The organism is Arcobacter sp., from assembly GCF_050300555.1.
Classification (GTDB): Bacteria; Campylobacterota; Campylobacteria; order Campylobacterales; family Arcobacteraceae; genus Arcobacter.
In genome coordinates, this window is the sequence record NZ_JBNKXY010000012.1 from 1 (window position 1) to 83,148 (window position 83,148).

The 83,148-nt window shown below is 28.7% G+C and carries 77 protein-coding genes and 2 pseudogenes; 51 read left to right on the forward strand and 28 right to left on the reverse strand.

What is annotated here, in order from left to right; all coding sequences use genetic code 11:
- Positions 1–9: 9 nt before the first annotated feature.
- The 13 genes from ACQY5W_RS09640 to ACQY5W_RS09700 all read left to right on the forward strand — a co-directional run bounded on the left by ACQY5W_RS09640 (position 10) and on the right by ACQY5W_RS09700 (position 10,027).
- Complete coding sequence (locus ACQY5W_RS09640) at positions 10–687, forward strand: response regulator transcription factor (protein ID WP_428024826.1); 678 nt, start codon at positions 10–12, stop codon at positions 685–687.
- Positions 684–1,934, forward strand: coding sequence for an ArsS family sensor histidine kinase (locus tag ACQY5W_RS09645; protein WP_428024753.1), 1,251 nt, complete (start codon positions 684–686; stop codon positions 1,932–1,934). The genes ACQY5W_RS09640 and ACQY5W_RS09645 overlap by 4 nt, the downstream gene beginning before the upstream one ends.
- Positions 1,935–1,951: 17 nt before the next feature.
- Positions 1,952–3,076: an NAD(P)/FAD-dependent oxidoreductase gene (locus tag ACQY5W_RS09650; RefSeq protein WP_428024827.1), complete on the forward strand. Its 1,125-nt coding sequence runs from the start codon at positions 1,952–1,954 to the stop codon at positions 3,074–3,076.
- Positions 3,067–3,225 carry a hypothetical protein gene (locus ACQY5W_RS09655; RefSeq protein ID WP_428024754.1) on the forward strand — a complete coding sequence of 53 codons (159 nt, stop codon included), beginning with the start codon at positions 3,067–3,069 and terminating at the stop codon, positions 3,223–3,225. The genes ACQY5W_RS09650 and ACQY5W_RS09655 overlap by 10 nt, the downstream gene beginning before the upstream one ends.
- A 45-nt stretch (positions 3,226–3,270) precedes the next feature.
- The gene (locus ACQY5W_RS09660; RefSeq protein ID WP_428024755.1) at positions 3,271–4,083 is read left to right on the forward strand and encodes a TIGR00282 family metallophosphoesterase; all 813 of its coding nucleotides are present in this window, start codon (positions 3,271–3,273) and stop codon (positions 4,081–4,083) included.
- Positions 4,076–4,717, forward strand: coding sequence for a 3-methyladenine DNA glycosylase (locus ACQY5W_RS09665; RefSeq protein WP_428024756.1), 642 nt, complete (start codon positions 4,076–4,078; stop codon positions 4,715–4,717). The genes ACQY5W_RS09660 and ACQY5W_RS09665 overlap by 8 nt, the downstream gene beginning before the upstream one ends.
- Positions 4,718–4,729: 12 nt before the next feature.
- Positions 4,730–5,518, forward strand: a complete 789-nt coding sequence (locus ACQY5W_RS09670) for an AAA family ATPase (RefSeq protein ID WP_428024757.1) — start codon at positions 4,730–4,732, stop codon at positions 5,516–5,518.
- Positions 5,519–5,528: 10 nt separating this feature from the next.
- Positions 5,529–5,771 (forward strand): hypothetical protein, encoded by a 243-nt coding sequence (locus tag ACQY5W_RS09675; protein WP_428024758.1) that lies wholly within the window; start codon positions 5,529–5,531, stop codon positions 5,769–5,771.
- Between the two features lie 15 nt (positions 5,772–5,786).
- On the forward strand, positions 5,787–6,497 hold the full coding sequence (gene ubiE / locus ACQY5W_RS09680) for a bifunctional demethylmenaquinone methyltransferase/2-methoxy-6-polyprenyl-1,4-benzoquinol methylase UbiE (RefSeq protein WP_428024759.1): 711 nt from the start codon (positions 5,787–5,789) through the stop codon (positions 6,495–6,497).
- A gap of 8 nt (positions 6,498–6,505) precedes the next feature.
- The gene (xseA, locus tag ACQY5W_RS09685) at positions 6,506–7,693 is read left to right on the forward strand and encodes an exodeoxyribonuclease VII large subunit (protein ID WP_428024760.1); all 1,188 of its coding nucleotides are present in this window, start codon (positions 6,506–6,508) and stop codon (positions 7,691–7,693) included.
- A 68-nt stretch (positions 7,694–7,761) separates the two neighbouring features.
- Positions 7,762–8,244: a chemotaxis protein CheW gene (locus ACQY5W_RS09690; RefSeq protein ID WP_428024761.1), complete on the forward strand. Its 483-nt coding sequence runs from the start codon at positions 7,762–7,764 to the stop codon at positions 8,242–8,244.
- 10 nt (positions 8,245–8,254) lie between these two features.
- Entirely contained in the window at positions 8,255–8,659 is a 405-nt protein-coding gene (locus tag ACQY5W_RS09695) for a response regulator (RefSeq protein ID WP_428024762.1), read from the forward strand.
- The gene (locus ACQY5W_RS09700; protein ID WP_428024763.1) at positions 8,660–10,027 is read left to right on the forward strand and encodes a response regulator; all 1,368 of its coding nucleotides are present in this window, start codon (positions 8,660–8,662) and stop codon (positions 10,025–10,027) included.
- 10 nt (positions 10,028–10,037) lie between these two features.
- Here ACQY5W_RS09700 and ACQY5W_RS09705 read toward each other — a convergent pair whose 3' ends face one another.
- On the reverse strand, positions 10,038–10,565 hold the full coding sequence (locus tag ACQY5W_RS09705) for a peptidylprolyl isomerase (protein WP_428024764.1): 528 nt from the start codon (positions 10,563–10,565) through the stop codon (positions 10,038–10,040).
- 136 nt (positions 10,566–10,701) lie between these two features.
- Between ACQY5W_RS09705 and ACQY5W_RS09710 the strand changes: the two genes are divergently transcribed.
- The 7 genes from ACQY5W_RS09710 to ACQY5W_RS09740 all read left to right on the forward strand — a co-directional run bounded on the left by ACQY5W_RS09710 (position 10,702) and on the right by ACQY5W_RS09740 (position 16,744).
- Positions 10,702–11,064 (forward strand): (2Fe-2S) ferredoxin domain-containing protein, encoded by a 363-nt coding sequence (locus ACQY5W_RS09710; RefSeq protein WP_428024765.1) that lies wholly within the window; start codon positions 10,702–10,704, stop codon positions 11,062–11,064.
- Between the two features lie 10 nt (positions 11,065–11,074).
- Positions 11,075–11,458: an aspartate 1-decarboxylase gene (gene panD, locus ACQY5W_RS09715; protein ID WP_428024766.1), complete on the forward strand. Its 384-nt coding sequence runs from the start codon at positions 11,075–11,077 to the stop codon at positions 11,456–11,458.
- Positions 11,451–11,774, forward strand: a complete 324-nt coding sequence (locus ACQY5W_RS09720; protein ID WP_428024767.1) for a YbaB/EbfC family nucleoid-associated protein — start codon at positions 11,451–11,453, stop codon at positions 11,772–11,774. The genes panD and ACQY5W_RS09720 overlap by 8 nt, the downstream gene beginning before the upstream one ends.
- Positions 11,774–12,631 (forward strand): polyprenyl synthetase family protein, encoded by an 858-nt coding sequence (locus ACQY5W_RS09725; RefSeq protein ID WP_428024768.1) that lies wholly within the window; start codon positions 11,774–11,776, stop codon positions 12,629–12,631. Before ACQY5W_RS09720 ends, ACQY5W_RS09725 begins: the two co-directional genes overlap by 1 nt.
- Before the next feature lie 137 nt (positions 12,632–12,768).
- Entirely contained in the window at positions 12,769–13,026 is a 258-nt protein-coding gene (groES, locus tag ACQY5W_RS09730) for a co-chaperone GroES (RefSeq protein WP_428024769.1), read from the forward strand.
- Positions 13,026–14,663 (forward strand): chaperonin GroEL, encoded by a 1,638-nt coding sequence (groL, locus tag ACQY5W_RS09735; protein ID WP_428024770.1) that lies wholly within the window; start codon positions 13,026–13,028, stop codon positions 14,661–14,663. Before groES ends, groL begins: the two co-directional genes overlap by 1 nt.
- 158 nt (positions 14,664–14,821) lie before the next feature.
- Positions 14,822–16,744, forward strand: a complete 1,923-nt coding sequence (locus tag ACQY5W_RS09740) for a sensor histidine kinase (protein WP_428024828.1) — start codon at positions 14,822–14,824, stop codon at positions 16,742–16,744.
- Between the two features lie 213 nt (positions 16,745–16,957).
- On the opposite strand, the gene ACQY5W_RS09745 is transcribed toward ACQY5W_RS09740, so the two are convergent.
- Positions 16,958–17,578 (reverse strand): YkgJ family cysteine cluster protein, encoded by a 621-nt coding sequence (locus tag ACQY5W_RS09745; RefSeq protein WP_428024771.1) that lies wholly within the window; start codon positions 17,576–17,578, stop codon positions 16,958–16,960.
- Between the two features lie 70 nt (positions 17,579–17,648).
- Between ACQY5W_RS09745 and glmS the strand changes: the two genes are divergently transcribed.
- The 16 genes from glmS (at position 17,649) to ACQY5W_RS09825 (ending at position 36,274) form a co-directional block, all read left to right on the forward strand.
- Positions 17,649–19,448 carry a glutamine--fructose-6-phosphate transaminase (isomerizing) gene (gene glmS / locus ACQY5W_RS09750; RefSeq protein WP_428024829.1) on the forward strand — a complete coding sequence of 600 codons (1,800 nt, stop codon included), beginning with the start codon at positions 17,649–17,651 and terminating at the stop codon, positions 19,446–19,448.
- A gap of 236 nt (positions 19,449–19,684) precedes the next feature.
- Positions 19,685–20,902: a methionine adenosyltransferase gene (metK, locus tag ACQY5W_RS09755; RefSeq protein WP_428024772.1), complete on the forward strand. Its 1,218-nt coding sequence runs from the start codon at positions 19,685–19,687 to the stop codon at positions 20,900–20,902.
- 18 nt (positions 20,903–20,920) lie between these two features.
- The gene (gene accD / locus ACQY5W_RS09760) at positions 20,921–21,790 is read left to right on the forward strand and encodes an acetyl-CoA carboxylase, carboxyltransferase subunit beta (protein WP_428024773.1); all 870 of its coding nucleotides are present in this window, start codon (positions 20,921–20,923) and stop codon (positions 21,788–21,790) included.
- Positions 21,790–22,401, forward strand: a complete 612-nt coding sequence (locus tag ACQY5W_RS09765; RefSeq protein ID WP_428024774.1) for a thiamine phosphate synthase — start codon at positions 21,790–21,792, stop codon at positions 22,399–22,401. Before accD ends, ACQY5W_RS09765 begins: the two co-directional genes overlap by 1 nt.
- Positions 22,394–22,855, forward strand: coding sequence for a 23S rRNA (pseudouridine(1915)-N(3))-methyltransferase RlmH (locus ACQY5W_RS09770; protein WP_428024775.1), 462 nt, complete (start codon positions 22,394–22,396; stop codon positions 22,853–22,855). The genes ACQY5W_RS09765 and ACQY5W_RS09770 overlap by 8 nt, the downstream gene beginning before the upstream one ends.
- A 50-nt stretch (positions 22,856–22,905) precedes the next feature.
- On the forward strand, positions 22,906–23,262 hold the full coding sequence (gene dksA, locus ACQY5W_RS09775; RefSeq protein WP_428024776.1) for an RNA polymerase-binding protein DksA: 357 nt from the start codon (positions 22,906–22,908) through the stop codon (positions 23,260–23,262).
- Positions 23,263–23,278: 16 nt separating this feature from the next.
- Entirely contained in the window at positions 23,279–24,295 is a 1,017-nt protein-coding gene (locus ACQY5W_RS09780) for a hypothetical protein (protein WP_428024777.1), read from the forward strand.
- A 1-nt stretch (position 24,296) separates the two neighbouring features.
- Positions 24,297–25,247 carry a tRNA dihydrouridine synthase gene (locus ACQY5W_RS09785; RefSeq protein WP_428024778.1) on the forward strand — a complete coding sequence of 317 codons (951 nt, stop codon included), beginning with the start codon at positions 24,297–24,299 and terminating at the stop codon, positions 25,245–25,247.
- A gap of 24 nt (positions 25,248–25,271) precedes the next feature.
- Positions 25,272–26,084 (forward strand): 50S ribosomal protein L11 methyltransferase, encoded by an 813-nt coding sequence (locus ACQY5W_RS09790; protein WP_428024779.1) that lies wholly within the window; start codon positions 25,272–25,274, stop codon positions 26,082–26,084.
- A gap of 1 nt (position 26,085) precedes the next feature.
- Positions 26,086–28,134, forward strand: coding sequence for an ATP-dependent zinc metalloprotease FtsH (gene ftsH, locus ACQY5W_RS09795; protein ID WP_428024780.1), 2,049 nt, complete (start codon positions 26,086–26,088; stop codon positions 28,132–28,134).
- Positions 28,124–28,699, forward strand: a complete 576-nt coding sequence (locus tag ACQY5W_RS09800; RefSeq protein ID WP_428024781.1) for a phosphatidylserine decarboxylase — start codon at positions 28,124–28,126, stop codon at positions 28,697–28,699. The genes ftsH and ACQY5W_RS09800 overlap by 11 nt, the downstream gene beginning before the upstream one ends.
- Positions 28,700–28,935: 236 nt before the next feature.
- A complete protein-coding gene (locus ACQY5W_RS09805; protein ID WP_428024782.1) occupies positions 28,936–30,489 on the forward strand; it encodes a 2-isopropylmalate synthase in 1,554 nt (517 codons plus the stop codon).
- A gap of 115 nt (positions 30,490–30,604) precedes the next feature.
- A complete protein-coding gene (locus ACQY5W_RS09810; RefSeq protein ID WP_428024783.1) occupies positions 30,605–32,578 on the forward strand; it encodes a DUF1538 family protein in 1,974 nt (657 codons plus the stop codon).
- Positions 32,562–32,894 carry a thioredoxin family protein gene (locus ACQY5W_RS09815; protein WP_428024784.1) on the forward strand — a complete coding sequence of 111 codons (333 nt, stop codon included), beginning with the start codon at positions 32,562–32,564 and terminating at the stop codon, positions 32,892–32,894. The genes ACQY5W_RS09810 and ACQY5W_RS09815 overlap by 17 nt, the downstream gene beginning before the upstream one ends.
- The gene (locus tag ACQY5W_RS09820) at positions 32,895–33,314 is read left to right on the forward strand and encodes a heme-binding domain-containing protein (protein ID WP_428024785.1); all 420 of its coding nucleotides are present in this window, start codon (positions 32,895–32,897) and stop codon (positions 33,312–33,314) included.
- Positions 33,314–36,274 carry a MutS-related protein gene (locus ACQY5W_RS09825; RefSeq protein ID WP_428024786.1) on the forward strand — a complete coding sequence of 987 codons (2,961 nt, stop codon included), beginning with the start codon at positions 33,314–33,316 and terminating at the stop codon, positions 36,272–36,274. Before ACQY5W_RS09820 ends, ACQY5W_RS09825 begins: the two co-directional genes overlap by 1 nt.
- Before the next feature lie 9 nt (positions 36,275–36,283).
- Here the strand turns inward: ACQY5W_RS09825 and ACQY5W_RS09830 are convergent, their stop codons facing one another.
- The gene (locus ACQY5W_RS09830) at positions 36,284–38,140 is read right to left on the reverse strand and encodes a GGDEF domain-containing protein (RefSeq protein WP_428024787.1); all 1,857 of its coding nucleotides are present in this window, start codon (positions 38,138–38,140) and stop codon (positions 36,284–36,286) included.
- A gap of 178 nt (positions 38,141–38,318) precedes the next feature.
- On the opposite strand from ACQY5W_RS09830, the gene ACQY5W_RS09835 reads away from it, so the two are divergent.
- A complete protein-coding gene (locus ACQY5W_RS09835) occupies positions 38,319–38,705 on the forward strand; it encodes a response regulator (RefSeq protein WP_428024788.1) in 387 nt (128 codons plus the stop codon).
- A gap of 194 nt (positions 38,706–38,899) precedes the next feature.
- Here ACQY5W_RS09835 and hisA read toward each other — a convergent pair whose 3' ends face one another.
- The 12 genes from hisA to ACQY5W_RS09895 form a co-directional block, all read right to left on the reverse strand.
- Positions 38,900–39,607, reverse strand: a complete 708-nt coding sequence (gene hisA, locus ACQY5W_RS09840; protein ID WP_428024789.1) for a 1-(5-phosphoribosyl)-5-[(5-phosphoribosylamino)methylideneamino]imidazole-4-carboxamide isomerase — start codon at positions 39,605–39,607, stop codon at positions 38,900–38,902.
- A 12-nt stretch (positions 39,608–39,619) separates the two neighbouring features.
- Complete coding sequence (locus ACQY5W_RS09845; protein ID WP_428024790.1) at positions 39,620–40,471, reverse strand: TIGR01777 family oxidoreductase; 852 nt, start codon at positions 40,469–40,471, stop codon at positions 39,620–39,622.
- A gap of 12 nt (positions 40,472–40,483) precedes the next feature.
- Complete coding sequence (gene hisH, locus ACQY5W_RS09850; protein ID WP_428024791.1) at positions 40,484–41,089, reverse strand: imidazole glycerol phosphate synthase subunit HisH; 606 nt, start codon at positions 41,087–41,089, stop codon at positions 40,484–40,486.
- Between the two features lie 29 nt (positions 41,090–41,118).
- Entirely contained in the window at positions 41,119–41,691 is a 573-nt protein-coding gene (locus ACQY5W_RS09855) for a ComF family protein (protein ID WP_428024792.1), read from the reverse strand.
- A 34-nt stretch (positions 41,692–41,725) separates the two neighbouring features.
- The gene (locus ACQY5W_RS09860; RefSeq protein WP_428024793.1) at positions 41,726–41,896 is read right to left on the reverse strand and encodes a hypothetical protein; all 171 of its coding nucleotides are present in this window, start codon (positions 41,894–41,896) and stop codon (positions 41,726–41,728) included.
- Positions 41,897–42,046: 150 nt separating this feature from the next.
- Positions 42,047–43,834 carry a translation elongation factor 4 gene (lepA, locus tag ACQY5W_RS09865; RefSeq protein WP_428024794.1) on the reverse strand — a complete coding sequence of 596 codons (1,788 nt, stop codon included), beginning with the start codon at positions 43,832–43,834 and terminating at the stop codon, positions 42,047–42,049.
- A 112-nt stretch (positions 43,835–43,946) separates the two neighbouring features.
- The gene (locus ACQY5W_RS09870) at positions 43,947–45,005 is read right to left on the reverse strand and encodes an OmpA family protein (RefSeq protein ID WP_428024795.1); all 1,059 of its coding nucleotides are present in this window, start codon (positions 45,003–45,005) and stop codon (positions 43,947–43,949) included.
- A gap of 9 nt (positions 45,006–45,014) precedes the next feature.
- Positions 45,015–45,950, reverse strand: a complete 936-nt coding sequence (locus ACQY5W_RS09875) for a ribose-phosphate pyrophosphokinase (protein WP_428024796.1) — start codon at positions 45,948–45,950, stop codon at positions 45,015–45,017.
- Between the two features lie 73 nt (positions 45,951–46,023).
- Positions 46,024–47,055: a tRNA 2-thiouridine(34) synthase MnmA gene (gene mnmA, locus ACQY5W_RS09880; RefSeq protein ID WP_428024797.1), complete on the reverse strand. Its 1,032-nt coding sequence runs from the start codon at positions 47,053–47,055 to the stop codon at positions 46,024–46,026.
- A gap of 26 nt (positions 47,056–47,081) precedes the next feature.
- On the reverse strand, positions 47,082–48,206 hold the full coding sequence (gene mnmA, locus ACQY5W_RS09885; protein ID WP_428024798.1) for a tRNA 2-thiouridine(34) synthase MnmA: 1,125 nt from the start codon (positions 48,204–48,206) through the stop codon (positions 47,082–47,084).
- A gap of 56 nt (positions 48,207–48,262) precedes the next feature.
- Positions 48,263–48,754 (reverse strand): 2-amino-4-hydroxy-6-hydroxymethyldihydropteridine diphosphokinase, encoded by a 492-nt coding sequence (folK, locus tag ACQY5W_RS09890; RefSeq protein ID WP_428024799.1) that lies wholly within the window; start codon positions 48,752–48,754, stop codon positions 48,263–48,265.
- A 41-nt stretch (positions 48,755–48,795) separates the two neighbouring features.
- Positions 48,796–49,818, reverse strand: coding sequence for a M24 family metallopeptidase (locus tag ACQY5W_RS09895; RefSeq protein ID WP_428024800.1), 1,023 nt, complete (start codon positions 49,816–49,818; stop codon positions 48,796–48,798).
- 63 nt (positions 49,819–49,881) lie between these two features.
- Between ACQY5W_RS09895 and aroQ the strand changes: the two genes are divergently transcribed.
- Genes aroQ through sppA form a run of 3 tightly spaced genes read left to right on the forward strand, consistent with a single transcriptional unit; the run spans position 49,882 to position 52,469 of the window.
- Positions 49,882–50,361 carry a type II 3-dehydroquinate dehydratase gene (gene aroQ, locus ACQY5W_RS09900; protein WP_428024801.1) on the forward strand — a complete coding sequence of 160 codons (480 nt, stop codon included), beginning with the start codon at positions 49,882–49,884 and terminating at the stop codon, positions 50,359–50,361.
- Between the two features lies 1 nt (position 50,362).
- Positions 50,363–51,589 carry an aminofutalosine deaminase family hydrolase gene (gene mqnF, locus ACQY5W_RS09905; RefSeq protein ID WP_428024802.1) on the forward strand — a complete coding sequence of 409 codons (1,227 nt, stop codon included), beginning with the start codon at positions 50,363–50,365 and terminating at the stop codon, positions 51,587–51,589.
- Positions 51,582–52,469 carry a signal peptide peptidase SppA gene (sppA, locus tag ACQY5W_RS09910; RefSeq protein WP_428024803.1) on the forward strand — a complete coding sequence of 296 codons (888 nt, stop codon included), beginning with the start codon at positions 51,582–51,584 and terminating at the stop codon, positions 52,467–52,469. The genes mqnF and sppA overlap by 8 nt, the downstream gene beginning before the upstream one ends.
- A 102-nt stretch (positions 52,470–52,571) precedes the next feature.
- Here the strand turns inward: sppA and ACQY5W_RS09915 are convergent, their stop codons facing one another.
- The 13 genes from ACQY5W_RS09915 to ACQY5W_RS09975 all read right to left on the reverse strand — a co-directional run bounded on the left by ACQY5W_RS09915 (position 52,572) and on the right by ACQY5W_RS09975 (position 68,085).
- Entirely contained in the window at positions 52,572–53,771 is a 1,200-nt protein-coding gene (locus ACQY5W_RS09915) for an acetate/propionate family kinase (protein ID WP_428024804.1), read from the reverse strand.
- A 25-nt stretch (positions 53,772–53,796) separates the two neighbouring features.
- On the reverse strand, positions 53,797–54,795 hold the full coding sequence (pta, locus tag ACQY5W_RS09920) for a phosphate acetyltransferase (protein WP_428024805.1): 999 nt from the start codon (positions 54,793–54,795) through the stop codon (positions 53,797–53,799).
- Between the two features lie 222 nt (positions 54,796–55,017).
- Complete coding sequence (locus tag ACQY5W_RS09925; RefSeq protein WP_428024806.1) at positions 55,018–56,214, reverse strand: acetate/propionate family kinase; 1,197 nt, start codon at positions 56,212–56,214, stop codon at positions 55,018–55,020.
- A 61-nt stretch (positions 56,215–56,275) separates the two neighbouring features.
- Complete coding sequence (locus ACQY5W_RS09930) at positions 56,276–56,893, reverse strand: 3'-5' exonuclease (RefSeq protein WP_428024807.1); 618 nt, start codon at positions 56,891–56,893, stop codon at positions 56,276–56,278.
- Positions 56,886–58,727, reverse strand: coding sequence for a putative nucleotidyltransferase substrate binding domain-containing protein (locus ACQY5W_RS09935; protein WP_428024808.1), 1,842 nt, complete (start codon positions 58,725–58,727; stop codon positions 56,886–56,888). Before ACQY5W_RS09935 ends, ACQY5W_RS09930 begins: the two co-directional genes overlap by 8 nt.
- Before the next feature lie 120 nt (positions 58,728–58,847).
- Entirely contained in the window at positions 58,848–60,497 is a 1,650-nt protein-coding gene (locus ACQY5W_RS09940) for a cation acetate symporter (protein ID WP_428024809.1), read from the reverse strand.
- Positions 60,497–60,814 (reverse strand): DUF485 domain-containing protein, encoded by a 318-nt coding sequence (locus ACQY5W_RS09945; protein WP_428024810.1) that lies wholly within the window; start codon positions 60,812–60,814, stop codon positions 60,497–60,499. Before ACQY5W_RS09945 ends, ACQY5W_RS09940 begins: the two co-directional genes overlap by 1 nt.
- Before the next feature lie 186 nt (positions 60,815–61,000).
- Positions 61,001–61,630 (reverse strand): 3'-5' exonuclease, encoded by a 630-nt coding sequence (locus ACQY5W_RS09950; RefSeq protein ID WP_428024811.1) that lies wholly within the window; start codon positions 61,628–61,630, stop codon positions 61,001–61,003.
- Positions 61,630–63,447, reverse strand: coding sequence for a DUF294 nucleotidyltransferase-like domain-containing protein (locus ACQY5W_RS09955; protein WP_428024812.1), 1,818 nt, complete (start codon positions 63,445–63,447; stop codon positions 61,630–61,632). Before ACQY5W_RS09955 ends, ACQY5W_RS09950 begins: the two co-directional genes overlap by 1 nt.
- A 119-nt stretch (positions 63,448–63,566) precedes the next feature.
- Complete coding sequence (locus tag ACQY5W_RS09960) at positions 63,567–65,420, reverse strand: sodium:solute symporter family protein (RefSeq protein WP_428024813.1); 1,854 nt, start codon at positions 65,418–65,420, stop codon at positions 63,567–63,569.
- Positions 65,421–65,432: 12 nt separating this feature from the next.
- Entirely contained in the window at positions 65,433–65,687 is a 255-nt protein-coding gene (locus tag ACQY5W_RS09965) for a DUF4212 domain-containing protein (protein ID WP_428024814.1), read from the reverse strand.
- Between the two features lie 174 nt (positions 65,688–65,861).
- Complete coding sequence (locus ACQY5W_RS09970; RefSeq protein WP_428024815.1) at positions 65,862–66,524, reverse strand: response regulator transcription factor; 663 nt, start codon at positions 66,522–66,524, stop codon at positions 65,862–65,864.
- Positions 66,505–68,085, reverse strand: coding sequence for a cache domain-containing protein (locus ACQY5W_RS09975; protein WP_428024816.1), 1,581 nt, complete (start codon positions 68,083–68,085; stop codon positions 66,505–66,507). The genes ACQY5W_RS09970 and ACQY5W_RS09975 overlap by 20 nt, the downstream gene beginning before the upstream one ends.
- A 340-nt stretch (positions 68,086–68,425) precedes the next feature.
- On the opposite strand from ACQY5W_RS09975, the gene ACQY5W_RS09980 reads away from it, so the two are divergent.
- The 11 genes and pseudogenes from ACQY5W_RS09980 (at position 68,426) to ACQY5W_RS10030 (ending at position 82,819) form a co-directional block, all read left to right on the forward strand.
- Entirely contained in the window at positions 68,426–69,325 is a 900-nt protein-coding gene (locus ACQY5W_RS09980) for a hypothetical protein (protein WP_428024817.1), read from the forward strand.
- A gap of 21 nt (positions 69,326–69,346) precedes the next feature.
- Positions 69,347–69,712, forward strand: a complete 366-nt coding sequence (locus tag ACQY5W_RS09985) for a response regulator (RefSeq protein ID WP_428024818.1) — start codon at positions 69,347–69,349, stop codon at positions 69,710–69,712.
- Between the two features lie 4 nt (positions 69,713–69,716).
- A complete protein-coding gene (locus ACQY5W_RS09990; protein WP_428024819.1) occupies positions 69,717–70,019 on the forward strand; it encodes an STAS domain-containing protein in 303 nt (100 codons plus the stop codon).
- Entirely contained in the window at positions 70,012–72,003 is a 1,992-nt protein-coding gene (locus ACQY5W_RS09995) for a chemotaxis protein CheA (RefSeq protein ID WP_428024820.1), read from the forward strand. The genes ACQY5W_RS09990 and ACQY5W_RS09995 overlap by 8 nt, the downstream gene beginning before the upstream one ends.
- 75 nt (positions 72,004–72,078) lie before the next feature.
- A pseudogene (locus ACQY5W_RS10000) lies at positions 72,079–73,659 on the forward strand (MCP four helix bundle domain-containing protein); the annotation flags it as partial.
- Between the two features lie 399 nt (positions 73,660–74,058).
- Positions 74,059–74,679: pseudogene (locus ACQY5W_RS10005) on the forward strand (methyl-accepting chemotaxis protein); the annotation flags it as partial.
- A gap of 25 nt (positions 74,680–74,704) precedes the next feature.
- Positions 74,705–75,202 carry a chemotaxis protein CheW gene (locus tag ACQY5W_RS10010; RefSeq protein WP_428024821.1) on the forward strand — a complete coding sequence of 166 codons (498 nt, stop codon included), beginning with the start codon at positions 74,705–74,707 and terminating at the stop codon, positions 75,200–75,202.
- Complete coding sequence (locus ACQY5W_RS10015; protein ID WP_428024822.1) at positions 75,195–76,142, forward strand: chemotaxis protein CheV; 948 nt, start codon at positions 75,195–75,197, stop codon at positions 76,140–76,142. Before ACQY5W_RS10010 ends, ACQY5W_RS10015 begins: the two co-directional genes overlap by 8 nt.
- Positions 76,129–76,956 (forward strand): CheR family methyltransferase, encoded by an 828-nt coding sequence (locus ACQY5W_RS10020; protein WP_428024823.1) that lies wholly within the window; start codon positions 76,129–76,131, stop codon positions 76,954–76,956. Before ACQY5W_RS10015 ends, ACQY5W_RS10020 begins: the two co-directional genes overlap by 14 nt.
- Complete coding sequence (locus tag ACQY5W_RS10025; protein ID WP_428024824.1) at positions 76,956–78,017, forward strand: protein-glutamate methylesterase/protein-glutamine glutaminase; 1,062 nt, start codon at positions 76,956–76,958, stop codon at positions 78,015–78,017. Before ACQY5W_RS10020 ends, ACQY5W_RS10025 begins: the two co-directional genes overlap by 1 nt.
- A gap of 89 nt (positions 78,018–78,106) precedes the next feature.
- Entirely contained in the window at positions 78,107–82,819 is a 4,713-nt protein-coding gene (locus ACQY5W_RS10030; RefSeq protein ID WP_428024825.1) for a PAS domain S-box protein, read from the forward strand.
- Positions 82,820–83,148: the final 329 nt, after the last annotated feature.

Sequence of the window (83,148 nt, forward strand, 5' to 3'; positions counted from 1 at the left end):
GATGAATTTTTGATAAAAATTGCAATGGTAGAAGATGATTTAGAATTAGCAGATGTCTTAACTCAGTACTTAAAACAGTATAACATGGAAGTTACAAACTATGAAGAGCCTTTTTTGGCTCTTAGTAGTCTAAAAATAAATAAATTTGATTTGATAATTTTAGATTTAACTCTTCCTGGAATGGATGGCTTAGATGTGTGTAAAGAGATAATTGCGAATCATGATATTCCAATTATTATTTCAAGTGCAAGAAGTGATATTACTGACAAAGTGACTGCTTTACAATTAGGTGCTGATGATTATTTACCTAAACCTTATGACCCAAGAGAGTTAGAAATCAGAATCAAGACAATCCTTAGAAGATACAATACCAGTACAAAAGTTGAAGAAAAACCCAAAAAAATTTTTATTTTTGATGAAGAGAAAAAAGAGATAAGAAAAAATGATAAATTTATAAGATTAACAGCAGCTGAGTATGAAGTCTTATCTTTATTGATTAAAAGAGAAGGATTTGTTGTATCAAGGGATGATATCTTTGAAAATAGCAATTTATTAAATAGTGATTATGACAATATTGGCTCCCTTGCTGTTATAATAAATAGAATTAGACATAAGATTGAAAATAACCCTAAAACACCAGAATTTTTACATACGATTAGAGGTATGGGATATAAGTTTTTACAATGAAAAAAGAGTCAATATTTTTTACCATAACTATTAGTTTTGTTATTTCTTTATTTTTAGTAATAGCGAGTTTTTTAGCGCTAGTTTTTCATACTCAAGAGGATAAAGAAAAACAACTTTCAAAAAAATATCTGCCTGTTGCTAAAATGGTATTAGAACAACAAAGAAAAAATGGATTAACAAAGTTTTTTGTGGAATCTTTATCAAATATGGATATGGATTTTATCGATGATATTGGTCAAATGAATGCAGTTTTATTTAACCCAAAAACAAAAATTGCTTTGGAGAGAAGATATAGAACAATTTTAATCAGAGTTTTAGATTTAAATGGAGAGAGCTTTTTATTTATAAAAAACGATGGTTTACTAATAATGTTTAAAGATAGTGATTATAAACATGTAAATCCACTTCTATATTTATCAGTAGTTTTTGCAGTGTTGTTTATGGCAATTGTTTTATCCTTTATTACTACTTGGAAAAAGTTATATCCAATCAAACTTTTAAAAGATAAGGTGAAGACTCTTGGTGAAGAGGATTTTGACTTTGAATACTATAATACAACAGCCCAAGATGAAGTTTCTCAATTGGCAATTGAGTTTAAAAATACAGCTAAAAAACTAAAAGATATAAAAGAATCAAGAAATGTATTTATTAGAAATATAATGCACGAACTTAAAACACCAATTACAAAAGGAAAATTCTTAAGTGAGTTAGAAAATAGTGATGAAAATGCTGAAAAAATGAGAAGAGTTTTTACAAGATTAGAATCATTAATTAGTGAATTTACACAAATTGAAGAGCTTATTTCTTCAACTAAAAATGTTATCAAAAATAACTATTTTCTAGGAGATATTATTGATAATGCCGAAGATATGTTGATGTTAGAAGATAATGTAATAATTTCAGAGTATGAAAATAAAAAATTAAATGTTAATTTCAAACTTTTTTGTGTAGCAGTGAAAAATCTAATTGATAATGCTATAAAATATTCAGATAATAAAAAAGTTACTATAAAAACAAATGATAAAGATGAAATAATATTTGAAAATAGTGGAAAGGGCTTGGCTTATCCCTTAGAGAACTATTTTGAGCCTTTTTTTGCAAATGAAAATAAAAGCAAAAATAGTTTTGGCTTGGGTTTATATATAGTTAATTCTATTCTTAGAGCAAATGATTGTATGTTAAAATATGAGTATATAAATGGAATAAATATATTCAAAATCGTAAAACTAGAAAAGAAGGATAAGTAATATTTGATATAGCTATAATAGGAGCAGGTGCTAGTGGGTTGATGCTTGCTTCTTTACTTAAAAGTAATAATGTTTGTCTTATTGATAGTAATGCAAAAGTTGGTGCTAAAATAAAAGTATCAGGTGGAGCAAAGTGCAATATTACAAATAAAAAAGTAACAGCTAATAATTATCTAGGAGATAATGTTTTTGTAAGTTCTGTTTTAAAAGAGTTTTCAAATGACGACTTAATAAACTTCTTAAAAAAACAAAATCTAGATTTTAAACTCAATGAAAAGATAGTAAAAGGAACTTTTTTTTGTAACACTTCCCAAGATGTTATTGATATGTTTTTGAAGCTAATAAAAAGTAAAAGAGTGTTTTTAAATACCCAAGTTTGCAATATAGAATTTGATAACTTTTATAAAATAAAAACAAATAATCAAATCATTGAAGCAAAAAAAGTAGTAATTGCAAGTGGTGGTTTGAGTTATCAAAGTTTGGGAGCTAGTTCTATAGCTTTTGATATTGCAAAAAAATTTAAACATAAAGTCAATCCCTTAAATCCAGCACTTGTTGGATTTACTGTTCAAAAAGAGCAATTTTGGTTTAAAAATTTAAGTGGTATTTCTATGTTTGTAAAAGTAAATGTGGAAAATAAAAGTTTTGAGGGCAATATTCTTTTTGCTCATAAAGGTATAACTGGACCTGTTATTTTAAATAGTTCACTTTATTGGAAAAAAGGAAAAATGAGTATAGATTTTTTACCAAATAAAACTTTTAAATCATTTTTAAAAGGTAATAAAAATATCTCTTCAAGTTTTAATCTACCAAAAAGATTTATGCAAGAGTTTTTAGCTTCGATTGAACTAGATGATAAGCCAATTAGCAAATTAAATAAAGAAGAATTAAAAAAATTAGAAATTCTAAAAAACTATGAGTTTGCTCCCGCTGGAAACTTTGGATATACAAAAGCTGAAGTTACAAAAGGTGGAGTTGAAGTTGATGAAATAGATGTAAAAACCATGGAAAGCAAAATTCAAAAAAACATGTATTTTATAGGTGAAGCCTTAGATGTTACAGGAGAACTTGGAGGATTTAACTTCCAGTTTGCTTTTTCTTCTGCTTATGTTTGTGCTAAAGAGTTAAACAGATGTGTTTAGTAATATCAATACTATCTTTTGTAATAGCATACAATTTTTATGATGCTTCAAATTTAACACCTACTATCATAAGTTTTTCTATTGGTCTTTTTTTTCTTTTGCTTATGCTTAGAAATATAAAAAATGAGAGAGATAAAAGAAAAAACTAACTTTTTAATTGATACAATCCCAATAGATAAAAAAAGGGAAATATATTGAAAATAGCATTTATTGGTGATATTGTAGGTCATCCTGGCAGAAAAATCATAGAACAACATTTAAAAAAATTAAAAACAAAATATGAGATTGATTTTATAATTGCCAATGGAGAAAATGCAAGTCATGGATTTGGCTTAACAGTTAAAAACGCCAATGAACTTTTTAAAATAGGAATTGATTTGTTCACTGGTGGAAATCATACTTTTGATAAGAAAAAAGAGATAATTGGGCTGCTTGAAAGCCAAAATGTAATTAGACCAGCAAACTACCCTGAGGGTGTTCCCGGAGATGGCTATAAGATTTTTGAGGTAGCTGGTGAAAAGCTTGCTGTAATAAATCTAATGGGTAACTTTTCAATGCCAACTTGTGATAATCCTTTTAATAAAGCTACACAAATAATAAATGAACTGGAAAAACAAAATATCAAAAATATTTTTATAGATTTTCATGGTGAAGCTACAAGTGAAAAAAGAGTTATGGCTATGATGTTTAATGGAAAAGTAAGTGCAATTTGTGGAACACATACCCACGTAGGAACGGATGATTTACAAATAATAAATGGAACAACATATTTAACTGATATTGGCTTAACTGGTTGTAGGGATAATGTAATAGGTATGGATTCTAAAATACCAATAGAAAAGGCTACTACTGGACTTGGTGGACATTTTGCTATTCCTAATTCTTGCAAATCGATATTGCAAATGCTTGTTATGGATATAAAAGATGGAAAATCTGTAGATGCTTTTAAGATAAAAGTTTTATGTGATAAAAGTGAAGAACTTATTACAAAGGCAATTATTGAATAGTATTTCTAACTCTTTTGATTTATTTATTTTTCTAAAAGATAAAAATTCTATTGATGAAAAATATAAATATTGGTGGCCAACAAATAACGATTTTGAAGTGTTTCTTGGTGCAATATTAACTCAAAATACTAAATGGACAAATGTAGAAAAGTCATTGGATAATCTAAAAAAATTAGATTGTTTAGAGTTAGAAAAATTGGCAAATATAGATATTGATATTTTAGTATCAGCAATCGCTCCAAGTGGTTTTAAAAATCAAAAAGCTGTAAGAATAAAAAAAATTTGTCAAAATATAATTGAAGAGTTTGGTGATTTTGAAACTTTTAAAGAAAATGTATGTAGAGATTGGTTACTTTCTCAAAAAGGAATTGGTGAAGAGACTGCTGATGCAATACTTTGTTATTCTTGTCATAAAGAAGAGATGGTTGTTGATTCTTATACAAATAGATTACTTAAAACTTTTGGATATGAGTTTGAAAGTTATGAGGAACTGAAAGCTTGGTTAGAATATGGAATTAATGAAAATTTCGATAAAATTGAAACGCTTTATGATTATGATATTTCACTAAATATGATATATTGTAGATTTCATGGCAAGATTGTAGAATTTATGAAAAATCAAAAAAAGTCTTAAAGGATTAATTAAATGATTATTATTCCACAAACTAAAGGTGGTGTTGGTAAATCAACAGTTGCTATGCAAGTAATAGCACCATATTTATATAAAAAACATGGGAAAAAGATTACTTACATAGAAATTGATGATGAAAATAATGATAGTCAATCATTTACCACAACTCAAATTGTAAATAAAAGAATGTTAAGAACAAACAAAGTAAGTGAACTTGATGAGCTTATTTTAATGGATGATAATCATGAAATAATCATAGATGTTGGAGGAAATAAAACTTCATCATTGGTTTTAGATGAGATTAAAAAAGTGGGTTCTTTTGGAAATTTAAAGTGGATTATTCCATTGGGTGATGGTGAACTTGATGGTAAAAATGCAATTGCAACTATGAAAAAAATAAGAAAAATAGAAAAAAATCCAGATGATAATATTATTTTTGCATTAAATCGTGCTATATCTATGGAAAAAGATTATGTAGAAGAGCAGTTTATAAACTTTTTTGGTCATAAATATTTAGCTTCAAATACAGTAATGTATGATTTTATGAAAGACCCAAAATACTTTACAGTAAAAAATGATAAAGTAATTACTATGAGTAGATACTTAGGTAGTACAGTTTGGGAAATGGCACACAATAATACTGATTTTAGAGAAAAAGCTTTAAAAGCTAAAGAGTTAGGTGATGTTGAAAGTGCTAAAAAATATATATTTTTTAGAAGATTACAATCAGAAGCTCAAGATTATGTTTTAAATGTTTTAAATCAGATTTTTGCTGATTTAGATAAATGGTTAGAAAAAAAATAATATGAGTGATATGAGTTTCAAACAAGCAAAAGAGCTTGTGGAAAGAATAGAATTATCAGAATTAACACTTAAAAAGACTACAGATGACGTAACTAGGTCTACAAAAAAGTTTAATGAAGCTTTAAAATTACAAGAAGAAATTTTAAAAATATTACCAGCAAAAGACAAAAAATTGGATATTTTAAAACTTTTAGTTTTTCTAAATATCGGTTTTATAGGTGGCTTATTAGCTGGTGTTTTTTTATTTAAATAATTAGGAATATTTATAATGGGTAAACAAGAAAAAATAGTATCAATGTTTAATGAAATTGCTGGAACTTATGATGTGGCAAATAGAGTTTTAAGTATGGGGATTGATAAAACATGGAGAAATAAAGCATGTGATTTAGCTTTTTCTTTTTATGGTAAAAATAAAGTAGAAAAAATTATTGATGTTGCTTGTGGTACAGGTGATATGCTTACAACTTGGCAGAAAATTGCAAATAAAAATGCAATACAAATAGAAAATAAAGTTGGTGTTGACCCAAGCGTTGGAATGATGGATGTGGCAAAAGTAAAATTACCTGATGTAGAATTTATTGAAGCAGGTGCTGAAGCAATGCCTTTTGAAAATGAAGTTGCTGATATTATTTCTATATCTTATGGAATTAGAAATGTTGTTAAAAGACAAGAGGCTTTTCATGAGTTTGCAAGAACTTTGAAAAAAGATGGACTTTTAGTTATTTTGGAGTTCACTAAAAATGAAAAAAACTCTCCACTTGATTATGTAACAGATTTTTATATGAATAAAATTTTACCAACTTTAGGTGGAATTATTTCAAAAAATAAAGAAGCTTATACTTATTTACCTAATTCTATTGATGATTTTTTAACTCAAGATAATTTGTGTTTAGAGTTAAAAGAAGCGGGACTTGAGCCTATTTATGTAAAAGGTTTTTCTATGAATATATCAACACTTTTTATTGCAAGAAAGGTTTGATTTAATCTATGAATCAACCTCTTAGTGTATCAACGCTAAATAATCAAATCAAGTCATTACTTGAGACTACTTTTATAGGTGTATATGTTCAAGGGGAAATTTCTAACTTGACATATCACTCTTCAGGACATATATATTTTTCAATTAAAGATGAAAATTCAACCCTATCTTGTGTAATGTTTAAAGGCAATGCCCAATATTTAAAATTTAGACTTGAAGTTGGTATGAAAATTTTAATTTCTGGAAGCATTACAGCTTATATCCCAAGGGGAAATTATCAACTTATGTGTACGAAAATTGAGCCAGATGGACAAGGAAGTTTGGCACTAGCTTTTGAACAATTAAAAGAAAAACTTCAAAAAGAGGGACTTTTTGATTTAAGAATAAAAAAAACTCTCCCTAAATATCCTAAAAATATTGTAATTGTAACTTCTCCAACAGGTGCAGCTATAGAGGATATGAAAAAAGTTGCACAAAATAGATGGCCTTTGGTAAATCTTATTTTAATACCTACTTTAGTTCAAGGTGAAGGGTCAAAAGTTGATATAGCTAATTCCATAAAAAAAGCTGATAGTTTAAATTGTGATATTATGATTGTAGGACGAGGTGGAGGAAGTATAGAAGATCTTTGGGCTTTCAATGAAGAAATAGTTGCAAGGGCTATTTTTGAAGCAAAAACTCCAGTAATATCTGCTGTTGGTCATGAAGTTGATTTTTTGATTTCAGATTTTGTCGCTGATGTTAGAGCTGCAACTCCTTCAAATGCAATAGAAATAGCACTTCCTGATAGAAATGAACACCTACTTTATTTAGATAACTTACGAGAAGAGTTTTCTAATAGATTTAAAAGAGTTCTTTTTAATAAAGAACAAGTTGTACTTAACTATAAAAAGTATTTTGAACAACACTCACTAGATAAAAAATTCTCTTTTGTGCAAAAAGAGATAGATTATTTAAAATCAAATTTTACAAATAGTTTTAGTCAAATACTTAGGCAAAAACAAAATGAACTGACACAATTAAAAAATACATATGAAGCCAATCATCCAGATAAAAAAATAAAAGATGGTTATGTTCAAGTATCAAAGAATAATCACATAATAAGTTTGGATAGTGTTAAGATAAATGAGCAAATAACTTTAGAAACTACAAAATTATCTGTAACTTGTAATATTTTAGATATTAAACAAATATGAAATTTAAGCTAAATATTGTAAAATATAACAAAAAATGATAACATACTATTAATAGGAGTTCAAATCATATGGAAAATCAAAATAAAGACGATGCTGTAATAGATTATGCTAACACAAGTGAGTATATGAAGTTTGTATTAGGTGCTATGCAATACGCAATTGAACTGCCTAAAATCAGAGAGATTTTAACTTATCCAGAAATGATAACAATTTTACCAAATGTTCCAGGATATGTAAAAGGACTTATTAATTTAAGGGGTGAAGTTGTACCAGTTGTGGATTTAAGAGTTAAATTTAAAACGGGTGAAATTGTAAATAATCAAAATACTGCAGTTATTGCTGTTGTAACAAAAGATAAAAGAATGATAGGTATTGTTGTAGATAAAGTTGATGATGTGCAAAGACTTGATATCTCTGCTTTAGCACCTGTATCAGATATAGGTTCATCAATTCCAGCAAAATATCTAAAAGGTTTTGTAAGATTACATAATAATGAGATGCTTGTAATTATGGATATAGAAGCAGTTGTTAGTAAATCTGAATTAGAGTAGTAGGTAAAAAATGTCAAAAAGTTTACAAGAGAGTATTGAGCATTTAAAAAAACTAAAGTTTCTTTTTGTTGAAGATGAGAAAGATTTATTGGATATTATTTCAGAAACTTTACAAAAATTGGGTGTAGATTTTTTGACAGCAAAAAATGGTGAAGAAGGCTTAGCCGTTTTAAAAGAACACGCTAACGAAATTGATATTATAGTTACTGATATTAGTATGCCAATAATGAATGGATTGGAGATGATAAAAGAAGCAAAATCTTTATATCCTGATATAGAAATTATAATTATGACTGCACATACAGAATCAAAATATATGACTGAAGCTTCTAATTATGGAGTAACAGAGTATTTACTAAAACCATTTGATTTCATAAAATTTATTGAGTTAATTAATCAAAAAAAGTTAAAATAAATGTCTTTAGATAAGACTTTACTAAAACAAATCTCTATTTTATACGTTGAAGATGACAATGTTATGAGAACAGAGTTAGCTTCTTTACTAACAAATTTCTTTGCTCAAGTTTTTTGCGCTAGCAATGGACGTGAGGGTTTAGAAATATTTAAAAAAAATCAGAAAAAAATCGATTTAATAATTAGTGATATTAATATGCCAGATATTTCTGGGCTTGAAATGGTAAAACAAATTAGAGAGTTTGATAAAGAAGTTGGTGTAATATTTTCAACTGCTTATTCTGATAAGGAGTTTTTAATTGACTCCATAAAACTAAAAGTGGTAAATTATGCAATAAAACCCATTGACATAAGAGCTTTACTTGAATCAATAAATGAATTTGCACAATATATAGCATCTAAAAAAATCATAAAATCTAAAAATAAAGAGTTGTCTTTATATAAAGAGGCAATAGATGCAAATAGTATTGTTATAAAAACAGATATACATATGAATATAACTTATGTAAATTCTCATTTTTCTAAAGTTTCTGGTTTCAATAAAAATGAACTTATTGGAAAAGAATTTTTAAGTTTGAGATACCACGATATGAATATAAAAGTCTATAATAATATGTTTGCTAAAGTTCTTGATAATAAAATGTGGAAGGGAAAGTTAAAACAAATAACAAAAGATAATGGTGTTTTAATCCTTGATTCATATATGATTCCTTCCCATGATGAAGATGGCAATATAAATGGTACTATAATTATTCAGCGAGATATTACAGAAGATATTAAAAAGCAAAGAGAAGTTCAAGTTGCTTTAATGAAAGAAAAAAGTGATATTTTTATAAAAACAAAAGAGACTTTTGCTAAAAATAATTTACAAATAAATGATTTAGAAAATCAAGTAAAACAACTACAAAAAGAGCTAAATAGTAGTGAAAATGATAAAGGAAAATGTCTTTATCTTCTTGATAAATATAAAGATGATGTGAAGATTTTAAAGGCAAAGGTTGATAAATATGAAAAAGAAGATGTTACAAATATCAAGGGTATTAATATAATTAAGATTCAAAAAGAGAATGCAGATTTAAATATAGAAATGAAAAAATTACGAGACAATTTAGAAAATATTATTACAACATCACAAAAAAAGATTAATCAAATAAAAATTGCGTCCAATTTACAAATAGAAGAACTTGAAAAAGAATTAGAAAAGTCAAAAACTGTAAATGGAACATTAGATAAGAAAGTTTTAGCTCAAAAAGTAGAGTTTTGGAAAGATAAGGCAAAAGCAGAAACACTTAGAATTGAAGAGTTAGAAAAAAGAGTTATGCAATTTGTAGATTCCCGTACACTTACAAAAATATTTAATGGGAAATAAAGTAGAATTTCTACTTTATTTCAATGGAAATTATTTTTTGATCAACTAAGGGTTTATTCCCTTGATATTGACCTGATGTTGGTACATTTTCAAGTTTTTTAACAACATCCATTCCATTTTTTAAATATCCAAATATTGTATGACGACCATTTAACCAATAAGTTGGAACAGTAGTAATAAAAAATTGGCTTCCATTTGTATTTGGACCTGCATTTGCCATAGCTAAGATTCCTGCTTTATCAAACACTGCATTTGGTGAAAATTCATCTTTGAATGGTTTCCCCCAAATTGATTCTCCCCCTCTACCTGTTCCTGTTGGATCACCACCTTGAATCATAAAGTTTTTTATAATTCTGTGAAAAATTAGATTATTATAATAACCATTTTTTGCATGTGTAATAAAATTTTCAACAGCAAGAGGTGCCATATCAGGTCTTAATTCAATTTCAATTTTACCTTGTGTAGTTTCTACAATAGCGATTGGATTTGTTGCATATAGTAACACTGACATTATAATCAACATAAATATTTTTTTCATTTTTTACCTTTTTTACCATTTTTTGGGCTTAAAGTATAGTATTATAGTTTTTAAAATTTTATTAAGAATTAGTTTTTAGATGAGTTTAATAATTATTAGATAGAATTTGCAAAATTATATGAAGTAAGGATTGAAAATGGAAATGCCAGTTATCCCGCAACCTACGTTTTATATCTTCAAGTGTGAACAAAGTGCACCTCCAGGTATGCCAAAACCAAGCTGTGTAACAGAAGAGTCAAGAGATTTGTTTAATTATATGGCTCAAAAACTTATGGAAAATGGAATAATGGGTCCAGTTCAACCAATAAGAACTTCATGTTTAGGAAGATGCCAAATGGGTCCTGTATTAATGGTAGAACCAGGGCATACTATGTATTGTAAATTATCTAAGGAAAAAATAGATAGAATTGTACAAGAACACATTATAGGTGGGAATCCTGTTCAAGAGTTTATTATACCTGAACAGTTTTGGGGAGAACCTATTAATTTAGTAAAATAAAGAGGTATTTATGACATTTGATATGCTTTATAGCAAAATTCATAGAGCAACAGTTACAGATGCAAATTTAAACTACGTTGGGTCAATAACTATAGATGAAGAGCTTATGCAAGCTTCTAAATTAAGAGTTGGTCAAAAAGTTGAAATTGTAAATGTTAATAATGGCGAAAGATTTGCTACATATGTAATCAAAGGTAAAGCTGGAAGCAAAGATATGTGTCTTAATGGAGCAGCGGCTAGAAAAGTAGAAATAGGTGATAAAATTATTGTTATTGCTTATGCTTCATACAATGAAAATGAGCTAGAAGATTATAAACCAACTGTTGTTTTAGTAGATGATAAAAATAATATAACAACTATTACAAATGAATTAATAGGAAGTGACCATGTTTGATGGAATTGATTTAAGTAAAATCAATTTAAATGATATTATGGGACAAGTCCAAAATATGACAAATAAAGCAAAAGAAGAAAATGCTTCCAAAGTTTTTACTTCAAAAGCAGGTGGTGGAATGGTTTCTTTATCTATAAATGGAAATTCAGAAGTTATAGATTTACAAATTGATGATTCATTACTTGAGGATAAAGATTCTTTACAAATTTTATTAATCTCTGCAATGAATGATGTAATTAAACAATCAGATGAAAATAAAAAAATGATGGCCATGAGCATGATGAGTGGAATGGGTTCATTTGGTCAAAATAAATAATGAATTTATTAGAAACTTTTGAAAACTACTTAAAATCAAATTTACCAGTATCAAAAACTTTTCATCCTCATTTTGAAAATGCCTTAAGTTTAATGTTGGATGCTGGTGGAAAAAGATTTAGGCCTATGCTTTTACTTAGCGTTGTAAATTCCAAAAATACTCTTTTAGTAAAAAGTTCACTTCCCGTTGCATTAGGTTTAGAGATGTTACATACTTACTCTTTAGTACATGATGATTTACCAGCTATGGATAATGCTGATTTAAGAAGAGGATTTGAAACCCTACATAAAAAATATGATGATGTAACGGCTATATTAGTTGGTGATGCTTTAAATACAGAAGCCTTTAAACAAATAGCTAATGCTCCACTATCAAATGATGTAAAAATTGAGTGTATAAAGGTTTTATCAAGTGATGGTGGAATAGATGGTATGATTATTGGTCAGGCTATTGATTGCTTTTTTGAGAATCAAAAATTAGAACTTTCACAACTTGAATTTTTACATATTCATAAAACTGCAAAACTTATAGCAGGAAGTTTAAAAATGGGTGCAATAATAGCAAATTATGATTTAGCTACTCAAGATAAACTTTATGATTTTGGCATTGATATTGGATTATTATTTCAAATTCAAGATGATATTTTAGATGAAACACAAACTGCTATTGAAGCTGGAAAGACTACACAAAATGATGGAGCAAAAAATTCCTTTGTAAATTTACTTGGATTAGAAGGTGCAATAAATGCTGCTAATGAACTTGCTTTAAAGTGTGAAGAGAGTTTAAAATCACTTGATGAAAACTTATATAATGCACTAAATAATCTACTTTTAAAATATTTATATAGACATAAATAAATTTCTTCTCAAACTCTTAGTCATCTTTACTCAATTTACTTGACAAAAATTGAAAATTTTATTACAATTTAGCACTCAAAAAAATAGAGTGCTAAAACTTATAAAAAATATAAAAAAACTTGATAGGAGAGTATATAATGAATTTTAAACCACTTGGAAAAAGGGTTCTTGTAGAAAGAACAGAAGTTGAAGAAAAAACTGCAAGCGGAATCATTTTAGTTGATTCAGCAAAAGAAAAACCAAATACTGCAATAGTAAAAGCTGTTGGTTCAGAAGTTACTGAATTAAAAGAGGGTGATACAATTGTATTTGAACAATATAGAGGTACAGAATTCACATTAGATGGACAAGATTATTTAGTATTAGATATTGAAAATATTATAGGAGTTATGTAATGGCAAAAGAAGTATTATTTAGTGATTCAGCAAGAAATAGATTATTTGCAGGTGTTGAGAAATTAGCAGATGCAGTAAAAGTTACAATGGGACCAAGAGGAAGAAATGTATTATTACAAAAATCTTTTGGTGCTCCATCAATCACAAAAGATGGTGTTTCAGTTGCAAGAGAGATTGAATTAGCAGATACATTAGAAAATATGGGAGCTCAACTTGTAAAAGAAGTTGCTTCAAAAACTGCTGATGAAGCAGGAGATGGTACTACAACAGCAACTGTTTTAGCACACTCAATTTATAAAGAAGGTTTAAGAAACGTAACTGCTGGAGCTAATCCAATTATCTTAAAAAGAGGTATGGATAAAGCTTGTGAAGCTATTCTAACTAATTTAAAAGCATCTTCAAGAGTTGTAGCAAATAAAACTGAAATCGAGCAAGTTGCGACAATATCAGCAAACTCTGACAATGCAATTGGTTCAATGATTGCAGAAGCTATGGAAAAAGTTGGAAAAGATGGAGTTATCACTGTTGAAGAAGCAAAAGGTATCTCTGATGAGTTAGAAGTTGTTGAAGGTATGCAATTTGATAGAGGATACTTATCTCCTTATTTTGTAACAAATTCTGAAAAAATGATTGCAGAGTTATCAAATCCATATATTTTATTATATGAGAAAAAAATCTCTAATTTAAAAGAGATGTTACCAATTTTAGAAGCTGTTAATCAATCTGGAAGACCACTTCTAATTATTGCTGAAGATGTTGATGGTGAAGCCTTAGCAACATTAGTTGTAAATAGATTAAGAGGTTCTTTAAATATTGCTGCTGTTAAAGCTCCAGGTTTTGGTGATAGAAGAAAAGCAATGTTACAAGATATCGCAGTACTTACAAATGGTACAGTTGTATCTGAAGAAATGGGTATGAAACTTGATACTTGTGGAATTGAAGTACTTGGAACTGCTGCAAAAGTAGTAATTGATAAAGACAATACTACAATAGTTGATGGAAATGGTGAAGCTGATTCTGTAAAAGGAAGAGTTGCACAAATTAAAGCAGAAATTGAAAATACAACTTCTGATTATGATAGAGAAAAATTGCAAGAAAGACTTGCTAAACTTTCTGGTGGTGTTGCAGTTATTAAAGTTGGAGCTGCAAGTGAAACTGAAATGAAAGAGAAAAAAGATAGAGTTGATGATGCCCTAAGTGCAACTAGAGCTGCTGTTGAAGAGGGTATTGTAATAGGTGGTGGAGCTGCATTAATTAGAGCTGCTGCAAAAGTTAAACTTGACCTTACAGGTGATGAAGCTATTGGAGCTGCAATTGTTTTAAGAGCAATTAAAGCACCTATGAAACAAATTGCAATTAATGCTGGTTTTGATGCTGGTGTTGTTGTAAATGAAGTTGAAAAATCTGAAAATGAAAATATTGGATTTAATGCTGCAAGTGGAGAATATGTAGATATGTTTGAAGCTGGAATTGTTGATCCAGCAAAAGTTGAAAGAATTGCTATGCAAAATGCAGTTTCAGTTGCTTCATTATTATTAACAACTGAAGCTACAGTAACTGATATAAAAGAAGATAAACCTGCAATGCCAGCTATGCCAGACATGGGTGGAATGGGAGGTATGGGTGGAATGATGTAATAAAAACATAGTCTTTATATCATTTAAACCTAACTTTAAAGGAACTATTATGAATTGATAGTTCCTTTTTTTATTCTTATAAAACACAAATAAAATATAAATCTAGCTATAATAAACATTTAAAAGATAATTATTCATAAAATGGAGTAAAATTGTATATGTTTAAAGATGAAAAAGGTTTATTAAATTTTATTAAATATGGTGCCATATCTTCACTTATAATTTTTACAATGATTATCATACAAATCTTAATTTATCAAAAAGATAAAGAATTAAACTATGAAATAAAAAAGCTGGAAGAAAACTATATTTCACATAATAAAGTTATGGTTCAAAATCTTGTAACTAAAATATATAAACTTATTGATTTAGAAAGAGAATTTGAGAAAAAAGATTTTGATAATTTGATAAAAGAAGAGGTATATCAAGCATATGGCATTGCAAAAATAATTTACAATAAAAATATAAAAAAAGCTAATTATTCAAAAGAAAAAACTCTTGATGAAATTATAGCAGCATTAAGGGGTATAAGATTTAATAACGATAAAGGATATTTATTTATATATGAAATGAGTGGAAAAAATATATTGAATGCCGGTTTTCCCAATATGGAAGGTAAGAATCTTTGGAATTTTAGAGATTCAAAGGGGACATTAATACTTCAAGATATGAATAAAATATTAAGCTCAAAAGATGAAACTTTTTATAATTGGTATTGGAAGAAATCAGCTGATGATGAAAAGGAACAAAAAAAAATAGGCTTTTTCAAAAAATTTGAACCATATAATTTATTTATAGGTTCTGGCTACTATGAAAAAGATTTTAATAATCAAACAAAAAAAAGAATTTTAAAAAAATTAAATAGCCTTGATTTGAAAGATCCCGAACATTTTTTTATAAACGATTTAGATGGCTTATGTTTAGTAAATCCTAAAAAAGAGTTAATAGATAAAAATAGAATTGATGTTAAAAATAGTTATGGTTATACATTAAAAGAAGTAATAAAGTTTACAAAAGAAAACAAAGAAGGTTTTATTAAATACAATGGAATGGTTAAAATAAATGATTCTTTAAAATCAAATGAAAAAATATCTTTTATAAAGTTATATGAAGACTGGAATTGGATAATTGGAAGTGGATTTTATTTAGAAAATTTAACTTATGAAATAAAAGAGAGAAAATCAACACTTTTAATGTCAAATAAAAAATCAGTTGAAGATATAATTATAATAGGTTTAATTATTATTGTAATAATAATTTTTCTTTCATTTTATGTATCTAGAACAATTGATAATATATTCAATAATTATAAATTAAAAATAAAAGATGAAATGAATAATGTAATTGAAAAAGAAAAATTACTCATCCAACAATCAAAAATGGCAACAATGGGTGAGATGATTGGAAGTATCGCTCATCAATGGAAACAACCATTGAGTGTAATTTCTATGGCAAGTGCACTTTTACGTATCAATAGGGAAATGAAAGATTTTTCTAGTGAAAAAGAACTAGATGAAGCAATTGATGATATAGATGAATCAGTACATAATTTAACTCAAACTATAGATGACTTTAGGAATTTTTTTAATCCTAATAAACAAAAATGTTTATTCAAAATATCAGAAGCTTTTGAAGACACATTAAAATTAATAAATTCACAATTAAAAAATAATAATATTGAGATTATAAAAGAGATAGAAGATATTGAGTTTTTTGGTTCAAAAAATGAATTATTACAAACATTAATAAATATATTAAAAAATGCAAAAGAGGAGTTAGTAAAAAAAGCTAGTTCTGAGAAAAGATATATTTTTATTAATGTATATAAAAAAGATAATACTTTATTTATTAAAATAAAAGATAATGCAAATGGAATTCCATTTGAAATTATAGATAATATATTTGATGCTTATTATACAACTAAGGAAGAAGTAGGTGGTACAGGTATCGGCTTATACATGAGTAAACGGATTATTGAAGAGAGTATGAATGGCAAAATTGAAGTTTCAAATGTGGAGTATGAATATGAAAAAAAAGCTTATAAAGGTGCTGAATTTATTATTAAAATAGCTTTAAAATAAAAAAAGGGCTTCTTAAAAAAGAAACCCTTTTAAACTATCAAAACTTACAACTTAGTAAGCTAAAGTTTTAGTAAAATAAAACTTTTTATTTTGAAAAATTAACAATTATATTTGGTAAATATTCTACCACCGTAGAAGTCCTATCATTAAAACCTCCATATTGTTTGGATAATGTAATTATATCCAAATGTAAACTTAAAGTAAAACCATAGACTATAAATTATAGTTTTTTAGATTAATTAAAGAGTCCAAATGCATTGATATATAAGGATTCATTTCATTTCCAATATATTTATAAAATTTATTATTATTGATTTTTGTTACTAATTCAAAATCTTCAAATTTGTTAAAATCTTCAAGTTTTCGGTGAGTATTTATATATCTTGTTTGATAATCATCAAAAATATATGAATCAAAAGAGGGTGAAATTTTTCCATTTTTTACTACATCACTTCCATATTCACTAATTCCTGGACAATTTGTGTCATAATAAATTACATTATCAATATTTGTACTTAGTGGATAGGCTTTACAAACAGTTGGACGATTTTCATAAATGGTACATTTAAAATTATTTATGTATGGACATAAACTTTTCCCATCACTCAGTAAAATAGTAGCTTTTAAAAAACCTAGATCACCAAAGGTAAATAAAATAGGAAAAATTTTGTATACACTTTCAAAATCTTCAAGAATAATTTGACAATAAATGCTTCCCTTTCTCCCATCACAACATCTAGCTTCACATGTTTCACAGCTAGAAAAAAAAATATCCTTATCTACTTTTAAAAATGATTTGATGTTAACTCCTAAATAAAAAAAGTATTTTATCAAAAATTGTTAAAAGTAATATATCATGAATATTTTTGTACAATATCTTTTTAAAAATTTAAAAGGCTTATTTATGTGTGGAATTGTTGGTTATATAGGAAATAAAAAAACAGAAAATATTTTACTTAATGGTTTAAAAGAGCTTGAATATAGAGGTTATGATAGTGCAGGAATTGCACTATTAAGTAAAGATAGAATTGAAGTATTTAAAGCCTTAGGGAAGTTGATAAATTTAGAACAAAAAGTAAATACAAGCCAAGAGTATAATATTGGAATTGGACATACAAGATGGGCAACCCATGGAAAACCAACTGAGATTAATGCTCATCCTCATTTAGGTGAGTACTCTTATGTTGTTCATAATGGAATTATTGAAAATTATAGGGAATTAAAACAAGAGTTATTAGAAGCAGGACATAAATTTGTATCACAAACTGATACTGAAGTTATTGTTCATTTATTTGAGTTTTATAATAATAAATTAAATGATTGTAAGACTTCTTTCCAAAAGACTATTAAAAGATTAGAAGGTGCATTTTCTATACTTCTTATTTCTAAATCATGCCCAAATGATATATACTTTTTTAAGCATGGATCGCCTTTAATAGTAGCACATGGTAACGAAAAAGGTGAAGTTTTATTTGCTTCATCTGATGCTCCATTAATTGGTTTAGCAAATGATGTTGTTTATTTAGAAGATGGGTGTGGAGGAGTTGCCTCATCTGATAGAATTGAGTTTTTTGATGAATCAAAAGTTTCATGGGGAGTTTTACCTACTTCAAAACAATTTGCACAAAAAGATGGTTATAGATTTTTTATGGAAAAAGAGATTCATGAGCAAAGTGTAGTTACAAGTGATGCTATGCTTGGACGTTTATGTGATGAAAAAGTAGATTTTGAAGAGTTTGATTCTTCAATAATTGAAGGAATTGAAGAGATAAAAATTTGCGCTTGTGGAACTTCTTATCATGCGGGACTTACAGCATCATATTTATTTGAAAGATTAGCAAAGGTTAGATGTAGTGTAGAAATCGCCAGTGAGTTCAGATACAAAGAACCACTTTTAAATAAAAATACACTTTTTATAGTCATTTCACAAAGTGGAGAAACAGCCGATACTCTTGAAGCACTTAAAATGGCAAAAACTGCAGGACTTAAATCAATTGTTGTTTGTAATGTTGATAACTCTTCAATGACAAGAATTGCGGATTATTCAGTTTTAACAAGGGCTGGAATAGAAAAGGGTGTTGCCTCAACAAAAGCTTTTTCAACTCAAACTGTTGTATTATGGATGATGGCTTTATATTTTGCACAATATAAAAACTCTTTAAGTAATGAAAAACTAAAAGAAGAAATACAAGCTTTAAGAGAAGTACCTAAGTCATTAAAAGTACATGATTATATCCATGAAAAAACAAAAAGATTATCAAAAAGGTATTTGCATGGACATGGATTTTTCTTTATAGGAAGAGATGTTTTTTTCCCGTTAGCTTTAGAAGGTGCACTAAAATTAAAAGAAATTTCATATTTACACGCAGAAGGTTATCCAGCTGGAGAGATGAAACATGGTCCTATAGCTTTAGCTGATCCAGAACTTTTTACAATAGCACTTATGCCACAAAATTTACTTTATGATAAAATTAAATCAAATGTGGAAGAATTAAGTGCTAGAGATAGTACAATATGTGCTATTTCGTCATTAGATTTTGATTTGGCTGATGATTTTATTAAGACAAATAAATGTGACCATTATATGCTTGAATTTTTTGAGATGTTAGTAGTCTTACAATTATTTTCAATGGAGATTTCTGTAAGACTTGGAAATGATGTTGATATGCCAAGAAACTTAGCGAAAAGTGTAACGGTAGAATAACTAAAAAGTTTCCTTAAAAATAGCATCTACTAAGTAGTTTAAAGTTATGAAAGTAAAATTTAGATAAAATACCTAACTTTTTATAAAGTAATACGTACTTTTAATTTTATTTTTTATTTTAACTTTAATTAGTTGGAAAACGAAAATGGAAAACAAAAGAATGGAAAACGATAAAGATTAAGATTGTAAAGTAGTTCAATTTTAGCTTTTGGAAAACAAAGGAATGGAAAACAAAAATGGAAAACAAAACAGAATATTTATTTACTAGTGAAGTAGTAAGTCCAGGGCACCCTGATAAGTGTGCAGATATTATAGCAGATAGTATAGTTGATAGATTAATCATTGGTGATAGCAAAAGTAGGGTTGCTTCAGAGGTTTTTGTTGCAGGTAAGCATGTTGTTATTGGTGGGGAAGTTACTTCAGCTACAAATTTATCTGAACAAGATTATAAAGATTTAGTAATTGATGCTCTAGCAAAAATTGGATATAACGGTCATCCTCATTTTACAAAAGAGGAGTGTTTACACCCTGATGATGTAAAGGTACAAGTTTTATTAAATAGACAATCTCCTGATATTAACCAAGGTGTTGACCAAGAAGATGGTGAAACAGGTGCAGGTGACCAAGGAATCATGTTTGGATATGCAAATAGTGAAACTGTAAACTTTATGCCAAGTGCAATTACATATGCAAGAATGCTTATGGAAAAAGTTTATGAGTACGCATTAGCTCATCCTGAAGAACTAGGTGTTGATATTAAAACACAAGTTACAGTTGATTATGAAACAAAAGAGAACTTTGAAAATTGTTTACCAAAACATATTCATACTATAGTTGTTTCAGCTCCTTGTGTATCATCAATGAGTATTGAAAAAGTAAGAGAATTAATTTTAGGTCTTATAAAAGAAACAAATTTACCCAAAGAGTTATTTTGTTTAGAAAAAACAATTATTCATATTAATCCAACAGGAAAATATGTATCACACTCTTCATTACATGACTCTGGATTAACAGGAAGAAAACTTATTGTTGATTCATTTGGTGGATATGCACCTATTGGTGGTGGAGCACAATCTTCTAAAGATTATACAAAAGTTGATAGAAGTGGATTATATGCAGGACGTTGGATAGCAAAACATATTGTTGCATCTGGAATTGCAAAAAAAGCAATTGTACAAATTTCTTATGCAATTGGTGTTGCTAAGCCAACTTCAGTTTCAGTAGATACTTGTGGAACTTGTATTGAGGGATTAAATGATGATATTTTATCAGCATTTGTTCATGATAGTTTTTCATTAACACCAAACTGGATTACGAAAAAATTTGGTTTAGATAAACCAAGTGCTGATACTTTCCTTTATGCAGATGTAGCTGCACGAGGTCAAGTTGGACAAGAGGATTACCCTTGGGAAAAACTTGATGAATTAGATAAATTCAAAAGTTTAATAAAATAGTTTTAAAAAGGATATATGATGGATTTGAAGAATCTATTTAATAAAATCAAGTTTGATAGTAAAAAAGAACAACCAACAAAAAAAGATGCACCAAGTCATTGGATAAAGTGCCCAGAGTGTAATTCTTTGATGTTTTTCAAAGAAGTAGAGTCTCAAAACAATATATGTCCTAAATGTAATTTTCACATGAGAATAGGGGCTAAAAGAAGAATTGAAATTTTATGTGATGAAAATAGTTTTGTAGAGTATGATGCAGATTTAATACCTAATGACCCATTAAAATTTGTTGATAGTAAATCTTATAAAAAAAGAGTAGAAGAAGCATTAAATAAAACAGGAAGAAACTCATCTGTTGTTAGTGGTGAATGTACAATCAATGGAATTGCCGTTCAAATGGCAATTTTTGATTTTGCTTTTATGGGTGGAAGTTTAGGTTCAGTTGAGGGTGAAAAGATTGTTAGATGTGTTGATAGAGCTTTAGAGAAGAATCAAGGTGTTATTATTGTTTCTGCTTCTGGAGGTGCTAGAATGCAAGAATCAACTTTTGCTCTTATGCAAATGGCTAAAACTTCTGCTGCACTTAAAAAATTAGATGCTGCTGGATTACCTTATATATCTGTTTTAACAGATCCTACTATGGGTGGGGTTTCTGCTTCTTTTGCCTTTTTAGGAGATATTATAATGGCTGAACCAGGTGCTTTAGTTGGATTTGCAGGACAAAGGGTTATTAAACAAACTATTGGAGCAGATCTTCCTGAAGGATTTCAAAGAGCTGAATTTTTACTTGAAAAAGGTTCAATTGATATGGTTGTAAATAGATCTAGCATGAAAAAGACTCTTTCCGATTTATTAACTATGTTCTCAAATAATACTATTCAAGTTAGCTAATGAATAGTAACTATTTAGAAGAACTTTTAGGATTTAATCCCAAAAGTTCTTCTAATAAATTGTATGCTTTATGTGACTTCCAAACTTTAAAAAAAAAAGATATTTCATTTGATAAATTTTTAGAACTTTGTCAAAAACTAGATGTAAAATTGATTCAATATAGAGATAAAATTTCTGATTTAGAAACTAAAAAAGAAAATCTTTTATATTTAAAAAATAAAACTAATATCCCAATAATTATTAATGATGAGATAGATTTAGTAAAATTTTGTAATGGTTTACATTTAGGACAAGAGGATTTTGAAAAAATTCATTCAAATAAACAATTAGCAGTAAAAGTAATAAGAAAAAAAATTGGTAATAAACTTTTAGGCTTATCTACACACAATGAAAAAGAGATTCTAGAAGCAAATACATTAGATTTGGATATGATAGGACTTGGTGCATATAGAGAAACAATAACTAAAAATGTAAATACAATGTTGGGCGATAAAATATCTTATTTAGCAAAAATTTCAAAGCACCCTGTATGTGCTATTGGTGGTGTAAAAATAGATGATATAATTGAAAATATCTCTTTTAACGTTGTAGGATCAGGATTATATGAATAAAATAAATATTTACCAAATTGCAAAATCATCAAATGATGAATTTAATAAAATTATAGAAGATTTTATCAAAATGTCTTCAAAATATTCTAAAATAGAGATTCATAATTTATTTAATAAAAAAATTGCAAAGGCACAAACTATATCTGATATTGAAGCAAAAAAATCATATAGTGAAGTATTTGAGCCTTTTTTAAATAGTGGGTATAATATAGCACTTGATGTATTAGGTAAAAGAGTTGATAGTTTTGAATTCGCAAAACTTTTACAAAACAGTGCAGTTATCAATTTTTATATTGGTGGTGCATATGGATTTGAAGCAAATTTTTTACAAAAATGTGATAAAAAAATTAGTTTAAGTGAGCTAACTTTTGCCCATAAAATAGCTAATATAGTTCTACTTGAACAAGTATTTAGAGGTTTGTGTATAAATAATAACCATCCCTATCATAAATAATTTAGATATTTTTGAGTATAATGTCGAAATTTTTAGATAAAAGGTTTAATGTGGCAAATTCAAAGCAGATTGAAGAGCTAAAGGTTATTTTAGCGGAAAGAAAAGAATTAATAGAGAAAAATATTCAAGGAAGTAGAGAGAGTATTGACTCTTTAAAAAACTCAGAATGTAATGATGATTATGATTATGCAGAGGTTTCAAGTGATTCGTTTAAAGAAGGGATTATAGCGAATCAACAATCAAAAGAGTTAAAAGAGATTGAGGATGCACTAAAAAGAATAGATAACAGAACATATGGTATTTGTGAAATGTGTGATGAAGCTATTGCAATTGGAAGATTAAGAGCAAAGCCATTTGCAAAATTTTGTACACCTTGTAGAGAGATTTATGAGAGTGAGAATAACTAAATCTAAAGGATAATTTATGGGACTTAAAAAATATGTCGCTTTTTCATTGTTGTTAATTATTGCAGTTTATATTTTTGTTTTTAGCATACAAGCAGGTAATTATACAGTTAATATTTTAGATTATTCAATTGATTTACCAATAGCAGCTTGGATTGTTTTACCTGTTGCAGTACTATTTTTAGCAACTATAATTCATATTGTTTTTTATGGTTTTAAAAACTATTTACAAACAAGTTCTGTAAAAAAAGATGAAGAAAATATTATTGAATTTTTTAAGGATGTTTTATTAGAAAATAATTCAAATAAAAAATTCAAACAAAAAGCACTTCAAGAGTTAGCAGATATCTTAACGCAAATGAAAATTTCACCAAAAACTGATAATTTTGAAAGTTCAAATAGTGACATAAAAAATATTGTTAATAATATTATAAAAATAAATTCTGGTGAATATGTAAGTGATAAAACATTTAAATTCAATAGAAATGGAAATGTTGCACAAAAAAATTTATTAAATAGAGTAAATGGGGATGTTGATTACTCTATTGATATTTTGAAAAAATCTAAAGACTTTTCATCTGAAGTAGTAAAAGCAGCATTTACAAATGTAATAAACAATAAAAGTATGACAACTATTAAAAAATTACTTGATGGATTAAAACTTGACAAAGAGATGGTTTTAGAGCTTATGAAAAAAGATTCTGAAAACTCAGAATTCGCTTTAGAGCATGATGCGATTATTAAGTACACAAAAGATGTTGAGTTTGAAAAAGAAGATTATTTAACATTTGCAAAACTTTATAAAAAATCTGTTCAGCCAGATGAACTTATTAAAATGTTTGAAACAATATCAAATGAAAATGAGTTAGCTGTTGAAGCATATTTAGTGATTTTATTTGAATATGAAATGATTGATAAAGCAAGAGAACTTTTAAATAGTTATGCTAAGGAAGAATATCAACCATATAGAGCTCTTTTAGATTTAAAAGATTCAGGTAAATATTATACTTTAGAGAATCTTTGTTATAACAAATAAGATGAATAAACTTGATTTTAGCCAACCCTTAATGGTGTTGGCTCCCCTTGCTGGCTATACTGATTTACCCTTTCGAGCTGTTGTAAAAAAATTTGGTGCTGATTTAACAATTTCTGAGATGATATCATCAAATGCACTTGTTTATAACTCTAAAAAAACTTTTAAAATGATAGAAAAATCTCCTTCAGAAGATCCATATTTTGTACAAATTGCTGGAAATAAAGCTGAATTGGTACGTGATGCAGTTGAGATACTAAATGACATGGAAGGTATTGATGGTATTGATTTAAATTGTGGCTGTCCAGCTCCAAAAGTTTTTAACCATGGAAGTGGTTCAAATCTTTTGGGAGATTTAAAAAAACTTGAAGAGATATTAAGCACAGTTAAAAAATACAATAAAAAACTTTATACCAGTGCAAAGGTGCGAATTGGAGTTAATGAAAAAATTCCAGTAGATATTGCAAAAGCTGTTGAGGCTTGTGGTGTAGATTTTATATCAGTACATGGAAGAACTAGAGCTGGTAAATATAAAGCTCCAGTTGATTATGATGCAATTAAAGCAATAAAAGATGCAGTTTCAATTCCTGTAATTGCAAATGGTGATATAAAAGATTATTCCAAAGCTAAAGAAGTTTTAGCCCATACAAGAGCTGATGGAGTAATGATTGGTCGAGGTGCTATTGGTAAACCTTGGGTTTTTTACCAATTAAAACATGGTGTTGAAGATATAAGTGAAGATATAAAAAAAGCAATAATTTTAGAACATTATGATGAAGTATTAAAGTTTCATGGTGCACATGGTGCTATTATGTTTAGAAAGTTACTTCACTCTTATTCAAAGGGTTATAATGGAGCTTCTGAATTTAGAGATATAATTAACACTATAAAAGATGCAGATATTATGAGAGATACAATAGAAGCATTTTTTACAAATAATAGTTTACAAAACTAATAAATAAAATTTTAAGGACAAAAAGTGGAAGAATATTATTATGAATTAGTTATAGATACAAAAGATTCACAGGATTTGTTCTTAGATTTATTAAATCAATTAACACAAAATGCAGTTGAAATAGAAGAAAATAGACTTATTGCAAGAAGTGAAGATAATTTAGAAGATGTTGAATATGGTATTAAAGAGTTTGCAAAAGCTTTAGGATTGAGTTGTACAACTTCAATAGAGAAGAAAAAAAATGAAGATTGGATAAAAAAGTATCAAGAATCTGTAAAAGCAGTAGAAGTTGGTAAATTTTTTATAAGACCATCTTGGGTTGAAGAAAAAGATGGTAAAATTGATATTATTATTAATCCAGCATTATCATTTGGTTCAGGTCATCATGAGACAACAAATAGTTGTTTAGAGGCTATTTCAAAATACGTAAAAGAAAATGATGAAGTAATTGACGTAGGCTGTGGAAGTGGGATTTTATCAATTGCAGCAAGCAAATTAGGTGCAAAAGTTGATATTTGTGATACAGATGATGTTTGTATTGAGAGTTCAAAATCAAATTTTATATTAAATAATGCCAACTTTTCTAATGCTTGGGTAGGAAGTGCAATGGCTTCTAATAAAGAGTATGATTTTGTCATTGCCAATATAGTTGCTGATGTTTTAGTAATGATTGCCAAAGAGTTAAAAAAGTGCTTAAAAGATGGTGGTACATTAGTATTGTCAGGTATATTAGATAAGCATTTAAATAAAGTTTTGAAGAAATTTGATGATTTAAATCAAATTGAGGTAATTCAAAAAAATGATTGGGTTACTCTTGTATTAAAAAAAGGAGTTTAGGTTGAGAAATAGAAATAAAAATAAACAAGATAAAAACAATAACAATAACAACAATAATTTTTTCAGTAATAATCCATTATTAGTTTTTGTTTTGTTTTCTCTTGTAACTATTATGGTATTTAAAGCACTTTTTCCTGAAGATCAAGGAACTATAGCAAACCAAAATATTCAAGCATTTGGACAAACAAAACATAAAAATATTGCATATTCTGATTTAAAAAATTTAATTAGTAGTGGAAAAGTTGAATATGTAGGTATTGGAAATACAAATGTAAAAGCAATTGCAAAATCTAATGGAACAGATATTATTACTTATACAGCAAGAAGGGTAGTTCCAGATGAAACGTTAATTCCAACATTAGAAAAAAATGGAATAGCTTATGGTGGAGTAAATGAAGAGAATGTCTTAGCTGACATATTATTTGGTTGGGTTCTACCAATCTTTATTTTCTTTGCAATTTGGATGTTTTTAGCAAAAAGAATGTCAAAATCTATGGGTGGTGGAAGTGGAGGAATCCTTGGAATTGGATCTTCTAAAAAAATGATTAACTCTGAAAAACCAAATGTAAAATTTGAAGATATGGCTGGAAATAAAGAGGCTAAAGAAGAAGTACAAGAAGTTGTTGATTTCTTAAAAGACCCAGATAGATATGTAAAACTTGGAGCACAAATTCCAAAAGGTGTTTTATTAGTAGGACCTCCAGGTACAGGTAAAACTTTACTTGCAAAAGCAGTTGCAGGTGAAGCTGATGTTGAATTTTTATCAGTTTCTGGTTCAGCTTTTATTGAGATGTTTGTAGGTGTTGGAGCTTCAAGAGTTAGAGATTTATTTGAGCAAGCAAAAAAAGTAGCACCTGCAATTATTTTTATTGATGAGATTGATGCTATTGGTAAAAGTAGAGCAGCTGGTGGACCAATGGGTGGAAATGATGAAAGAGAACAAACTCTAAATCAACTTTTAGCAGAGATGGATGGATTTGCAACAGAAGCAGCACCTGTTATTGTATTAGCTGCAACAAATAGACCTGAAGTTTTAGACCCTGCATTATTACGTCCAGGAAGATTTGATAGACAAGTTTTAGTTGATAAACCTGATTTTGAAGGTAGAAAAGAGATACTAAATGTACATATCAAAGGTGTAAAAGTAGCTAAAGATGTTGATTTAGTTGAAGTAGCTAAGATGACAGCAGGACTTGCAGGTGCAGATTTAGCAAATATTATCAATGAGGCAGCACTACTAGCTGGAAGAGCTAAAAAAGAAGAAGTATCTTATGTTCATTTTAAAGAAGCAGTTGAGCGACAAATTGCTGGATTAGAGAAAAAATCAAGAAGAATCTCTCCAAAAGAGAGAAGAATTGTTGCTTATCATGAATCTGGACATGCTTTAATTGCAGAGATTACAAAAGGTGCTAAAAAAGTAAACAAAGTTTCAATTGTACCAAGAGGATTAGCAGCACTTGGATATACTTTAAATACACCAGAAGAGAATAAATATTTAATGCAAAAGCATGAACTTATTGCAGAAGTAGATGTGTTATTAGGTGGGCGAGCAGCAGAAGAAGTATTTATCAAAGAGATTAGTACAGGTGCAGGAAACGATTTAGAGCGAGCAACTGATATTATTAAATCTATGGCTTCAATTTATGGTATGAGTGATATTGCAGGTTTAATGGTTTTAGAAAAAAGGTCAAACCAGTTTTTAGGTGGACAAACAACTAAAGACTTCTCTGATAATATGGCAAAAGAACTTGATGCACATATTAAAGGTATGTTAAACGAAAGATATGAAGTTGTTCTTCAAGCTTTAAGAGATAATAGTGAAGCAATTGAACAAATGACAAAAGAGTTACTTGAAATAGAAGTAATAACAGGTGAACGTGTAAGAGAAATCATTAAAGAAAATGGTGGAGTTATTTTTGAAGAAGAAGATTTACATTCTGAAAAAATAGAAAATAACTTAGAAGTTGGAGAAAGTTCATCAGAAATTTCTGAAGATGAAAAAGATGACGAATCTTCAACAAATGAAGACGAGAAAAAAGATGATAAATAAGTTTGTAGCAAAAGAAGGAATATTTTATATTTACATCTTTTTTGCTATTTCTATTTTTGCATACTTTTTCATTTGTGATACATTAGCTTTAATTGCATTTTTATTAACATTATTTTTTGTTTATATTTATAGAAATAATTTTAAAGTAAAAGCAAAAGTTGATGCAATAGTTTCACCAATAAGTGGTGAAATTATTGCCATTGACAAAATTGATTCTAAAAGCGTGGTTTATTTGGATGTTGGATTATTAGATTCACATATACTAATAGCACCTAAAGATTCAGAATTTAAAGAATTATCACATATAAACGGACTAAATTTATGTAGTGATAGTTTTAAAGCAAAACAATTAAATGAAAAAAGAGTATTAGCTTTTGATGATATAAAAGTAGAATTAATTTCTGGTCGATTTAATATTTCCCATGCTTTTTCTAAAGAGAAAGAAACAACACAATACGAAAAAGTAGGAATTTTTATAAATGGTATTGTAAAAATTTATATACCAACAACATACAATTTAAATATAAAATTAGGTAAAAAAATAAAAGCAGGTGAAGTTTTATAAAACTTCACTTGACAAATTAAGTTTTATAAAATATAATTACCAACAAACTTAATAGGAGAGTAAAATGAAAATTTTCGATTTTTATAAAAATTATTTCATAAAAAGTGTAAACTCTCTGCTACTTCTCAAAAACCTCCTCTAAAATATATTTATATATTTATTAAAATCAATTTTCGTACAAGTTTTTCTTTTATTTAAAAAAAGATATAATATGCCCAATTTACAAAGGTTACACAATGGATAAAAATAGAATTATAGTATTTGATACAACATTAAGGGATGGGGAACAAAGCCCTGGTTGTTCAATGAACACAGATGAAAAAATCAAGGTTGCTTTACAGTTAGAGAAGTTAGGAGTTGATGTTATTGAAGCAGGATTTGCAGCTGCAAGCCCAGGTGATTTTGATGCGGTTTCAAGAATTGCAGAAGTTGTTAAAAACTCAAGTATTTGTTCATTAAGTAGAGCAATTGAAAATGATATTAAACAATCAGGTTTAGCTGTTTCAAAAGCTCCAAAACATAGAATTCATACATTTATTGCAACAAGTCCTATTCATATGCAATATAAATTAAAAATGTCACCAGATGAAGTTATCAAAAGAGCAATTCATGCAGTTGAATATGCTAAAACATTTGTTGATGATGTTGAGTTTTCATTAGAAGATGCAGGAAGAAGTGAAATCTCTTTTATGAAAGAGGTAATGGATGCAGTTATTGGTGCAGGTGCACGAACTATAAACTTACCAGATACTGTTGGATATAGATTACCAACAGAGTTAGGTGCAATGGTAAAAGAGTTAAGTGCTTTTGCAGGTGATAGAGCAATTATTTCTGTACACAACCACAATGATTTAGGATTATCAACTGCAAATACTTTGGCTGCTGTTTTAAATGGTGCTAGACAAATTGAAGTTACTATCAATGGTTTAGGTGAGCGAGCTGGTAATTCAGCTTTAGAAGAAGCTGTAATGGCTATAAAAACTAGACGTGATGCTTTTGGTGAGTTATATACAGGAATTAATACAAAAGAGATATATGCAACTTCTAAATTAGTAGCAACAATTACTGGTGTTGAACCACAACAAAACAAAGCAATAGTAGGTAAAAACGCGTTTTCACACGAAAGTGGAATTCATCAAGATGGTGTATTAAAACATCAAGAAACATATGAAATTATGAAACCAGAAGATGTTGGTGTTTATAAGGATTCTAATTTAATTTTAGGAAAGCACAGTGGTCGTGCTGCATTTAAAGATAAAATTCTTAATTTAGGATTTGATAATGTATCAGATGAAGAGTTAAATACTGCATTTGAAAGATTTAAAGTTTTAGCTGATAAGAAAAAAGATGTTACTGATGATGATATTAGAATGTTAATAACAGATGAAGCCTTAAATCATGACAAAACTTATGAATTAGTTGGATTACAAATTTCTGATTGTTCTGCTGGAACTCCTATGGCATCTGTATCAATTAAATATAAAGATGAAGTTATGATTGAAGCAAACATTGGAAATGGAACAATGGATGCTATTTTTAAAACAATAGATAGACTTACTGGCTATAATGGTGAGTTACAAAGCTATAATGTAACTTCAGTAACTGAAGGAAAAGATGCACTTGCAAAAGTAACTACAAGGGTAGTATTTGATAAATCTTCTCCATCATTTGTAGGACATGGATTAAGTATTGATACTATGTTAGCAACTGCAAAAGCTTATTTAGGTGCACTTAATTCTTATCTTTCACAAAAAGAGAGATTGGCTAAAAGCACTGATCATCAAATTTAATATAAGAGATTAATTTCTCTTATATTGATTCTTCAAATTTTTTTATTCTTAAAACTTTTATTTTATCTTTTTTCGCTAATATATATAAATTTAACAAAAGGGCGCACTATAAATTATGATGCAGTTTAATTTTTTCTTAAAATTATTAAAGGACTCTTTTAGAGATCTTTTACCAATAGTTTTAGTAATTTTATTTTTTCAATTAGCAATAATTCAAACAGTTCCAGAAGGATGGGTTTCTACAAGTATTGGATTAGTTATTGTTGGAGTTGGACTAGCGATATTTTTGCAAGGATTGGAAATAGGGATATTTCCAGTAGGGGAAGGACTTGCTAGAGATTTCGCTAAATCTGGATGGACAATTTGGATATTGATATTTGGATTTTTAATAGGATTTGGTACAACAATTGCAGAACCTGCACTTGCAGTAATTGCAGATAAAGCTGCATCAATTTCAAGTGGTAGAATTGATTCTACTGTCTTAAGATTTGTTGTTGCTGGTTCTGTAGGATTTGCTATTTTACTTGGTGTTTATAGGATAATTAAAGGTCATCCTATTCATTATTATATAATAGCTGGGTATCTTTTAGTAGTAAGCATCACATTTTTTGCTCCGCAAGAGATTATTGGACTTGCGTATGATTTAGGAGGCGTTACAACTTCAACTGTAACAGTTCCTCTTGTTGCTGCACTTGGGATTGGCTTGGCTTCAAATATAAAAGGACGAAATCCTGTAATTGATGGTTTTGGGCTTATTGCTTTTGCTTCACTTACTCCTATGATTTTTGTTCAAATTTATGGAATAGCTGTTTATTCTTTAGTTGATGCAAAAATTGTTGCAGATGTTGTTTTACATCCTGTAATTTCTACACCTGCTGATATAACTGTAAAATCTGTAATTAATGGAATGATTGCAGTAGTTAAAGATGTAACACCAATCTTACTTATTATTCTGTTTTTCCAATATGGAGTACTTAAAAAAAGTATTCAAAATATTAAAACAGTATTTTTAGGTTTTGGGCTTGTAATTATTGGTTTATATGCTTTTATATTAGGACTTGAACTTGGATTGTTTTCCCTTGGTGAAACAATGGCATATGAACTTACAAAAGGTGATTCAGCATTTATAATTTATGTATTTGCTTTTGCTATTGGATTTTCTACTACTATGGCAGAACCCGCACTTATGGCTATTGCAAAAAAAGCAAAAGAGATTAGTGATGGTAAAATAAATGACTTTGCACTAAGACTTTTTGTTGCTCTTGGAGTTGCAATTGGTATTGCCCTTGGAGCATTTAGAATAGTTGATGGTGGGCATATTCATTATTATATTATTGTGGGGTATATTGTTGTAATTATTCTTACTTTTATTGCACCAAAATATATTATCCCAATAGCATATGATAGTGGTGGTGTTACAACTTCAACCGTTACTGTACCATTAGTTGCAGCATTAGGAATTGGATTAGCAACAAATATTGAAGGAAGAAGTCCCCTTATTGATGGGTTTGGGCTTATTGCTTTTGCATCATTATTTCCAATGATTACAGTTATGCTTTATGGGGTATTAACTGAAAAACTTGGAGTTAAATCAGATACTCAAATTGAAGCTGAAAATATCTTACGAGATAACTTAGTTGATGCAGAAAATATGGATTTAGCAACAGTGAATATTGATGGAAGTAATAGAAGACACTCATTACCTATGGATTTTTATGCTGTAGTAATAATTGTGCCGAAAGATAAAAAAATAGATGCAATTCAAGCAGCAAGTAAAGCAGGTGCAAATGGTGTTACGGTATTAAGAGCTGATGGTATGGGACTTGGTAAAATGCACAATTTTTATCGAACATCCTTTGAAGCAAATGATTCATTACTTCTATTTTTATTACCAAAAGCTAGAGTTAATCCTGTAATTAAATCGATTATTCATTCTTTGCATATAACAACTGAAGGAAAAGGTATCGCTTTCGCTTTCCCTTTAACACATATGAAGGGTATTAGTTTAAGTAGGCATGATATTTTTCAAAATAGAAAAGATCATAAAGACGATGAAGAAGTAAAAGAAGAGAATGAAGATAATAAATAATTTAAAAGAGATAAAAGAAAAGATTGTTTCAGGTGAAGCTTTGATTTTCTATTTCTCTTCTAAAAGTTGTTCTGTTTGTCAAGTATTAAAACCAAAAATAGTGCAAGAGGTAGAAAAAAATTTTAAGAAAATAGATTTTTATGAAATAAAAAGTGATGAAAACTTAGATATAAGTTCTTATTTTGGGGTTTTTCAAGCACCTACTATTTTATTTTATTTAGATGGAAAAGAGTTTTTAAGAGAAGGAAGAAATATAAGTATTGGTGCTTTTTTAGATGCTATAAAAAGACCTTATGAGATGTTTTATGGAGAATAGATGAAAGTTACAATTTTAGTTTTTTTTATAATTTTACTTTTAATGCAAGCAATACAAATAGATAAAACAAATCCAGTTGTGGATAAGTCTTTGGAAATTCAAGCTCCAAAAGAGGTTATGGGAATATTTAAAAATGCTTGTTATGATTGTCATTCAAATCAAACTACTTGGCCTTGGTATAGCTCAATTGCTCCTGCTTCTTGGATAATAAATGATCATGTGAAACATGGACGAAAAGCTTTAGATTTTACAAGTTGGGAATCATATAGCCAAGAAGAAAAGATGAAAAAATTAAAAGAGATATATAGAACAGTTTATGCTTCTATGCCACTTGCTAGCTATATTTCTATGCACAAAGAGGCAGAGTTATCAAAAGAGCAAAGAGAGTTAATAAGAACATGGACAGGAGTTAGAAGATAGTGGTAAATGCTGAGGTAAATGAGCTTTTACAAAATAAAGGCGAGCTTTTAACTGTAACATATTTTAAACTTCAAAAAATATTTGAAAAAAAATATGGAGTAAATACTGTTGTACTTATGGAAATAGGTACTTTTTTTGAAGTATATGAAGTAAATAATGAAGAAGAACAAATAGGAAAAGCAAAAGAGATTGCTGAACTTCTTAATATCCAACTTACAAGAAAAAATAAATCTATATTAGAAAATTCAAAAGAAAATCCTATTATGGCTGGTGTTCCTGCAATTTCACTTGAGAAACATCTTGCAAGAATAATTGGAGAGCAAAAATATACTGTAGTAATTATAAGACAAAAAGGTTTACCACCAAAAGTTACTAGATATCTTGACACAGTTGTTAGTCCAGGGACAAATTTTGATTTTGTAATTGACCAAGATGAAAATAATATTACATCTTTAGTCATTGATTGTAATAAAGGGATTTTTTCTGTTGGTTATAGTGCAATAGATGTAACAACTGGTAAGTGTTATTATAATGAAGTTCATGGAACAAGTGAAGATAAAAACTTTGCTTTGGATGAGTGTTTTAATTATATGAATATGCACAAAACAAATGAAGTTGTTGTATCTTTTTGTGATAAAGACATAAATCAAAAAGAGATAATTGAGTATCTTGAATTATCCCATAAAACATTTCATATAAGTTCTTTTAGACCAAAAATTGTTTATCAAAATGAATTATTTAAAAATGTATTTAATATAGAATCTTTACTCACATCAATAGAACATCTTGATATGGAAAGAGTTCCATTAGCTACTGAAGCACTTGCAGTATTGATTGATTTTGTAATTGGACATGATGCTAAGATTATTCAAAAATTATCATATCCTCAAAAGTTAGATATCAGTAGATATATTTATCTTGGGAACAACGCTTTAGAACAATTAAATATAATAGAAACTTCACATAATCCAAGTTTAATCAAAATTATAAACAATACTTCGACTGCTATGGGGAAAAGACTTTTAAAAGAGAGGCTTACTCATCCAGTAAAAGATGAAAAAGAATTATTAAGACGTTATGCTCTTTCTAAAGAGTTATATGATTATCATACTCCTATTGAAGGAGAATTGGCAAATATATATGATATAGAAAGGCTTACTCGTAGAATAAAGCTTTCAAGACTTCACCCTTTTGAGTTAAACTATTTATATGATTCACTTCTTAGTATCAAAGAAGTAGTAACTTTTATGGAAAACTATAAGTTCTTTACTGCTCCTTGTACTTCTTCAGAATTACAGTTGTTTATTGATTCGATTGATTCTACATTTGATTTATCTGTAAGTGGTAAATATCTGTTAAAAGATGTGGAAGCAAATATGATTTGTGAGGGTATTAATTTAAAAATTGATGAACTAACAAATGAAAATAAAAAGTTAATAGAAAAACTTGATATTTTGAAGTTTCATATTTTAGGATTTTTAAAAAGTACAGATGAAAACTTTGTAACTGTACAAAGACTTGATAAAGAGGGATTTTATATAGGACTTACAAAAAGTAGGTTTAATCTTATAAAAGAGGAACTTTTAAACTCTCATTTAATAATAGATGATGAGTTGCTTTTATTTAAAGATTTTAAAATCAAAGTTCAAACAACTTCTATAAAAATAACTTGTAAGCTAACAGAAAACATTTCAGACAAATATGTACATAACTTAAGAAAAATTATTGAGTTAAATAAACTTGTTTTTAAAGAAAAACTTGTGGAGTTTGAGAAAAAATTTGCAACTTTACTTGAAGAGTTAGTTCAATTTATTGCTGAAATTGATTTAACAGTTTCTAATATAAAAACAGCAAAAAAGAACAACTACTCACCTCCAAAGATAGTTAAAACAAAAGATAATGAAAGCTTTTTGGAACTTATTGATTTAAGACATCCTATAATTGAAGAGGGTGAAGAACAAGGTATTTATGTTCCAAATGATATTATCTTAGGAGAACTTAGTCTTGCGAGTGATGAGTATAAAAATAATGTAATTATAAAACACTCAAACCCTATAAATATGTTTAATAACAAGATGCATGGTGTTTTACTTTATGGAATAAATTCAAGTGGAAAATCTTCACTTATGAAATCAATTGGTATTGCTGTAATTTTAGCTCAAGCAGGATTTTATGTACCATGTCGTTCTATGAGATTCTCTATTTTTGATGCTGTATTTACAAGAATTTCTGGAGCTGATAATATTGCAAAAGGATTATCCTCTTTTGCAGTTGAGATGTTGGAATTGAAAAATATATTTAATCGAGCCACTAAAAATTCTTTAGTTCTAGGTGATGAGATAAGTCATAGCACTGAAACCATGAGTGGAGTTAGTATTGTGGCAAGTGCCATATTAAAGTTAGCAAAATTAGAATCAATTTTTATGTTTGCAACACACTTACATCAACTCCCTGAACTTCCAGAAATAGAAAAACTTAAAAATATTATATGCCTTCATTTATCTGTTATGTATGAAGATAGTGAAGATAAACTTATATTTAATAGAAAACTTCAATATGGAAGCGGAAGTAGCATGTATGGACTTGAATATGCAAAATCTCTTCATATGGATAAAGAGTTTTTGCGAATGGCAAATGATATTAGAAAAAAACTAACAGATGATTATGAACCAATTGAAAGAATCTCACAAAGAAAAACTTCTAAATACAATAAAGACCTTATTGTTTCTACGTGTGTTATTTGTGGAAGAAGTGTAGATGATGTTCATCATATCAAAGAGCAGGCACGTGCCAATAAAGATGGCTTTATAGGTCATGTAAATGCAAATCATAAATATAATTTAATACCACTATGTAAAGAACATCATAAGATGGTACATGAAGGTAAAATCAATGTAAATGGTTTTGTGGCAACTTCTAAAGGCTTGGAGTTACACTATACAATGTTGGATGAGAGATAAAGACAATTATTAGTAATTGTCTTTATCTTTGTTTTTTAGAAGGTCTTTTGTAAATCTTATTACTTTATTTCTTCCTGTCTCTTTTGCTTCATAAAGACATAAATCAGCATATTTGATACATTTCCAGATTTGGTCTGTATCTTTTGGTAAAAATGAGTAACCGATACTTACAGTTTTACTAAATGATTCATTATTAAAGGTAAATACTAATTTTCCAAACTCTTGATTGATTTTATTTGCAAGTTCACTAGCACTTTCTTCTGTAGGATTTTTCATTATTATTAGAAACTCTTCTCCTCCAAATCTTATGATAAACTCTTTATCAGAAATTGCAGCTTTCATAGTTTTTGAAAGTTTTTGTAATATAGAATCTCCTACATCATGCCCATAGGTATCATTAATCATTTTAAAGTAATCTATATCTAAAAACATTACAGCATATGTTGTTCCATGAACTAACTCTTGAGGCATCTTTTTCTCTATAAATTCATCTAAATATTTTCTATTATAAAGTCCAGTTAGACCATCAATTAGGTTTCTTTCCCTTAAAACATCCATTAACATTCTACTTTCTAAAATAGGTTTTGTCTCTTCTAAATATTTTTTGATAATACCAATTTGATTTTTAGAGAATTTAAGAGCCTCTTCATTTTCACATAGAATATGAATAGTAATACTTTTTTGTTCATTTATTGAAAATGGAATACATACATAATCTTCACAACAATCACAAGTAGCTACTCTACATATTTCTGGAAAGTTTTGCGATATAACTACAGTTTTAGTTCTTTCAGTTCGGCATTGCTCTTTAATTGTTTTTACTAAGTGACAACATGGGCTAGTGTTTTCTGTACTAAATATTGTTATTCTTTCATCTCTAATTAAATCATTTTCAAATATTAAAAAATGTTTAATATTGAGTCTATTTTTTAAGACTTGAACCAATCTATAATATATATCTTCTTTTGTTAAGTCTGTTTCAATAGTTTTTTTGAAATTATAAATTTCTGAAATATCTTCTATTATCTCTTTTGCTACTAATAACTTGTCACTATGTACACTTGCTGATCTGTTATGAACAAAAGCTGTTAAGTTTTTCTCTATACCTGATAGTACCGTTTCTAATTTCTCAATTATTTCATTTAGCCATTGGAAAGCTTCTTTATCTTCTTTTAGTACACCATCTTTTGCTCTTATAGAATAATTTCCCTCATGCACTTGTTTTAAAACTTCAGTAATAGAGTCAAATGAAGAGGTATATGGTTTGATTTTTTTACTAATATAAATAAGTATAAGAATTAAAAATATAGTAATAATAGCAATAATATTTAATAAAACAGAAATACTTGAAATTCTATCATCTTGAATATCAAATTTTAAAGAAATGGCTCCTAGTACTTCTCCCTCTTTTGCATTATGGCAACTTAAACAGTTTGGTTTATCAACAGATGATGCCGTATATGGAATAGTGATTCTAAGTGTTGCACTTTTTATAGATTCTTTAGGAAGTACTACTTCTTTTCCTGTTCTTAAAACTTCTTTGTCTATTTCATCCCTTGGAACTTCGTTACCAATTGTAGATTTGCCAAATTGTTTTGATACACTTGCAGCTCTTATTATCCATAAATCATTAATCTCTTCTAACTGACTAATACTATTTAAAAAAGTTTCTCTTTGGTGCATGTTACCATTAACCATATGAGTTGTAAGTGACTTTTTTACAATATCGGCAGTTAAATAAGCTCTTTTTTTAGCTCCATCATAACCACTTTGTCTTGAACCAAGTGCAACTAAGGCTACAATAACTATTGTTAAAAGTGTAACCATTGAAAAAATTATTAATGTGATTTTTCTGTTTGAATCCATGTTTTAACCTGAAAAAAAGTTTAAATAATTTTATCATAATAATATTTTAATTTCTATATAACTATAGAAATTTAATGAAAATTATTAACATATTTGCATTTATTTATTATTAAGTCAATATTAAGAAGTTATTTTAAGTATATTATTAATATAATTTGTTTTTAGCTAAAGGAAATAAATGAATTTAAGAGTTTTGGTTGTTGATGATAGTTCAACCATGAGAAGAATAATTGTTAATGTTTTAACACAGCTGGGGATTTCCTCAGATTTTATCCATGAGGCAGAAGATGGCTTTGCTGCTTTAGGTAAAGTGAAAACCAATAGTTATGATGTTATTTTGACAGACTGGAATATGCCAAGAATGAATGGATTACAATTTGTTCAAAATGTTAGAAAATTACCAAAATATACAACAACACCTATTCTGATGATAACTACAGAAGGTGGAAAATCCGAAGTTATAGAAGCTCTAAAAAGTGGAGTTAATAACTATATTGTTAAACCTTTTAATGCTGATGTTCTAAAAGGAAAATTAGAGCCAATATTGAATAAGCATAAAAAATAAGGCTTTTAAATTAGAAGATTTTAAAGCCTTATTTTTTCATAATCAAAGCCATAAAGTAAAGATAATAAAATTATTATTTTTTATTTACTCTTGTAGAACTACAGAAAATTTGTTTACTAGATATAATTGTAACTACGTTATCTAATAATAAAATTGAATAATATCAGTAATATTATATAAGAATTAAAGGCATTTTATAAAGCCTTAAATCCTTCTTCTAAATCAAGTGTTCCTTCATAAAAGGCTTTTCCTACAATAACCCCTGCAATATTTCCATTTGCTTTACAGTTTATTATGTCATTTATATCTTTTACACCACCACTTGCAATTGTATCTATACCACTAGCAAGAGCAATAGATTCAGTAAATTCTACATTTACACCACAAAGCATTCCATCTTTACTTATATCTGTACAAATTATAGCTTGAACACCTGCATTTGCAAATTCTTTGGCTAAAGTTGTTGCTTCCATTGTAGAAACCTCTGCCCACCCTTCAACAGCTACCATTCCATTCATAGCATCAATTCCTACAGCAATTGGATATTTTGCTGCCATATCTTTTACAAATTTTGGGTCTTTTACTGCAATTGAACCTAAGATTAATCTATCAACTCCTAGTTCAATATACATTTTGATAGTCTCTTCATCTCGAATACCACCACCAAGTTCGATTTTAAGATTACAGTTTTCTCTTATTTTTTTGATTTGTTCTAAGTTAGCTGGTTTTCCTGCAAATGCACCATTTAAATCTACAATATGAACCCATTTACTTCCAAGTTCTTCAAATCTTTTTGCCACTTGCCAAGGTTCATCTGAATAGATTTTTGCACTATCCATTAATCCCTTACTTAGTCTTACTGCTTTTCCATCTTTTAAATCAATCGCTGGTAATATATCCATAAATGCTATCCTTTATTTACATAAATTTTCTATTGTTTCTTCTATTGTTTTATATTTAAATTTAAAGCCTAAATCTAATAATTTTTTAGGAACTACACTTTGTCCATCTGTTAGAACTTTTGCACCTTCACTAAAAATTAGATTTAAAACAAATTCTGGTAGTGGAAGTATAGTAGGTCTTTTTAGTGTTTTTCCTAAAGCAAGAGTTAAACCTTTATTTGTAGTAGGTATTGGAGCTGTTAGATTAAAAGTATCTTCATAAGAGTTTTCAATCACAAACTTATAAGCTTCAAGTAAATCTTCAATATGAATAAAAGAAAAAGCTTGTTTTCCACTTCCAATAACTCCTCCAAGTCCTAGTTTAAATGGAGTTATCATTTTTTGTAAAGCTCCACCATCTTGTCCCAAAACAATTCCAAATCTAAAGATTGATACTTTTGTTTTTTCACTTTTAGCTTTTAGTGCTTCTTTCTCCCAATTTTGGCATAGTGTTGATAAAAAATCATTTGAAAAAGTACCTTTTTCATCATATGTTGATTTGTTGTCATATATACCAACTGCAGAAGTTGAGATAAACATTTTTGGAGGATTTTCTATATTTTTCATGGTAGATATTAATTTTTGAGTTGTATCGATTCTACTAGAGTAAAGAAGTTTTTTATAACTTTCACTCCATCTATTTATAATATTTGCACCTGAAAGATTTATCAATATATCAGAAGAGTTAAGTAACTCTTCTAATTTAGCTTTATCAGATAAAGTTTCTCTTTTTATAGGTATAACTTTATAATTTAAGTTTGTGAAAAATTTAATTAAACTATTACCTACAAAACCACTAGCTCCAGTTATTGCTATAGTTTGCATGGCGTATCCTTTTTATAGTTTTGTAAAGTTCTTTAAAATTTGAATACCATTATCATGTGATTTTTCTGGATGAGGCTGTAAACCATAAATATTATCTTTATTAACAGCACTTACAAACTCATATCCATATACTGTTTTACCAATAACATTTTCTTCACTAGTTACCGCGTGGAAAGAGTGAACAAAATAAAGATATGGGTCTTTTAATCCATCAAATAAAGGGTTGTTTTTATTTATAATTGTATTCCAACCCATATGAGGAATTTTAAAATCTTCATTCATTTTTGTTTTATCAAATTTTACAACTTCACCATTTATAAGACCTAAACCATCATTATGACCAAATTCTTGTGAGCTTTCAAAAAGAAGTTGCATACCTAAACATATACCAATCATAGGTTTACCAGTTTTTGCAAACTCACATATTGCTTCTTTCATACCTGTTTCGTTTAAGTGGCTCATCGCATCAGCAAAGGCACCAACCCCAGGTAAAATAATTCTGTCATAGTTTTTAAGTTCATTTGGGTCTTTTACAATTGATGCTTTTGCATCTAACAAATGACAAGCATTGTAAACGCTTGCTAAATTTCCCATATTATAATCTATAATTCCAATCAATTTTTAGCCTTTATTAAAAGGTGATTATACTAAAGTTTAGCATCAGCTAGGGTTAAAGAAAAGAGTACTTTATTATTTTTCTTTTCCAAAGCCTTTTTTGCTTCTGTTATTGTAGCACCTGTTGTAATTATATCATCGCATAAAATTGTTGTTTTATCATAAAAATTTGTAAGTTTAAATCGTCTTGGATTTTTTTCTCGAAATTCTTTATCACGACCGGCATATTTGACAATATTTGAAGCTCTTAGAGTATTATAAGAAGGTTGTATAAATTTTGATTTTAAAGCATGAGCTAAAATGGCACTATGTGAAAACTCATGTCTGGTATGGTCATCAATAGGAATTACTATTACTCTTTTATCAAACTCAAAATTAGAAGCAAACTTTTCAAAAGATAATTTTGCAAGTATATTAAAAACCTTATCTCCAAAAAAATAGTATTTGGATGAGATTAAATCTTCAAGTTCTGAAAGAGTATAAAAAGAGTAGTTATAAAAGCCGTCTTCTATCTCTCTTTTATGGAAAGAGGGAACGAGTAAGGTAGCTTGACAAGTTTTACAAATAATTTGAAAAGATAAGTTTTCACAAAGTAAGCATCTCATTTCAAATAGTAATACATATTCTTTAAAACTTTGATTATTTTTTATCTACACAAATTATCTTTTTAACCATTTCCCCTTTTCTATAATTCAATACACTTTCAATTTTGTATTTTTTATCTTCTTTAACACAATCTTCAACAGTAGTTTCATTTGAAGTACAAGAAATAAAAAAAATACTATAAAATAATAAAAATAATAATTTCATAATTCTCCTTAATATAGGTGTATTATAGCATAAGATGCAAAAAATAATTTTAAAGTTAGAGATTTGAAAAAGAAAAATTGAAGAAGTTACTGTTTTACTTAGTTTACTAAGTTCTTCAATAACTTCTTTATTTTAAAGTAAAATTAGTGATTAGATTTTAAGAACTGCCATAAATGCCTCTTGTGGCACATTTACCTTTCCTATGGCTTTCATTCTTTTCTTACCTGCTTTTTGTTTCTCTAGAAGTTTTCTTTTTCTTGTAATATCCCCACCATAACATTTTGCAGTTACATTTTTACCTGTTGATTTTACTGTCTCTCTAGCAATAATTGTAGCACCTACAGATGCTTGAATAGCTACTTCAAAAAGTTGTCTAGGAATTAATTCTTTTAAAGCTTTGATAAACTCTCTTCCTTTTGAAACAGCCTTATCTTCTGGAATAATAATTGATAAGGCATCAACAATATCTCCAGCAACTCTTACATCAAGTTTTTTAAGATTTCCAGGTCTAAAACCTATTGGCTCATAATCAAATGAAGCATAACCTTTTGTTGTAGATTTTAATTTATCATAAAAATCCATAACAATTTCATTCATTGGTAAATCATAATCAAGTAAAACTCTAGCACCTAAGTAGTCCATCTTGTTTTGAACTCCTCTTTTGTCATTAAGAAGTTTTATTACATTTCCTAAAAACTCATCTGGTACTAAAATTGTAGCTTTTACATATGGTTCAAAAATAGTTTTTATTTGACTTGGCTCTGGAAGTTCAGAAGGATTTTGTATAACTAACATCTCACCATTTGTTTTTTCTATTTCATAAACAACAGTTGGTGCAGTTGCTATTAAATCAAGATTAAATTCTCGCTCCAATCTTTCTTTGATAACTTCCATGTGAAGCATACCTAAAAATCCTGTTCTAAATCCACTTCCAAGTGCTGCAGAACTTTCTGGTTCAAAAGATATAGAAGAATCATTGAGTTGAAGTTTTATTAATGCTTCTCTAAGGTCTTCAAATTTATCAGTTTCTATTGGATAAATACCTGCAAATACAAATGGTTTTGCAGGTTCAAATCCATCAATAATTTCATTAGTTGGATTTTTGGCATCTGTCATTGTATCACCAACCGCAATACCATCTAAAGTTTTAAGTCCAAGTACAACGATACCAATTTCACCTGTTTTGATTTCTGTTGTGTTTTGTCTTTTTAATGGATGGGGATACATTAAGTTTAGAACAGGATGTTCAACTTTAGTATTCATCATTCTTAATACTTGGCCTTTTTTGATGCTTCCATCATATACTCTTACAAGAGCCAAAGCACCAAGATAGTTATCAAACCAAGAGTCATAAATAAGAGCTTTTGTTGGAGCATTTTCATCACCTTTTGGGCAAGGAACTCTATCAACGATAGCATCAATCAAATCCTTAACTCCATAACCTGTTTTTGCACTAATTAAGTTATGATAAGTACAATCAAGTCCTATAGCTTCTTCTACTTCTTCTAAAACTCTATCGGGATCAGCACTTGGTAGGTCAATTTTATTTACTACAGGAAGTAGTTCTAGGTCATTGTCCATTGCAATATAAACATTAGCAATAGTTTGTGCTTCAACACCTTGAGTTGAATCTACGATTAAAAGTGCTCCTTCTGATGATGCTAAAGAACGGCTTACTTCATAAGAAAAATCAACGTGTCCTGGAGTGTCGATTAGGTTTAGAACATATTTTTGTCCATCTTTTACATAATCCAATCTAACGCTTTGAGCTTTGATAGTAATACCACGTTCTTTTTCTATATCCATTGTATCCATCATTTGAGCAGACATATCTCTATCTGCCACTGAACCACACTCTTGTATAATTCTATCAGCAAGGGTTGATTTCCCATGGTCAATATGAGCAATAATTGAAAAGTTTCTTATGTTTTCTTGCAAAATAAATCCTATGTTTATATTAATGTCCGCGATTATATCTAAAAAATTGTAATGATAATGTTAAGAGAGTAAAAAGTGTTGATTTTAGGCTTTAGCCTAAAATCGTGTGTGATTATTTTGAAATAACTGCGTTAATTCTTCTATTAGCAGCTCTTCCTTCTTTAGTTTTATTTGTGGCGATTGGTTTAGTTTCACCAAAACCAACTGCTTTTAATCTAGAAGCATCAACATTGTATTTTGTTAGCGCTTTTACAGTAGAACTAGCTCTTCTTTCAGATAACCATTGATTATATTTTTCACTACCTGTATAGTCAGTATGACCTTCGATAGTGGCTTTTAATTTAGGATTATTATTTAAGAACTCTGCAAACTCTTTAATTCTGTTATTATATTGTTTGTTAATAATTGATGAGTTAATAGGGAAATTAATTTCTAGGTCAACCATAACCATAGCACCCTCTGCATCAACTTTTGCTCCACTCATAGTATTTGGTTCTTTATCTAAAGAATCAATTACCCCATCATTATCAGAGTCTAAAACTTTTGGTTCTTCAACTTTTTTAGGTGTTTCAACTGCTTTAGGTTCTTCTTTCATCACGGGAGCAGCAGGAGCTGCTTTTTTACCAAATGGAATAGCTAAACCAACTGTATAAATAACATTGTTATTTCCTTGATCAAATGAAATTAAATGTCTAATATCAGTTTTGATTGCCATATCATTATCAAATTTATATTTATATCCAAACCCATAGTTAGCAAATGGTCCAGTTTCATTGCTAAATTGCTCATTTCCATAAATTTCAACTCCAGCACCAACTAATGCGTAAAGAGAAGATTTTTCATTTAATTTATACTCTTTTACTAAGTTAGAAAATACTCTTGTGATTGATGTATTTTCATTACTATTTTTATAATCTACATCACCAAGTGTTCTTAAAAATCCTAATTCAACTTGGTCAAACATTGAATCATCTAAATTAAACCCTAGAGAAATACCAGCATTTGCATAGTTTCTATCTAAATCTAAATTACCTTCTGTTATTGTTCCAGCAATCATAGGTGTAACTTCATATTGATATTCACTATTTGCAGCAAATAAAACAGACGAACATATTAAACTTGTCATTAATAACTTTTTACCTGCAAGCAGGATTCCATTTTTTTCTATCATGTTATTTCCTTATTTTACAAAGATACTGTTTACTGACTCATTATTGTGGATTCTTCTAATTGTTTCACCGATAATATTAGAAGCTGTTAATACTGTTATTTTATCATGTTCTTGTTTTAAAGGAATTGTATCAGAGATAACTAATTCATCTAATGCTTCTCCTGCATCAAGTCTTTCATATGCAGGTCCACTTAAAACACCATGTGTACAGCATGCCATAACTGATGTTGCACCTTTACTTTTTAATACTTCAGCAGCTTTTACTAAAGTACCAGCAGTATCAACCATGTCATCCACTAAAATTACATTTTTACCACTTACATCACCAATGATATTCATAACTTCAGATTCGTTAGCTTTTTCTCTTCTTTTATCAACAATTACTAAATCATAGCCTAATTTTTCAGCATAAGATCTAGCTCTTGCAACACCACCTATATCTGGACTTGCAATGATTGGATTAGCCAATTTTTTTGATTTGATATAATCAATAAACATAATTGAACCGAAAAGGTTATCAGCTGGAATATTAAAAAATCCTTGAATTTGAGCTGCATGTAAGTCTATTGTAATAACTCTTGAAATACCAGCAGCTTCTAATAAATCAGCGACTAATTTAGCTGTAATTGGAACTCTTGGAGCCGCTTTTCTATCTTGTCTAGCATATCCATAATATGGAATAACAGCAGAAATAGATTTAGCACTTGATCTTTTCAAAGCATCTACCATAATTAATAGTTCCATTAAGTTATCATTTGTTGGAGCACATGTTGGTTGTATAATAAATACATCCATACCTCTAACGCTTTCTGTAATTTTAACAGAAATCTCTCCGTCACTAAATCTTGTTAATTTTGCTGGACTTATTTCAATATTTAAGTACTTTGCAACTTTCTTGGCAAACTCTGGATTAGCTGAGCCACTAAATAGTCTGTATCCTCTCATGATTTTCCTTAGGTAAGTGTTTTAATAATTTTGGGATTATATCTAAATTTTTCTAAAGTAAACTTAGTGAGGATTAATTTGTTTCTTTAATCCATGCACTACCGATTACTTTTTGTCCATCATAAAACACTGCTAACTGACCTATTGCAACACCAAGAGCTGGTTCTTCTAAAGAAATAATTGCTTTGTCATTTTCAATTTTTACCTTGCATGGTGTTGAAGTTGATCTATATCTTAGTTTTACACTACCTGAAAACTCTTTTTCATCAATAAACATGTTAAGATTTTCTGCAATTACATTGTTAACTTCTAAGGCCTCTTTCTTACCAACAACTATTGTATTATCTTTTGGATTCAGTTTGGTTACAAAGTGAGGCTCATGGGCACCATGGACAGAAAAACCTCTTCTTTTACCTATTGTATAGTGTGCATAACCTTTATGTTCTCCTACGACATTTCCATTTTCATCTAAGACTTTTCCTGGTATATCTATGTTTGCATGTCTTTTTACAACATCTGTATAAACAGTCTCCACAAAACAGATTTCTTGGGATTCATTTTTTTCTGTGATTCTTTTGTATGCAGAATTTAGTTCAGCACCAAATTTTATAATATCTTCTTTTTTATAGGTACTTAGTGGAAACATCATATAAGGTAAGGCTTTTTTATCCACTTGAGATAAAAAATAACTTTGGTCTTTTGTTTTATCATCGGCTTCATAAAAAAACTTACCATCAGTTTTTGCATAATGTCCTGTTGCTAAATAAGAAGCTCCATGTTCTTTTGCAAAATCTAACATAGCGCCAAATTTGATTTGTTTGTTACATTTAACACATGGATTTGGAGTAGTTCCTTCTAAGTATGAGTTTACAAAATAATCATACACTTCAGCTGTAAATTTATCTGCTAAATCTAAAATATGATATTTGATACCTAAAAACTCAGCAACATCTTTGATATACTCTAAGTTTTTTTCGTGATAACCATCTGTTCTATTATGAAGTTTTAAATAACATCCTTCAACTTCATAACCCTCTTTTTGTAGCATGTAAGCTGTAACAGATGAGTCAATTCCTCCACTCATACCTACCATAACTTTTTTCATTTTACTCCTTTAAAAGTTCCTTACAATTAGTTGTAATTACTTATAAATCCCCCACCAAGACAATAATCTCCATCATACAATACAAGACTTTGTCCTAAAGTAACAGCTCTTTGAGGTTTGTCAAATTTAACTAAGACTCTATTTTCATCAGCTTCTGTTACTGTACAAGCTTGTTTTTGTTGACGATAACGAACTTGTGCCATTAGTTTATCACCAACTTTAGGTACCTCTTCAAGTACCCAGTGCATATGAGTAGCTTCTACATTTTGGTTCATAAGTAAGGGGTGGTTGGTATCTTGTACAATAGTTAAAGTATTATTTTCTATATCTTTTTTAGCTACATACCATGGTTTATGAATGTGACCATCTGATTCAGTCTCTTTAATTCCTCCAAGACCAATACCTTTTCTTTGCCCTAGTGTATAACAAATAAGACCTTTGTGTTTTCCTAATACTTTTCCATTCTCATCTATAATATCACCTGGAATTGCTTTTAAATGTTGTGTAATAAATTCATCAAATTTTTGTTCACCGATAAAACATATTCCAGTACTATCTTTTTTATCACTAACAGGTAGATTATGTGCTTTGGCTATTTCTCTTACTTCTTTTTTAGTTAAATCAGCAAGAGGAAACATAGCATGGCTTAGTTGTTCACTTGATAGTGCATGTAAAAAATAACTTTGGTCTTTTGTATTATCTTTTGGAGTGTCTAAAACAAAGTGGTCTTTATATTTAGCTATTTTGGCATAATGCCCAGTAGCAATAAAATCTGCACCCATTTTTTTTGCTTCATTTAAAAATACATTAAATTTAATTTCACGATTACAAAGAATATCAGGATTTGGAGTAAGACCTTTTTTTAAACCATCTAAAAATACATCAAAGACTTTAGTTCTATACTCTTCTACAAAGTCTTTTCCTTTTACCTCAATTCCTATTAATTCACCTACTTTTTTTGCATCTTCAAATTCAATACGATTGGGACATTGGCTACCTTTTATTCCATATTCCCAATTACGCATGAATAAGCCCACTACATCATAGCCTTGTTGTTTTAGTAGTAGTGCTGTAACAGAAGAATCAACACCGCCAGACATACCTACAACTACTTTTTTACCTGCAGGCAGGATTCCATTTTTTTCCATCATTATTTACCTTTGTAAAAATAATTGAAAAAGAGGGATTAACCTCTTATCTAAGTTCATTATTTTTTTAATTTATTCATATAGTTTAAAGGAATAATCACTGATTCTCTATTTGCCCAGTCTTTATGAGGAATAATAAGTTTTTCTGTATTTATTTTTTTATTATCAAAAAATATTATATCTATATCCAAGGTTCTAGGCGCGTCTTGAAAGGACCGCTTTCTTCCAAATTTTTTTTCATATCTTTGCATGACTTTTAATAAATCATTAGGAGAAAGATTTGATTTTAGTTGTATTATACCATTTAAAAAAAAGTTTTGTTTTAAATATCCAAATGGGGGATTTAAAAGTAAAGGTGAAGTCATAAGTAAATCAAATCTAGAATCTTTTAATAAACATAAGAATAATTTATCAAATAATTGTTTTGTATTTCCTATATTTCCACCAATACCTAAAGTTATATTGTATTTTTTAGGGGACTTGTTTTTTATAAATTTAGGATAATTATGAGTATAAAAAAGTGTTAAATTTTCATTTAGAATTTTTTTCATAATTTCCTTAAATAATCTTTACTAAAATAGTCATGTATGTACTATAAAATTTCAACTTTACCATTTTTCATTACAACAGTATCTTCAATTCTAACTCCAAATTCATTTGGAAGATAAATTCCAGGTTCGATTGTAAAAACCATATTATCTTCAATTATAACTTCAGATTTAGAGTTAATATATGGATGTTCATGAATATCTAGTCCTACACCATGACCAGTACTATGTACAAAATATTTTCCATATCCAGCTTCTTCAATAACACTTCTTGTAAGATTATCTATATCTTTTGCTTTCATTCCTACTTTTGCATTTTCTATGGCATTTAGTTGAGCTTTATAGACCAAGTCGTATATTTTTTGGTGTTTTTTTGATTTGAATTTTTGTTTTCTTGAAAAGTTTAATTCTTCTCCAAAAGATGCAGTACAAGTTCTATCAGAACAATATCTTTTATATTTAACTCCTGCATCTACTAAAAGTAAATCATTTTTTTGTAATTTTTTATTTGTTGGGAGAGCATGGGGTTTTGCTGCATTTTCATTTATTGCAATAATTGGGTCAAAACTTAAATCATATTTTCCCATATTTTTATATGCTTCAATTGCTTTAAAATGTAATAAGGTTTCCTTTTTATTTAGACCTTTTTTATTAATATATTTTGCAAATCTTTCAAAACCATCTCTTCCTATATTGGCAGCTTTTTTTAAAATCGCTATCTCTTCATCAGATTTAATAACTCTTTTAAGGTGTGAAAAGTTTACTTGATTTGTAAAGTTTATATTTAAATCTTCTGTTAAGGTATTAAATTTGTTGTATGTAAAATCATTACCATCAAAGATTATCTCTTTTATTTTCTCTTTTTTTAATATCTCTTTAGCAGTTTTTATTAAATCACCACTTTCTATAACTTCTGTATTTTTTACTTTTTCTTTTACTTCAATTGTATATCTTGCATCTGTGATGAAAAAAGATTCATTTCCTAGTTTTATAAAAATCACATTGTCACAAGAGTAGTTACACTCATAATAAATAGCATTTTCATTTGTTAGTATATAATTACTCACTTATTTAGCCTTAACTATAATTTGATTATAATCATAGCTAAATTTTACACAAGGAAAAATAATATGAAAATAGCGGTAATTCAAGGACCAAATATAAATATGTTAGGTGTTAGAGAACAACATATTTATGGACCTATGACTTTAGATCAAATTCATCAAGGACTGAAAGAACAAGCTTCACAAAATGGAATAGAATTAGAATTTTTTCAATCAAATTTAGAAGGTGAACTTGTTGATAAAATCCAAGAGTGTTTAGGTGAAGTTGATGGTATTATTATAAATCCTGCAGCATACACACATACTTCAATTGCAATTAGAGATGCACTATCAGCTGTTAATTTACCAACAGTTGAAGTTCATATTTCAAATATTTACAAAAGAGAAGAGTTTAGACAAAAGTCAATTACTGCTGCAAGTAGTACCGGTGTAATCGCTGGTTTTGGACCTTTTGGTTATCACTTAGCACTTATTTCATTGGGGCAAATTATTGCTGAAGTAAAAGCTATGGAAGAAGCTAGAAAACAACAAGCAGTTCAAGCATAAAATGAAACTACTAAAAGCCTCTTGGCTTATCTGTATTGATGAAAATAGTACTATCATAAAAGATGGTGCTATTTTATTTGATGAAAAAATAAAAGATTTTGGAACAATAGATTCCCTAAAAGAAAAATATAAGAACCTAGAAATTGAAGATTTAGGTGAAAATTCTGTTTTAATGCCAGGTCTTATAAACTCACATATACATTTAGAATTTTCTTCAAATAGTACAACTTTATCATATGGTAATTTTATGTCATGGTTAAACTCTGTTATAGCAAATAGAGAAACTCTTATAGAAAAGAGTAATACTAAACTAATAGATAAAAAACTTGATGAGATGCTAAAAGGTGGAACTACTACAATTGGAGCTATAAGTTCATATGGTTTTGAAATTGAAGCTTGTAAAAAAACTCCAATAAATACTGTTTTATTTTGTGAAGTAATTGGAAGTAGGGCAGATATGGTAGATACTTTATTTACTGATTTTAAAGCAAGATTACAAAATGTGAAAAAATATGCTTCAAAGAGTTTTATTCCAGCAATTGCTATACATTCACCTTATTCAGTTCATCCTTTTTTAGTAAGAGAAACCCTTAACATTGCAAAAGAAGAGAACTTAAGTGTAAGTGCTCATTTTTTAGAATCTATTGAAGAGTTTGATTGGTTGCATAAGGATGAAGGAAGTTTTTTAGACTTTTTTAAAAACTTTTTAGGACAAGAAAAAAGTGTAACAAAACCTATGGAGTTTTTACAACAATTTAAGGGAATAACACATTTATCTTTTACTCATTGTGTAGAAGCTAGTGATAATGACTTACAAAAGATAAAAGAATTAGGAGCTGTAATTAACCACTGTCCAACATCAAATAGAGTTCTAAATAATAAAAGACTTGAAATAGAAAAATTAAAAGATATAAACTACTCTATAGGAACTGATGGATTAAGTTCTAATAACTCTCTACAAATGTTTGATGAGCTTAGAAATGCTCTTATGATACATACAAATTTAAATATAAATGAGCTCTCATTTGATTTATTAAAAGCTGCAACAATAAATGGTGCAAAAGCTTTAGGATTGAATAAGGGTAGAATAAAAAAAGATTATGATGCTGACATAATTGTATGTAAACTTCCTGATGAAGTAAAAGATGAAAAAGAACTTTGTACACAAGTAATTTTACATACAAAAGATGTATCAAAAGTCTATATTAATGGAGAACAACATGCTTAATTTTTTTAGAATTATTTTTTCACCAATAATTGCTATTTTAGATTTTATTACCAAATATTTTAAGACAGTAGTTTTTTTAACTATTATTTATTTTGTAGTATCTTCAAATAGTGATTCAGCTTTAGCCTCTATAGAAGAGAGTTCAAATTTACAAAAAATTGAGTTATCTGGACCTATCTTAAAAGTTGACAAAGTATTAGATGAAATATATCAAGCCAAAACAAACTCTAATATAAAAGGTGTTCTTTTTGTAGTAAATTCTCCAGGTGGTTCAGTTGCACCTTCTGTTGAACTAGCTTATGCAATAAAAGAGTTAAGAGAGATTAAACCTGTGGTTGCTTATGCAAGTGGTGTTATGGCTAGTGGAAGTTATTATGCTTCTATTTGGGCAAATAAAATTGTTGCAAATCCTGGAAGTATGGTAGGCTCTATTGGAGTTATATTTCAAGGGGCAAATGTAGAAGAGCTTATGAAAAAAATAGGTGTTTCAACGCAGACAATAAAAGCTGGAAAATATAAAGAATCAGGAACTTTTTCTAGAGAATGGAATGAGTATGAAAAAGAGGAGTTAGCATCAGTTATTTCTGATACATATGCAATGTTTATTAGTGATGTTGCAGATGCTAGAAAATTAAAAATAGAAGATCATGAAACCTTTGCAAATGCTCATATTTTTACTTCAAGACAAGCAAAAAAAGTAGGATTAGTTGATGAGGTTGGAACTATTACTTTAGCAAAAGATATGTTATATAAAATAGCTAAAGTAAAAAATCCTATTTGGAAAAAAGAAGATAAATTTGATATGTTTATTGATAAAATTATTAATGAAGCAGTTACAAACTTTTCATTAAAGTTTTATGACGGTTTAAAAGCTTACTAAAAAACAAATTTAAATTCTAAATTTGTTTTTAATATAAAGTTCTAAGGCATAAAAAAAGGGTAAGAATTATATTCTTACCCTTTTTAGTTTAGTTCTAAATAATTATTTAGATTCAGTAACTACTTTAAATGTATCATTTGCAATTACATACTCTTCATTTGTAGGAATTACAAAGATTCTTGAAGCTGAACCGTTAGTTGCGATATCTCTTGCAACTTTTGCTCTTTTGTTATTTTTAACTGGGTCTAATACTAATCCCATAGAGTCAAGTCCTGCACAAACTTTTTCTCTAATTAGTGCTGCATTTTCACCAATACCACCTGTGAAACATAACGCATCTACACCATCAAGTGCTGCAACATATGCACCAACATATTTTTTGATGTTATAAGCAACCATATCAACTGCTAATCTACATCTTTCATCACCACTTGTCATACCATCAAGTACTTCTCTAAGGTCAGATGATTTTCCAGAGATTCCTAAGATACCTGATTTTTTATTCATAACATCTAAAGCTTCATCAATAGTCATACCTTCTTGGCTCATCATGTATTGAAGTGCACCTGCACCAACATCACCAGCTCTTGTTCCCATCATAAGACCTTGAACAGGAGTAAGACCCATTGATGTATCAATACATTTACCATCTAAAACAGCAGATACAGAAGAACCATTTCCTAAGTGACATACGATGATTCTAGTGTTATGTTTTTTATCTAACATTTGTCTAGCTTCATTTGATACATAATAATGGCTTGTTCCATGGAAACCATATTTTCTAATACCATGTTTAGTATATTGGTCATATGGTAAAGCATACATATAAGCATAATCAGGCATAGTTTGGTGGAATGCTGTATCAAATACTGCAACATTTGGTTTACCAGACATTAATTCTTGACAAATTTCCATTCCCAAAATATTTGCTGGATTATGTAAAGGAGCAAGAGGAATAAGTTTTTTCATTGTTTCAATTACTCTATCAGTTACTAAAACTGAACCAGAAAATTCTTCTCCACCATGAACAGCTCTGTGTCCTATAGCATCAATATCATTAATAGAATCGATAACTTTACCTTCCCCTGAAGTTAAAGTCGATAATACAGCTTCTATTGCTTCTCTGTGTGTTGGCATAGAAATTTCTAATTTTAACTCTCTATCTTCACCAAATTCATGTTTTAAAACACCATCAATACCTATTCTTTCGCAAATACCTGATGCGAAAACTTTTTTGATAATTGGGTTCATTAACTGATACTTTAACGACGAACTTCCTGCATTTAAAATGAATACTAACATAAATAAAACTCCTTTGTTTGTTTAATTATTTTACTACTTGAGTTGCTGTAATAGCTACCAAATTTGAAATATCTTCTACAGAACAACCACGTGAGAGGTCATTAACTGGTTGATTTAAACCTTGTACTATTGGTCCATGTGCAGCAGCATTTGCAAATCTTTGAACTAATTTATATCCAATATTTCCAGCTTGTAAATCAGGGAATACTAAAACATTAGCAACTCCAGCTACTTTTGAACCTGGTGCTTTTGATGCTCCAATTGCCTCAACTATTGCAGCATCTGCTTGCATTTCACCATCAAAAGAGAAATCAACATTTCTATCTTTTAATATATTACAAGCATTTTGAACTTTATCAACTAAAGGATGTTTAGCACTTCCCTTTGTAGAAAAAGATAACATTGCAACTCTTGGTTCTAATCCAACTACACTTTTTGCAGTTGCAGCAGTTGCAGCTGCTATATCAGCTAGTTGTTCTGCATTTGGTTCTGGATTAACTGCACAATCAGCAAATAATATTAATCCATTATCTCCAAATCTTCCATCAGCCGTTTCCATAATAAATGTTGAAGAAACTGTGTTAATACCCGGTGCTGTTTTAATAACTTGAATAGCTGCTCTTAAAACATCAGCAGTTGGTGAATTAGAACCTGCTACTAATCCATCTGCATCACCAAGTCTAACCATCATACAACCAAAAAATCTTGGCTCAGTAGTCATAATTTCAGTTGCTTCTTCTTTTGTTAAACCTTTAGATTTTCTAAGTTGAACTAATTCATCAACATATTTATCAATACCATCAAAAGTTTTTGGATCAATTATCGAAACCCCTTCAATATTTGCACCACATGCCTTAGCATCAGCTTTTACTTTCTCTTCATTACCTATTAAGATAACATTTGCAGTTTTATCTTTTAAAACTTGCTCTGTAGCTTTTAAAACTCTTTCATCTTCAGACTCTGGAAGAACTATTGTTCTTAACTCTTCTTTTGCCTTTGATTTAATACTGTCAATCAAACCCATAGAATTAACCCTTTCTGCTTTATTTGTCTTTAGATTATATTTGGACACCATAGCATTAAAATAGCAACCTAAATATAACTTAAATGATAACAATTAATTTTATAGTATATATTACCAAAGGATACATAATTTATACATATTTTTTGAAAAAATAAAGATTTGTGAAGATTTGTAATAAAATTGAGTTTTTTAAATTAAGTTAATTTATTTTAAAGTAAAGGCTTATTTAGCCTTTACTAAATTGTATGTATCTTTTGCAATTACAAGTTCTTCATTTGTTGGAATTACATAAATTTTTGTTTTAGAAGTTGTTTTATTTATTTCTCTATTTTCACTAGATCTAATTTTATTTTTTTCTTTGTCTAAAACAATACCCATAAAATCAAGTTCATTACAAACTTTTTCTCTAATTAAATCAGAGTTCTCTCCAATACCAGCTGTAAAACAAACTGCATCTACACCACCAAGTAATCCTGCATATGCACAAAGATATTTTTTAATTCTATTACAAATCAATTCTATAGTTACAGTTGCTCTTTTATCACCTTCGTTTGAGGCTTTTATAACTTCTCTTAAATCAGAACTTATTCCAGAAAGTCCTAATATTCCTGATTTTTTATTTAGATAATCAATTATTTGATGACCATCCATATTTTTCTTTTCCATTAAGTATGGAATAACTCCAGCATCAATATCTCCACTTCTAGTTCCCATAACTAACCCCTCAAGTGGTGTTAAGCCCATAGAAGTACTTATTGATTTTCCATCTTTTACTGCACAAATTGAAGAACCATTTCCTAAGTGACAAACTATAATTTTAGAACTTTTTTTATTACCAAGTAATTTGATGGCTTCTTGTGATACGTAATAATGGCTTGTCCCATGAAAACCATATTTTCTCAAATGGTATTCTGTATAATCTTCATGTGGTACTGCATATAAAAAGTTTTCTTCAGGCATAGTTTGATGAAATGCCGTATCAAAAACTGCTACATTTGGAGTCTTTGGCATAAGATTTTGACAAATCTTCATTCCCAAAATATTTGCAGGATTATGCAATGGTGCAAGAGGTATTAGTTTTTCTATTTTATTGATAACCTTATCATCAACTATTGTAGAAGAGTTAAAATATTCTCCACCATGAACAACCCTATGCCCAATAGCATCAATCTCATTTATTGAATCAATAACTTTTGTTTCCCCTTCAGTCATTGTTTTTAAAACAAGTTCAATAGCTTCTTTATGAGTTGGAATATCTATTTCAAAAGTAAGTTTCTTATTCTCACCCATTTCATGTTTTAAAATACCGTCAAGTCCAATTCTTTCAACTAATCCACTTGCAATAACATCCCCATCTTTTGCATTGATTAATTGATATTTTAAAGAAGAACTTCCAGCATTTAATACAAGTACTAACATTTTTTACCTTTTATATGTGATTTTGAACAAAGATTATAGTAGTTTTCTATAAAAGAATTTATTAAATTCTTACTTTAGCTTGATTTTTTAGTTTTAGAAATATCATAGAAGTCATGATTGCATCATTATACGCATCATGTTTACCTAAAATTGGTATATCCAAATCTTTCATAATAGTATTGAATCTTAAGTCAATATTACTTTGTGGGATTTTTTCAATTTTCCAATCATGGTAAATAGCAGAAACTTCATATGTTTTATTTGGTAAAGTTATTCCTAGTTTTGGTTTAATGTATTTATTAATCATTGCAATATCAAACTCTAAAAAATAACCTACAAGTTTTTTATTTCCAATAAATTCTAAAAATTCTTCAATTACATCATCAATATCTTCAGCTTCTTCTAAATCCATAACTCTAATATGATGAACTTTTATGGCATCTTCTTGGAGTTTAGTTTTAGGTTTAACAAGTTTAACAAATTTTTTGCTTGATAGTATGGTGTTATTTTTTATAATAACCGCACCAATTGAGATAATATCATCTTTTAGAGGATCAAGTCCTGTGGTTTCACAATCAAAACATACATATTCATCATCACTGTTTTTATCAAAAAGATAGAGATATTTTTCATCTTTTAGATTTTTTTTGTTGAAGTAGTTTTTTATTATATTAAACATAATTTAACTTATAATGATGTTCTAATTTTTTCTTTAATTTTGTAACAATTTTAAAACTCTCTTTTAATAAATCTTTTTCCATAGTATTTAGGTTTTCAGGATTGATATAGTTATCAATTTTTTTACCAGCATCAAGTTTTTCTAGATTTGATTTTAGTTTAATTGTTGATAGAAAATTAAATGCTTCTTTTAACTCAGATGCAAATTCATTATCAAATTCACCTAACTCTTTTAGCTCTTCTATTCTTTTTAGTGTATTTGTTCTCATGATTTTATGTTCCAAACACAAGGTTCTAATACTTTGTACAAGTATAAAAATACCACCTTTTTTGATATCAATTTCATTTTTATGTTCTTTATCTTTTGAATCAAAAACAAAACCATCAAAAAATCCTAAAGGAACATTAAACTCCATGATTATCTTAGCAAAGTGCATATAAAAACTTTGAGAAGTGGAACCAATTTTAAAAATATATTGTTTAAGTTCATCTATTAACTCTCTTTTTCCAGTAACACAAACAGCATCATAAAATATTGCTAAGTTCATGTAATTATCACCGCTTGGTTGTGTAATCCATTCATAAACTTGCTTTTTAAAATCACTAAATCTTCTACACCAATAAGGATTTGAAACCATAATATTTCCTTCACATCTAGGAAATCCAAAATCCACTAATGTTTCAGTATATTTTTGCGTAAACTTTTCAAGTTCTTCATCACTTATATCACAATCATCATCTATTATAAAAGCATTGTCTTGGTCAGTTTTTAGAATCTGTTCACCTCTTCCTTCACTTCCCATAACGACAAGACATGATTTGTTATGTAAGCTTTCGGGAGCTAGTTTTTTAAATAGTTTATCCATGATTTTTCTATTTAATTGGTTGATGAGTTTTGATATAAAATCTACTTTTACGCCTTTGGCATTTAGTGATTTGATTATTTTTATTAGTGACATACAAGCTATTTTAAGTTCTTCAATTGTTTCTGCTTTGTCAATCTCATTTGACACAGAAAAAGTGTGTGTGGCAAAAAATGAAGATAATGAAATTTGGTCAATAATACCAACTATTTTATCCTCATCACTTTTTACAACCATTCTTTTTAATCCATGTTTTGTCATAAGAAGTTGGGCATTAAATAAAAAGTCATTTTCATTTACATATTTTAATCCGCCATTTGATATTTTTCCAACAATATCATCAAAGTCCATACGGTTTAAAATCACTTTTTCTCTAAAATCTGAATCAGTTACAATATAAATTTCACCTTTTTCATCTTCAAGTAAAAGTGTAGGAACTTTCTCTTTTTTTATGGTTTTAACTGCTTCATAAATAGTAGTGTTGTATGGCACAATTACAGCTCGATGAACCCTTGCATCTTTTACTTTTGCAACCATTAAATTTGCTAATTCTTTATTTTTTTCATTGCTAATATTTGCATTTAGTTTTTGGGAAATAGATTGAAAAAAGAAGCTTTCTAAATCAGGGTTTTCATGTAATGTTTTTATAAAAATTTCCCTTGGAAGTATATAACAAATACTCTCTTGGGCTGCTATAAATGAGTGTTTTGAATAGTTTTCAATTAATGAAATAGTATCAAAAAATTCACTTTTTGAATAAATAGATAATACATCTTCATCAACTTTTTCTTGAATCAGACCTTTTATAACAAAATAAAGATACTGTGGTGAACTACCTTGTTTTTGGATTAGTTCATCTTTTTTTAAATATACAATATCTAAAGCATCAGCAAACTCTTCCAATTGTGATTTTGTAAGAGCCTCAAAAGGGTGGATAGATTTGATAAAGGTTGTTTGTTCTAAAATTGTCATTTTAAATCTTTACTATTTATTTTAATAATTAGATTAACATAGGATGTATGATAAAAAACTGAAACTAATAGTAAAAATTTATAAAAGTTTTATTATCAAAGAGGAAACCTCTTTGATAAATTAGTGTTCAACAGCTCCATCAGCTCCAAAGCCTGTTTCAGCTCTAACACTTTGTGCTTCAAATGCTTTTTGTTCATCTTTTGCTCGTTGGCTATTATCAGTAATAGAGAAAAACCAAATAGCAATAAATGCTGCAGTTACAGAGAATAGTGCAGGGTGTTTATAAGGAAATAATGCTTGTTCATTTCCTAAAATTTGTACCCAAACAATAGGTCCAACAATTACAAGTGTAACGGCAGTAATTAGACCAATTAATCCACCAATAAATGCTCCTCTTGTAGTAAGTTTAGACCAATAAATTGATAAGAAAAGAATTGGGAAGTTAGCAGATGCAGCAATAGCAAAAGCAAGTCCAACCATGAATGCAATATTTTGTTGTTCAAAGGCAATACCTAAAATAACACCAACAATTCCAATAACAATTACTGATCTTTTAGAGATTTTAATCTCTTGTTCTTCTGTACAATTTGGATTGATAACTGAAGCATAAAGGTCATGTGAAATCGCACTTGCACCTGCAAGTGTAAGACCTGAAACAACAGCTAAGATTGTAGCAAAAGCAACGGCCGAAATAAATCCTAAAAATACGTTTCCACCAACAACATGTGATAAGTGAATTGCAGCCATATTATTTCCACCAAACAATTTACCATCTACAAAGTATTGTGCACCTTCTGGCGAGTTTAAGAATACAATTGCTCCTAAACCAATAATTGCAATTACTAAATAAAAATAACCAATAAATCCAGTTGCATAAACAACAGATTTTCTAGCTTCTTTAGCATTTCCAACTGTAAAAAATCTCATAAGAACGTGAGGTAATCCTGCAGTCCCAAGCATAAGTGCCATACCTAAAGAAATTGCACTTACAGGATCAGAAATAAATCCACCTGGTGCCATAATAGCTTGTCCTAATTTGTGACTTTCAACAGCTTTTTCTGCTAATGCTTCAAAGCTAAATCCAAAATGGCTCAATACCATGAATCCCATAAAAGAAACTCCAGAAAGTAATAAAATAGCTTTTATGATTTGAACCCAAGTTGTTGCAAGCATACCACCAAATGTTACATATACAATCATCATAACACCCACAAGAATAACAGCATATTCATATGGAAGCCCAAATAATACTTGAATAAGTTTACCAGAACCTACCATTTGAGCAATAAGGTATAAAGTAACAACCGCTAATGAACCAAGTGATGCAAGAGTTCTAATCTCTTTTTGACCAAGTCTATATGCAGCAATATCAGCAAAAGTAAATTTCCCTAAGTTTCTTAATTTTTCAGCCATCAAAAATAATATAACAGGCCATCCAACTAAAAATCCAACCGCATAAACAAGTCCATCATAACCTTTTAGATAAACTAAACCAGATAATCCAAGAAATGATGCTGCTGACATATAATCTCCAGCAATTGCCATACCATTTTGAAAACCTGTAATTCCGCCACCTGCTGTATAAAAATCACTTGCAGATTTTGTTCTTTTTGCTGCCCAATAAGTAATACCTAAAGTAGCTCCTACAAAAATAAAAAACATAACAATTGCAGGAATGTTTAATTCTCTTTTTGTAGCTTCAAATGTTGCATCTCCCCCTGCAAATAATGCAACGGCAAAAATTGAAATTAGTGCTAAAATTTTAAACATTATAATTCATCCTTTACATCTTCTTTAATTGCATTGATTAAGTCTTCATACTCACCATTTGCTTTTCTAACATAAATTAATGTTGTAATAAAACTTATAACAATAATTCCTGCTGCAATAGGAAATGCGATTGTCATAACCCCTTCATTACCTAGTTTAGTACCTAAAAAAGATGGATTAAAAGCAATAGTTAATATATACGTATAAAATATTGCTAATATAAAAATTCCTAGTTTTATAGCAAAACCAGTTCTTTTACTTACTAATTCTTTATATTTCGGATTAGACCGAATTTTTTGAACTAATTCGTCATTCATGTTTGTCCTTTCAATTATAATTTTAAAATTACTACTTTTAGTATTTAAAATACACTAAGGATTATACATATCTAGGATTATAAATAAATATCAGAATAAAAAATTAAGCTTTTTTTAAGATTTTAAAAAATTAAAGTAACATTATGTTACACAATTTGTACATAATGGGTACATAAGTAGTTTATTTTATGTGTAAAAAGTAGATTGTGCTGGTGGTAAACCTTTTAGTTTAAGGAAAATCATTGAGGTCATTATTGCATCATTAAGTGCATCATGTTTACCTAACATTGGTATATCAAGTTCTTTCATTATGGTATCAAATTTTAAATCAACAAACTCATAATCACTTCTTCTTTTTTTTGTACGATAATACATTGATGATACTTCAATTGACGAGTTTGGAAGTTTTATTCCAAGATATTTTTTTGTATATTTTGATATTATTGCTATATCAAATTTTATATAATATCCCACTATAGCTCTTGAGCCTATAAATTCCAACAATTTATAAATTGCCTCTTCTGGATCAATAGCATTTTCTAAGTCAATAGGTCTAATTCTATGTATTAAAATTGACTCTATTGATATTTTATCTGAAGGTTTAACAAAGATATTAAAAGTTTTTCTCATTAGAACTTTGTTTTCTTTTATTATTACTGCACCAATAGAGAGTATTTCATCTTTTTTGGGATTTAGTCCAGTTGTTTCACAGTCTAGACAAACATACTCATTTTTTGGTTCTTCATCAAAAAGATATTCATATTTTTTATCTTTTAATTTTTTTTTGTTTAAATCTTTAAAAATTTTTTTTAACATTATGAAATCTTATCTATTTTAAATGTATATGAAATAAACTTTTTAAAATCAGTTACAATTTTAAAACTATCTTTTAATAAATCACGTTCAATTTTACCAAGAGAATGTGTATCTATTTCATTATTTATTTTCTTATTTTCATGTAGTTTTGCAAGTTGAGCTTTTAATCTTAAAGTACATAATATATCAAAAGCTTCAAGTAATTCATTCGCTAAATTTGTTGGTAAAACTTTTCTTTGTTCTAATATTTTGATTCTTTTTTCAGTAGTAGTTTCTCTAATTCTTTCCCTTAAAGCTAAACTTCTAATACCTTGAACGACAGGGAAAATCCCTGCTTTTTTAATATCAATATAGTGAGTTTTTGTCATAAAATTTGCCACAATACTAGGGGTATCAAAGGCTAGTGTTGCTTTTGCAAAATATGCCATAAATACATCTTTATCGTGAAGTTTATTAAATAAATCATCTTTAAGTTTAATCAATAATTCTTTATCTCCTGCAACTGCAAAGGAGTCAAAAAATATTGCCAAATCCATATAGTTTTGCATATCAGGAGCTTCAATCCATTTTTTTGTTTCATCTTTATATGATTGAAAACTTTTACACCAAAATGGGTTTGAAACCATAATATTACCTTCACATGGTGGATAACCAAAATCAATCAATATTTTAGTTATCTCTTCCATATAAGGTCTATATTGTTCAACATCAATTTCATCTCTAATAATTAGTGCATTATCTTGGTCAGTTTTAATTATTTGTTCGTTTCTACCTTCACTTCCCATTACCACAAAACAAGCATTGTTCATTAACTCTTTTGGCATAACTAAACTATAAAGTTTTCTATAAACTTTTGTATTTAATTGACCAATTAAGTTAGATATATGATTAACTTTTACTCCCTTTGCATTTAGAGTTGTAATAGTATTTATAAGCTCTACACTAGCTTGTTTTAAATCTTCAATAGTTGCTGCTTTTTTTATTTTAGAATCTACTACATATGTATGATTTGCAAAGTGTGATAAAACATCAATTTGTTCTAATATTCCTAGCATATTTCCAGAGTTATCAACTACACCAACTCTTTTAATATTTTTTTTGATTAGTAAAGAAAAGGCATCAAACAAATAATCTTCTTTATTTACTGTTAGAAGAGGGAAAATTGCAATATCTTCTACGGGAATTGATAAATCTCTACCTTCAAGTAGTACTTTCATTTTTAAAAGTGAATCGGTAATTATTCCATACCCTTTTTCATACTCTACAATTATTGTAGATGTTTTAAACTCAATTGATTTTTCTATTGCATCAATTAATTTTGTTCCACTTTTTACAATACACGGATCATGTATTACTGTATCATCAACTCTTGCAATCATAAAAGATGATAATTCTGATGTATATTTTTTCTCTTTTAGATTTTGTAATTTACTTACTAGATTATTTAAAAAAAACTCTTTGAATTCAGAATTTTGCTCAATTAGAGTTAGAAAAGCTTTTTTTTCTAATTCATAACAAATTAAATCCTCTTTTACAATAAAATTGTGTTTACATTCACCATAAATCAAAGAGTTAGCATCAAATGAATCCTCTTGATGAAAATCCATAACCATCTCACCTTCTGGGGTTACTTCATGAATAGTACCTTTTATAATAATAAAATAATGGGTTGAATTTTTTTCTGGACTAAGAATAGTTGTATCTTTTGGATAATAAGCAATATCCATACTATTGATACATAAATTCATTTGTTCTTCTGTTAAAACTTCAAATGGATGTATATTTGAGAGGAAAGTTTCTTGGTCTCTTAAACTCATTTAAAACCTTTTTTAAGAATATTGTACTCTTTTTTAATTATTTTGTTTTATCAATTTTAAAATAAGTAGAAAAAAGTAGAAAGTAAAAAAGTATGCCCGAAGGCATACTTTTTAGAATATTAATGAGCGTGTGCTTCACCTGCACCTGAAGGAATTCTAATTCTTTCAACAAGATCTTGAATATCTTGTGGTGGTGGAGGAGTCATTCTTGATACAGCAAATGCCACGATTAAGTGTAAAATTGTACCAATTGTACCAATACCAGTTGGTGCAATTCCTAAGAAATAATCAGCTTTATTTCCACCCATGAATACGAAGTAAACAATGTATCCAAATGTGAAGAATAATCCAACTAAAATACCAGCAATAGCACCTTCTTTATTCATTCTCTTATCAAAAATCCCAAGGATAATTGTAGGGAAGAATGCAGCAGCAGCAAGACCGAATGCGAATGCAACAACTTGTGCAACGAAACCTGGAGGGTTAATTCCTAAGTATCCAGCAATACAAATTGCAACAACAGCTGAAATTCTAGCCCACATTAACTCAGTTTTTTCGTTTAATGTAGATTTGTGAGTTTCAGGGTCTTTAAATACAACTTGCCCTAATAAGTCGTGTGAAATTGCAGATGCAATTACAAGTAATAATCCAGCAGCAGTTGATAATGCAGCAGCAAGACCTCCAGCAGCAATAAATGCAATTACCCAGTTAGGTAAGTTAGCAATTTCTGGATTTGCAAGTACCATGATATCTCTATCAACATATAACTCATTTTCAATTTTTCCACTGTTTGCAGCTGGTTTAGCATTAGTTGTTAATCTTTCACCATACTCACCAGTTTTTGTTCCATCAAATTTTGGTTTACCAGCAAATGCAGCATCTGGTCCATATTGGATTTTACCATCACCATTTCTATCAGTCCATGCTAATAATCCACCATGTTCCCATGTTTTAAACCATTTACCATTATTTCCTTCAATCTCACCAGCTACAAACGCTTTATATTCAACATTTTGAACATTTTTAATTAAGTTAACTCTTGAGAATGCAGCAACTGATGAAATAGTTGTATACATAATTGCAATAAACACTAATGCCCAACCAGCAGATACTCTAGCATCTTTAACAGTTGGTACTGTAAAGAATCTAACAATAACGTGTGGTAAACCAGCTGTTCCTAACATAAGAGCAGTAGTTAACATAAATGTATTCCATAAGTTACCTGGTTGAGAATAAGCTTTAAATCCTAAGTCTGTTACAGCAGTATCAAGTGCATGTAATAGATATGTACCTTCAGGAATAACTCTTACACCATCATCAAATGCAAATGTAGTAGTTGCAAAAATACCTAATTGAGGTAAAAATGTATCAGTAACTTGTAATGATAAGAAAATTGCAGGAATCATATATGCAAAAATCATAACAATATATTGAGCAACTTGAGTATATGTAATACCTTTCATTCCACCTAAAACTGAGTAGAAGAAAACGATACCCATACCAATAAGTACACCCGTATTAACATCAACTTGTAAGAATCTTGAGAAAACAATCCCAACACCTCTCATTTGTCCTGCAACATAAGTAAACGAAACAAAAATAACACCGATAACAGCAACAAGTCTCGCAGTACTAGAATAATATCTATCACCAACGAAATCAGGAACTGTAAATTTTCCAAATTTTCTTAAATAAGGAGCAAGTAACATAGCTAGTAGAACATATCCACCAGTCCATCCCATTAAGTAAGCGCCACCATCAGAACCTTTAAAAGAAATAATACCAGCAAGTGAGATAAAAGATGCCGCTGACATCCAATCTGCTGCAGTTGCCATACCATTTGCAACTGGATGAACCCCTCCACCAGCTACATAGAAATCTTTAGTAGATCCAGCTTTTGCCCAAAGAGCAATACCAATGTAAATTGCGAATGAAACACCTACGAATAGGTAAATTAATGATTGTAATTCCATATTCTCTATCTCCTATTCGTGAACGCCGTATTTTTCGTCAATGTTAGTCATTATTTTAACATAAACGAAGATAAGAGCAACAAACACATATATTGCACCTTGTTGTGCAAACCAAAATCCAAGTTTTACACCACTGATTTCTATAGCATTTAATTCATTAATAAATAAAATACCACATCCGTAAGAAACAACAAACCAAACTACAAGTAGTTTAATTATAGTTGAAATATTTTCTTTCCAATAAGCCTGAGCTTTTTCTGGACTCATAGGTTCTCCTTTTTTGAATTTACCAAAAGAAATTACTCTCTTTCAATAATTAACATTGTAATTGTAATAACGGTAAATAGCAAAAGGATAGCAATTAGAATAAAAAAAGAAGAAATTTTGAAATTTATGTAAAATTTATGTTTTTTTAAGTTTAAAGTACCATAAAATGGCACTTTATACAGAATAGTATCTTTCTACTTTGTAGCCTAAACCTCTAATATTTTTAATAAAATCCTCTTTTAGTGCTTTTTTAAGTCTAGAAATTTCTGCTCTAATTGTAGGATTATCTATATCTTCTGCATCCCATACATCAACTCTAAATCTTTCAAAGTCAACTATCATATTAATATTAAGAGCAAGTATATGTATTATTTCTAATTGTTTCTTTGTTAAACTTTGTGGCTCATTATTAAAGTATAAAACTTTTTCTGTTTTTGAATATGAATAATTTTCAGATAATTTCATATGAGATGTAGATTGTTTATCTTTTTTAAGTATTTGATTAATCTTTATTGCTAGTTCTTCTAAGTGAAAAGGTTTTTTAATGTATTCTCTACATCCAAGGTTATATGCTTTTGTAATATCTTCAATATCTATAAGAGCTGTAATAAATATTGTTGGAATAAAGGTATTTTTTTTATTTAAGGTATCTAAAATATCAAAACCATTTACTGTAGGTACATTTACATCCAAAATTAAAAGGTCATAAGAAGTATCAACATTATTTAAAACATCTTGTCCATCTGTAAAACTTGTTACTAAGTGACCAATACCAGATAAATATTCATTTATGGCATTGTTAAGCATCATTTCATCTTCAAGAAGTAGTATTTTCATTTTTGCTAAACCTGTATGTAAATTTTGTATTCTCATCTGTAGAGTCAAGGTTAATTATAACGTTATTTTTATCACAAATCTCTTTTACAATTCTAAGTCCTAATCCAAAGCCTCCTCTTGCGTCATTTTCTCTATAGAAGTCATTGAATATTTTTTCTTTATTTTCTATTTTTTTTGAAGTAGTTTTAACTTCAAATATAATTCCTAAATCATCTTGTAACAATTTTATATAAATAGGAGAGTCTTTAAATGAGTATTTTATTGCATTTGATATATTGTTATCCAATATTCTTTGTAAAAGGGTTTTATTAAAATTTATAAAAATAGGATCTTGAATATTTGTAACAAAAAAAAGTGAATTTGCAGTACTTATGTCATCAAAAAATTCTAGTCTATTTTTTAAATATTCAGAGAAATTAAAAATCTCTTTTTCATAATTTACTCTATCTTTTTTTATCATAAATGATAAATCATCAAATATATATTGAATTGTTTTAGCTCCACTTTCTATATTCCTTATATATTTATTAACAGGGTTAGTCATTTTATATAAGTCAAGATTTGTTTGAATAATAGATAAAGGAGTATTTATCTCGTGCACAGAGTTTTTTATAAATTTTTTTTGTTTTTCAACTAATTGGGTTAGTTGTTTTGTTTGTTTTGTAACTGTATTTTCTAGGTGAGTATTTAACTCATTTAACATATTATTTTTATCTTTAATGTTGTGCATTGCATCATAGGCATAATTAGCAATAACTTTAAACTCACCAAATATAATTTTATTTTGATTTATTGGAGTATCATTTAGTTGAGAGTCTTTAAAATATTTTCCTATAGTTTTAACATCATTTACAATTAGTATGGTTGCATTTTTATAAATAAATATAGAGTAAAGAACTAGCATAATTGTAAGTGATAAAATCTGGAGGATATAATTTGATATTTTTTCATCATATTCAAGCTCTTTTTGTACTACAACTTTATCTATTTCATTTAAGTATGCGCCAGTACCTATTGTCCAATTCCATGGTTTATATGAAAGGGCATAAGAAATTTTTTGTACTTCTTTATTCTCTTGTGGTTTTAACCACATATATTCAACGTATCCTCCCGCATTATCCTTTGAAATATTAATTAACTCTTTAATTACTTCTTTACCAGTTTTATCTTTATATTTAAATAGATTTTTTCCTTCATAATGTTTTGACATAGGATTATAAAGTGATGTTCCAGAAAAATCATAGATAAATAGATAGTTATCCATAGATTTTTTATCCCTTATACTCTCTATTATTTCTAAAATATCTTTTTGCATCTCTTCTTTTGATTTGATATTTTTGTATTTATTGTCATAAAAATATATAAAATTAATAGTTTTCTCTATCTCATTTCTAATGGCATCTTTTTGTTTATTTGCATAGTCTGTTTTAATAATTTCAATCTTTTCTTGAAAATCATCAAAAGCATTCTCGATAATTATAAAAGTAAAAAAAGAAATAAGAATAACAATAAAAATAATACTGTAAAGGATTAAGTGGTAAAGAGATTTTGCTTTTATCATAGTTTGTTCCTAAGTGAAAAAAAAATGATAGCAAAATCTAGATGATAAAATGTTTATTTTACTATCTGCTCAATCTTTCATATATGTACAAATTATAATCATATGCCTTTTATGTAACTTTTTTATTACTCAAATAAACTTAAATAATTATTATAGAGTGAAATTAAGTATAATATTTTACAAAATTTTTTGTTATTATTTTCATTATATTTTTATTATTTTTTATAGAAATTTTATATAAATTTTACAAAAAACACCTTTTTTTAGTAATCTGTGACCGAAATGTGACCGTTACTGTGTTATTATTCAAAAATTATTTTATAAAAAGGTTGTTTTATATATGAAATCAGAATCATTACAATCAATATTTTCAATTTGGAGTGACTTAGTTGAAAAAAGTATTGATATGTCAGATAATGGTATTTCAGATACTGTATCTAATTTAGCTCAAATAACAGACGCACTTAATGGATTATCAAAAAATCATACTCAAGAAAATAGTACTTTTATAGATGAAAGTAGTATAGATAACCTTCAATTGGCATTGAAAGATCTTGAAAGTCTTTTAGAGGTAAAAGACGAGATGACAAAGATGATAACAAAATCAGAAACTAGCATAAAACAAATAACACAAACAGTTTCAGCACTTAGTAATTTAGAAATTGAAACAAGAATATTGTCATTAAATGCAAGTGTTGTTGCTCAAAAAGCTGAAGATGTTGTAGGGAGAAAATTTAAAGTAATTGCAGGTGAAATAAGTAATTTTAGTAACAGATTAAACAATAATAATATGCAAATAAATAATTCAGTTAAAGATTTTGATACTACATTTCAAACTTTTGTAAAAGCAAATATAAATAACGCTGACAATGAACATACAATATTAGGAAATGTTCAAACTATGTTAGCTGACTTATTAGGTAACCTTTCTAGTTCTATAAATCAACTTCAAAATGAACAAAATGAAATAGTTCAAACTATAAATTTGATAAATGAACGACTTAAATCAACACTTTTAATTCTTCAATTTCAAGACAGAATGAAACAAATACTTGTACATATGGGAGATGATATGAAGTTATTATCTCAAAAAATAGGTGAAGACCAAAACTATAATATAGATGAACATATTGAACTATTAAAATCAGGATATACAACTATAGAACAAAGGAGTATTGGAGACTCTTCTAATGCCGTCGAAGAAGAGCATATTGAAAATGGTGGCATGGTATTTTTATAAAATTTTTTAAAAAGGATTAAAATGGGAAAAAAAATATTAGTTGTTGATGATTCAAGTGTAATGCGTTCTACTGTAACTTTTGCATTAAAAGATGAAGGTTATGAAACAGTTGAAGCAGGGCATGGTAAAGAGGCCTTAGAAAAGCTTGAAGAACATGATATAGGATTGATTTTTTGTGATGTTAATATGCCTATTATGAATGGTTTGGAGTTTGCACGAACTTATCGAGAAAATCCAAGACATAAATTCATACCAATTGTTATGTTAACAACAGAATCAGGTGCCAGTATGGTAGAACAAGGTAAAGCAGCAGGTGTTAAAGCATGGATGGTAAAACCATTTGAAAAATCTCAACTTTTACTAGCTGCTTCAAAATTATTTAGGTAATTTCATGATTTCTTTAGAAGAAAACCAACTTAGACTTACTTTGCAAAATGAATTTAATATTTATAGTGTAGAGGAGCTAAAAAAATCATTAGAAGAGTCTTTTGATGTGGTTCAAAATTTTATTGTCTCTTTAGAAGAGGTACAGAGTTTTGATTCTTCAGCTTTTTCTTTACTTGTCTCTCTCAAAAAAGAGGCAGTAGATGCTGGAAAAACTATAACTTTTATCAATATTTCTACTGAAGTACAAGATTATATTGAAACAATGAATGTATTAGAATTATTTGAAGGTGAGGTAGATAATGAATGATTTTGCTGGAATAGCAAGTGCATTTAGGGATGAATCAATAGATTTACTTGAAAGAATGGAAAGCTCATTGGTTGACATTAGAGAGGGTAATATAGATGATGAATCAATAAATTCAATTTTTAGGGCTGCTCATACGATTAAAGGAACAGCAGGGATGTACCATCTTGATTATATTGTTTCATTTACTCATGTTGCAGAAAATTTATTGGATGATGTACGAAATGAAAAAATCGAACTAACCTCAGAAATTATTGAGCTTCTTTTTGAATGTAAAGACTATATGGAAGAACTTGTACTTTTTGCTTTTGACAATCAAAATGGTGAACTTCCACCAAAAGAGATGAATGAAGTAGCTGAAGAGTTGATAAAAAGGCTTTCAACATATTTGACAGCAGAAGCTGTTTCTGATATCCAAAAAGTAGATAATAGTGAATCATCAAATAATAGTATGAATGAATGGAAGATAACTATTGCTTATCATCTAGAGATGTATGAACAAGGATTTGATCCATATAATTTTATTAGGTTTTTATCAACACGAGGAGAGATACTTTTTAATAAAACTGATTTATCAAAAATTCCTTCTTTAAAAAATATTGACCCTACAAAATGTTATTTACATTCTGAAATTATATATAAAACTACTATGAACAAAGATGAGATTTTAGATGTATTTGAGTTTATTGAAGAGGATAGTACTATTAAAGTAGAGTCTTTAGAAGTTCCATCAATTGAAGAAGAAACTTCTAATGAAAATGTTATAAAAAAATTAACTCAATCAAAAAAAGATTCAAAATTAATCAACAGTTCAAATACAATTAGAGTGGATGCAGAAAAAATAGATACTCTTATTAATCTTATTGGAGAACTTGTTATTGCAAATGCAAATGTGGTTCAAAAAGCAACCGAACGAGCTGATACTGATTTGTTAGAGTCTCTTTCTATAGCTTCTCGAATGCTTGAAGATATTCGTGAAAGTGCGATGCAAATAAGAATGGTAGAAATTGGAGATACCTTTAACAAATTTAAGCGTATAGTTCAAGATATAGCAAAAAAAGTAGATAAAGAGGTTGAATTATCTATTAATGGTGGAGATACAGAACTTGATAAAACTGTTGTAGAAAAGATTTCAGACCCACTTGTGCATATTGTAAGAAATGCAGTTGATCATGGCCTTGAAACAGCTAGTGAACGTTCTATAAAAGGTAAAAATCCTACAGGTTTACTTAAATTAAATGCTTATCATGATGCTGGGACTATTGTTATTTCTATTGAAGATGATGGTAAAGGTTTAAATGAAGAAGTGATTTTGAAAAAAGCTCTTGAAAAAGGTTTGATTGAAGAGGGAGTAAATTTAAGTCAAAATGAAATATTTAACTTAATCTTGCTTCCAGGATTTTCAACAGCATCAGCAGTAACTGATTTAAGTGGTCGTGGCGTTGGTATGGATGTTGTTAAACGAAATATAGAATCATTAAGAGGAAATATTGAAATCCAAAGTAAAAAAGATGAGGGTACAAAATTTATAATCCGATTGCCACTTACTTTAGCAATTATTGATGGCTTTTTAACTCGTACAGGGAACACATATTATGCTATACCATTAGAAATGGTGGTTGAATGTATTGAGTTATCAGATAGATATAAAGAAGAAACTACTAATAATAAGTTTATAAATTTAAGAGGTGAATTATTGCCACTGCTTAATCTTCGAGATTTTTTTGGAGAAGCACCAAAAAGAGTTGAGAGAGAGAATATAGTAGTTACTCAATATGCTGGACAAAAATTTGGGATTATTGTTGATGAACTTATGGGTGAACTTCAAACAGCAATCAAACCTTTAGGCAAAATTTTCAATGGTCTAAAAGGTTTAAGTGGTGTTTCTATTTTAGGTAGTGGAAGTGTTTCTTTAATTCTTGATATTCCAATGTTAATCAATCATATCCAAGCACTTCACCGTATTGAACATGGAGGTAGTGGATGAAATGATAAAAAATAACCTAAAACAAAATATAAAACAAATTAAAAATAAATATGGAGAAAAAAAATGTTAAAAAACATGAAAATTGGTATGAAGCTGGGAATGGGCTTTGGGGTACTATTGGTGTTACTTACAATAGTTTCAATATTAGGACTTTCAAAATTAGCAAACATGATGGAAATTTTTGATCAAGTTGCTGAAGATAGATTTCCAAAAGTTATTGCAGTGAGTGATATAGTTGAACGTGCAAATAGTAATAGGGCAGCTATTAGAAATCTTCTATTAACAGAGGATGTTGATGAATCAAAATCTATTGTTGAAAAAATTAAAAGTAATCGTGAGAAGATGAGAAATCTTACAGATAAATTATCTAATGAAATAAAAAGTGAAAAAGGTCAAGCACTATTAAAAAAAGTGATTGAGGCAAGAAAAAATTACAATGTTTCTATGGAAAAAGTATTAAATCTTGGATTAGATAATAAAAATGCTGAAGGGTATGCTATCTTAACAGGAGAAGGTAGAGAGCTTCAAAAAGTATTTTTTGATGCAATTGATGAACTTAACAAGTACCAAATTCAACTGGTTAATGACTCAAATGATGTAGCAGATGCAAACTATAATACTGCTAAAACATTAATGATTGCACTTTCTGTAATTGCCGTATTAAGTGGAATTATAATGGCATTTTTTATCACAAGAAGTATTACTCGTCCTATGAATGAGTTATTGGATGTAGCTACAAGAATATCTGCAGGAGATATGTCTGTTAAAATAGATGTGGATACTTCTGATGAAACTGGAAAACTTAAAGCTTCTATGAAAACTATGAGTGAGACAATTATTGCTGTTCAAAATCAATTAAATATATTAATTGATGCAGCAAAAGAAGGTAAATTGAGTGCTAGGGCAGAAGCTAGTAAGTTCCAAGGTGATTGGAATAATATGTTAACTGGTGTTAATGGTATGCTTGATATTATCTATGCAGCAGTAGTAACAGATGGAGTTGGAGCTTTAGTAAGACTAGCAGATGGTAACTTTAAACAACCAATTACAACAGAATATAAAAATGATTATGATGTATTTAAAAAAGCAGTTAATGATGTAATGGGTGCATTAAGTACAATGGATAATGAAACAAGAACATTGATTGATAATGCTGCAGATGGACAACTAACATATAGAGCGAACGCGAATACATTAAAAGGTGGATATAGTGAAATCGTATCAGGTGTAAATAATATGCTTGATATTATCTATGCAGCAGTAGTAACAGATGGTGTTGGAGCTTTAGTAAGACTTGCAGATGGTAATTTTTCTCAACCAATAACAACAGAATATAAAAATGATTATGATGTATTTAAAAAAGCAGTTAATGATGTAATGGGTGCATTAAGTACAATGGATAATGAAACAAGAACATTGATTGATAATGCAGCAGATGGATTATTAACATATAGAGCAAATGCAGATACATTAAAAGGTGGATATAGTGAAATAGTATCAGGTGTAAATAATATGCTTGATATTATCTATGCCGCAGTAGTAACAGATGGTGTTGGAGCTTTAGTAAAACTATCAAAAGCAGATTTTAAAGTTCGTATAACAACAGAATATAAAAATGACTATGATGTATTTAAACAAGCAGTAAATGGTTTAGCTGAAGCGGTAGATAGAGCTATTACAGAAGAAAGTGAAGTTTTCCAAGCTATGGCTGAAGGAGATTTAACAAAACGAATCACTTCTGATATTTGGATAGGAGATCTTGCTTTAGTTAAAAGTTCAGCAAATGAAATGGGTGAAAAACTTCAAGAAATTGTAATAAATGTACAAAATGGTGCAGACCAAATAGCAGGAGCAAGTGAACAAGTAAGTGCAACTGCTCAAAGTCTTTCAAATGGAGCAGCTGTTATGGCTGGAAATCTAGAAGAGAGTACAAGTGCAATAGAAGAGATGACAAGTAGTATCAACCAAAATGCAGCAAATGCCAGATCAACTGATGAAATGGCAACAAATGCAAGCCAAATGGCACAAGAAGGTGGAGAAGCTGTTAATCAAACTGTTGATGCAATGAAAGATATTGCAAGTAAAATCAGTATTATTGAAGATATTGCGTACCAAACTAATCTATTAGCACTTAATGCTGCAATTGAAGCAGCAAGAGCAGGGGAACATGGTAAAGGTTTTGCCGTTGTTGCAAGTGAAGTACGAAAACTAGCAGAACGAAGTCAAATTGCAGCACAAGAGATTAGTAAAATTACAACTGATAGTGTTACAATTAGTGAAAGAGCTGGAGAACTTTTAAAAGAGATGGTTCCTCAAATCAAACAAACAGCTGAACTTATCCAAGAAATTGCAGCAGCTAGTGCAGAACAAGATACAGGAATAGGGCAAATTAATACTTCTATGACTCAACTTGATCAAGTAACACAACAAAATGCAAGTGGTAGCGAAGAACTTGCAAGTGCAAGTGAAGAGATGTCAGCACAAGCAGAACAACTTAAATCTATGATGGCATTTTTCAAAATAACAGAAGAAAAACCTAAATCAACAGATACTAAAACTATTTCTAAAGAACAAAATGAAATAAAAAAAGAGGTGAGTCCAGCTACAAAATCTTCACTAAAAGATGTATCAAAAGTTGAAACAATAGATAAAAAAGAGTTTAAAAATTTTAAATAGTTCAATGATAAAAAAGGGGTCAGAGATGTCTGAAACACTACAAGGAGGTCAATATTTGACCTTCATTGTTAAGGATGAAATTTTTGCATTGTCTGTAATGGAGATAAAAGAGATTATTGAGTACTCTGAAATTACTCGTGTTCCAATGATGCAAAAGTTTGTAAAAGGTGTAACTAATGTAAGAGGTAGTGTAATTCCTATTATTGATCTTTCACTTAGATTTGGAATGGATGCAAATATTCCATCTGCAAAAACAAGTATTGTGATAGTTGAAACAATAATTGATGGAGATACTACAGAAGTAGGACTTATTATAGATGCTGTAAATCAAGTACATCAAATAACTGAAATAGACAATCGTCAAAGTCCTGATTTTGGAGCAAAAATAAGAAAAGATTTTATTGAAAAAATTATAATGATTGATGGGAAATTTGTCATAGTACTAAAGTTAGATACGCTTTTATCTTTAGAAGAGTTAGGTCGGATTGAGAATAAAAAAGATTTAGGGGTATTTAATGCTTGAAGAACATAATGAACAAGACAATAATATCTATTCTGATATTGATGATGAGTTAATTAGACTTGTAACAAGTAATGCTGATGCTTCAAGTCAATATGTTGTATTTAGAAATTGTGATGACGAACTTTTTGCTATAAATGTAGCTAAGGTTGAAGAACTTATCGTTTTTGATAGTATTAGCATGGCAAAAAATTCTGCTTCAGATAGTATTATTTTGGGTGTTTCTAAAATTAGAGATAACATCAATACGATAGTACTCTTTGATAGATGGCTTGGAAGAGGTGAAAAATCTCTTGATGAGTATGAATTAGTTATGGTATGTAATTATGGTAGTAGAAGAATTGGAATTGTTATTAAAAATGTAGTAACAATTTTAAATATAGATGCAGAAAAATTAGATAATAATTCAGATAGAGATCCTAAAACGGCTTACATCTGTGAAATTATAGTTGATGGCTCATCTAGGCTTTGCTCTGTATTTGATTCAGATAAAATGTTATTTGATATTTTTCCAGATATAGAAAAAAATAATGAAAGTGTAATATCAAAAGTTACTCAAACAAAAAATATTACAAAAGAGATAGTAATTGCTGAAGATAGCAAAATTATTCAGATGAATATTGCTTCTTTACTTACAAAAATGGGAGTAAAGTATTCTCTTTTTGCAAATGGTAAAGAGGCTTATGATTATTTATTAAGTAAAAGCCCTGATGAAATTGCTTTAATTGTTTCAGATATTGAGATGCCGATAATGGATGGGTTGAAATTTTTAGCAGAGTTAAAAAAACATAAAGAGTATGAAATAGTACCTTTTATAGTACATACCAATATGGCAAATACTTCTTTAAGTAACAAAGCTAAAGATTTAGGAGCTAATTGGGTAATTAGTAAACCAGATACTGCAGAATTAGAAAAACGGATACAAGAATTTGCACGCGAATAATGGAATCTTTTACAAAATACCACTTAAAGACATAGAGTTTGAAAAGATAAAATCTTTGATTTATGATAAAAGTGGTATTTTTTTAAAAGCAGAAAAAAAAACCTTAATTGAAAATCGTCTTAGCAAGCATATTAAGACTATTGGTTGTAAAACTTTTAATGAATATCATAATTATATTAGTTCAAATATAGATGAAATACAAATCATGATAGATTTGATTACTACAAATGAAACATATTTTTTCCGTGAAATTGAACATTTTAAATTTTTTGAAAAAGAGATTATTCCTAAACAAAAATCACATTTACGTGTTTGGAGTGCAGCTAGTTCCATAGGAGCAGAAGCATATAGCTTAGCTATGATATTAGAATCTTCTAACGAAATTAAAAAGTATGGATATAGTGTTGTAGGTACTGATATTAATACTGAAGTACTAAAAAGAGCTGAAAATGGACTTTATCCAATGAAGTTTAGTGAAAAAATACCTAGACAATATTTAAGAGAGTATTGTTTAGAGGGGTTTGGAAAATATGAAGGTTCTTTTATGATAAATGACACTTTGAAAAGTAAAACACTATTTCGTCAAGTTAATTTAATAGAACCTATTCCTAGTTTTATTGAGCCTTTTGATATTGTATTTTTGCGTAATGTTTTGATATATTTTGATATGCCAATGAAACAAAAAATTATAAAAAATATAATTCCTAAAATAAAAAAAGGTGGATATTTATTTATAGGGCATAGTGAAAGTTTAAACAATATTTCAAATGCTTTAAAACAAGTTCGACCAACAGTCTATATAAAAGAATTTTAATGAAAGAAATCAAGATTTTTGTTGTGGATGATTCAGCTATTGTAAGACAAGCAATAGCTGAACTTGTTCAAAATGAGTTTCACTTTACTTTGTTAGGTATTGCAAGTAATCCAATTATTGCGATGGAAAAGTTTAAAAGATTTGGTTTTCCAGATGTTTTAATACTTGATATTGAGATGCCTCAAATGAATGGTTTGGATTTTTTAAAAATATTAATGGCTGAAAATCCTTTACCTGTAATAATTTGTTCAACTGTTGCTGGGCAAGGTAGTAAAAATGCTATAGAAGCACTTAGTCTAGGAGCAGTAGATATTATTCAAAAACCTGAAATAGGAGTAAAATCTTTTTTCAAAGAGTATCAGCAAACCTTTATCCATACTGTAATAAATGCAAGTCATTCGAAAATAAGTAAACAAAAAAGTAAACATGAGTTTATAATTGAAGAGAAAAAAGATGCAGATGCAGTATTAGGTTTAGTTAAAAAATCAAATATAAAAACTACGACTATAATAGGTTTTGGTTCATCTACTGGTGGAGTTCAAACTATTGAAAAAATTCTTACACCAATTACATCAACAAATATACCACCTATAGTAATTGTACAACATATGCCTCCTGGTTTTACCAAAAGTTTTGCAAGTAGGCTTAATATGCTTTGTCATCTTAATATTAAAGAGGCAGAAGATGGGGATAAACTTCTTAATGGACGAGTACTAATAGCTCCTGGTGATAAGCATTTAACAGTCAAACGAATTTCAAATAGTTATGTTGTTAAACTTAAAGATGGTCCCAAAGTAAGTCGCCATAAACCAAGTGTAGATATACTTTTTAGGTCACTAGCCAATGAAGCAGGAGATAATGCAATTGGTATTATTCTAACAGGAATGGGTAGTGATGGAGCTTTAGGATTAAAAGAGATGTTAGAGCGAGGAGCCAAAACTTATGTACAAGACAAAGAAAGTTGCGTAGTATTTGGTATGCCAAAAGAAGCTTTGAATATTGGTGCAGCAAGTAAGACATTAACTTTAGAACAAATTACAGATTTGATTAAACACAAGTAAAATAAGTAATAGTTATCCTTCATATGTGACTGAAATGTGACCAACTTTTTGATAGAATTTATATCTAATTAATTTTTAGGATTTAGCAGATGAGTATTGATTTAGCAAAAGAAGATAAACAAATATTGAAATCTATTTATGAAAACTCAAAAATGGGTATTGCAGTTTATGATTTTGTAAATGATAGTTTTGAAATTGTAAATGCAACTTTTACTTGTATTTGTGATTATAGTGAAGATGAACTTATTGAAATGCCATTAAATAGGCTTTTTAACTCTAAGTGTATATCTCAATTAAAAACTGATGAAAAAAGTATTTTTTTAACAACTCATCTAAAAAAAGATGCTTCATCTGTTGAGTTACTTATTGATATTATGCCAATTAAGATTGAAAATAATAAAGTTAAAAAAGGTATTATAACTATCTTTGATGTTAGTAATTATAATCTACAAAAAATCAAACAAGAACTTAATTCAGCAGTGAAAAAAGAGCAAAAATTTATCGAACTAAACCAAACAATTAAATCTGACTATCTTAACAACAACTTACACATGGCAATTTTTGAGAATTCTTTTGATATTGGAATTTGTGCATTTGATGCTTCATATAGATACCTTACTTTTAATGATAAATATGAAAGAAGTATGTTTCATATTTTGGGAAAAAAGATTGAGCTTGGTATGAATATACTTGAGTTAATACCTTCAAAAAGTGATAAAGAACTTGTCAAAAAACACATAGATAGAGCTTTATTGGGAGATAGTTTTGTAGTTGAAAGTAATTATGAAGAAGATAGCTTTTCTAGAAAGTATTGGCGTATTTTTTATTCTCCAATTTTCTCTGACCAAAGAGATGTTATAGGTGTAAGTTGTTTTAATATAGATATTACAGAAGATAAAGAAACTAAAATAATACTTCATGAAATGGATGCGAAACACTCTTTGATATTTAATGAAAGTCAAGTTGCTTTATCGATTTATTCCCTTGAGCGTTTTGTATTTATTGAAGTAAATCGTAGTTTTATTAGTTTTACAGGTTATACTAGAGATGAGATTATTGAGTCTCCTGATATTTCTTTGTGGGTAGATAAAAAGGAGCGTGATCGGTTTTTTAAAGAGATACAAACAGTTGAAAAAATAGAAAATTTTGAATTTCTGTACCAAAGAAAAGATGGTACAGTTAGAAATGCTTCTTTATCTGCAACGTTGATAGAACTCAATGGAGAATGGTGTATACTATCTGAAATTTACGATGTGACAGAAAAAAAAGCTCAAGAAGAACAATTACTTCTTAAAAATTTTGCTTTAGATAAAATAAATGAAGCGGCATATCTTATAGATGAGAATTCAATGTTTCATTATGTAAATGAAGCAGCATGTTGTGCTTTGGGTTATAGTAAAGAAGAACTTCTTACCATGGGAATTATCCATATTGATCCAACTTCTTCAATTAAGTGGTGGAAAGAGCGTTGGAAAGATATTAAAAAACAAGGAATGGTAGTTGCAATACGTGAACATAAACGAAAAGACGGCACTCTTTTTCCTATGGAAGTAAGTAGTAACTATCTTGAATATAATGGTATGTCTTATGTTCTTGCAATTGTTCGTGATATTTCTAAACTCAAAGCTCACGAAGAGAAGTTGCTAGAACAAAACCAGTTCCTTGATTCACTTCTAAATGCTATTCCTGTACCAGTTTTTTTTAAAGATACAGAAACTAGGTATAAAGGTTTTAATAAAGCTTTTGAAGAATTTTATGGTAAAACTAAAGAAGAGCTAATAGGAAAAGGGGTTTTTGATCTTTTCCCTAAAGAACAAGCACAAGTCTTTTTTGATGCAGATGCTGAACTGTTTCGACAAGGTACTACTCAAACATATGAAGCAAAATTACGAGATGTTAAAGGAAACAATCATGATGTGATGTTTCATAAAGCAGTTTATCGTGATAAAGAAGGTAATATTAGTGGTCAAATTGGTACAATTTTGGACATTACGGAACGTAAGACCCAAGAAGAAGCTTTAGCACAAAAAGAACATGAATACCATACTATGACGAATAATATTCCAGATAATATTGCTCGTTGGGACACAAAAGGTTGTTATCTATACATCAATACAACCCATGAACAGACTATTCAAATGTCTGTATCTGAAGTTATCGGTAAATCAATAACTACTCTTTTGCCTGATCATACAGAAGTTATTAACGCACTTTTTTATCTTATTGAATCAGGAAATGATTCAATAACTGTATTTCAAACTTTACTTAATGACAAAGCAGAAATAGAAACCCATGAAGTTAAGCTTATTTCGGAGAAAAATTCTGAGGGTGAGCTTATTAGTATTCTTGGTATTGGACGTGATATTACTAAAAGAATAAAACAAGATGAATTATTGCATCAAAAAGAAGAGGAGTTTCGTACACTTGTAGAAAACTCTCCTGATACCATTGCAAGGTTTAATAAAGAGTGTTGCAGAACTTATGTTAATCCTGCCTTTGAACAAATGTTTGGTCAGTTATCTAAAGATGTAATTGGGAAAAAACCATCTGAAATTACTCCTGTAACTGATGCTTTAGTTTTTGAGAAACTATTACTTAATGTTTTTGAAACAGCTAAAGAGTATCAAGGAGAAATATCTTTTATCAATTATAAGGGTGAAAACTGTATTGGTTATATTCATCTTGTTCCAGAGTTTAGTAAAGATGGTCAAGTTATCAATGTACTTTGTATTGGTCGTGATATTACAGAAAAAAAACGATTAGAGGAAACCCTTTCTAAAAGAGAAAGAGAATTTAGAGCTTTAGCAGAACAAACTCCAGATACTATTGCAAGATATGATAAAGATTGTGTAAGGCTTTATGCAAATCCTGCATTTGCAGCAATATCTGGAATTAATATAGAAGACCTTATCGGTATAAAACCAACTTCACATAACAATTCTGAAAATGCTATAAAATATGAAGAAAAGATAAAAAGAGTATTTGAAACTGGATTAGAAGACAATTTTCAGTTAACTTGGACTGATAAATTAGGACGTCTTATTACAAGTCATATACGTATTGTTCCAGAAATAGATGAAAAAGGTATTATCTCTGTTTTAGCAATAGGACGTGATATTACACATATTAAAGAGCATGAAATAAGACTAAAAGAAGCACAAAAAATGGCAAAAGTAGGGAGTTGGGAATTAGAATTTCCTAGTTTACAACTTCATTTAAGTGAGGAAGTTTATCGTATTTTTGAAATAAATCCAGATGAAAATAATCTTTCTTATAAATATTTTTTTAATTTTGTTCATCCTGAAGATAGAGAATTTGTAGATAAAGTTTATGTAGAATCTCTTAAAAATAAAACTGAATACGATATTGTTCATCGTCTTTTACTTGCCAATGGAAAAATTAAGTATGTACATGAAAAATGGAAAAGTATTTATAATGAAGAGAATAATATTCTTCGTTTAATAGGTACAATTCAGGATATTACAGAACAAAAAACAATCGAAAATAAAATAGAACATATGGCACATCATGATGCTCTAACTGGCTTACCAAATCGTTTAGTTGCAATTAATAAAACAGAAGAGGCAATTGTTTTAGCAAAAAGAAATAATTCAAAAATTGGTCTTATATTTTTTGATCTAGATGGATTTAAAACTATTAATGATTCAATGGGACATTCAGTAGGTGATATGGTACTTAAAGCGGTTGCTTCAAGAATAAAAAATGTACTTAGAAAAACTGATACAATAAGTAGGCAAGGTGGAGATGAATTTTTAATCATTTTACCTGATGTAAATAGTAAAGATGAAATTATTAGTATAGTTGAAAAACTTATTTTAGAATTTGAAAAACAGTTTGAAGTAGGTTCTCATTTTGTATCTGCAACTGCATCAATAGGAATAGCTTGTTATCCTGAGCATGGAGAGAGTTTTGAAAGTTTATTTAAAAATGCAGATGCTGCAATGTATAAGGCTAAAGAGTTTGGAAAAAATACTTACCATTTTTTTACAAAACAGATGCAATATAATATAATTGGAGAATTTAAGATTCAAAATGATTTAAAAAATGCTATATTGAATAATGAATTTGTATTACATTATCAGCCTCAAATTGATTTTAATAAAAATAAAATTATAGGTGCTGAAGCACTTATTAGATGGAAACATCCTGAAATGGGTATGATACCTCCTTTGGATTTTATTTCTATTGCAGAAGCAAATGGACTTATTGTCAATATTGGAGAATGGGTTTTAAATGAAGCGTGTAAACAAGCAGTTTTATGGTCTAAAGAAGGAATAAACATCACAATTGCTGTAAATATATCAGCTGTACAGTTTAAGCGAGGAAACTTAGTTGATGTAATAAAAAATGCTTTAGTTTCTTCAGGATTAGAACCAAGATTTTTGGAATTGGAACTTACTGAATCAATTATGATTAATGATGTGGAAATGGTTCTTAAAACAGTGCAAAATTTAAAAGAACTAGGTGTACAACTCTCAATTGATGATTTTGGAACAGGTTATTCAAGTTTGGCTTATCTAAAACGATTTGCAGTGGATAAGCTTAAAATTGACCAATCTTTTATAAAAGATATATTAAATGATAAAGAAGATGCAGTTATTGTTAAAACTATTATTCAAATGGCTAAAAATCTCAATCTTAAAACAATTGCAGAGGGTGTTGAAAATCAACAAATATATGACTCTTTAAAAGCTTTAGGATGTGATGTGGTACAAGGATATCATTTTGCAAAACCAATGGCATCTACAGAGTTTATAAAATATACAAAAAACTTCTCATAATACGCTAATTAAAAAAATTAGCGTATTTCTAAATAGTAAAAAATAATATGCCATTTAATTCATTTTAACTGCCTTCTAGCTTAACAAAACAAAATTAATGGCTATTAGTATGTTTTTGAGTTAAAACTTCATATAGGTAGTTTTAAATAAATTTTGAATATATATTTTAAAACTTAAAGACTTGATCTTTTATAAATCTTTTTAATCAATTTTAAAAATATTCCTTTCAAATTTTTAGGATTTTCATGTTTGGGAATTTTTCCAAATCCTTTTCCTTCCTTTTTCTTTTTTCTTCTTCTCTTTTTCTCCTCAATGCACAGCCAGCTGCC

What these genes read in the sequence shown, in the direction of transcription:
- ACQY5W_RS09675 (WP_428024758.1), top strand. Translation starts at nt 5,529, where the DNA reads ATGAGTTTCAAACAAGCAAAAGAGCTTGTGGAAAGAATAGAATTATCA.
- ACQY5W_RS09970 (WP_428024815.1), bottom strand. Translation starts at nt 66,524, where the DNA reads ATGAAAATACTACTTCTTGAAGATGAAATGATGCTTAACAATGCCATA.
- mnmA (WP_428024797.1), bottom strand. Translation starts at nt 47,055, where the DNA reads ATGAAAAAAGTTATGGTAGGTATGAGTGGAGGAATTGACTCATCTGTT.
- ACQY5W_RS09770 (WP_428024775.1), top strand. Translation starts at nt 22,394, where the DNA reads ATGAATAAAATAAATATTTACCAAATTGCAAAATCATCAAATGATGAA.
- ACQY5W_RS09705 (WP_428024764.1), bottom strand. Translation starts at nt 10,565, where the DNA reads ATGAAAAAAATATTTATGTTGATTATAATGTCAGTGTTACTATATGCA.
- ACQY5W_RS09965 (WP_428024814.1), bottom strand. Translation starts at nt 65,687, where the DNA reads ATGAGTCCAGAAAAAGCTCAGGCTTATTGGAAAGAAAATATTTCAACT.
- ACQY5W_RS09955 (WP_428024812.1), bottom strand. Translation starts at nt 63,447, where the DNA reads ATGAGTTTAAGAGACCAAGAAACTTTCCTCTCAAATATACATCCATTT.
- ACQY5W_RS09950 (WP_428024811.1), bottom strand. Translation starts at nt 61,630, where the DNA reads ATGTTAAAAAAAATTTTTAAAGATTTAAACAAAAAAAAATTAAAAGAT.
- ACQY5W_RS09815 (WP_428024784.1), top strand. Translation starts at nt 32,562, where the DNA reads ATGAAGATAATAAATAATTTAAAAGAGATAAAAGAAAAGATTGTTTCA.
- ACQY5W_RS09765 (WP_428024774.1), top strand. Translation starts at nt 21,790, where the DNA reads ATGAATAGTAACTATTTAGAAGAACTTTTAGGATTTAATCCCAAAAGT.
- ubiE (WP_428024759.1), top strand. Translation starts at nt 5,787, where the DNA reads ATGGGTAAACAAGAAAAAATAGTATCAATGTTTAATGAAATTGCTGGA.
- ACQY5W_RS09740 (WP_428024828.1), top strand. Translation starts at nt 14,822, where the DNA reads ATGTTTAAAGATGAAAAAGGTTTATTAAATTTTATTAAATATGGTGCC.
- ACQY5W_RS09845 (WP_428024790.1), bottom strand. Translation starts at nt 40,471, where the DNA reads ATGCAAACTATAGCAATAACTGGAGCTAGTGGTTTTGTAGGTAATAGT.
- ACQY5W_RS09725 (WP_428024768.1), top strand. Translation starts at nt 11,774, where the DNA reads ATGAATTTATTAGAAACTTTTGAAAACTACTTAAAATCAAATTTACCA.
- ACQY5W_RS10015 (WP_428024822.1), top strand. Translation starts at nt 75,195, where the DNA reads ATGCTTGAAGAACATAATGAACAAGACAATAATATCTATTCTGATATT.
- ACQY5W_RS09720 (WP_428024767.1), top strand. Translation starts at nt 11,451, where the DNA reads ATGTTTGATGGAATTGATTTAAGTAAAATCAATTTAAATGATATTATG.
- xseA (WP_428024760.1), top strand. Translation starts at nt 6,506, where the DNA reads ATGAATCAACCTCTTAGTGTATCAACGCTAAATAATCAAATCAAGTCA.
- ACQY5W_RS10010 (WP_428024821.1), top strand. Translation starts at nt 74,705, where the DNA reads ATGTCTGAAACACTACAAGGAGGTCAATATTTGACCTTCATTGTTAAG.
- ACQY5W_RS09780 (WP_428024777.1), top strand. Translation starts at nt 23,279, where the DNA reads ATGGGACTTAAAAAATATGTCGCTTTTTCATTGTTGTTAATTATTGCA.
- ACQY5W_RS09915 (WP_428024804.1), bottom strand. Translation starts at nt 53,771, where the DNA reads ATGTTAGTATTCATTTTAAATGCAGGAAGTTCGTCGTTAAAGTATCAG.
- ACQY5W_RS09830 (WP_428024787.1), bottom strand. Translation starts at nt 38,140, where the DNA reads ATGGATTCAAACAGAAAAATCACATTAATAATTTTTTCAATGGTTACA.
- ACQY5W_RS09990 (WP_428024819.1), top strand. Translation starts at nt 69,717, where the DNA reads ATGATTTCTTTAGAAGAAAACCAACTTAGACTTACTTTGCAAAATGAA.
- ACQY5W_RS09695 (WP_428024762.1), top strand. Translation starts at nt 8,255, where the DNA reads ATGTCAAAAAGTTTACAAGAGAGTATTGAGCATTTAAAAAAACTAAAG.
- ACQY5W_RS09690 (WP_428024761.1), top strand. Translation starts at nt 7,762, where the DNA reads ATGGAAAATCAAAATAAAGACGATGCTGTAATAGATTATGCTAACACA.
- glmS (WP_428024829.1), top strand. Translation starts at nt 17,649, where the DNA reads ATGTGTGGAATTGTTGGTTATATAGGAAATAAAAAAACAGAAAATATT.
- ACQY5W_RS09935 (WP_428024808.1), bottom strand. Translation starts at nt 58,727, where the DNA reads ATGACAATTTTAGAACAAACAACCTTTATCAAATCTATCCACCCTTTT.
- ACQY5W_RS09655 (WP_428024754.1), top strand. Translation starts at nt 3,067, where the DNA reads ATGTGTTTAGTAATATCAATACTATCTTTTGTAATAGCATACAATTTT.
- ACQY5W_RS09835 (WP_428024788.1), top strand. Translation starts at nt 38,319, where the DNA reads ATGAATTTAAGAGTTTTGGTTGTTGATGATAGTTCAACCATGAGAAGA.
- groES (WP_428024769.1), top strand. Translation starts at nt 12,769, where the DNA reads ATGAATTTTAAACCACTTGGAAAAAGGGTTCTTGTAGAAAGAACAGAA.
- ACQY5W_RS09670 (WP_428024757.1), top strand. Translation starts at nt 4,730, where the DNA reads ATGATTATTATTCCACAAACTAAAGGTGGTGTTGGTAAATCAACAGTT.
- folK (WP_428024799.1), bottom strand. Translation starts at nt 48,754, where the DNA reads ATGAAAAAAATTCTAAATGAAAATTTAACACTTTTTTATACTCATAAT.
- ACQY5W_RS09945 (WP_428024810.1), bottom strand. Translation starts at nt 60,814, where the DNA reads ATGAATGACGAATTAGTTCAAAAAATTCGGTCTAATCCGAAATATAAA.
- ACQY5W_RS09960 (WP_428024813.1), bottom strand. Translation starts at nt 65,420, where the DNA reads ATGGAATTACAATCATTAATTTACCTATTCGTAGGTGTTTCATTCGCA.
- ACQY5W_RS09980 (WP_428024817.1), top strand. Translation starts at nt 68,426, where the DNA reads ATGAAATCAGAATCATTACAATCAATATTTTCAATTTGGAGTGACTTA.
- mnmA (WP_428024798.1), bottom strand. Translation starts at nt 48,206, where the DNA reads ATGATGGAAAAAAATGGAATCCTGCCTGCAGGTAAAAAAGTAGTTGTA.
- sppA (WP_428024803.1), top strand. Translation starts at nt 51,582, where the DNA reads ATGCTTAATTTTTTTAGAATTATTTTTTCACCAATAATTGCTATTTTA.
- metK (WP_428024772.1), top strand. Translation starts at nt 19,685, where the DNA reads ATGGAAAACAAAACAGAATATTTATTTACTAGTGAAGTAGTAAGTCCA.
- hisA (WP_428024789.1), bottom strand. Translation starts at nt 39,607, where the DNA reads ATGGATATATTACCAGCGATTGATTTAAAAGATGGAAAAGCAGTAAGA.
- ACQY5W_RS09710 (WP_428024765.1), top strand. Translation starts at nt 10,702, where the DNA reads ATGGAAATGCCAGTTATCCCGCAACCTACGTTTTATATCTTCAAGTGT.
- ACQY5W_RS09860 (WP_428024793.1), bottom strand. Translation starts at nt 41,896, where the DNA reads ATGAAATTATTATTTTTATTATTTTATAGTATTTTTTTTATTTCTTGT.
- mqnF (WP_428024802.1), top strand. Translation starts at nt 50,363, where the DNA reads ATGAAACTACTAAAAGCCTCTTGGCTTATCTGTATTGATGAAAATAGT.
- ACQY5W_RS09925 (WP_428024806.1), bottom strand. Translation starts at nt 56,214, where the DNA reads ATGTTAGTACTTGTATTAAATGCTGGAAGTTCTTCTTTAAAATATCAA.
- pta (WP_428024805.1), bottom strand. Translation starts at nt 54,795, where the DNA reads ATGGGTTTGATTGACAGTATTAAATCAAAGGCAAAAGAAGAGTTAAGA.
- accD (WP_428024773.1), top strand. Translation starts at nt 20,921, where the DNA reads ATGGATTTGAAGAATCTATTTAATAAAATCAAGTTTGATAGTAAAAAA.
- ACQY5W_RS09995 (WP_428024820.1), top strand. Translation starts at nt 70,012, where the DNA reads ATGAATGATTTTGCTGGAATAGCAAGTGCATTTAGGGATGAATCAATA.
- ACQY5W_RS10030 (WP_428024825.1), top strand. Translation starts at nt 78,107, where the DNA reads ATGAGTATTGATTTAGCAAAAGAAGATAAACAAATATTGAAATCTATT.
- ACQY5W_RS09875 (WP_428024796.1), bottom strand. Translation starts at nt 45,950, where the DNA reads ATGAGAGGATACAGACTATTTAGTGGCTCAGCTAATCCAGAGTTTGCC.
- ACQY5W_RS09855 (WP_428024792.1), bottom strand. Translation starts at nt 41,691, where the DNA reads ATGAGATGCTTACTTTGTGAAAACTTATCTTTTCAAATTATTTGTAAA.
- panD (WP_428024766.1), top strand. Translation starts at nt 11,075, where the DNA reads ATGACATTTGATATGCTTTATAGCAAAATTCATAGAGCAACAGTTACA.
- groL (WP_428024770.1), top strand. Translation starts at nt 13,026, where the DNA reads ATGGCAAAAGAAGTATTATTTAGTGATTCAGCAAGAAATAGATTATTT.
- ACQY5W_RS09930 (WP_428024807.1), bottom strand. Translation starts at nt 56,893, where the DNA reads ATGTTTAATATAATAAAAAACTACTTCAACAAAAAAAATCTAAAAGAT.
- ACQY5W_RS10025 (WP_428024824.1), top strand. Translation starts at nt 76,956, where the DNA reads ATGAAAGAAATCAAGATTTTTGTTGTGGATGATTCAGCTATTGTAAGA.
- ACQY5W_RS09940 (WP_428024809.1), bottom strand. Translation starts at nt 60,497, where the DNA reads ATGTTTAAAATTTTAGCACTAATTTCAATTTTTGCCGTTGCATTATTT.
- ACQY5W_RS09645 (WP_428024753.1), top strand. Translation starts at nt 684, where the DNA reads ATGAAAAAAGAGTCAATATTTTTTACCATAACTATTAGTTTTGTTATT.
- aroQ (WP_428024801.1), top strand. Translation starts at nt 49,882, where the DNA reads ATGAAAATAGCGGTAATTCAAGGACCAAATATAAATATGTTAGGTGTT.
- ACQY5W_RS09805 (WP_428024782.1), top strand. Translation starts at nt 28,936, where the DNA reads ATGGATAAAAATAGAATTATAGTATTTGATACAACATTAAGGGATGGG.
- ACQY5W_RS09785 (WP_428024778.1), top strand. Translation starts at nt 24,297, where the DNA reads ATGAATAAACTTGATTTTAGCCAACCCTTAATGGTGTTGGCTCCCCTT.
- ACQY5W_RS09810 (WP_428024783.1), top strand. Translation starts at nt 30,605, where the DNA reads ATGATGCAGTTTAATTTTTTCTTAAAATTATTAAAGGACTCTTTTAGA.
- ACQY5W_RS09800 (WP_428024781.1), top strand. Translation starts at nt 28,124, where the DNA reads ATGATAAATAAGTTTGTAGCAAAAGAAGGAATATTTTATATTTACATC.
- ACQY5W_RS09975 (WP_428024816.1), bottom strand. Translation starts at nt 68,085, where the DNA reads ATGATAAAAGCAAAATCTCTTTACCACTTAATCCTTTACAGTATTATT.
- ACQY5W_RS09700 (WP_428024763.1), top strand. Translation starts at nt 8,660, where the DNA reads ATGTCTTTAGATAAGACTTTACTAAAACAAATCTCTATTTTATACGTT.
- ACQY5W_RS09985 (WP_428024818.1), top strand. Translation starts at nt 69,347, where the DNA reads ATGGGAAAAAAAATATTAGTTGTTGATGATTCAAGTGTAATGCGTTCT.
- ACQY5W_RS09870 (WP_428024795.1), bottom strand. Translation starts at nt 45,005, where the DNA reads ATGATAGAAAAAAATGGAATCCTGCTTGCAGGTAAAAAGTTATTAATG.
- ACQY5W_RS09820 (WP_428024785.1), top strand. Translation starts at nt 32,895, where the DNA reads ATGAAAGTTACAATTTTAGTTTTTTTTATAATTTTACTTTTAATGCAA.